The sequence below is a fragment of the Amycolatopsis tolypomycina genome, assembly GCF_900105945.1.
Classification (GTDB): Bacteria; Actinomycetota; Actinomycetes; order Mycobacteriales; family Pseudonocardiaceae; genus Amycolatopsis; species Amycolatopsis tolypomycina.
Window position 1 is genome coordinate 2,157,004 of sequence record NZ_FNSO01000004.1, and the last position, 115,343, is coordinate 2,272,346.

At 74.8% G+C, this 115,343-nt stretch carries 40 protein-coding genes and 3 pseudogenes (2 of these 43 only partly in view); 27 read left to right on the top strand and 16 right to left on the bottom strand.

Going from position 1 to position 115,343, the window contains the following annotated elements:
- The 5 genes from BLW76_RS20400 to BLW76_RS20420 all read right to left on the bottom strand — a co-directional run.
- Positions 1-1,142 carry the 5' portion of an IS110 family RNA-guided transposase gene (locus BLW76_RS20400; RefSeq protein WP_091309750.1) on the bottom strand. The gene continues 52 nt to the left of window position 1, outside the view, so the window shows 1,142 of its 1,194 coding nt (coding positions 1-1,142); its start codon is at positions 1,140-1,142; the stop codon falls past the left edge of the window.
- Positions 1,143-1,568: 426 nt separating this feature from the next.
- Positions 1,569-4,562, bottom strand: a complete 2,994-nt coding sequence (locus tag BLW76_RS20405; RefSeq protein WP_091309752.1) for a non-ribosomal peptide synthetase — start codon at positions 4,560-4,562, stop codon at positions 1,569-1,571.
- A gap of 74 nt (positions 4,563-4,636) precedes the next feature.
- The gene (locus tag BLW76_RS20410; protein WP_244170238.1) at positions 4,637-5,533 is read right to left on the bottom strand and encodes a ParB N-terminal domain-containing protein; all 897 of its coding nucleotides are present in this window, start codon (positions 5,531-5,533) and stop codon (positions 4,637-4,639) included.
- Between the two features lie 610 nt (positions 5,534-6,143).
- Entirely contained in the window at positions 6,144-6,752 is a 609-nt protein-coding gene (locus tag BLW76_RS20415) for a response regulator transcription factor (RefSeq protein WP_091309757.1), read from the bottom strand.
- Positions 6,749-7,879, bottom strand: coding sequence for a sensor histidine kinase (locus tag BLW76_RS20420; protein WP_091309759.1), 1,131 nt, complete (start codon positions 7,877-7,879; stop codon positions 6,749-6,751). The genes BLW76_RS20415 and BLW76_RS20420 overlap by 4 nt, the downstream gene beginning before the upstream one ends.
- An 80-nt stretch (positions 7,880-7,959) precedes the next feature.
- Here BLW76_RS20420 and BLW76_RS47860 point away from each other — a divergent pair, with 80 nt between their 5' ends.
- Positions 7,960-8,343 carry a DUF5988 family protein gene (locus BLW76_RS47860; protein WP_143060655.1) on the top strand — a complete coding sequence of 128 codons (384 nt, stop codon included), beginning with the start codon at positions 7,960-7,962 and terminating at the stop codon, positions 8,341-8,343.
- Between the two features lie 46 nt (positions 8,344-8,389).
- On the opposite strand, the gene BLW76_RS20430 is transcribed toward BLW76_RS47860, so the two are convergent.
- A complete protein-coding gene (locus BLW76_RS20430) occupies positions 8,390-9,220 on the bottom strand; it encodes a thioesterase II family protein (RefSeq protein WP_091309763.1) in 831 nt (276 codons plus the stop codon).
- A gap of 201 nt (positions 9,221-9,421) precedes the next feature.
- Between BLW76_RS20430 and BLW76_RS48595 the strand changes: the two genes are divergently transcribed.
- The 17 genes and pseudogenes from BLW76_RS48595 (at position 9,422) to BLW76_RS20545 (ending at position 96,364) form a co-directional block, all read left to right on the top strand.
- Entirely contained in the window at positions 9,422-9,751 is a 330-nt protein-coding gene (locus tag BLW76_RS48595) for a hypothetical protein (RefSeq protein ID WP_091309766.1), read from the top strand.
- 74 nt (positions 9,752-9,825) lie between these two features.
- On the top strand, positions 9,826-10,647 hold the full coding sequence (locus tag BLW76_RS20440) for a class II aldolase/adducin family protein (RefSeq protein ID WP_091309768.1): 822 nt from the start codon (positions 9,826-9,828) through the stop codon (positions 10,645-10,647).
- A gap of 303 nt (positions 10,648-10,950) precedes the next feature.
- The gene (locus BLW76_RS20445; protein WP_244170239.1) at positions 10,951-11,373 is read left to right on the top strand and encodes a hypothetical protein; all 423 of its coding nucleotides are present in this window, start codon (positions 10,951-10,953) and stop codon (positions 11,371-11,373) included.
- A 45-nt stretch (positions 11,374-11,418) separates the two neighbouring features.
- Positions 11,419-12,000, top strand: coding sequence for a methyltransferase family protein (locus tag BLW76_RS20450; protein WP_091309770.1), 582 nt, complete (start codon positions 11,419-11,421; stop codon positions 11,998-12,000).
- Positions 12,001-12,271: 271 nt separating this feature from the next.
- Positions 12,272-25,636: a type I polyketide synthase gene (locus BLW76_RS49215; protein ID WP_091309773.1), complete on the top strand. Its 13,365-nt coding sequence runs from the start codon at positions 12,272-12,274 to the stop codon at positions 25,634-25,636.
- Positions 25,637-25,647: 11 nt separating this feature from the next.
- Entirely contained in the window at positions 25,648-34,641 is an 8,994-nt protein-coding gene (locus tag BLW76_RS20460; RefSeq protein ID WP_244170240.1) for a type I polyketide synthase, read from the top strand.
- Between the two features lie 18 nt (positions 34,642-34,659).
- Positions 34,660-43,701, top strand: a pseudogene (locus BLW76_RS50910) (type I polyketide synthase); the annotation flags it as partial.
- Positions 43,701-57,095: a type I polyketide synthase gene (locus BLW76_RS50915; protein WP_091309778.1), complete on the top strand. Its 13,395-nt coding sequence runs from the start codon at positions 43,701-43,703 to the stop codon at positions 57,093-57,095. The pseudogene BLW76_RS50910 and the gene BLW76_RS50915, both read left to right, overlap by 1 nt.
- A 41-nt stretch (positions 57,096-57,136) precedes the next feature.
- Positions 57,137-66,250 (top strand): type I polyketide synthase, encoded by a 9,114-nt coding sequence (locus BLW76_RS20475; protein WP_091309781.1) that lies wholly within the window; start codon positions 57,137-57,139, stop codon positions 66,248-66,250.
- A 61-nt stretch (positions 66,251-66,311) separates the two neighbouring features.
- Positions 66,312-77,201, top strand: a pseudogene (locus tag BLW76_RS49220) (type I polyketide synthase); the annotation flags it as partial.
- Positions 77,201-78,064 carry a 3-hydroxyacyl-CoA dehydrogenase family protein gene (locus BLW76_RS20485; RefSeq protein ID WP_091309787.1) on the top strand — a complete coding sequence of 288 codons (864 nt, stop codon included), beginning with the start codon at positions 77,201-77,203 and terminating at the stop codon, positions 78,062-78,064. The pseudogene BLW76_RS49220 and the gene BLW76_RS20485, both read left to right, overlap by 1 nt.
- Positions 78,061-78,339, top strand: coding sequence for an acyl carrier protein (locus BLW76_RS20490; protein ID WP_091309789.1), 279 nt, complete (start codon positions 78,061-78,063; stop codon positions 78,337-78,339). The genes BLW76_RS20485 and BLW76_RS20490 overlap by 4 nt, the downstream gene beginning before the upstream one ends.
- On the top strand, positions 78,332-79,435 hold the full coding sequence (locus tag BLW76_RS20495) for an acyl-CoA dehydrogenase family protein (protein ID WP_091309792.1): 1,104 nt from the start codon (positions 78,332-78,334) through the stop codon (positions 79,433-79,435). Before BLW76_RS20490 ends, BLW76_RS20495 begins: the two co-directional genes overlap by 8 nt.
- A gap of 15 nt (positions 79,436-79,450) precedes the next feature.
- Positions 79,451-80,551 carry an HAD-IIIC family phosphatase gene (locus BLW76_RS20500; protein ID WP_091309795.1) on the top strand — a complete coding sequence of 367 codons (1,101 nt, stop codon included), beginning with the start codon at positions 79,451-79,453 and terminating at the stop codon, positions 80,549-80,551.
- 101 nt (positions 80,552-80,652) lie between these two features.
- A pseudogene (locus BLW76_RS49755) lies at positions 80,653-89,958 on the top strand (type I polyketide synthase); the annotation flags it as partial.
- A 2-nt stretch (positions 89,959-89,960) separates the two neighbouring features.
- Complete coding sequence (locus BLW76_RS20540; protein ID WP_091309798.1) at positions 89,961-96,110, top strand: type I polyketide synthase; 6,150 nt, start codon at positions 89,961-89,963, stop codon at positions 96,108-96,110.
- On the top strand, positions 96,107-96,364 hold the full coding sequence (locus tag BLW76_RS20545; RefSeq protein ID WP_091309801.1) for a hypothetical protein: 258 nt from the start codon (positions 96,107-96,109) through the stop codon (positions 96,362-96,364). Before BLW76_RS20540 ends, BLW76_RS20545 begins: the two co-directional genes overlap by 4 nt.
- Positions 96,365-96,642: 278 nt before the next feature.
- Here BLW76_RS20545 and BLW76_RS20555 read toward each other — a convergent pair whose 3' ends face one another.
- From BLW76_RS20555 to BLW76_RS20570, 4 genes are all read right to left on the bottom strand, one after another.
- The gene (locus BLW76_RS20555; protein ID WP_091309807.1) at positions 96,643-98,226 is read right to left on the bottom strand and encodes an ABC transporter substrate-binding protein; all 1,584 of its coding nucleotides are present in this window, start codon (positions 98,224-98,226) and stop codon (positions 96,643-96,645) included.
- Positions 98,227-98,248: 22 nt separating this feature from the next.
- Entirely contained in the window at positions 98,249-100,150 is a 1,902-nt protein-coding gene (locus BLW76_RS20560) for a hypothetical protein (protein ID WP_091309810.1), read from the bottom strand.
- 309 nt (positions 100,151-100,459) lie between these two features.
- A complete protein-coding gene (locus BLW76_RS20565; protein ID WP_091309814.1) occupies positions 100,460-100,909 on the bottom strand; it encodes a hypothetical protein in 450 nt (149 codons plus the stop codon).
- Positions 100,910-100,927: 18 nt separating this feature from the next.
- Positions 100,928-101,560 (bottom strand): hypothetical protein, encoded by a 633-nt coding sequence (locus BLW76_RS20570; protein WP_143060657.1) that lies wholly within the window; start codon positions 101,558-101,560, stop codon positions 100,928-100,930.
- A 173-nt stretch (positions 101,561-101,733) separates the two neighbouring features.
- Here BLW76_RS20570 and BLW76_RS20575 point away from each other — a divergent pair, with 173 nt between their 5' ends.
- Positions 101,734-104,862 carry an AfsR/SARP family transcriptional regulator gene (locus BLW76_RS20575; RefSeq protein WP_279627690.1) on the top strand — a complete coding sequence of 1,043 codons (3,129 nt, stop codon included), beginning with the start codon at positions 101,734-101,736 and terminating at the stop codon, positions 104,860-104,862.
- 7 nt (positions 104,863-104,869) lie between these two features.
- Here BLW76_RS20575 and BLW76_RS20580 read toward each other — a convergent pair whose 3' ends face one another.
- A complete protein-coding gene (locus BLW76_RS20580) occupies positions 104,870-105,283 on the bottom strand; it encodes a hypothetical protein (RefSeq protein WP_091309822.1) in 414 nt (137 codons plus the stop codon).
- Between the two features lie 152 nt (positions 105,284-105,435).
- Between BLW76_RS20580 and BLW76_RS20585 the strand changes: the two genes are divergently transcribed.
- Positions 105,436-106,296 carry a DUF4394 domain-containing protein gene (locus BLW76_RS20585; RefSeq protein WP_091309824.1) on the top strand — a complete coding sequence of 287 codons (861 nt, stop codon included), beginning with the start codon at positions 105,436-105,438 and terminating at the stop codon, positions 106,294-106,296.
- Positions 106,297-106,343: 47 nt separating this feature from the next.
- Here the strand turns inward: BLW76_RS20585 and BLW76_RS20590 are convergent, their stop codons facing one another.
- From BLW76_RS20590 to BLW76_RS20605, 4 genes are read right to left on the bottom strand one after another with little or no spacing between them, the layout of a single operon-like run.
- The gene (locus BLW76_RS20590) at positions 106,344-107,078 is read right to left on the bottom strand and encodes an SDR family NAD(P)-dependent oxidoreductase (protein WP_091309827.1); all 735 of its coding nucleotides are present in this window, start codon (positions 107,076-107,078) and stop codon (positions 106,344-106,346) included.
- 30 nt (positions 107,079-107,108) lie between these two features.
- Positions 107,109-108,215, bottom strand: a complete 1,107-nt coding sequence (locus BLW76_RS20595; RefSeq protein ID WP_091309829.1) for an alanine racemase — start codon at positions 108,213-108,215, stop codon at positions 107,109-107,111.
- The gene (locus tag BLW76_RS20600; RefSeq protein WP_091309832.1) at positions 108,212-108,481 is read right to left on the bottom strand and encodes a hypothetical protein; all 270 of its coding nucleotides are present in this window, start codon (positions 108,479-108,481) and stop codon (positions 108,212-108,214) included. Before BLW76_RS20600 ends, BLW76_RS20595 begins: the two co-directional genes overlap by 4 nt.
- Positions 108,478-109,158, bottom strand: coding sequence for a haloacid dehalogenase type II (locus BLW76_RS20605; RefSeq protein WP_091309835.1), 681 nt, complete (start codon positions 109,156-109,158; stop codon positions 108,478-108,480). The genes BLW76_RS20600 and BLW76_RS20605 overlap by 4 nt, the downstream gene beginning before the upstream one ends.
- A gap of 151 nt (positions 109,159-109,309) precedes the next feature.
- Here BLW76_RS20605 and BLW76_RS49240 point away from each other — a divergent pair, with 151 nt between their 5' ends.
- The 5 genes from BLW76_RS49240 to BLW76_RS20625 all read left to right on the top strand — a co-directional run bounded on the left by BLW76_RS49240 (position 109,310) and on the right by BLW76_RS20625 (position 113,658).
- Positions 109,310-110,062: an ROK family transcriptional regulator gene (locus BLW76_RS49240; RefSeq protein WP_208613340.1), complete on the top strand. Its 753-nt coding sequence runs from the start codon at positions 109,310-109,312 to the stop codon at positions 110,060-110,062.
- A gap of 101 nt (positions 110,063-110,163) precedes the next feature.
- Positions 110,164-110,472, top strand: a complete 309-nt coding sequence (locus BLW76_RS49245; RefSeq protein ID WP_208613341.1) for a hypothetical protein — start codon at positions 110,164-110,166, stop codon at positions 110,470-110,472.
- Between the two features lie 128 nt (positions 110,473-110,600).
- The gene (locus tag BLW76_RS20615) at positions 110,601-111,941 is read left to right on the top strand and encodes an aspartate aminotransferase family protein (protein WP_091319626.1); all 1,341 of its coding nucleotides are present in this window, start codon (positions 110,601-110,603) and stop codon (positions 111,939-111,941) included.
- Positions 111,938-112,993 carry a phosphotransferase gene (locus BLW76_RS20620; protein ID WP_091309838.1) on the top strand — a complete coding sequence of 352 codons (1,056 nt, stop codon included), beginning with the start codon at positions 111,938-111,940 and terminating at the stop codon, positions 112,991-112,993. Before BLW76_RS20615 ends, BLW76_RS20620 begins: the two co-directional genes overlap by 4 nt.
- Positions 112,990-113,658, top strand: coding sequence for a haloacid dehalogenase type II (locus tag BLW76_RS20625; protein ID WP_091309841.1), 669 nt, complete (start codon positions 112,990-112,992; stop codon positions 113,656-113,658). The genes BLW76_RS20620 and BLW76_RS20625 overlap by 4 nt, the downstream gene beginning before the upstream one ends.
- A gap of 3 nt (positions 113,659-113,661) precedes the next feature.
- Here BLW76_RS20625 and BLW76_RS50455 read toward each other — a convergent pair whose 3' ends face one another.
- The gene (locus BLW76_RS50455; protein ID WP_091309843.1) at positions 113,662-114,333 is read right to left on the bottom strand and encodes a GntR family transcriptional regulator; all 672 of its coding nucleotides are present in this window, start codon (positions 114,331-114,333) and stop codon (positions 113,662-113,664) included.
- A gap of 172 nt (positions 114,334-114,505) precedes the next feature.
- On the opposite strand from BLW76_RS50455, the gene BLW76_RS20635 reads away from it, so the two are divergent.
- Entirely contained in the window at positions 114,506-115,180 is a 675-nt protein-coding gene (locus BLW76_RS20635; protein WP_091309845.1) for a haloacid dehalogenase type II, read from the top strand.
- Positions 115,181-115,185: 5 nt separating this feature from the next.
- A protein-coding gene (locus BLW76_RS20640) for an NAD(P)/FAD-dependent oxidoreductase (RefSeq protein WP_091309848.1) crosses the window boundary here: on the top strand, positions 115,186-115,343 show its beginning. Its footprint extends 1,120 nt past the window's final position; the window shows 158 of its 1,278 coding nt (coding positions 1-158); its start codon is at positions 115,186-115,188; its stop codon lies off the right edge, out of view.

Here is a 115,343-nt window from a genome sequence, read left to right on the forward strand (position 1 = left end):
GCGTAGAGGACGTCGCAGCGGCGGCGGGCCAGGCAGATCAGCGCAGCGTTGTGTTTCTTGCCCTCGGTGCGTTTTCGGTCGTAGTAGGCCCGGCTGGTCGGGTCCGACAGGGCCGCGAAAGCGGCGAGGAAGAACGCGCGTTTGAGCTGGCGGTTGCCGGTCCGGGCTGGATGTTCACCCTTGATCGATGTGCCGGAGCTGCGGGTGACTGGCGCGATCCCGGCGTAGGCGGCCAGATGCGCCGAGGATGCAAAGTTGGAGGCGTCACCGACCTCGAGGAGGATGCGGGCTGCGGTCCTGACTCCGATGCCGGGCATCGAGGTCAGGACCCCGGCAAGAGGGTGCGCATCAAGTATCCCCTCCACCTGCTCCGCCACCTGTTTCCGCTGCAGGAGAACCGCTTTCAAGCTGTCGGCCAACCGCGGCAAGACCGTGTCGGCCGCGGCGGTGCCCGGGACGGTGACGGTCTGCTCGGCCAGCGCGGCCATGATCGCCTCGACCAGCCGCTCACCCATCCGAGGCGCGTGGACCTTCGCGATCGCGGTCAGTTGGCGGCGGCCGGCCTTGGCGATCCCGGCCGGGCCGCCGCAACGGGACAGGATCTCCAGCACCGCGGGGTGGCTGACCTTGGGGCCGATGGCGTGTTCGAGGGCGGGGTGGATGCCGGTGAGCAGGCCGCGGATGCGGTTGCTGATCCGGGTGGCCTCGCCGGCCAGGTCATCGTCGAACCCGACCAGCACCTCCAACTCGGCCAGGGCTTCGTCACCGACGTCGACGGGCCGGAGGGTGTGGGGCAGGGAGCGGGCGGCGTCGGCGATGACGAACGCGTCCCGGGCGTCGGTCTTGGCCCGACCCGGGTAGAGATCGGCGATGCGGCGCATCGCCAGCCCGGGCAGATAAGCCACCTGGTGCCCGGCGGCGCGGGCGACCGCGACCGGCAACGCCCCGATCGTGGCCGGTTGGTCCACCACGACCAGCAGCGGCCCATGCTGAGCGAGCTTGTCGAACAGGGCCTTCAGTTTCGGTTCGGTGTTGGGCAGCGGCCCGTCATGCAGACGGTTGCCCTCGGGGTCCAGGCCGACCGCGTGATGGGTGTCCTTGCCGACGTCCAGGCCGAGAAACACGCTGAAGCTGCCGCTCATCCACTATGCCGTTTCGTTCGCCGCGACGTGGTCACCGATCAGGCATCGATGGCCGGCACCCACGTTACGACGAGACCTACCAAGCTGGTGGCCGTGTCCCTATCAGCGGTCCCTCGATGCCACCAGACCCGGTGACACCACCCCCCGGATCATGGGTTCGACTGGGGGCGCAAGTCATGCCGGGCCTGGCGACCACAGCTCCTTGATCAGGAACCACGAAAAAGGTAACGGGGGGGGGAGAGAGAGAGAGAGAGAGAGAGAGACAGCCCGTCCTCCCCCGGCCGGCGTTGCCGGGCGCAGCCGGGTGCGGCCGCGGCTCAGAACGTCATGAACGACTCTTTCATGACGTCAGACGTCCTGAAAGAGTCGTTCATGACACCGGCGACCGCCTCAACGCCCCCTGGTCTCGCCGCGGGGGAGGGGAGATCAAGCCGTTGTCATCGCCGCTTCCCGGGCCGTCTCCGCCACGCTCTTCAGGGTCGGCTCGTGCACCAGCCTGCCCAGCTGGGCGTTGAACGCCTCGCTGCCGGACTCGCCCACCACCGTGCGGGTCACCGCCGCCACCATGGCGAGGAACAGCAGGGAATTGCCGCCCAGCTCGTGGAAGTCCGCGTCCGCCGCGATGTGGTCGGGGCTGACGTCGAGCAGTTCCGCCCAGATCGCCGCCACCTGCTCGGTCACCGCGTCGCGGTTCTCCTGGGCGACCGGTCCGCTGCCGGCCGGGAACGGCTCCGGCAGGGCGCGGACGTCGACCTTGCCGTTCACCGTCTGCGGGATGTCCGTGACGAACACCGTGGCCGCCGGGATCAGGTACTTCGGCAGCAGGCCCGCCAGGTGCCGGTGCAGTTCCTCGGTGGTCACCTCGTGCCGCGCCACCACGTACGCGCACAAGGCTTTCTGCTCGCCCGTGCCGCGGGGCACCACCACCGCGCGGGCCACCGCCGGGTGGCCTTCGAGCGTGCGGACGATCTCCGCGGGCTCGATCCGGTGGCCGAGCACCTTGACCTGGTCGTCGGTGCGGGCGAGGAACTCCAGCTCGCCGGTCGGCAGCAGCCGCGCGAGGTCGCCGCTGCGGTAGACGCGGGTGCCGTCGGCCAGCCGGACGAACTTCTGCCGGGTGATGTCCGGGCGGCCGAGGTAGCCGCGGGCCAGCTGCGCGCCGCCGATGCAGACCTCGCCGGTCGTGCCCGCGGGGGCGAACCGGCCGTGGGCGTCGAGCAGGAACACCGTGCTGTTGTCCGTCGGCACCCCGATCGGGACGGAGCCGCGGGTGTCGGTGGCGGCGTCGAACGGGTGCAGGGTCATCACGATCGTCGTCTCGGTCGGACCGTAGGAGTTGACGATCGCGCAGTCCGGGCCGAACACCTCCTGCGCCTCCCGCGCCACCGACGTCGTCAGCAGCTCGCCCATGGTGACGACCTTCCGGAACCCGGTGGGCCGCAGGCCGAGGTGGTTGATCAGGGCGAGGTGCGACGGCGTCAGCGACAGCATGGTGGCGCCCGAGGAGGTGAGCAGCTCGTGCAGCAGCCCGGGGGTGATCTCGCCCGGCCGGACGACGATCGCGCCGCCCGCCATCAGCGGCGGGAGCAGGGTGTTCACCGAGACGTCGAAGGCGATCGAGGCGAGCAGGGGCAGCCGCGTCCGGTGGTCGAGCTCGAACTCGCGCACGGCCCAGGCGACGTAGTGGCGCAGGCAGCCGTGGGTGATCTCGACGCCCTTGGGCTTGCCGGTGGAGCCGGAGGTGTAGATGACGTAGGCCAGCCGGTCGTCGGGGATGGCGGGCTCCGGCACCGCCGGTTCGGCCGCGAAGTCCAGGTCCTCGATGACGAGCTTGACGCAGTCCGGCGGCAGGCAGTCCCGCTCGCGGCTCGGGCGCTCGACCAGGCAGATCGGGGCGCCGGAGTCGGCGAGCAGGCCGGCGATCCGGGCGTCCGGGTTGACCGGGTCCAGCGGCAGGTACGCCGCGCCGGCCCGGAGCACGCCCCAGATCGCCACCACCGCCGCGACCGAACGGTCGCTCAGCAGCCCGACGAGGGTTTCCGGGCCGGCCCCGAGCTCACGCAGGGTCGCGGCGACGACCCCGCTGCGGTGCGCCAGCTCGGCGTAGGTCAGCTTTTCGCCGGGGGCGTCCAGGGCGAGGGCGTCCGGTGTTTCCGCGGCCTGGTGCAGGAACCGGCGCACGATGTCGTCCGATGTGGACGGTTCGACGGCCGTCTCGTTCGCCGCCCGGTACCGGTCCGCGGCGGGGGAGAGCTCCTCGGCGATCCGGTCGAGCAGCGCCTCGATCCGCCCGGCCGTCCGGGCGCCCGCCCACCAGGCCAGCGTGATCTCGGTCCGGCCGCCGACCTCGACGACGTTCAGCTCGGGGGCGCCGCCGGGGCAGGGCCGGGCCAGCGGGTAGAGGCTGTGCGCGGTGAACCCGGGCGTGTGCAGCAGGTCGAGCTCGACCCGGCCGACGTGCGCGAGGACGGCGTCGGAGGGGTAGGCGTCGCGCTCCCGCGAGCGCCGGTCGATGGTGGTCATCGCCTCGGCGACCTGGCTCAGCGGCATGTCCAGCAGGCCGGTGGGCGGGGCCTTGCGCACCGCGGCGCCGTCGGCGAGCTCGCGCAGCAGCCGCTCGTGCACGCTGCCGGCGTCCTCGCCGGCCTCGACCTGCAGGTAGAACCCCGAGGAGAAGTTCGCCGTGCTGCGCACCCCCGGCCGTCGGTGGCGCAGGTCGACCGGGATGTAGAAGAGCGACGGCGCGTCTTCGCGGGTCAGCAGCGTGGCCAGCTTCGCCACCAGTGCCGGGTGGCTGCCCTGGATGCTGCGCCGTCCGGCGACGAACCGGGTGTGGTCGGTCGGCTCGCAGCCGTCGAGCACCGGTGCCTGCGTGTAGCCGGGCGTGACCAGCTCCTCGGCCTCGGGCAGGTCCGCGAAGACGTCCCGGTCGCTGACCGGGTCCGGCGCGCCCAGCGGGAGCTCGCCGCGCAGCACCCGGAACACGTCGAGCGCCCAGGTGAGCGCGCCCTTGGCGTCCATCACGGCGTGGTCGGCCCGGAACGCCACCGAGATCGGGTCGCCCTCGACGAGGACGACTTCGCACCGCGGCTCGCCGGTGATCGGCGCCTGCAGTTCGGGCAGGGCGAGGACGCCGGCGGCACCGAGCCCCCGGCCGTCCACCACGCGGACCCGGGGGGTGACGCCGCTGTCGGCCCAGGTCCGGCCGTCGGGGACGAGCCTGCTGCCCGGGCAGGCCGCGGACGCGACGGCGACGGCCTCCCGCAGCTCCCCGGCGCCGAGGGTGCCGGTGCCTTCGACGACGATCTGCAGCGTCGCGGCGAGTTCGGCCGGGTGGCCGAGGAAGAACCACTCGCTGGGGGCGATCGGACGGCGGAAGCCGGTGGCCGGGGCGGGTTCGGTCAGGGTGTGCTGGGACATCGTCGGCCTGCTCCTCGAGGAGGGGACGGGTGGGGGAGGCGAGACCGGGCCTCGCCGGCGGGGACCGCTGGGCGTCAGCCGAGCTGCTGGGCGAAGGCCAGCCACATTTCGGCGTAGTGCCGGGCGAGTCCGTGGACCACCTCGACGCAGTGCGGCGGCACGCAGGTGGCCAGCTTGGACAGATCCGACTGCTCGCGGGCGTTGCGGTGCAACAGCCGCAGCAGCTGCCGTCCGTCCTCTTTGGTCCGCAGCGACGGGTCGCGGAGCAGGTTGCCGACCAGCTTGCCGAGGTCGGGCGGGGCCGGTTCGGTCTCCGGCACGGGCTCCGGCTCCGGTGTCCGGCAGGGTGCGGGCGCCGCGGCCGGAACCGGGTCGCCCGCCACGGGGATGCCGGAGGCGAGGCGCTTGCGCACGTCGCTGACCGTCGCCGGGGAGACCCCCGCGAGGCGGCCGATCTCGCGCAGTGACGCGCCGGGGTTTTCGGCGATCAGCCGGGCGGCGCGGTGCCGGCCCGCGGCCTTGTCCAGCGGGTGGATCTTGCCGTCTCGGCCGATCCGGGCGGTGGGCTGCGCGGTCGACGGCCCGAGCGTGCGGCGGACGATCGCCACGGTCTTGGCGCTCAGCCCGGAGATGTCGGCGATCGCCCGGTCGGACATGTGCGGGTGGGACGTGACGATGCGCGCCGCGGCCCGGCGCCGGTCCTCCTGGGACAGCGGCAGGCCGTGGGTGACGTTCGCCTGGACCGCCTGGAGGAACGCCTCCTCCGCGGGCCCGTCGAAGTACTCGGCTTCGATCGTCGTCAGGCCGGCCGCGGCCGCGGCCAGCAGCCGGTGCGTGCCGTCGATGACCCGCAGGGTCCGGCGGTCGACGAGGATCGGCGGGAGCGGGCCCTCGATGGCCGTCAACCGGGCGACGTGCTCGGCGTCGGCGCCGCTGCCGCGCGGGGAATCGGCGGGCCGGAGCGCACTCAACGGGAGGCGGACGGTGGCGCCGCGCCGTCGGTTGCCGGGATATTCGGGTGCCGTTCGGAGAGTTGTCACTTCGCCCGGTTCGAGAGTCCAGGCACCTTGCGCTGTCACGTTGCTCATCTCCCCAGATGTAGAGCGGTGGTGAAACCGGTGCGGGGGTAATCCGGGACAGGAAACCCGCGCGCGGCTGAACGAAAAATTAACGGGACACGGCGAGCGGGCGGCCCGCGGTCGCTCGCGGCTCGCGCCCGACGGCGGCCGGCGCGGCCGATGTGTTGCCGGACAACGGCATCAGCACCCGGGCCGGACTGCCGCACGGGTGCAGATGCCGTCCGGACCGGACGGTGGCCACGGGAAGGGTTTTCTGCCGGATGGTCGCCGAACGCACTTCTCTGCAGCAGTCGTTCATGAAGATCCCCAGTGTTTGCTGTCGGCATCCGCAAAATTGTTAGCGCTGCTTACAGCATCCCCAGTTCACTCGATCGTGTCAAGACTTGGCCAGGTAAAACGATGGGTTGTTACTCACTAAACGGTATGTCCGTTTCAAAATTCTTGTCAAGCCGGAGCGCCGCTCTCGGACTGCCGGTGAAATTGCCGGAAAAGTAAATCTTTTTCAAAGCCAGCCGCGTTCGTCGGCGACGCGCAGGGCTTCCATCCGGTTCCGCGTCCGGGTCTTGGTGGTGGCGGCGGAGATGTAGTTCCGCACCGTGCCCACCGAGAGGTAGAGGTTCGCCGCGATCTCGGCGACCGTCGCGCCCGAGCGGGCGGCGGTCAGCACGTCGCGCTCCCGCGCCGTGAGCGGTGACTCCCCGGCCGCGATGGTGGCCACCGCCAGCGCCGGATCGACCACGCGCTCCCCGGCCCGCACCCGGCGGATGGCGTCCGCGAGCGCGTCCGCGGGGGAGTCCTTGACGACGAACCCGACCGCGCCCGCCTCCATGGCCCGGCGCAGGTAGCCCGCGCGGCCGAACGTGGTCAGCATGACCACCCGGCACGCCGGGAACCGGTCGCGCAGCACGGCCGCGGCGGCGAGCCCGTCCAGGCCCGGCATTTCGATGTCGAGCAGGGCGACGTCGGGCCGTCCCGACGCGGCCGCCTCGACGATCCGGTCGCCGCGGCCGACCGAGGCGACCACCTCGAAATCGGCTTCCTGGCTCAGCAGGGAGCAGAGTGCTTCGCGGATCAGTTCCTGGTCGTCCGCCAGCAGCAGCCGGATGGTCACGACAGCACCGCCGTCGCCGGCTCGAGGGACACCCGCAGGCACCACCCCGACGAAGCCGGGCCGGCCGCCATCCGCCCGCCCGCGAGCGCCACCCGCTCGCGCAGCATGGAAAGGCCGTTGCCGGCGGTCGCCGGGGCGCGCCCGGCGCCGTCGTCGTGCACCTCGACCCAGTCCGCGGCCAGCAGGACGGTGCACCGGCCGGCGCGGGCGTGCCGGACGACGTTGGTGATGCCCTCCCGCACGACCCAGCCGAACAGCTGCTGGTGCGCCACGTCCACGACGTCGGTGGCGGTGGGCAGGTCGGGCGTGATCCCCGAGGCGCGCAGCAGTTCCTTGCCGCGCGCCAGCTCGTTGGCCAGCGTCACGTCCCGGTAGCCGGACACGGCGGCGCGGACGTCGGCCAGCGCCTGGCGCGAGAGTTTCCCGATCTCGGTGACTTCCTGCAACGTGCCGGACTCCTCCCGGGCGGCGATGCGGTGCGCGACGTCGGTCTTGACGGCGATCGCGGTGAGCGAGTGGCCGAGCAGGTCGTGCAGGTCGCGGGCGATCCGCGTGCGCTCGGCGTCGGAGGCGAGCCGGGCGACCTCCGCCCTGGCCTCGATGAGGGCGTTGTTGGCGCGCACCATTTCGGAAAACGCGTAGACGATGAGGACGGTGCTCATGATCATGATCGCCTCGAGCCAGCCCGCGCCGCTGTGCCAGGGCCGGACCGCCCACGGGACGACGATGCTGGCGAGCACCGCGGCGGCGACCAGCGGGACCGCCCGCCTGCCGATGAAGAAGGTCGCCACCGCGACCACCACGGCGCCGAGGAAGAACGACTCGGTCTGGGCGAACGGCAGTTCGGCGAGGAACAGCGCGGTCATCGCGCCGAGCAGCCACCAGAACCGGCGCCACGCCAGGCGGGTCGCGGCCAGTGCGGCGAGCGCGTAGCAGGCGCAGAACGCGACGACGATCAGCAGCCCGGTCACGGCGTCGGCGCCCTGCACGTGCTGCGGGACCGCCACGGCCGTCGCGACCGGGTAGATCAGCATGCCGGAGGCCAGCGCGAACCGCCGCCAGCCCTGGGCCCAGCGCTGGGTGCTGTCGGCAGGCCAGGTCCCGGCCGCGGTCGCGTTCGTCGTCATCGTTCGTTCCTCTTCCTCCGCGCGTACCACCATCACCCGGCGGGCGCGCCGGACGTAGTGAGTTCACGCACCGGCTGGGCATGACATTCGTCATCGCCCGTCCGGGGGAGGCGGATCCGGGGCGTTCAACTGCGGCACCGGGGAATGTGATCCGTGCGATATCGTCGCCGCCGACGGCGGGAATGTCTCCCGTCGGACAATCCTTCGGCATGCGGAGGGAAAAGGTCATGCAAAAAATCGTCGAAGAAGTTTCGGCCGTGAATCCGGTCACGGTCCGGCTCGTGGGTGGTCCCGCGAGCATCGACGGCGCCGCCCGCGTCCGCGAGGTGGACGCGCGGGAGGACAAAATCAAACTGCCGCACCAAGGCGGTTACGAACATTTCGAGCGGGTGGCGGAAACGCCGGCCGGTGCCCGGCCCGTGCCGGAGTTCCACTGGACGATGCGCACCAAAGCCGCGGAATGACCCGGCCCGGGCCCGGCGACGGGCCCGGGCCGTTCAGCTGCGGCGGTCACCGGCTGGGTTGCCGGGTGCCATGAACGACTCTTTCATGACGTCCCACGTCATGAAAGAGTCGTTCATGACGTGGGAACCCGGCCGCGAAGCAGCGGTCGAGCAGCCCGGCCACCTCCGGCATCGCATCGGTGAGGAAGAAGTGGCCGCCGGGGAACACCCGCAGGTCGAACCCGCCGGTCGTGTGCCGTTCCCAGGCGCGGGCTTCGGCCACCGGGGTCTTGGGGTCGGCGTCGCCGGTGAGCACGGTGATCGGGCAGGCCACGGTGACGTCCGGGCCGCAGGAGTACGTCTCCACCGCGCGGTAGTCGGCCCGGAGGGCGGGCAGGGCCGCGCGCATCAGCTCTTCGTTGTCGAGCACGGCCGCGGCGGCGCCGTTCAGCCTGCGGATCTCCGCGAGGATCGCCGCGTCGCCGCCGCGGTGCACGGCTTCGGTGTGCCGGGTGGCCGGCCCGCGGCGGCCGGAGGCGACCAGGCGCACCGGGACCTGCCCGGCCGCCTCGAACCGGCGGGCGACCTCGAAGGCGACGACCGCCCCCATGCTGTGGCCGAGCAGGACCACCGGCAGGGCGGGCTCGGCGGCCAGCACTTCGTGGACGCGGTCGGCGAGCGCCCGGACGGAGTCGATGGCCGGTTCCCGGTGCCGGTCCTGCCGGCCCGGGTACTGGATCGCCACGACGTCCACGGCGGATTTCAAAGCGAACGACAACGGCCGGTAAAAGGGCGCGGTACCGCCCGCGTGCGGGAAACAGACGAGCCGCACGGCGGGATCGGCGGTTTCCCGGTAACGGCGGCACCAGAGGCTGTCGGTGGGCTGGGTGCTGGACATGACACTCCGCTTGGTGATGGACGCTCGGTAATGGACGCTTGGTAATGGACGGGGAACATACCCGGAGTCCGTCCGTTCAACTGCGGTCCGCAGCTGAACACCTCGCTTGCTTCCGGCCGGGTGCGCTGGTTAACGTGCGTGATCGCCGACGGATGCACATTTCCGGGCCCCGTGACGGAATCAACCAAGAGGTGACGGACAATGGGATACAAGTTCTCCCTGGTGCTCAACCGCGAGATCACCGACGAAGAATCGGTGACGCTCAAGGGTGCCATTCACGCCGACGCTTCGTTCGGCGACGACCGGCTGCCGACCGACGCCGAGGTGCCGGTGACGAAGATCGAGTTCGACGACTCGGTGTCGCCGACCCTCGCCGAGGCGATCGAGGCGGCGCTGGAGGCGGTCAAGGTCGTCCCGGAACTGACCGTGCCCGGGCTGAGCGTCCCGGCCCAGCCGGCCGGCCCGGCCGCCGAAACCACCGAGGCCGCCGAAGCCGCCGAGCGGACCGAAACCGCCGCCGCGCCGGTGTGACCCCCGCCCCGGCCGGGGTGCGGCGGCTGCCGCGCCCCGGCCGGCCACCCCGTTCGAGCCAGGGAGACAGTGACATGACCACCAGGGAGCCGTTGACGGCCGCGGACCTCGCTCCGATCCCGGAGCCGGAACTGGTGCGGCACTACCGCTCCACCGCGCCGCCGCAGTTCGCCGATCCGGCCGAGGAACGCCGGCACCGCAAGGAGCGGCTGGCCGCGGCGCTGCGCCTGTTCGGCCGGTTCGGCTTCGACGAGGGCGTGGCGGGCCACATCACCGCCCGCGACCCCGAGTTCACGGACTACTTCTGGGTCAACCCGTTCGCGGTGCCGTTCAGCCACGTGCGGGTGAGCGACCTGCTGCTCGTCGACGGGCAGGGCGAGGTCGTCCAGGGCGAGTACCTGGTCAACAAGGCGGCCTTCGTCATCCACTCGTCGGTCCACCAGGCCCGCCCGGACGTGGTCGGCGCGGCGCACGCGCATTCGTTGTACGGCAAGGCGTTGTCGGCGACCGGGCAGCACCTCGAGCCGCTCACGCAGGACGCGTGCGTGTTCCATGACGACCACGCGGTGTTCGACGACTACACCGGCCTGGTCAACGACCTGGAAGAGGGCCGCCGGATCGCCCGCACCCTGGGGTCGCACAAGGCGGCGATCCTGCGCAACCACGGCCTGCTCACCGTCGGCACGACGGTCGATTCCGCCGCCTGGTGGTTCATCACGATGGAGCGCTCGGCGCAGGCGCAGCTGGCGGCCAAGGCGGCCGGGCCCACCCGGGAGATCTCGGTGGAGAACGCCAAGCTGACGCACGAGCAGTCCGGGCACGAGTACGCGGGCTGGATCCAGTTCCAGCCGCTGTTCGAGCAGATCGCCCGCGAAGAGCCGGACCTGTTCGACTGACCACCCGCGCGGCGCCGTCCCGGACTCCGGGGCGGCGCCGTTCGCGTCCGCGGGGCCCGGCCTTGACGGCGGCGGGGCCGCCGTGGTGCCCTTCCGGTGTGGATTCGCCGCCGAACCGGCGAATCCGGACTTTCCGTCGATCGGCCCCCAAACCCGCCCATATTACAAATGTCACGGGCGCTCGATGATCGAACTCACTGCCGGTGCCGCCGCGTTTTCGCGATGATGGTTCCAGTGAAAGCGCCGCCGACGGCGACGACCGGGCTTTCCCGGAAAAGTCATGTGAAATCTCAAGGAGGCACGGTGAACGCCAAGACCGCCAACCGGAACATCGCCGGCTCGGAAGCCCGCGCCGCGCTCGGCACGGTGAAGAGCCTGGTCACCTGCTACCTGGTCCTCAGCGTCCTCACGCTCGGCGCGATCGTGCTGATGCGGAACAACCCCGACCTGGTGACCGACGCGGTGTGGATCCGCGGCTCGATCGTCGCCGTCACCGCGTTCCTGATGCTGTCGTTCGCGTCGGGCGCGGCGAAGGGCAACCCGCGGGCGCTGCTGCGGCTGCGGCTCGTCTCGGCGATCATGGTCGTCGTCATCGCGGTGATCATCGCGCTGCCGGGCGGGTTCCCGACGTGGATGAAGATCGAGCAGGCCGTCTGCGGCGTGCTGCTGCTCGGCGTGGTCGGCATCGCGAACGGCAAGCGGGTCCGGTCCGCGTTCGCGAAGTGACCCGCTGAACAAACCCGAATCCCGCTCGGAGAAAGGAGTCCTGTCATGCTCACCGCCGTCCACCTCACGTCGTGGCTCTGGCTGGCCCTGGAAATCGGGCTGGTGGTCCGGGACCGGCGCCGTGGCCGCGGCTCGGCCGCCGCCGATCGCGGCACGCGCTGGGTGGTCGTGGCGCTGACGCTGTCCGCCACGCTCGCCGCGACCGTGTTCGGTGTCGTCCTGCCCGCCGACAGCGGGATCCGGTTCGCCGCGCTCGGCCACCCGCACTGGGCGCCGGCCGCCGGGCTCGCCGTGATGGTGGCCGGGCTGGCCGTGCGCGCCTGGTCGGTCGTGGTGCTGGGCCGGGCGTTCCGCACCACGGTCGAGGTCGACCGCGGCCAGGAGGTCGTCACCCGCGGCCCGTACCGCTGGGTGCGGCACCCGTCCTACAACGGCGTCCTGCTGCTGGCCGGGGGCTACGGCCTGGCGGCCGGGAACTGGCTGTCGCTGCTGTGCACGGTCGTGCTGCCGCTGGCCTCGGTGCTGGTGCGCATCGACGTCGAAGAGCAGGTCCTGACGCGGGTGCTGGGCCGTCCCTACGAGCGCTACCGGGCCGCGACGAAGCGCCTGGTGCCCGGGGTCTGGTAACGACCCCGCTCCCCGAAGCGGCCGCCGGAGAGATCCCCAGCTCTCCGGTGGCCTTCTTTTTTGTGCCGCCCGGTTTTCCGGTCGATTAACTGTCGTTTGACAACGTGAAATCGCCATTTCGGTTAAGGTGTTCAGCTGCTGCCGCGACTCGGCTGAACAGCCCGGTGTCCGTAGTAGCCTCCGGACAGATCGTGGCGGGCGTTGCCCCGCGGTTTTCCCTGGGGCGGCCCCGAATCGGAACGGTTTCGGCGGGCCGGGAAACGGTGGCGAGATGGCGAACGAAGAAAAGCTTCGCGACTACCTGAAGCTGGCGACCGCCAACCTGCGCAGGACCCGGCGGCAGCTGCGCGAACTGGCCGGGCGCGCGCAGGAGCCGGTCGCGGTCGTCGGCATGGGGTGCCGGTTCCCCGGCGGGGTGCACGGCCCCGCGCAGCTGTGGGACCTGGTGGCCGGCGGCACCGACGCGATCTCCGCGTTCCCGGCCGACCGCGGCTGGGACGTCGAAAACCTTTACGACGCCGGCGTTTCCGGTACCCGCCAGGGCGGATTCATCGCCGACGCACCGGAGTTCGACGCCGGGTTCTTCGGGATCAGCCCGCGCGAAGCACTGGCCATGGACCCGCAGCAGCGGCTGACGCTGGAGGTGGCCTGGGAGGCGCTGGAGCACGCCGGCATCGACCCGCTGTCCCTGCGCGGCAGCGCGACCGGGGTGTTCGCGGGTGTCTACTCCTCCGGCTACGGCACGAGCCTGCCGATGGACGCCGAGGAGGCGAAGGGCCACCTGCTGACCGGCACCGCGAACAGCGTGCTGTCCGGGCGGGTGGCGTTCGTGCTCGGCCTGGAGGGCCCGGCGGTGTCGGTCGACACCGCGTGCTCGTCGTCGCTGGTCTCGGTCCACCTGGCCGCGCAGGCACTGCGGAACGGCGAGTGCTCGCTGGCACTGGCCGGCGGCGCCACGGTGATGGCGTCCCCGGGGCTGTTCGCCGAGTTCGCCCGCCAGCAGGGCCTGGCCGCCGACGGCCGCTGCAAGGCCTTCGCCGACGGCGCGGACGGCACCGGCTGGGGCGAGGGCGTCGGGATGCTGGTGCTGGAACGCCTGTCCGACGCCCGCCGGCTCGGCCACCCCGTGCTGGCGGTGGTGCGCGGCTCCGCGGTGAACTCCGACGGCGCGTCCAACGGCCTGACCGCGCCGAACGGCCCGTCCCAGCAGCGCGTCATCGAGGCGGCCCTCGCCTCGGCCAAGCTGACCCCCGCCGACGTCGACGCGGTCGAAGCGCACGGCACCGGCACGGCACTCGGCGACCCGATCGAGGCCGAGGCCCTGCTGCGCGTCTACGGCGCCGGCCGCCCGGACGACCGTCCGTTGTGGCTCGGCTCGGTGAAGGCCAACATCGGCCACACCCAGGCCGCGGCCGGGGTCGCCGGGCTGATCAAGATGATCCTCGCCCTGCGCCACGGCCTGCTGCCGCGCACCCTGCACGCCGGCGAGCCGTCCCGGCACGTCGACTGGTCTTCGGGCGCGGTGCGGCTGCTGACCGAGGCCGAGCCGTGGCCCGCCGGCGACCGCCCGCGCCGCGCCGGCGTCTCGGGCTTCGGGATCAGCGGCACCAACGCCCACGTCCTGATCGAGGAGGCGCCCGCCCCCGAGCCCGCCGAAGACGACGACCCGGCCGAACCGGCCGAGCCGCGCGTCCGGGTGCTCGACGGCGAAACCGCCTGGCTCGTCTCGGGCCACACCCCCGAGGCACTGGCCGCGCAGGCGGCGAACCTCCTCGAGGTCACGGCCGATCCGGCGGACGTCGGCTGGTCGCTCGCCACCACGCGGGCGGCGCTCACCCACCGCGCGGTCGTGGTCGGCGGCCGCCGTGCCGACCTGGCCGCGCTGGCGAGCGGGCAGCCGTCGGCGGGCGTGGTGACCGGCGCGGTCCCGGACACGGGCGCGGGCCGGACGGTGTTCGTCTTCCCCGGCCAGGGCAGCCAGTGGGCCGGGATGGGCCGCGAGCTGGCCGAGGTGTCGCCGGTGTTCGCCGCCCGCCTGGCCGAGTGTGCCGCGGCGCTGGCGCCTTACGTGAACCTGGATCTGGATGATCTGGACTCTGCCGATGTGGTGCAGCCGGCGTTGTGGGCGGTGATGGTGTCCCTGGCCGAGGTGTGGCGGGCCGCCGGTGTGGTGCCGGACGCCGTGGTGGGTCACTCGCAGGGTGAGATCGCGGCGGCCGTGGTGTCGGGCGCACTGTCCCTTGAGGATGGTGCCAGGGTGGTTGCCCTTCGCAGCAAGGTGTTGACCGCGTTGGCCGGGCACGGCGGGATGCTGTCGATCGCCGAACCGGCGGAGGCCGTGCGTGCCCGCATCGCGCCGTGGGGCGAGCGGTTGTCGGTGGCGGCGGTGAACGGCCCACAGTCCACTGTGGTCTCCGGCGAGCCGGAGGCGTTGCGGGAGCTGGCCGAAGCCGCCGATGTCCGCACTCGGATGATCCCGGTGGACTACGCGTCCCACTCGGCCCAGGTCGACGAGCTGCGTGAGGAGATCCTGCGTGTGCTCGACGGGATCTCACCGCGTGAGGCGGAGATCCCGATGGTGTCGGCGATGACCGGCGAGTGGCTCACCGGCCCGGAGCTGGACCCGGCGTACTGGGCGGCCAGCCTCCGCGAACCCGTCGAATTCGAGCGGGCGATCCGGGTGCTCGGCGAGTCGGGCCACGGCGTCTTCGTGGAGACGTCCCCGCACGCGGTGCTCACCGGCGCGATCGCCGACACCCTCGACGGCCCGGTGGCCGTGGGCACCCTGCGCCGCGATGACGGCGGTGCCCGGCGGCTGCTGCGGTCGCTCGCCGAAGCGTACGTCCACGGCGTCCGGATCGACTGGACGAACGTCCTCAGTGGACAGAACGTCGAGCTGCCCACGTACGCCTTCCAGCGCCGCCGGTACTGGCCGGGTCCGGCGCCGGTCGCGGACCGCACCGACAGCTGGCGCTACCGCGTCACCTGGACGCCCGCCGCGCCCGGCCCGGCGGCGCTGTCCGGCACCTGGCTGGTGGTCGCCGGCACCGCCGACGCGAGCGAGTACGTCGACGCACTCGCAACCCACGGCGCCACCACCGTCGTGACCCGGGCCGGGGAACCCCTGCCGGACGGCGGCTTCGCCGGTGTGCTGGCCCTGGCGGAGAGCACCGCGGCGGTCCTGGACCTCGTGCGGGCGGGCCTCGCCGCGCCGCTGTGGGTGCTGACCCGCGGCGCGGTCGCGGCCCTCCCGGGCGAAGCGCCGGACCCGGTGCGGGCGCAGGTGTGGGGCCTCGGCCGGGTGGCCGGGCTCGAACACCCGGACCGCTGGGGCGGCCTGATCGACCTGCCCGAAGCCGGCTTCGACCCGGCGGCCCTGTGCGCGGTGCTGGCCGGCACCGGGGAGGACGAGGTCGCGCTCCGGCCCGGCGGCCCCCTGGTCCGCCGGCTCGAACGCGCACCCCGCGCCAAGACCGGCGAGCCGTCCTGGACCCCGCGCGGCACCGTGCTGCTCACCGGCGGCACCGGTTCGATCGGACGCCACGTCGGCCCGTGGCTGGCCGCCCGCGGCGCCCGCCGGGTCGTGCTGCCCACCCGGTCCGGGCCGTCGACGGACCTGGCCGCGCTCGTCGCGGCCCTGGCCGGCGCCGGGACCGCCGTCGACGTCGTGGCCTGCGACATCGCCGAACGCACCCACGTCGCCGGGCTGCTGGACCGGATCGCCGCGACCGGGCCCGCGCTGAGCACCGTGCTGCACGCGGCCAACGTCTTCCACCTCACCCGCCTCGACGAGACCGACCACGCCGGGCTGGCGACCGCGCTGGAGGCCAAGGCCGGCGGCGCCACCCACCTCGACGAGCTCGCCACGGACGTCGACGAGTTCGTCCTGTTCTCCTCGATCGCCGCCGCGTGGGGCAGCAACGAGCACGGCGGCTACGCGGCCGCCAACGCCCACCTCGACGCGCTGGCCGAGCGCCGGCGCGCCCGAGGTCTGCCGGCGACCTCGATCGCCTGGGGTGTCTGGGACACCCGGGACTGGGACGCGCTCAACGCGGCCGCCGCGCACGAGCCGGGCAGCGTCACCCCGGCGCGGCTGCTGCGGCAGGGCATGCACTTCCTCGCGCCAGGGCCGGCGCTGACCGCGCTGGGCCGCGTCCTCGCCGACGGCGACACCTACCTGGCCCTCGCCGACATGGACTGGGACCGCTTCGCGCCGGTCTTCACCGCCGCCCGGCCCCGCCCGCTGCTGGAGCGCGTCACCGAGACGCGCCCGGCCGACACTCCGGCTCCCTCCGGTGAGCTGGCCGCAAAACTCGCCGCGGCCCCGGCCGCCGAGCGCGCCCGGATCGTCACCGACCTGGTGCGGGCGCACGCGGCCGCCACCCTCGGCCACGGCTCGGCCCAGGACGTGCCCGCCACGCGCGCCTTCCGCGACCTCGGGTTCGACTCGCTCACCGCGGTGGAGCTGCGCAAGCAGCTGGAAGCCGCGACCGGCGCGAAACTGCCGTCGTCGGCCGTGTTCGACCACCCGACCCCGGCGGCGCTGGCCGAACGCATCATCGGGCAGCTGCTCGGCACCGCGGAATCCACGACGCTGACGCCGGTGACCGTCGCCGACCCGGCCGAGCCGATCGCCATCGTCGGGATCGGCTGCCGCTTCCCGGGCGGCGTCGCGACCCCGGAGCAGTACTGGGACCTGCTGGCCGCGGGGGCCGACGTGATCGGCGGGTTCCCGGCCGACCGCGGCTGGGACACCGGCCTGTACGACCCGGACCCCGACCGCCAGGGCCGGACCTACGCCCGCGCCGGCGGGTTCCTCTACGACGCGCCCGAGTTCGACGCCGGCTTCTTCGGGATCAGCCCGCGCGAAGCCCTCGCCATGGACCCGCAGCAGCGGCTGCTGCTGGAAGTGTCGTGGGAAGCCCTCGAACGCGCGGGCATCGACCCGGAGACGCTGCGCGGCTCGGCGACCGGCATCTTCGCCGGCGCCGCGCTCACCGGCTACGGCGCGGGCCTGGCCGATGGCGACGGCGGCGCCGAGGGCTACCTGGTCACCGGCCACTCCGGCAGCATCATCTCCGGCCGCCTCGCCTACACCCTCGGCCTGGAGGGGCCGGCCGTCACGATCGACACGGCCTGCTCCTCCTCCCTGGTGGCGCTGCACCTGGCCGCCCAGGCCCTGCGCTCCGGCGAGTGCACCCTGGCACTGGCGGGCGGGGTCATGGTGATGGCGACGCCCGGGCAGTTCGTCGGCTTCTCGCGCCAGCGCGGGCTCTCGGCCGACGGCCGCTGCAAGGCGTTCGGGGCCGCCGCGGACGGCATGGGCCTGGCCGAGGGCGCCGGTGTGGTCGCCGTCGAACGGCTGGCGGACGCGCGGCGGCTCGGCCACCCGGTGCTCGCGCTGGTCCGCGGCACCGCGATGAACCAGGACGGCGCGTCCAACGGCCTCACCGCCCCGAGCGGGCCGGCGCAGCAGCGGGTGATCCGGGCCGCGCTGGCGAACGCCGGACTGTCCACATCGGACGTCGACGCGGTGGAGGCGCACGGCACCGGAACCACGCTGGGCGACCCGATCGAGGCGCACGCGCTGCTGGCCACCTACGGCCGCGACCGCGCCCGGCCGCTGTGGCTGGGCTCGGCGAAGTCCAACATCGGGCACACGCAGACCGCCGCCGGGATGGCCGGCCTGATCAAGATGGTCCTGTCCCTGCGGCACCGGACGCTGCCGAAGACCCTGCACGCCGACCCGCCGTCCGCCGAGATCGACTGGGCCGCCGGTGACGTCCGGCTGCTCACCGAGCAGCGTCCGTGGCCGGAGACCGGTGCCCCGCGCCGCGGCGGCGTCTCGGCGTTCGGCATGAGCGGTACCAACGTCCACGTCATCCTCGAAGAGGCAGCCGAGGTCCCGTCCCGGCCGGTCACCGGGCCGTCGGTGCTGACGCCGTCGCTGGCCGCCTGGCCGGTGTCCGCGCGCACCGCGGCGGGCCTGGCCGCGCAGGCCGGGCGGCTGCGCGAGTTCGCGCTGGCCCACCCGGAGCTCGACCCGGCCGACGCCGGCTGGTCGCTGGCCACCACCCGCAGCGCGTTCGGCCACCGGGCCGTGGTGCTCGGCGCCGACCGCGAGGAGCTGGCCGCCGGGCTGGCGGCGGTGGCGACCGCGCAGCCCGCGGCCCGCGTCGTCACCGGCACGGTCACCGACGGCAGGCTCGTGTTCGTCTTCCCCGGCCAGGGCAGCCAGTGGCCCGGGATGGGCAGGCAGCTCCTCGCGGAGTCGCCGGTGTTCGCGGCGAAGTTCGCCGAGTGCGCGACGGCACTGCGGTCCTTTGTGGACTTCGAGCCGGTCGAGGCGCTGGCCGGGCCGCTGGACACCGCCGACGTCATGCAGCCGGTGCTGTGGGCGGTGATGGTGTCGCTCGCCGAGGTGTGGCGGGCCGCCGGGGTCGTGCCGGACGCCGTCGTCGGGCACAGCCAGGGCGAGATCGCCGCGGCCTGCGTCGCGGGCATCCTGTCGCTGGAGGATGCCGCCCGGGTCGTCGCGGTGCGGTCGCGGGCGCTGAGCGACCTGGACGTCGACGGCGGCATGCTGTCGGTGGTCATGCCCGCGGACGCGGTGCGCGAGCTCCTCGGGCCGTGGGGCGACCGGCTCGCCGTCGCCGCGGTGAACGGCCCGGCGACCACGGTCGTGTCCGGCGAACCCGGCGCGCTCACCGAGTTCGAGCGCGAGCTGCGCACGCGGAAGGTGCTGCGCTGGCGCATCCCGGCGAACGACTTCGTCGCCCACTCGAAGCTGGTCGAGCCCCTCGCCGCGACCCTGCCGGCCGCGCTGGCCGGGATCCGGCCGCAGGCGGGGGAGACCCCGTTCTTCTCCACCGTGCGGGCCGCCTGGACGGCGGGGACCGAGCTGGACGCCGGGTACTGGTACGCGAACGTCCGCGAGCCGGTCCGGTTCGCCGACGCCGTCCGGGAGCTGGCCGCGGCCGGGCACCGCGTGTTCGCCGAGGTCTCCGCGCACCCGGTGCTGACCGCCGCGATCGCCGAGACCGCGGAGGACGCGGGCCTGCCCGCCCCGGTGCTGACCGGCACCCTCGACCGCGAGGACGGCGGCGCGGACCGGTTCCTGACGGCACTGGCCACGGCGGCCGCGCACGGCGTCCCGGTCGACTGGACCACTGTCCTTTCCGGACGGACGGTCGAGCTGCCCACGTACGCGTTCCAGCGCGACCGCTACTGGCCGGACGCCCGCAAGCCGGCGGCGAGCGTGGCCGAGCGCGGCGGCTCGGCGGTGGCGGACTGGCGCTTCCGCGTCGAGTGGACGCCGGTGCCCGACCCCGAAGCGCCCCAATGTGGCGTTGGGTGCGTTGAACGCACCGAACGCCACATTGGGTGCGCTGGACGCACCGAACGCCACATTGGGTGCGCTGGACGCACCGAACGCCACATTGGGTGCGTTGAGGCCGCCCTGAGCGGGACCTGGCTCGTCGTCGGCCGGAGCGGGCCGGTGGTCCGGGCGCTCGAAGAGCGGGGTGCCGAGGTGGTCGTCGTCGGCCTCGACGGTGTTCCGGACCGCGCCGCCTGGGCCGAAGCCCTCTCCGGACACCGGCCCGAGGGCGTCGTTTCCCTGCTCGGCCTGGACGAGACGCCGCTGCCGGGGCAGCCCGCCGTCACCACCGGCCTGGCCGGAACCCTCGTCCTGCTGCAGGCGCTCGGCGACGCCGGGATCGGCGCCCCGCTGTGGGTGCTGACCCGCGGCGCGGTCGCCGCCGGCACCGAACCGGCGCCGGCGCACCCGGCCCAGGCGCCGGTGTGGGGCCTCGGCCGCACCGCCGCCGTCGAGCACCCGGACCGCTGGGGCGGCCTGATCGACCTGCCGGCCGCGTGGGACGACCGCGCCGCGGACCGCCTGGCCGCCGTGCTCGGTGCGCGCGACGAAGACCAGGTCGCCCTGCGGGACAGCGGGATACTGGCGCGTCGGCTGGCCCGTGCTCCGCTGCCCGCCGTCCCCGGCCCGCGGTTCGTCCCGCGCGGCACCGTGCTGATCACCGGCGGCACCGGCGCGATCGGCGGGCACGTCGGCCGCTGGCTCACCGGCCGTGACACCCGGCGCGTGGTGCTGACCAGCCGCTCCGGTCCCGGCGCCGCCGGGGTGGCCGGGCTGGCGGCCGGGCTGGCGGCGGCCGGCACCGCGGTCGACGTCGTCGCCTGCGACACCGGGGAACGCGCCGCCGTCGCCGCGCTGCTCGACCGGATCGACGCCACCGGGCCCGCCCTGTCCACCGTGATGCACGCGGCCGGGGCGCTCGACGACGGCGTGCTCGACCGGCTCGGCACCGAACGCCTGGCGAGCACCCTGGCCGGCAAGGCGGCCGGCGCGGTGCACCTCGACGAGCTCACCGCCGGGCGCGACCTCGACGCGTTCGTGCTGTTCTCCTCGACGTCGGCGACCTTCGGCAACGGCGGGCAGGGCAACTACGCCGCCGCCAACGCCTTCCTCGACGCGCTGGCCGAGGACCGCCGCGCCCGCGGCCTGCCCGGCCTTTCGGTGGCCTGGGGCCCGTGGGACGGCGGCGGTATCGGGCAGGCCAGCGAAGGCGCCCGGCAGCGGCTGGCCCGCAACAAGTGGGAGGTCCTGATGGACCCCCGGCTGGCCGTGCAGGCGCTGGGGCAGGCCATCGAGGACCCCGGCCACCCGGTGCTGACCCTGATGGAGGTCGACTTCGCCGCGCTGGCCACCGAACGCGGCGCCGAGGAGCTGCGCCGGACGCCGTTCATGCGGGACCTGCCGGAGATCCACGCGCCCGAGCCCGCGGCGGACACCGGGCTCGCCGACCGGCTGGCCGGGCTGGCTCCGGCCGAGCAGGAACGCGTCCTGGCCGAGCTGATCCGCTCCGAAGCCGCCCAGGTGATGGGGTACGCGTCGGCGTCGGTGCTCGAGGCCGCCCGTGCGTTCAGCGAGATGGGCCTCGACTCGCTCACCTCGGTGGAGCTGCGCAACCGTCTCGGCGCGGCCACCGGCCTCGGCCTGCCCACCACGCTGCTGTTCGACCACCCCGACCCGGAGGCGCTCGCCGCCTTCCTGCGGACGGAACTCACCGGAGCCGCCGGTCCCGAGACCGCCGCACCGGTCATCACCCGGCCGGTCGACGAGCCGCTGGCCATCGTGGCGATGAGCTGCCGGTTCCCCGGCGGGGTCCGGACGCCGGAGGACCTGTGGGCGCTGCTCGACGGCGGCGGCGACGCGATCACCGGCCTGCCCGCCGACCGCGGCTGGGACCTCGACGCGCTGTACGACCCCGACCCGGACCGGCCCGGCACCGCGTACGTCCGCGAAGGCGGCTTCCTGCAGGACGTGGCCGAGTTCGACGCCGGCTTCTTCGGCATCTCGCCGCGCGAAGCCCTCGCGATGGACCCGCAGCAGCGGCTGCTGTTGGAGGTGACGTGGGAGGCCCTCGAACGCGCGGGCATCGACCCGGCGTCGCTGCGCGGCTCGGCCACCGGCGTGTTCGTCGGCGGCTACGTCTCCGGCTACGACCAGCTCGGCAGCCGGCTGGCGCGCACCGGCAGCGGCGCCGGGCTCGAAGGGCACCTGATGACCGGCAACGCGACCAGCGTGCTGTCCGGCCGGGTCGCCTACCTGCTCGGCCTGGAGGGCCCGGCGCTGACGGTGGACACGGCGTGCTCGTCGTCCCTGGTGGCCCTGCACATGGCCGTGCGCGCCCTGCGGGCGAACGAGTGCTCGCTCGCGCTGGTCGGCGGCGTCACCGTGATGGCGACCCCGCGCGACCTGGTCGGGTTCTCACGGCAGCGCGGCCTCGCCGCCGACGGCCGCTGCAAGGCGTTCTCCGGCGCGGCCGACGGCATGGGCATGGCCGAGGGCGCCGGCGTCCTGGCGGTCGAGCGGCTGTCCGACGCCCACCGGCACGGGCACCCGGTGCTCGCCGTGGTCCGCGGCTCGGCGGTGAACTCCGACGGCGCGTCCAACGGCCTCACCGCCCCGAACGGCCCCTCGCAGCAGCGGGTCATCCGGGCGGCGCTGGCGGACGCGCGACTGTCCGCTTCGGACGTCGACGTCGTCGAGGCCCACGGCACCGGGACGGCACTGGGCGACCCGATCGAGGCGCAGGCGCTGCTGGCGACCTACGGCCAGGACCGCGACGAGCCGCTGCGGCTGGGTTCGGTGAAGTCGAACCTCGGGCACACCCAGGCGGCGGCGGGCGTCGCGGGCGTGATGAAGGTGGTCCTCGCCCTGCAGCACGGCACGTTGCCGCGCACGCTGCACGTGGCCGAGCCGACACCGCACGTCGACTGGTCGTCCGGTGCGGTGGAGCTGCTGACCGAGCCGGTGCCGTGGACCGGCGGCGGCCGCCCGCGCCGCGCCGGGGTCTCGGGCTTCGGCATGAGCGGCACCAACGCGCACGTCCTGCTCGAAGAGGCCCCGCCCGCGCCGGAACCCGCCGAGGACACCGTCCCCGTGTCGGCGGGGGCCTGGCTGGTGTCCGCGCGCGACCCGGAGGCGCTGGCGGCGCAGGCGGGGCGGCTGCGCGAGTTCGTGCTGGCCCGCCCGGAGCTGGACCCGGTCGACGTGGCGTGGTCGCTGGCCACGACCCGCGCCCGGTTCGAGCAGCGGGCCGTGGTGCTGGGCGAGGACCGCGCCGAGCTGCTGGCCGGCCTGGCCGCGGTCGCGACCGGGCAGGCGGGTGCCGGCGTGGTGACCGGCACCGCCCCGCCGCACGGCCCCGGCCGCACGGTGTTCGTGTTCCCGGGCCAGGGGAGCCAGTGGGCCGGGATGGGCCGCGAGCTGGCGGCCTCCTGCCCGGTCTTCGCGGCCAGGCTGGCGGAGTGCGAAGCGGCGTTGGCGCCCTTCGCCGAACTGAACCTGGATGCCCTGGACTCCGCCGACGTGGTGCAGCCCGCGCTGTGGGCGGTGATGGTGTCGCTGGCCGAGGTGTGGCGCGCGGCCGGTGTCGTGCCGGACGCCGTCGTCGGGCACTCCCAGGGCGAGATCGCGGCCGCGGTGGTGTCGGGTGCGCTGTCCCTCGAGGACGGTGCCCGCGTGGTCGCCCTCCGCAGCAAGGCGTTGACGGCCCTGGCCGGCCGCGGCGGGATGCTGTCCGTCGCCGCGCCGGCCGCGGAGGTGCGGGACCGGATGGCGCACCTGCGCGACCGGCTGTCCGTGGCGGCGGTGAACGGCCCACTGTCCACTGTGGTCTCCGGCGAACCGGGCGCGCTGCGGGAGTTCGCGGAAGCCGTGGAGTTCCGGACGCGGCTGGTCCCGGTCGACTACGCGTCGCACTCGGCTCAGGTGGATGCGCTGCGCGAAGAGATCCTGGCGGCACTGGACGGGATTTCCCCGCGCCCGCCGGAGATCCCGATGATTTCGTCGATGACCGGTGCGCCGGCCGGGGAACTGGACGCGGAGTACTGGTTCGCGAGCCTGCGGGAGCCGGTCGAGTTCGAGCGGGCGGTCCGGACGCTGGGCGAGTCGGGCTACGGCGTGTTCGTCGAGGTTTCGCCGCACCCGGTGCTGACCGGCCCGATCGCCGACACCGTAGACACCCCGGTCGCCCCGGTCGTCACCGGCACCCTGCGCCGCGACGACGGCAGCGAGCGGCGGCTGCTGACCTCCTTCGCCGAAGCGTCGGTGCGCGGGGTGGCGGTGGACTGGCCGGAGGTGCTCGGCCGGGCCGGCACGGTCGACCTGCCGACCTACGCCTTCCGGCACCGCCGGTTCTGGCCCGACGCCGTCGCCGACGACACCGACGACGCCTTCTGGGCCGCGGTCGACAGCGGCGACGTCGGCGAGCTGGCCGCCGCCCTCGCCGTCGACGACGAGAAGCTCGGCGACCTGCTGCCCGCACTGGCCGCGTACCGCCGTCGCCGCCGCGGCGGCAGCGCGCTGGACGGGCGGCGCTACCGGGTGACCTGGAGCCCGGTCGCCGAGGCGGGACCGGCCGTGCTGGCGGGCACCTGGCTGGTGGTCGGCGACCCGGCGGAGACCCGCCCGGTGGCCGCCGCCCTGACCGCCCGCGGCGCCGAGGTGGTCACCGCGGCCTCGCCGGATGTCATGAAAGAGTCGTTCATGACGTCCGACGTCATGAACGACTCTTTCATGACGTCGCTCGCCGGGGTCGTTTCGCTGCTGGCCCTCGACGAGCGCCCGGTGCACGGCACGGTGACCGGGGGCCTGGTCGCGACCCTGGAGCTCGTCAAGGCCGGGATCGACGCCCCGCTGTGGGTGCTGACCCGCGGTGCCGTGGCCACCGGCCCCGGCGAGTCCGCTTCGCCCGCGCAGGCCCAGGTCTGGGGCCTCGGCCGGGTCGCCGCCCTGGAGCACCCGGACCGCTGGGGCGGCCTGGTCGATCTTCCGTCCACACTGGACGAACGCACCGCGGCCCGGCTGGTCGGGGTCCTGGCGGGCACCGGCGAAGACCAGGTCGCCCTGCGGCCCCGTGGCATCCTCGCGCGGCGGCTCACCCGCGCGGGCCGCCCCCGCCCCGGCGAGAGCTGGCAGCCCCGCGGGACCGTGCTCGTCACCGGCGGCACCGGGACACTGGGGGCGCACGCCGCCCGCTGGGTCGGCGGGCGCGGCGCCGCACGGGTCGTGCTGACCGCGGACACCCCGGTCACCGCGGACACCGCCCGCCTGGCCGCGGCACTGGCCGCGGAGGGCACCGCGGTCGACGTGGCCGGCTGCGACACCACCCGGCGCACCCAGGTGGCCGGGCTGCTCGACCGGCTCGGGCCGCTGTCCGCCGTCGTCCACGCCGACGGCGTCGGCCAGGCCACCGCGGTGGCCGACACGTCCGCGGCCGAGCTCACCCGGGTCGCCACCGCCAAGGCCGCCGGGGCCGCCTGGCTGGACGAACTGGCCGGCGACCTCGACGCCTTCGTGGTGTTCTCCTCGATCGCGGCCACCTGGGGCAGCGCGCTGGTCGGCGGGTACGCCGCCGGCAACGCCTTCCTCGACGCGCTGGCCGAGCGCCGCCGGGCCGCCGGGAAACCGGCCACCGCCGTCGCCTGGGGCCCGTGGGCAGGCGGGCCCGAAGCGGGCCGGTCGGTGCGGCACGGCCTGCGCACCCTCGACCCCGACCTCGCCGTGCGCGCGCTGGGCCAGATCCTCGACGCGGGCGAGGACGCGGTCACCGTGGCGGACGTCGACTGGGCCGCCTTCGCGCCCGCGTTCACCGTGCGCCGGCCGAGCCCGCTGCTCGCCGCGGTCCCGGAGGCGGCCACCGCGCTCGCCGACCCCGAGTCCGAAGTGGACAGCGACTTCGCCGGACGGCTGGCCGGCATGCCGCGGCCGCGGCAGGACCAGCTGCTCACCGACCTGGTGCGCACCGAGGCGGCCCGCGTCCTCGACCACACCGGCCCCGCGGACGTCGCCCCCGACCGGGCCTTCAGCGCCCTCGGCTTCGACTCGCTGACGTCGGTGGAGCTGCGCAACCGGCTGGCCGCGGCCACCGGGGTCCGGCTGCCCTCCACCGTGGTCTTCGAGTTCCCGACCGCGGCCGCACTGGCCGCGCACCTGCGGGACGAGCTGGTGGGGACAACCGAAGAACCCGACGTCGCGCGGCAGCTGGCGGACGCCGGCGACGACGAGATCTTCGACTTCATCGGCAAGGAATTCGGCATCCAGTGAGGGGGACGGAAGTGAGCGAAGAGAAGCTCCGGTACTTCCTCAAGCAGGTGACGGCGAACCTGCACGAGACCCGCGCCCGGCTGCGGGAGCTGGAGTCGGCGGCCGACGAGCCCGTGGCCGTCGTGGGCCTGGGCTGCCGCTACCCGGGTGGCGTGCGCGGCCCGGACGACCTGTGGCGGCTGGTGGCCGAGGGCACCGACGCGGTCGGGGCGTTCCCCGCCGACCGCGGCTGGGACGTCCGCGACCTCGGCACCGGTCACGAGCGGCAGGGCGGGTTCGTCCACGACGTCCCCGGCTTCGACGCCGGGTTCTTCGGGATCTCGCCGCGCGAGGCCCTGGCCATGGACCCGCAGCAGCGGCTGCTGCTGGAAGTCGGCTGGGAGACCCTGGAACACGCGGGTGTCGACCCGGTGTCCCTGCGGGGCTCGCGCACCGGCGTCTACGTCGGCGCCACGGCCTCCGGCTACGACTGGCTCACCCGCGCGCACGGCGGCGACGAGGGCCACGTCGTCGCGGGCAGCGCGCTGAGTGTCCTTTCCGGACGCCTCGCCTACGCCCTCGGCCTGGCAGGGCCGGCGGTCACGGTGGACACGGCGTGTTCGTCGTCGCTGCTGGCGGTGCACCTGGCGGCGCGGGCGCTGCGGGCGGGCGAGTGCTCGCTGGCGCTGGCCGGCGGGGTGATGGTGATGGTCACCCCGGGCATGTTCGCCGAGTTCTCCCGGCAGGGCGGGCTCGCCGCCGACGGCCGGTGCAAGCCCTTCGGCGCCGGTGCGGACGGCACGGGCTGGGGCGAGGGCGCCGGGCTGGTGCTGCTGGAACGGCTGTCCGACGCCCGGCGGCACGGTCACGACGTGCTCGCGGTGATCCGCGGCAGCGCGGTCAACTCCGACGGGGCGTCCAACGGCCTGACCGCGCCCAGCGCGCCGGCCCAGCGCCGGGTGATCCGCGCGGCACTGGCCGACGCGCGGCTCGAAGCGTCCGAAGTGGACGTCGTCGAGGCGCACGGCACCGGCACCACCCTCGGCGACCCGATCGAGGCGGAAGCCCTGCTGGCCACCTACGGCCGCGACCGCGCCGAGCCGCTGTGGCTGGGCTCGCTGAAGTCGAACCTCGGGCACACCCAGACCGCCGCCGGCGTCGCCGGGGTGCTCAAGATGGTCCTCGCCCTGCGGCACGAGCTGCTGCCCGCGACCCTGCACGCCGACCAGCCCACCCCCCACGTGGACTGGTCGGCGGGGCAGGTCCGGCTGCTGACCGCCCCCGTCGCGTGGCCGGCGGGCGAGCGGGCGCGCCGGGCCGGGGTGTCGGCGTTCGGCGCCAGCGGCACGAACGTCCACCTGATCCTCGAAGAAGCCCCTGCCGACGACGCACCCGGCGAGCGCCGGCCAGGCCCGGTGCTGTGGCCGCTGTCGGCCCGCACGCCCGCGGCGCTCGCGGCGCAGGCCGGCCGGCTCCTGGACCACGTCCGGACGCACCCGGACCTCGACCCGGCCGACGTCGGCTTCTCGCTGGCCACCACCCGGACCGCGTTCGAGCACCGCGCGGTCGTCACCGGCGACTTCCTCGCCGGGCTGGCCGCGCTCGCCGACGGCCGGTCCGCCCCGGACGTGCTCACCGGTGCCGTGCGGCCCGGGCGCGTCGGGTTCGTCTTCGCCGGCCAGGGCAGCCAGCGCGCCGGAATGGGCCGCGAGCTGCACGCGGCGGACCCGGTGTTCGCGGCGGCGTTCGACGAGGCGTGCGCGCTGATCGAGGCCGAGCTCGGGCAGCCGATCCGTGACGTCGTGCTCGGCGAGGACGACGACCGCGTGAACCGGACGCTGTACGCGCAGACCGGGCTGTTCGCGCTGCAGGTCGGCCTGCTCGCCGTGCTGGCCGCGGCCGGCGTCCGCCCGGACGCCGTCGCCGGGCACTCGGTCGGCGAAATCGCGGCGGCCTACGCGGCCGGGGTGCTGTCCCTGCCGGACGCGGCCCGGCTGGTCGCGCACCGCGCGCGGCTGATGGAAGCGCTGCCCGAAGGCGGCGCGATGGCCGCGATCGAGGCGTCCGAAGCCGAAATCACCCCGGACCTCGACGGCGTGGCGCCGGCGGCGGTCAACGGGCCGTCGTCGGTGGTGGTCTCCGGTCCGGCCGAGGCGGTCGACGGCGTTGTGGCGCGCTGGCGGGAGCGCGGGCGCCGGGTGCGGCGGCTGCGCGTGAGCCACGCCTTCCACTCGCCGCTGGTCGAACCGGCGCTGGCCGACCTGGCCGACGTCGCCGCCGGATTGACGTTCGCGGCACCCCGCCTGCTCTGGGCCGGGGCACTGACCGGCGACCTGGTGGAGACGCCGGACGCGGGGTACTGGCCCGCGCAGGCAAGGCAGGCCGTGCGGTTCGCCGATGCCGTGGAAACCCTGACGGCGCACGGTGTTTCGGTCGTCCTGGAGCTCGGCCCGGACGGGACGCTGTCGGCCATGGACACCGGCGCCGACGCCGTGTTCGTGCCCCTGCTGCGCCGCGACACCCCGCTCGTGACTGCGCTGGCGAAGGCGCACGTCCACGGCGTCGACGTCGACTGGCAGGCCGTCCTCGGCGGGCGGCGGACCACGCTGCCCACGTACGCGTTCCAGCGGGACCGCTACTGGCCGGACGGTCCGGTGGCTGCCACGGCACCGGACTCCCGGCTCTGGACCGCGGTCGAGCGGGGCGACGTCACCGCGCTGGCCGCGGAGCTGGCCGCCCCGGCCGAGCCGCTGCGCGAGGTGCTGCCCGCCCTGGCGGCCTGGCGGCGGCGCGAACGGGCCGACGCGGAGACGGCGAACCTGCGCTACCGCGTCACCTGGACCCCGATCGCCGAACCGGCACCGGCCACGCTGTCCGGCACCTGGCTGCTGGTGGGCGAAGCCCCCGACGTCGAGGCCGCCCTCCGCACGCACGGCGCGGACGTCCGCACGGTCGACCCCGCCGGGCTCGAGGTCGCCACCCTGCCGGACGTCGACGGCGTCGTGTCCGTGCTGTCCTGCACGGAGAACCTGACCCTGGTCCAGGCGCTGGGTGCGACCGGGATCGGTGCGCCGCTGTGGCTGCTGACCCGCGGTGCCGTCGCCACGGCGCCGGGGGAGCGGACCCGGCCCGCCGAAGCCGCGACGTGGGGACTGGGCCGCGTCGCGGGCCTGGAACACCCCGAGCGCTGGGGCGGCCTGATCGACCTGCCGTCCACAATGGACGAGCGGACCGGACGGCGGCTGGCCGCGGTGCTGGCCGGTCTCGGCGAAGACCAGGTCGCGCTGCGCCCGGCCGGGATCGCCGCCCGCCGGCTGGTCCGCGCGGCCTCGCCGGAGGGCGCCGGAACCTGGACGCCGCGCGGCACCGTGCTGGTGACCGGGGGCACCGGCGCGCTCGGCGGGCACATCGCGCGCTTCCTCGCCGGGCGCGGCGCCCGCCGGCTGGTGCTGACCAGCCGCGGCGGCCCCCAGACCCGTGGTGTCGCGCAGCGCGTGGCGGAGCTCGCCGGCCGGGGCACCGCGGTGACCGTCTACGCCGCCGACGTCGCCCGCCGGGAGCAGGTCGCCGCCGTGCTGGACCGCGTTCCCGAGCTGACCGCCGTCGTGCACGCGGCCGGGATCGGGCAGGCCACGCCGCTCGCCGAGACGACCCTCGCCGAGCAGGCCGCCGTCACCGAGGCCAAGGCCGGCGGTGCCGCGCACCTCGACGAGCTGACCCGCGACCTCGACGCGTTCGTGCTCTGCTCGTCGATCTCGGCGACCTGGGGCAGCGCCTGGCAGCCCGGCTACGCGGCCGCCAACGCCTTCCTCGACGCGCTCGCCGAAGACCGCCGTGCGCGGGGCCAGGCCGCGACGTCGATCGCCTGGGGCCTGTGGGACGGCGACGGCCTCGGCGCCGGTGCCGGTGGCGAGCAGGCCCGCCGCCGCGGCCTGAAGCCGATGGCCCCCGACGCCGCGATCCACGCGCTCGGGCAGGCCCTCGACGCCGGCGAGGACCTGGTCACCGTCGCGGACGTCGACTGGGCCGCCTTCGCCCCCGCGTTCACCCTGCGCCGCCCGAGCCCGCTGCTGGCCGGCCTGCCCGAGGTCGCCGCGGCCCTGGCCACCACCCCGGAACCCGCCCCCGGGAAGCGAGTCGAGCTCTCCGAAGGCGAGCTGCTCGACCTCGTCCGCGACCGGACCGCGACCCTGCTCGGCCACGCCTCGGCGGCGGCGGTCGAGCCCGGCCGGGCGTTCAAGGACCTCGGCTTCGACTCACTGACGTCGATGGAGCTGCGGGACCGGCTGACCGCCGCGACCGGGCTGAAGCTGACCGCGACGCTCGTGTTCGACCACCCCACCCCGGCCGCCGTCGCCGCCCACCTGCACGCCGAACTGGGCGGCGGCGGCCCGGCGGAGACCGCGGCGGTCACCACGGCACCGGCCGACGAGCCCCTCGCGATCGTCGGCATGGGCCTGCGGCTGCCGGGTGGCGCCGCGACGCCGGAGCAGTTGTGGGACCTCCTGGACACGGGCACGGACGCGGTCGGCTCCTTCCCCGCCGACCGCGGCTGGGACGTCGCCGCGGGCGACTACGCGGCGGTCGGCGGCTTCCTCGCCGACGCCGCCGACTTCGACCCGGGCTTCTTCGGCATCAGCCCGCGCGAGGCCCTCGCGATGGACCCGCAGCAGCGGCTGCTGCTGGAAGTGTCGTGGGAGGCCCTCGAACGCGCGGGCCTCGACCCGGCCCGGCTGAAGGGCTCGAAGACCGGCGTGTTCGCGGGCGCGGCCGCGTCCGGCTACGGCCGGGGTACCACGGTCGGCGCCGACAGCCACCTGCCGATGGGCACCGCGACCAGCATCCTGTCCGGCCGGATCGCCTACGCGCTCGGCCTGGAGGGCCCGGCGGTCACCGTCGACACGGCGTGTTCGTCGTCGCTGGTCGCGCTGCACCTCGCCGTGCGGGCCCTGCGCTCGGGCGAGTGCTCGCTCGCACTGGCCGGCGGCGTCACGGTGATGCCCGACCCGGACGTCTTCGCGCAGTCCGTGCAGCAGCAGGGGCTCGCGGCGGACGGCCGGTGCAAGGCGTTCTCCGCGGCCGCGGACGGCACCGGCTGGGCCGAGGGCGCGGGCATGCTGGCCGTCGAGCGGCTCTCGGACGCCCGCCGTCACGGCCACCGCGTGCTCGCCCTGATCCGCGGCAGCGCGATCAACTCCGACGGCGCGTCCAACGGCCTGACGGCCCCGAACGGCCCGTCCCAGCAGCGGGTGATCCGCGCGGCACTGGCCGACGCCGGACTGTCCACTCAGGACGTCGACGCGGTGGAGGCGCACGGCACCGGGACGTCTTTGGGTGACCCGATCGAAGCGCAGGCGCTGCTCGCCACCTACGGCCAGGATCGTGACGAGCCGCTGTGGCTGGGGTCGGTGAAGTCGAACCTGGGCCACGCCCAGCAGGCGGCCGGCGTCGCCGGGGTGCTGAAGATGGTGCTGGCCCTGCGGAACGGGAAACTGCCCCGGACATTGCACGTCGACGAGCCGTCGCCGCACGTGGACTGGTCGGCGGGCCGGGTCGCCCTGCTGCGCGAGCCGGTCGCCTGGCCCGCCGGGGACCGGCCGCGCCGGGCCGGGGTTTCGGCGTTCGGCGCCAGCGGCACCAACGCCCACGTCATCCTCGAGGAGGCTCCCGCGGCCGTCGAAGAGCCCGCGCGGCAGCCGCTCGTGCCCGGCACCACGGCGTGGATCGTGTCCGGCCGCACGGCCGACGGCCGCGCAGCCCAAGCCGGCCGCCTGCGCGAACACGTCCTGGGCGGCTCGTGGGCACCCGAAGATGTCGCGTGGTCCCTGGCCGCGACGCGGTCGGCGTTCGCGCACCGCGCGGTGGTGCTCGGTGACGACCTCCCTGCGGGGTTGGCCGCGGTGGCGACCGGGCAGCCTGCCCCGGGTGTCGTGACGGGTGTCGCGGCTTCGGTCGGGCGTGTCGTGTTCGTGTTCCCGGGTCAGGGGAGTCAGTGGGCTGGGATGGGTCGTGAGCTGGCGTCGGTGTCGCCGGTGTTTGCGGCGCGGTTGGCGGAGTGTGCGGCGGCGTTGTCGCCTTATGTTTCTTTGGATTTGGATGATCTGGATTCCGCGGATGTGGTGCAGCCTGCGTTGTGGGCGGTGATGGTGTCGCTGGCCGAGGTGTGGCGCGCGGCGGGTGTGGTGCCTGATGCGGTGGTGGGTCATTCGCAGGGTGAGATTGCGGCGGCGGTGGTGTCGGGTGCTCTGTCTCTTGAGGACGGTGCTCGGGTGGTGGCGCTGCGGTCGCGTGTGCTGACCGCGTTGGCTGGTCGTGGCGGGATGATGTCGATTGCCGAGCCCGCTTCGCTGGTGCGGGAGCGGATTGCTTCTTGGGGTTCGCGGTTGTCGGTGGCGGCGGTGAATGGTCCGTTGTCCACTGTGGTCTCGGGTGAGCCGGAATCCCTGCGGGAATTGGCCGAATCCGCGGATGTGCGGACGCGGATGATTCCGGTGGATTATGCGTCGCATTCGGCTCAGGTGGATGCGTTGCGGGATGAGATTGTTTCGGTGCTGGCTGGGATTTCTCCGCGTGAGGTGGAGATTCCGATGGTGTCGGCGATGACGGGTGAGTGGCTGGCTGGTCCGGAGTTGGATCCGGTGTATTGGGCGGCGAGTCTTCGTGAGCCGGTGGAGTTCGAGCGGGCGGTTCGGGTGCTTGGCGAGTCGGGGTATGGCGTGTTCGTGGAGACGTCGCCGCATGCGGTGCTGACGGGCGCGATCGCCGACACTTTGGACGATCCGGTGGCCGTGGGTACTCTCCGCCGCGACGACGGGGGCGCCCAGCGGCTGCTCACGTCGTTCGCCGAAGCCTGGACCCACGGTGTCCCCGTCGGCTGGTCCGAGGTCCTCTCCGGGCGGCCGGTCGATCTGCCGACCTACGCCTTCCAGCACCAGCGGTTCTGGCCCGAACCGGCCGCCCCGGCCGCCGGAACGGGCGCCGAGGCGGAGTTCTGGACGGCCATCGACCGCGGCGACGTCACCGACCTGGCCGGCACCCTGGACGTCGAGCCGGGCAGCCTCCGGGACGTGGTCCCGGCCCTGGCCCGCTGGCACCGCGGGCTGAGTGACGAATCCGCGGTCGCCGGGTGGCGCTACCGCATCACGTGGGCGCCGGTCCCCGACCCGGAACCGGCCGCGCTTTCCGGCACCTGGCTGGTGCTGGGCGAGGACGCCGAGGTCACCACGGCGCTCACCGAGCACGGCGCCGACGTGGTCACGGCGATCGAGGACGCCCCGGCCGACCTGCGTGGCGTCGTTTCCCTGCAGGCCCTCGACGAGCGCCCGCACCCGGACCACCCGTTCGTCACCCGCGGCCTCGCCGCGACGTTGCGCCTGGTCCAGACCCTCGGCGAGGCCGGGATCGACGCGCCCCTGTGGGTCCTCACCCGCGGCGCGGTCACCACCGGCCCCGCCGACGCCCCCGTCTGTGCCGGGCAGGCCGCGGCCTGGGGCCTCGGCCGCGTCGTCGCACTGGAACACCCGGACCGCTGGGGCGGCCTCGTCGACCTGCCGTCCACAATGGACGCCGATGCCGGGCGGCGCCTGTGCGCGGTGTTCGCCGCCGCCGGAGAGGACCAGATCGCGCTGCGACCGGCCGGGATTCTCGCCCGAAGGCTGGTACGGGCCCCGCGGCCGCGGGCTGTCACGCACTGGGTACCGCGCGGCACGGTGCTGATCACCGGCGGCACCGGCGCCGCCGGCGGGCACGTCGGCCGCTGGCTGGCCGGGCGCAACGCCGTGGCCGGGCAGGCGGGCACCGCGGTCGACACCACCCGGATCGTGTTGACCAGCCGCTCCGGTCCCGGCGCCACCGCCGTCGCCGAGCTGGCCGCCGGGCTGGCCGAAACAGGCACCGCAGTCGACGTCATCGCCTGCGACACCGCCGAACGCGCCGCCGTGGCCGGGCTGCTCGACCGGATCGCCGCCACCGGGCCCGCGCTGTCGGCCGTCGTGCACGCCGCCGGGGTCAGCGCCGGCAGCCCCGTGGCCGAAACCACCCTTGCCGGCCTCGCCGACGTCACCCGGGCGAAGGTGGCGGGTGCGCGCTGGCTCGACGAGCTGACCGGCGACCTCGACGCGTTCGTCCTCTTCTCCTCCGGTGCGGCCACCTGGGGCAGCAGCTACCAGCCCGGCTACGCCGCGGGCAACGCCTACCTGGACGCGCTCGCCGAAACCCGCCGCGCCCGCGGGAAAGCCGCCACCTCGGTGGCGTGGGGCCTGTGGGGCGGCGGTGGGCTCGGCGAAGGCGAGGCCGGCGACCGGCTGCGCCGGGCCGGGGTGCGGACGATGGACCCGCGGCTCGCCGTCCGGGCGCTCGGCCATGCGCTCGACGCGGACGAAACCACGGTGACCGTCGCCGACATCGACTGGGCCACCTTTGCCCCGACGTTCACCCTGCGCCGGCCCAGTCCGCTGCTGGCCGCGCTGGCGGAGGCCGCCCCCGCCGAGGCGCCGGCCGAGGACACCGCAGGGTGGGCCGCGCGGCTGGCCGGCCGGTCCGTCGCCGAGCAGGAACACCTGCTCACCGAGCTGGTCCGGGCCGAGGCGGCGGCCGTGCTCGGCCACGACGGGCCCGGGGCCGTCGAGCCGGCGCGGGCGTTCCGTGAGCTCGGGTTCGACTCGCTCACCGCCGTCGACCTGCGCAACCGGCTCGCCGCCGCGACCGGGCTCGCGATGCCCGCGACGCTGGTGTTCGACTACCCGACCGCGGCCGTGCTGGCCGCGCACCTGCGGGCCGAGCTGACCGGCGAAGACGACGCCGAGCCCGTCTTCGCCGACCTGGACCGGCTGGAGACGGCGCTCGCCGCCGTCCCGGACGGCAGTGAACTGCGCTCCGGCATCACCGCCCGCCTGCGGACGGTGCTGTCGAAGTGGCTCGCCGGGCACGAGACGCCCGAAGCGGAGGAAGCGGTCACCGGGCGGCTCGAAGCCGCCGGGGCCGCGGAGGTCCTCGACTTCATCAACAACGAGCTGGGGATGGCGTGATGCGCGGAAGGACCTGTCGTGACCGATGACCAGCAGCTGCTCGACGCGCTGAAGAAGCTGGCCGCCGAGCTGTACACCAGCCGCGAGCGGGTGAAGCAGCTCGAATCCGGCGAGCACGAACCGATCGCCGTGGTCGGCATGGGCTGCCGCTTCCCGGGCGGGGTCCGCACGCCCGACCAGCTGTGGGACCTCGTCGCCGCGGGCACCGACGCGGTGTCCGGGTTCCCCGCCGACCGCGGCTGGGACACCACCGGCAGCTACGCCCACCAAGGCGGCTTCGTCTACGACGTGGCCGACTTCGACGCCGGGTTCTTCGGGATCTCGCCGCGGGAGGCGCTGGGGATGGACCCCCAGCAGCGGCTGCTCCTCGAAGTGTCCTGGGAGGCGCTGGAACAGGGCGGCATCGACCCGGCGTCGCTGCGCGGCTCGGCGACCGGCGTGTTCGCCGGCGCTTCGACCTCGCGCTACGAGGCCAACCTGCTCGGCATCGACGACGGCGCCGAAGGGTACGTGCTGACCGGCAACGCGATCAGCGTCATCTCCGGCCGCGTCTCCTACACCCTGGGCCTGGAGGGCCCGGCGGTCACCGTGGACACGGCGTGTTCGTCGTCGCTGGTGGCCCTGCACCTCGCCGTGCGGGCGCTGCGGGCGGGGGAGTGCTCGCTCGCACTGGCCGGCGGCGTCGCCGTGCTGTCCACGGCCGGGGCGTTCGCCGAGTTCTCGAAGCAGCAGGGCATGGCCGCCGACGGCCGGTGCAAGGCGTTCGCCGCCGGGGCCGACGGGATCGGCTGGGGCGAGGGCGCGGGCATGGTCGTGCTGGAACGGCTGTCCGACGCGCACCGCAACGGCCACCGGGTCCTCGCCGTCGTCCGCGGCTCCGCGACCAACTCCGACGGCGCCTCGAACGGGCTTTCGGCGCCGAACGGGCCGTCGCAGCAACGCGTGATCCGCGCCGCGCTCGACGACGCCAAACTGTCCGCTTCGGACGTCGACGTCGTCGAAGCACACGGCACCGGGACCTCGCTGGGCGACCCGATCGAGGCGCAGGCGCTGCTCGCGACCTACGGGCAGGACCGCGACGAGCCGCTGTGGCTGGGGTCGGTGAAGTCGAACATCGGGCACACGCAGACCGCGGCCGGCGTCGCGGGCGTGCTCAAGATGATCCTCGCGCTGCGCCACGGCGTGCTGCCCCCGACGCTGCACGCCGACGAGCCCACGCCGGAGGTCGACTGGAGCGCCGGGAACGTCCGGCTGCTGCAGGACTCGCGGGACTGGCCGGCCCCCGGCCGCCCGCGCCGCGCGGCGGTGTCGGCGTTCGGGATCAGCGGCACCAACGCCCACGTCCTCCTCGAAGAAGCCCCGGCCGGTCCGGCGGTGCCCGAGCGGCGGCCGCTCGTGTCCGGGACCACGGCCTGGGTCGTGTCGGCCCACTCGGCGGCGGCGCTCGCCGGGCAGGCCGGGCGGCTGCGCGAGCACGTCCTGGGCGGCTTGGGGACACCGGAGGACATCGGCTGGTCTCTGGGGGCGACGCGGTCGGCGTTCGAGCACCGGGCTGTCGTCCTCGGTGACGACCTCCCAGCGGGGTTGGCCGCGGTGGCCACCGGTCAGCCGGGCGCCGGGGTGGTGACCGGGGTCGCCGCCACCACGGGCCGCACGGTGTTCGTGTTCCCGGGGCAGGGCAGCCAGTGGCTCGGCATGGGCCGGGAGCTGGCGGAGTCGTGTCCGGTGTTCGCGGCCCGGCTGGCGGAGTGCGAAGCGGCGCTCGCGCCTTATGTTTCCCTTGATCTGAACGGGTTTTCCGAGGCTGCGGATGTCGTGCAGCCCGCGTTGTGGGCGGTGATGGTCTCCCTCGCCGAGGTCTGGCGGGCCGCTGGTGTCGTCCCGGATGCCGTGGTGGGTCATTCGCAGGGCGAGATCGCCGCGGCGGTCGTCTCGGGGGCACTGTCCCTTGAGGACGGTGCGCGGGTGGTCGCCCTCCGCAGCAAGGCGCTGACGGCGCTGGCCGGCCGCGGCGGGATGATGTCCGTGGCTGAGCCGGCGCCGGTCGTCCGGGAGCGAATTAAGCCGTGGGGTGCGCGACTCTCGATCGCCGCGGTGAATGGGCCGGTGTCCACTGTGGTCTCCGGTGAGCCGGACGCCTTGCGGGAGCTGGCCGAAGCCACCGAAGCGCGGACGCGGGTGATCCCCGTGGACTACGCCTCGCATTCGGCTCAGGTCGATTCGCTGCGTGAAGAGATCCTCGCGGCGCTGGCCGGGATCACGCCCCGGACACCCGAAATCCCGATGATCTCGTCGATGACCGGTGCTCCGGTCGGCGAGCTGGACGCGGAGTACTGGTTCGCGAGCCTGCGGGAGCCGGTCGAGTTCGAACGCGCGATCCGGACGCTGGGCGAGTCGGGCTACGGCGTCTTCGTCGAGACGTCGCCGCACGCGGTGCTCACCGGAGCCATCGCCGACACCCTCGGCGACCCGGTGGCCGTCGGCACCCTCCGTCGCGACGACGGCGGCGCGCCCCGGCTGCTGCGGTCGTTCGCCGAAGCCTGGACCCGCGGTGTGCCCGTCGACTGGTCGGCCGTCCTCAGTGGACAGCCGGTCGAGCTGCCCACCTACGCCTTCCAGCGGCAGCGGTTCTGGCCCCGGCCCGCCGTCGCCGCGCAGCCGGAGACCGCCGAATCCGGGTTCTGGACCGCAGTCGAGAACGGCGACCTCCACGAGCTGGCCGAGACCCTCGAAGTCGACGACGACCGGCTCGGCCCGGTCCTGCCGGCGCTGAAGTCGTGGCGCCGCCGCGAACGCGCCGAGTCGGTCGTCGCGGACTGGCGCTACCACATCACGTGGGTCCCCGTCCCCGAGCCCGCCACCGCCACGCTGTCCGGCACCTGGCTGCTGGTCGGGGCGTCCGCCGACGTCGCGGCGGCCCTGCGCGCGCACGGCGCGGAGGTGGTCACGGCGACCGTGGCCGACCTGCCGGCCGGGGACTACGCGGGTGTGATCGCGCACGGCGAAAGCCTCGCCGGGACTCTTCGCCTGGTACAGGCCGGGATCGACGCCCCGCTGTGGGTGCTGACCCGCGGCGCCGTGGCGACCGGCCCCGGTGAACCGGCCGCGCCCGCGCAGGCGCAGGTCTGGGGCCTGGGCCGGGTGGCGGGCCTGGAACACCCCGGACGCTGGGGCGGCCTCGTCGACCTCCCGCCCACCTGGGACGAACGCACCGGCGCCCGGCTGTGCGCCGTGCTCGCCGGGCGCGAAGACCAGGTCGCCCTCCGCGGCGCCGGCACCTTCGCCCGCCGCCTCGTCCGGGCGCCCGGGCACCGCGCCGGCCCGCGCCGCTGGGCCCCGCGCGGGACCGTCCTGCTCACCGGTGGCACCGGCTCCACCGGGGCGTACGTCGCCCGCTGGCTGGCCGGCCGGGGTGCCGGGCGCGTCGTCCTCACCGGCCGCGCCGGCCCCGCCGCCCCCGGGCTGCCCGCCCTGGCCGCGGACCTCGCGGTCGCCGGGACCCGCGTCGACGTCGTCGCCTGCGACCTCGCCGAGCGGCCCCGGGTCGCCGGCCTGCTGGACCGGATCGCCGCCACCGGACCGGCGCTGACCTCGGTGTTCCACGCGGCCAACACCGGGTACCTCGCCCCGCTGGCGACCACCGACGACGCCGGGCTGGCCACCGCGCTCGGCGCGAAGGCGGCCGGAGCGCGCTGGCTCGACGAACTGACCGCCGACCTCGACGCCTTCGTCCTGTTCTCCTCCATTTCGGCCACCTGGGGCAGCAACGACCACGGCGCCTACGCCGCGGGCAACGCCTACCTCGACGCGCTGGCCGAGGACCGCCGGGCGCGCGGGCTGCCGGGGACGTCGATCGCCTGGGGTGTCTGGGACACCCGTGACTGGGCCGCCGTCGACGCCGCCGCGGACCAGGACCAGGCCGTCACCCCGGCGAAACTGCTGCGCCAGGGCATCCGGTTCCTCGACCCGGACCGGGCCCTGACCGCGCTGGGCCAGGTCCTCGACGACGACGAGACGTACATCGCCCTGGCCGACGTCGACTGGACGCGGTTCGCGCCGGTGTTCGGCGCCGCCCGGGAACGGCCGCTGCTCGACCTGCTCGCCGAAGCGCACAGCACCGGCCCTGTCCCGGCCGAAGCGGGGGAGACCGGGGAGCTGGAAACGCAGCTGACCGGCCTGGACCCGGCCGAGCGGGTCCGCGTCACGGCCGAGCTGGTCCGGCAGCACGCGGCCGCGGTGCTGGGCCACGCATCCGCCGAGGAGGTCCCGGCGACCCGGGCGTTCCGCGACCTCGGCTTCGATTCGCTGACCGCGGTGGAGCTGCGGAACCGGCTCACCACGGCGACCGGGCTGAAGCTGCCGTCCACTGTGGTCTTCGACTACCCGAACCCCGCCATGCTGGCGCGGGAAATCGTCGGGCGCCTCTTCGGCGCGGACGAGGCCACGCCGGTCCCGGCCCGCGGTCCGGCGACGGCGACCGACCCGATCGCGATCGTCGGCATGAGCTGCCGGTACGCCGGCGGCGTCGAGAGCCCGGAAGCGCTGTGGGAGCTCCTGGCGTCCGGCGGCGACGCGATCACCGGGTTCCCGGCGGACCGCGGCTGGGACACCGAAGGCCTGCTCGACCCCGACCCGGACCGCGCGGGCACGACGTACGTCGCCGAAGGCGGTTTCCTGCGCGGTGTCGCCGGGTTCGACGCCGGGTTCTTCGGGATCAACCCCCGCGAGGCCCTGGCCATGGACCCGCAGCAGCGGCTGCTCCTCGAAGTCGCGTGGGAGACCCTCGAGCGCGCGGGCATCGACCCGGAGACCGTGCGCGGCACGCCGACCGGCGTCTTCGCCGGCGCCGCCCCGTCCGGTTACGGCGCCGGGCTCGCCGGGGCCGACAGCGGCACCGAGGGGTATGTGATCACCGGCAACACCGGCAGCGTGCTGTCCGGCCGGATCTCCTACACGCTCGGCCTGGAGGGCCCGGCGGTCACGGTGGACACGGCGTGTTCGTCGTCGCTGGTGGCCCTGCACCTGGCGGCGCAGGCGCTGCGGTCCGGCGAGTGCTCGCTGGCCCTCGCCGGGGGCGTGATGGTGATCGCCGACCCGGCCGAGTTCGTCGGCTTCTCGCGGCAGCGCGTGCTCGCCGCCGACGGGCGCTGCAAGGCGTTCGCGGAGGCGGCGGACGGGATGGGGCTGGCCGAGGGCGCGGGCATGGTGCTGCTGGAGCGCCTGTCCGACGCGCGCCGGCACGGCCACCGTGTGCTGGCGCTGGTCCAGGGCACCGCGACCAACTCCGACGGCGCGTCGAACGGGCTCACCGCCCCGAACGGGCCGTCGCAGCAGCGGGTGATCCGGGCCGCGCTGGCGAACGCGGGACTGTCCACTTCGGACGTCGACGTCGTGGAGGCGCACGGCACCGGGACCGCGCTCGGTGACCCGATCGAGGCGCAGGCGATCCTCGCCACGTACGGCCAGGAGCGGGCCGAGCCGCTGTGGCTGGGGTCGGTGAAGTCGAACATCGGGCACAGTCAGCAGGCGGCGGGCGTGGCCGGGGTGATCAAGATGGTGCTCGCCCTGCGGCACGGGAAGCTGCCCGCGACGCTGCACGTGGACGAGCCGTCGTCGCATGTGGACTGGACGGCGGGGAACGTCGAGCTGCTGCGCGAGCCGGTCGAGTGGACGGCGGGCGAGCGGCCGCGGCGGGCGGGGGTGTCGGCGTTCGGGATCAGCGGCACCAACGCCCACGTCATCCTCGAAGAGGCACCGGAAGCCGCGGAACCGGCCGAGCCCGCGGCCCGGGCCCTGACGGGCTCGGCGTGGGTGCTGTCCGCCCGCGACGCCGACGCGCTGCCCGCGCAGGCCGCGCGGCTGCGGGACTTCGTGCTCGCCCGCCCGGACCTCGATCCGGCCGACATCGGGTTCTCGCTGGCCACCACCCGCACGGCGTTCGAGCACCGCGCGGCGATCACCGGCGACCTCCTCGACGGGCTTGAGGCCCTGGCGGCCGGGCGATCGGCCGCGGGAGTGGTCACCGGCGTGGCCAAGCCCGTCCGGATCGGGTTCGTCTTCGCCGGGCAGGGCAGCCAGCGCGCGGGGATGGGCCGTCAGCTGTATGCGGCCAGCCCGGTGTTCGCGGCGGCGTTCGACGAGGCGATCGCGCTGGTCGAGGCCGAGCTGGGGTTGTCGGTTCGTGAGGTCGTGCTCGGCGAGGGCGAGGACGACCGGGCGGATCAGACGTTGTACGCCCAGACGGGCCTGTTCGCGGTCGAGGTCGGCCTGGTCGCGCTGCTGGCCGCGTGTGGCATCCGGCCGGACGCGGTGGCCGGGCACTCGGTGGGCGAGATCGCGGCGGCGCACGCGGCCGGGGTCCTCACCCTGGCCGATGCGGCCCGCCTGGTGGCCCACCGGGCCCGGCTGATGCAGGCCCTGCCCGAGGGCGGGGCGATGGCGGCGATCGAGGCGACCGAGGCGGAGATCGCCTCGGACCTGGAGGGCCTTTCGCTGGCGACGATCGAGGCGGAGCGCCCCCCGAACCTCCAAGGCGTCTCGCTGGCCGCGGTGAACGGACCGACATCGGTGGTGGTTTCGGGGGCCGTCGACGCCGTCGAGCGGGTCGTCGAGCGGTGGCGGGCGCGGGGCCGGCGGGTGCGGCGGCTGCGTGTCAGCCACGCCTTCCACTCGCACCGGATGGACCCCGTCCTCGACGACCTGGCCGAGGTCGCCGCCGGGCTGACCTACGCTGACCCGCGCGTGCCGTGGGCGGGCGCGCTGACCGGTGCGCTCGTCGAAGCCCCGGACGCCGGGTACTGGCCCGCGCAGGTCCGGCAGCCCGTCCGGTTCGCCGATGCGGTGCAGACCCTCGCCGCCCGAGGGGTTTCGGTCTTCTTCGAGATCGGTCCGGACGGCACGCTGTCGTCGATGGGGTCCGGGGTCCTGCCGGACGCTCCCTTCATCCCGGTGCTGCACAAGGACCTCCTCGTGACCGCGCTCGGCGCGGCCCACGTGCGGGGCGTCGACGTCGACTGGCGAGCCGTCCTCAGTGGACAGAAGGTCGACCTGCCCACCTACGCCTTCCGGCACCAGCACTTCTGGCCCGAGCGCCGGAAAGCGGCCGACTCCGGCTTCTGGGCCGCGCTCGAGCACCTCTCCGTCGACCTCGACCGCCCGTTCCGCGAGGTCCTGCCCGAGCTGACCACGTGGCGTGACGACGCCGCCGTGGCGGACTGGCGCTACCACGTCACCTGGACCCCGGTCGCCGACCCCGCGCCCGCGGCGCTGTCCGGCACCTGGCTGCTGGTCGGCGAGTCCGCCGAGGTCGAAGCCGCCCTCGCCGCCCATGGCGCCGAGGTCGTGACGGCCCGCGAAACCGTGCCGGACGGAAGCTACGCCGGGATCGTCTCCGTGCTCGCCCTCGACGAGACCCCGGTCGACGGCTCGCCCGTGCTGACCCGCGGCCTGGCCGCCACCCTGGAGCTGGCCCAGACCCTCCGTGACGGAGCGCCGCTGTGGGTGCTGACCCGCGGCGCCGTCGCGGCCACCCCCGGCGAAGGCCCGGCGAACCCCGTCCAGGCGCCCGCCTGGGGCCTCGGCCGGGTGGTCGGCCTGGAACACCCGGACCGCTGGGGCGGGCTGATCGACCTGCCCTCCACAATGGACGAACGCGCCGCGGCCCGGCTCGCCGCGGTCCTGGCGGGCACCGGCGAAGACCAGGTCGCCCTGCGGCCCTCGGGCATCCTGGCCCGCCGGCTCGTCCACGCGCCCGCGCCGCGGCCCGGCCGCGCCTGGACGCCGTCCGGGGCCGTGCTGGTCACCGGGGGCACCGGCGGCATCGGCGGGCACGTCGGCCGCTGGCTCGCCGGACGGCACACGCCCCGGCTGGTGCTCACCAGCCGGTCCGGTCCCGCCGCCGCCGGAGTGGCGGCGCTGGCGGCCGAACTGGCCGGGCAGGGCAGCGCGGTCGACGTCCTGGCCGGCGACACCGCCTGCCGCGCCGACGTCGCCGGGATCCTGGCGCGGATCGGCCCGGACCTCACCGCCGTCGTGCACGCCGCCGGCATCGGGCAAGGCATCGCGGTCGACGACCTCGACACCGCCGGGCTCGCGGACTCCCTCGCGGGCAAGGCCGCCGGGGCGGTCTGGCTCGACGAACTGACCGGCGACCTCGACGCGTTCGTGCTGTTCTCGTCGATCTCGGCCACCTGGGGCAGCGCGCTGCAGCCCGGGTACGCCGCCGCGAACGCCTTCCTCGACGCGCTCGCCGAAGCCCGCCGCGCCCGCGGAGCGGTCGCGACCTCGGTCGCCTGGGGCGTCTGGAGCGGGGCCGGGATGGGCGGCGGCGAGGCGGGGGAGAAGCTGAGCCGGTTCGGGGTCCGCGCGATGGACCCGCGGCTCGGCATCCGGGCACTGGCCCAGGCCGTCGACGCGGACGAGACCGCGGTCGCGGTCGCCGACGTCGACTGGCCCGCCTTCGCACCGACGTTCACCCTGCGCCGCCCCAGCCCGTTGCTGACCTCGGTGCCGGAGGCGGTGACCGCGCTGGCCGAGCCCGTCCCGGCCGGCGACGGCGGCCTGGCCGGACGGCTGGCCGGACTGTCGCGGGCAGACCAGGACCGCCTCCTGGTCGAGCTGGTCCGCACCGAGGCCGCCGCCGCGCTCGGGCACTCCGGTGCCGGCGCGGTCGACGCCGACCGCCCGTTCGGGGACCTCGGCTTCGACTCGCTCACCGCGGTCGAACTGCGCAACCGGCTCGGCGCGGCCACCGGCCTCAGCCTGCCCGCGACCCTGGTCTTCGACCACCCCACCGCCGCCGCGCTCGCCGCGTTCCTGCGGGCCGAGCTGGCCGGCGAAGAAGAAGCCGGTCCGGGCGCGCTGTTCGCCGGGCTGGACCGCCTCGAGGCCGGCCTGGCCGACGTCGCCGACCCGGCCGTGCGCGAGGACATCGGCCGCCGCCTGCGCGGCATCCTCGCCGGCCTGGACCGCGACCCGGGGGCGGGGACCGCGATCGCGTTCGACGCGGCCACCCCCGGCGAAGTGTTCGATTTCCTCGACAAGGAGTTCGGGAGCCTGTGATGGAGAGTCAGGAAAAGCTCTTCGACTACCTCAAGAAGGCGTCGGCCGAGCTCCAGGAGACCCGCACCCGCCTGCGCCGCAAGGAAGCCGCCGAGCACGAGCCGATCGCGATCGTCGGCATGGGCTGCCGCCTGCCCGGCGGCGTGCGGAGCCCGGAGGACCTGTGGTCACTGGTGGCCTCGGGCACCGACGCGGTGTCCGGCTTCCCGGCCGACCGCGGCTGGGACCTCGGCGACGGCTACGCCCACCAGGGTGGGTTCGTCCACGACGCGGCCGAGTTCGACGCCGGGTTCTTCGAGATCTCCCCGCGCGAAGCCCTCGCCATGGACCCGCAGCAGCGCATGCTGCTCGAAGTCACCTGGGAAGCCCTGGAACGCGCGGGCATCGACCCGGCGGGGCTGAAGGGGTCCCGGACCGGCGTGTTCGCCGGGGCGTCGTCGTCGGGCTACGGCAACGTCCTCCTCGAGGACCCCAGCGGCGTCGAGGGCTACCTGATGACCGGCAACGCCGGGAGCGTGATCTCCGGCCGGGTGTCGTACGCGCTCGGGCTGGAAGGCCCGGCGGTCACGGTGGACACGGCGTGCTCGTCGTCGCTGGTCGCCCTGCACCTGGCCGTGCAGGCCCTGCGCACCCGCGAATGCGGCCTGGCGCTGGCCGGCGGCGTCACGGTGATGGCCACCGCCGGCACGTTCGCGGACTTCGCCCGGCAGAACGGCCTGGCCGCCGACGGCCGGTGCAAGTCGTTCTCGGCCGACGCCGACGGCACCGCCTGGGCCGAAGGTGCCGGGGTGCTGGTGGTCGAGCGGCTTTCGGACGCTCGGCGCAACGGGCACCGGGTGCTGGCCGTGATCACCGGGACCGCGGTGAACTCCGACGGTGCGTCGAACGGCCTGACCGCGCCCAACGGGCCGTCGCAGCAGCGCGTGATCCGCTCCGCGCTCGCCGCCGCCCGGGTGAGCGCCGAGCAGGTCGACGTCGTGGAGGCCCACGGCACCGGCACCACGCTCGGCGACCCGATCGAGGCCCAGGCCGTGCTCGCCACCTACGGCCAGCACCGGGAAACCCCGCTGTGGTTGGGTTCCCTCAAGTCCAACCTCGGCCACGCCCAGCAGGCAGCGGGCGTGGCCGGGGTCATCAAGATGGTCCAGGCCCTGCGCCACGGCGAACTCCCGCGGACGTTGCACGTCGCCGAGCCGACGCCGCACGTCGACTGGTCCGCGGGCAAGGTCGCGCTGCTGCGGGAGCAGGTGGCGTGGCCGGCAGGTGACCGGCCGCGGCGGGCCGGGGTGTCGGCGTTCGGGATGAGCGGCACCAACGCGCACGTGATCGTCGAGGACGCGCCGATGGCCGAAGACGCACCGGCCGAGCCGCGGCAGCCGGTGGTCACCACCACCGCGACGCCGTGGCTCCTGTCCGGGCGCACCGCGCCCGCGCTCGCCGCCCAGGCCGGCCGGCTGCGCGAGCACCTGCTCACCCACCCGGACCTGGACCCGGCCGACGTCGCCTGGTCACTGGCCACGACCCGGTCCGCGTTCGGCCACCGGGCGGTCGTGCTCGACGGCGACCTGACCGCCGCCGCGGCCGGACGGCCCGCGCCCGGCCTGGTCACGGGCACGGCAGCGGCAGCAGGACGGACGGTGTTCGTGTTCCCGGGGCAGGGGAGCCAGTGGCTCGGCATGGGCCGGGAGCTGGCGGAGTCGTGTTCAGTGTTCGCGGCCCGGCTGGCCGAGTGCGCGGCCGCGTTGTCGCCTTACGGCGGCCTGAACCTCGACGATCTGGACTCCGCGGATGTGGTCCAGCCGGCGTTGTGGGCGGTCATGGTGTCGCTGGCCGAGGTGTGGCGCGCGGCCGGTGTCGTGCCCGACGCGGTGGTGGGTCACTCGCAAGGTGAGATCGCCGCGGCGGTGGTGTCGGGTGCACTGTCCCTTGAGGACGGTGCTCGGGTGGTGGCGCTGCGCAGCAAGGTGCTGACGGCGTTGGCCGGGCACGGCGGGATGCTGTCGATCGCCGAGCCCGCGGCCGCGGTCCGGGAGCGGATCGAGCCGTGGGGCTCCCGGCTGTCGGTGGCCGCGGTGAACGGCCCACAGTCCACTGTGGTCTCCGGCGACCCGGAAGCCTTGCGAGAACTGGCCGAGAGCGCGGACGTCCGGACCCGGATGATCCCGGTGGACTACGCGTCGCATTCGGCTCAGGTGGACGCCTTGCGGGACGAAATCGTGTCGGTGCTGGCCGGGATTTCCCCGCGAGAAGCCGAGATCCCGATGGTGTCGGCGATGACCGGGGAGTGGATCAACGGCCCCGAGCTGGACCCGGCCTACTGGGCGGCCAGCCTGCGGGAACCCGTGGAGTTCGAACGCGCGGTCCGCGTCCTCGGCGAGTCGGGGCACGGCGTGTTCGTCGAGACGTCCCCGCACGCGGTGCTCACCACCGCGATCGCCGACACCCTGCCCGACGCGGTCGTCGGCGGCACCCTCCGCCGCGACGGCGGCGGCGCCGGCCGCCTGCTCCGGTCGTTCGCCGAAGCCTGGACCCGCGGCGTCCCCGTCGACTGGTCGGCCCTCCTCAGTGGACAGACAGTCGACCTGCCCACCTACGCCTTCCAGCACGAACGCTACTGGCCCGAACGCGCCAGCACGGCCGACGACACCTGGCGCTACCAGGTCACCTGGGCCCCCGTTCCCGAGCCCGCCACCGCCACGCTGTCCGGCACCTGGTTGCTGGCCGGGGTGTCCGCCGAGATCGCGGCCGCGCTGCGCGGTTACGGCGCGGACGTCGTCACGGCGCCCGTGGACGACCTCCCGGCTGGGGACTTCGCGGGTGTGGTGGCGCACGGCGACGACCTGGCTGGGATTCTCCGTCTGGTTCAGGCGGGGATTGACGCGCCGCTGTGGGTGCTGACCCGTGGCGCCGCTCCCGGCGATGGCCCGGTGTCGCTGGAGCAGGCGCAGGTGTGGGGCTTCGGGCGGGTTGCCGCCCTGGAGCACCCGGATCGCTGGGGCGGCCTGGTCGACCTTCCGGCTGTGTGGGACGAGCGTGCCGCGGCGCGGCTGTGCGCGGTCCTCGCCGGGCACGAGGACCAGGTCGCGATCCGGCAGGCGGGCATCCTGGCCCGCCGTCTGGTCCGCGCCCCCGAACCGCGGGAGCTGCGTCGCTTCGAGCCGTCGGGGACTGTGCTGATCACCGGCGGGACCGGGGCGATCGGAGGTCACACCGGCCGCTGGCTGACCGGTCGTGGTGCCACGAACCTGGTGTTGACGAGCCGGTCCGGTCCGGCGGCCGCCGGGGTGCCCGCCCTGGTGGCGGACCTGGCTGCTCGTGGGGCGGCGGTGGACGTCGTCGCGTGCGATGTCGCCGACCGGCCGCAGGTGGCCGGGCTCCTCGACCGGATCGGTCCCGGGTTGTCGACGGTGGTGCACGCGGCCGGAGTCGGCGAGGGCGGTCCGATCGTGGAGACGACCGTGGCGGATCTGGCCTCGGCGACCGCGGCGAAGGTCCTCGGCGCTCGCTGGCTGGACGAACTCGCCACCGGCCTCGACGCGTTCGTCCTGTTCTCCTCGGGGGCCGCGATCTGGGGCAGCGGCGGGCTTGCCGGGTATGCGGCGGGCAACGCCTACCTCGACGCCCTCGCCGAGGCTCGCCGTGCCCGCGGGCTGGCGGCGACGTCGGTCGCCTGGGGACTCTGGGGCGGCGGCGGCATGGTCGGTGGCGCCGCCGGTGAGCAGCTGCGTGGCCTCGGCATGCGCGTCATGGCCCCTGACCGCGGAATTCACGCCCTGGCCCAGACCCTGGACGCGGACGAGACCGCGGTGACGGTCGCGGACGTCGACTGGGCGAAGTTCGCGCCGACGTTCACCCTGCGCCGCCCGAGCCCGCTCATCGCCGGCCTGCCCGAGGTCGAGGCCGCCCTCGCGGTGGACACCGACGCGGAACCGGAGACCGAACTCGGCAGGCGGCTGGCCGGGCTGTCCCGCGCCGACCAGGACCGGCTGCTGACCGACCTCGTGCGGGCGGAAGCCGCGGCGGTGCTCGGCCACGCGTCCGCCGACGCCCTCGAACCCCGGCGCGCGTTCAAGGAACTCGGGTTCGGCTCCCTGACCGCGGTCGAACTGCGCAACCGCCTCGCCACCGCCACCGGGCTCGGCCTGCCGTCCACGCTCGTCTTCGACTACCCGAACGCCGCCGCCCTCGCCGAGTTCCTCGGCAGCAGGCTCACCGGCACCGAAACCCGGACGGCCACCGTCGTCACGGCCGCGAGTGACGAGCCGCTCGCCATCGTCGGCATGGGCTGCCGCTTCCCCGGCGGCGTCACCGGCCCCGAGCAGCTGTGGGACCTCCTCGCCGCCGGCACGGACGCCATCGCCGGCTTCCCGGCCGACCGCGGCTGGGAAACCCTCGAAGCCACCTACGGCCACGACGACGTCGAGTACATTCGCCAGGGCGGGTTCGTCTACGACGCGGCCGAGTTCGACGCCGGCTTCTTCGGCATCTCGCCGCGCGAGGCCGTCGCGATGGACCCGCAGCAGCGCATGCTCCTCGAGGTCGCCTGGGAAACCCTGGAAGCGGCCGGCATCGACCCCGCCGCCCTGCGCGGCTCGGCCACCGGCGTCTTCGCCGGCGCCACCCACTCCGGGTACGGGATGGGGGTCGCGGGCGGCGACCGCGGCTCCGAGGGCTACCTGATGACCGGGGGCCTGACCGCGGTCATCTCCGGCCGCATCTCCTACACCCTCGGCCTCGAAGGCCCGGCGGTCACGGTGGACACGGCGTGCTCGTCGTCGCTGGTCGCCCTGCACCTGGCCGCCCAGTCACTGCGGTCGGGCGAATGCTCGATGGCCCTCGCCGGCGGGGTCGCCGTGCTCGCGACACCGGGGGCGTTCCTGGAGTTCTCTCAGCAGGGCGGCATGGCCGCCGACGGCCGCTGCAAGGCCTTCGCCGCGGGTGCCGACGGCATCGGCTGGGGCGAGGGCGCGGGCATGGTGCTGCTGGAGCGCCTGTCCGACGCCCACCGCAACGGCCACGAAGTCCTGGCCGTCATCCGCGGCACCGCGGCCAACTCCGACGGCGCGTCCAACGGCCTAGCTGCCCCGAACGGCCCGTCGCAGCAGCGGGTGATCCGGGCGGCGCTGGCCGACGCCGGACTGTCCACTCAGGACGTCGACGCGGTCGAGGCACACGGCACCGGGACGTCCTTGGGCGACCCGATCGAGGCCCAGGCGCTCCTGGCGACCTACGGCCAGGACCGTGACGAACCGCTGTGGCTCGGCTCGGTGAAGTCGAACATCGGGCACACGCAGACCGCGGCCGGCGTCGCCGGGATCATCAAGATGGTCCAGGCCCTGCGCCACGGCGAACTGCCGCGGACCCTGCACGCCGCCGAGCCGTCGCCCGAGGTCGACTGGAGCGCCGGGAACGTCCGCCTGCTCACCGAGGCGGTGCCGTGGCCCGCCGGGGAGCGGCCCCGCCGCGCCGGGGTGTCGGCGTTCGGCGTCAGCGGCACGAACGTGCACGTCATCGTCGAAGAAGCACCCAAACCGCCCGCGGCACCGGAACCGGCGCCGCCGCTGGTGGCCGCCCCGGCGTGGGTCGTGTCCGGCCGCACCGGCGAGGGCCTGGCCGCCCAGGCGGGCCGGCTGCGCGAACACGTCCTGGCCCGGCCCGGCGAGGACGTCGCCTGGTCCCTCGCGACGACGCGGCCGGTGTTCGAGCACCGGGCCGTGGTGACCGGCGGCGACCTCGCCGCGGGCCTCGCCGCCGTCGCCACCGGGCAGCCCGCCCCGGGTGTCGTGACCGGCGCGGTCACCCCGGCCGCGGCCGGGCGCGTCACCTTCGTCTTCCCTGGCCAGGGCAGCCAGTGGGCCGGGATGGGCCGTGAGCTGGCCGAGTCGTGCCCGGTGTTCGCGGCGCGGCTGGCCGAGTGCGCCGCGGCGCTGTCGCCGTATGTGGACCTCGATCTCGATGACCTCGACTCCGCGGATGTCGTGCAGCCCGCTTTGTGGGCGGTGATGGTCTCCCTCGCCGAGGTCTGGCGGGCGGCCGGTGTCGTGCCCGACGCCGTGGTCGGCCACTCGCAGGGCGAGATCGCCGCGGCGGTGGTGTCGGGTGCACTGTCCCTTGAGGACGGTGCTCGCGTCGTCGCCCTGCGCAGCAAGGTGCTGACGGCGTTGGCCGGGCACGGCGGGATGATGTCGATCGCCGAGCCTGCCGCGGAGGTGCGGGAGCGGATCAAGCCGTGGGGCGCACGGTTGTCGGTCGCGGCGGTGAACGGCCCACAGTCCACTGTGGTCTCCGGTGAGCCGGACGCCCTGCGGGAACTGGCGGAGAGCACGCACGTCCGGACCCGGATGATCCCGGTGGACTACGCCTCGCACTCGGCTCAGGTCGACGCCCTGCGCGACGAAATCGTCTCGGTCTTGGCCGGGATCTCCCCGCGGCAGGCCGAGATCCCGATGGTGTCGGCGATGACCGGGGAGTGGATCGGCGGCCCCGAGCTCGACCCGGCGTACTGGGCGGCCAGCCTCCGCGAGCCCGTCGAGTTCGAGCGGGCGATCCGCGTCCTGGGCGAGCAGGGACACCGCGTGTTCGTCGAGACGTCCCCGCACCCGGTCCTCACCGGCGCGATCGCCGACACCCTGGACGGCCCGGTCGTCACCGGCACCCTCCGCCGCGCCGACGGCAGCGCCCAGCGGCTGCTCACCTCCTTCGGCGAGGCCTTCGTCCACGGTGTGCCGGTCGACTGGGCCGCTGTCCTCGGCGGCGGCACCCGGACCCCGCTGCCCACCTACGCCTTCCAGCGCCGCCGGTTCTGGCCCGACGAGCCGGCCCGCCCGGCCGCGGACCCGGCCGAAGCCCGGTTCTGGGCGGCGGTCGACCGCGGCGACCCCGCCGAGCTGGCCGGGCTCCTCGACGCCGGCGGCGCCGGCCTCGACGACGTCCTCCCCGCCGTCCTCCCCGCACTGGCCGCCTGGCACCGCCGCGAACAGGACGGCTCCACCGTCGCGGACTGGCGCTACCGGATCACCTGGACCCCGGTGCCGGAAACCACCGCCGTGGTCACCGGAACCTGGCTCGTGGCCGGGGACGCGCCCGAAGCCCGCGACACCGCCCGGGCGCTGGCCGGCCGCGGCGCCGACGTCGTCACCCTCGGCGCGGCCGACCACGACCGCGCGGCACTGGCCGAAATCCTGCGCGCGCTGGTGACCGGCCCGGTCGCCGGGGTCGTCTCGGCGCTCGCCCTCGACGAGTCGCCGCTGCCCGGCTTCCCGGCCGTCCCGCGTGGCGCCGCGGGCACCCTCGGCCTGATCCAGGCCCTCGGCGACGCCGGGGTCGACGCCCCGCTGTGGGTGCTCACCCGCGGCGCGGTCGCCGCCACCCCGGGCGAGCCGCTGACCAGCCCCGTCCAGGCCCAGGCCTGGGGCCTCGGCCGGGTCGCCGGGCTCGAGTACGCCGGCCGCTGGGGCGGGCTGGTCGACCTGCCCGCGCAGTGGGACGAGCGCACGGCCGCCCGCGTTTGCGCGGCGCTGACCGGCATCGAGGACCAGGTCGCCGTCCGGCAGGGCGGGCTGTTCGCCCGCCGCCTGGTCCGGTCGGCGCCCCGCCGCGCCGCCGGCTCGTGGCGGCCCGGCGGCACGGTCCTGCTGACCGGCGGCACCGGGTCGATCGGTGGCCTGGTCGGCACCTGGCTGGCCGGCCGTGGTGCGGAGCGGGTGGTGCTGACCAGCCGGTCCGGGCCGTCGGCCGGCGGGATCGCCGTGCTGGCCGCGGAAATCGCCGACGGCGGCGCGCAGGTCGACGTCGTCAGCTGCGACAGTGCCGACCGCGCGCAGCTCGCGGGCCTGCTCGACACGATCGGCCGGACCGGGCCCGCGCTCAGCTCGGTGCTGCACTCGGCGAGCACCGCTTACGTGACCCCGCTCGACGACACCAGCGTCGAGGGCCTCGCCGTGGCACTGGGCGCGAAGGCGGCCGGGGCGCGGTGGCTGGACGAGCTGACCGCGGACCTCGACCTGGACGCCTTCGTCCTGTTCTCCTCGATCTCGGCGACCTGGGGCAGCAACGACCACGGCGCCTACGCCGCGGGCAACGCGTATCTCGACGCCCTCGCCGAAGACCGGCGGGCCCGGGGCCTGCCCGGGACGTCGATCGCCTGGGGGGTCTGGGACACCCGCGACTGGGCGGCCGTCGACGCGCTCCTCGAGGAACGCCCCGGCAGCGTCACGCCCGCCCGGCTGGTCCGGCAGGGGATGAACTTCCTCGACCCGGACCGCGCGCTCACGGCCCTCGGTCAGGTGCTGGACGACGACGAGACGTTCATCGCGCTGGCCGACGTCGACTGGGCGCGGTTCGCCCCGGTGTTCACCGCCGCCCGCGAACGCCCCCTGCTGGACCTGATCCCCGAGGCCCACGAGTCCGAAGTGGACGCTCCGGCCGCGACCGGGGAACTGGCCGCGAAACTCGCCGGGCTGGCCGCGGCCGAGCAGGTCCGCGTCACCGCCGACCTGGTGCGGCAGCACGCCGCCGCGGTGCTCGGCCACACGTCCGCCGGCGAAGTCCCGGCCGCGCGGGCCTTCCGCGATCTCGGCTTCGACTCGCTGACCGCGGTGGAGCTGCGCAACCGGCTCAACACCGCGACCGGGCTGAAACTGCCGTCCACCGTGGTCTTCGACTACCCGACTCCCGACGTGCTGGCCCGCGAGATCGTCGGGCGGCTGGTCGGCACGGCCGAGGCGGCCCCGGTCACCACCGGGGGCCCGGCGACGGCGACCGACCCGATCGTCATCGTCGGCATGGGCTGCCGGTACGCCGGCGGCATCGAGAGCCCGGAAGCCCTGTGGGAACTCCTGGAGTCCGGCGGCGACGCGATCACCGCGTTCCCGCCCGACCGGGGCTGGGACACGGAGGGCCTGTTCGACCCCGACCCCGACAACCCCGGCACGTCGTACGTCTCGCAGGGCGGCTTCCTGCGCAACGTCGCCGGGTTCGACGCGGGCTTCTTCGGGATCTCGCCGCGGGAAGCACTGGCCATGGACCCGCAGCAGCGGCTGCTGCTGGAGATCGCCTGGGAGACGGTCGAGCGCGCGGGCATCGACCCCGCGTCGCTGCGCGGGACGGCCACCGGGGTGTTCGCCGGGGCGGCCCCGTCCGGCTACCTCGGCGCGGGCGAGTTCGACGGCGTCGAAGGGCACCTCATCACCGGCAACACCGGCAGCGTGCTGTCCGGCCGGATCTCCTACACCCTCGGCCTGGAGGGCCCGGCGGTCACCATCGACACGGCGTGCTCGTCGTCGCTGGTCGCCCTGCACCTGGCCGCCCAGGCACTGCGGTCGGGGGAGTGCTCCCTCGCCCTGGCCGGCGGGGTCCTGGTGATGGCCGACCCGGCCGAGTTCGTCGGCTTCTCGCGGCAGCGCGTCCTCGCCGCCGACGGCCGCTGCAAGGCCTTCGCCGCCGCGGCCGACGGCATGGGCATGGCCGAAGGCGCCGGGATGGTGCTGCTGGAACGGCTGTCCGACGCCCGCCGCCACGGCCACGAAGTCCTCGCGGTCCTCCGCGGCAGCGCGACCAACTCCGACGGCGCTTCGAACGGCCTCACCGCCCCGAACGGGCCGTCGCAGCAGCGGGTGATCCGCTCGGCGCTGGCAAACGCCGGTCTGTCCACTTCGGACGTCGACGTCGTGGAGGCGCACGGCACCGGGACCGCGCTGGGCGACCCGATCGAGGCGCAGGCGATCCTCGCCACCTACGGCCAGGAGCGCGCCGAACCGCTGTGGCTGGGTTCGGTGAAGTCGAACATCGGGCACAGCCAGCAGGCGGCCGGCGTGGCCGGGGTGATCAAGATGGTGCTCGCCCTGCGGCACGGGAAACTCCCCGCGACGCTGCACGTCGACGAGCCGTCGCCGCACGTGGACTGGACGTCCGGGAACATCGCCCTGCTGCGGGAACCGGTCGAGTGGACGGCGGGCGAGCGGCCGCGGCGGGCGGGGGTGTCGGCGTTCGGGATCAGCGGCACCAACGCCCACGTCGTCCTCGAAGAGGCGCCCGGCCCCGAGCCGGCGGACACCACATCCGAGGCCCCGGTGCTGGCGGGCCCGGCGTGGCCGGTCGCGGCCCGGAGCGCCGAGGCACTGGCCGAGCAGGCCGCGCGGCTGCGCGAGTTCGTCCTCGCCCGCCCGGACCTCGACCCGGCCGACGTCGGCTTTTCGCTGGCCACCACCCGGACGGCGTTCGAGCACCGTGCGGTGGTGACCGGCGACGTCCTCGCCGGGCTGGGCGCGCTGGCCGACGGCCGGTCGGCGGCGAGCGTGGTCACCGGAACGGTGCCCGCCGCGGGTCCCGGCCGGATCGGCTTCCTCTTCGCCGGGCAGGGCAGCCAGCGCGCGGGGATGGGCCGTCAGCTGTATGCGGCCAGCCCGGTCTTCGCGGCGGCGTTCGACGAGGCGATCGCGCTGGTCGAGGCCGAGCTGGGCGTGCCGGTTCGTGAGGTCGTGCTCGGCGAGGGCGAGGACGACCGCGCGGATCAGACGTTGTACGCCCAGACGGGCCTGTTCGCGGTCGAGGTCGGCCTGGTCGCGCTGCTGGCCGCGTGCGGCATCCGGCCGGACGCCGTGGCCGGGCACTCGGTGGGCGAGATCGCCGCGGCGCACGCGGCCGGGGTACTCACCCTGGCCGACGCCGCCCGCCTGGTGGCCCACCGGGCCCGGCTGATGCAGGCCCTGCCGGAAGGCGGGGCGATGGCGGCGATCGAGGCGACCGAGGCGGAGCTCACCCCGGACCTCGAGGGCGTCTCGCTGGCGGCGGTGAACGGGCCGACGTCCGTGGTCGTCTCGGGCGCCGCCGACGCGGTCGACGCCGTCGTCGAGCGGTGGCGGGCGCAGGGCCGCCGGGTGCGGCGGCTGCGCGTCAGCCACGCCTTCCACTCGCACCTGATGGACCCGGTCCTCGACGACCTCGCCGAGGTCGCCGCCGGGCTGACCTACGCGAGCCCGCGCGTGCCGTGGGTCGGCGCCCTGGCCGGTGCGCTCGTCGAAGCCCCGGACGCCGGGTACTGGCCCGCGCAGGCGCGGGCGGCCGTGCGCTTCGGCGCCGCGGTGGAAGCCATGGCCGCCCAAGGGGTTTCCGTGTTCCTCGAGATCGGCCCCGACGGCACGCTGTCGGCGCTGGCCCCGGCCTCCTGCCCGGACGGCGCGTTCGTGCCCGTCCTGCGCAAGGACACCCCGGTCGTGGCCGGGCTCGCGCAGGCCTACGTGCACGGGGTCGCCGTCGACTGGACGGCCGTCTCCCGCGGCCGCCGGATCGCGCTGCCCACCACGGTGTTCCGGCACCAGCGGTTCTGGCCGAAGCCCGCGGCCCCGGCCGCACCCGCCGCCGACTCCGCGTTCTGGACCGCCGTCGAGGAGGGCGACCTGCAGCGCGTCACGGACGCCTTGGCCGTCGGCGGCGAGCAACCGCTGCGCGAGGTGCTCCCGGCGCTGGCCGCCTACCGCCGCCGCGAACGGGACACCTCGGCCGTCGCCGGCTGGCGGTACCGCATCGGCTGGGAGCCTCTCGCCGAGCCCGGCGCGGCCGTGCCCACCGGCACCTGGCTCGTGGTCGCCGACCCGGCCCGTGTCACGGACGACTGCCTGCGGGCACTGGCCGGAGCCCGGACCGTGCTCGTCGAGACGACGGCGACCGACCGGACGGACCTGGCCGAAGCGCTCGCCGGGGTCGTCGATGACCTCGCCGGCGTGGTGGCGCTACCCGCCGCGGGCGGCACCGGCCCGGTCCCGCCGGGCGTGGCGACGACCCTCGCCCTGGTCCAGGCGCTCGGCGACCTCGGCGTCACCGCGCCGCTGTGGGTGCTCACCACCGGTGCGGTCGCGCCCGCGCCCGGCGAACCGGTCGCCGACCCCGCGCAGGCGCAGATCTGGGGTCTTGGCCGGGTCGTCGGCCTGGAACACCCGGAACGCTGGGGCGGGCTCGCCGACCTGCCGTCCACAATGGACGACGTCGCGGTGGCCCGGCTGCGCGCGGTCCTGGCCGGCACGGGCGAGGACCAGGTCGCGATCCGGCCCGGCGGCGTCTTCGGGCGGCGGCTGCACCACGCGCCGGCGCCGGCCCCGGCCCGCACCCGGCCGTGGACGCCGCGGGGCAGCGTGCTCGTCACCGGCGGCACGGGTGGCCTCGGCGGGCACGTCGGCCGCTGGCTGGCCGGCCGCGGCGCCCCGCACGTCGCGCTCACCAGCCGCCGCGGCCCCGGCGCCGAGGGCGTGGCCGCCCAGGCCGCCGAACTGGCCGGGCTGGGCACCGCCGTCGACGTCTTCGCCTGCGACGCCGCCGACCGCGGCCACCTCGCCGCGGTCCTGGACCGGCTGCCCGGCCTCACCGCCGTCGTGCACGCGGCCGGCCTCGGCCAGGTCACGCCGACCGCCGAAACCACGCTCGCCGAGCACGAACACGTCGTCGCGGCCAAGGTCGCGGGCGCACGCTGGCTCGACGAGCTGACCGGCGACCTCGACGCGTTCGTGCTGTTCTCCTCCATCGCGGCCACCTGGGGCAGCGCGCGGCAACCGGCCTACGCCGCGGGCAACGCCGCCCTCGACGCCCTCGCGGTGAACCGCCGCGCCCGCGGGCTCGCCGCCACCTCGGTGGCGTGGGGCATGTGGGCCGGCGCGGGCATGGGCGCCGGTGGCGAGGAGTTCGCCCGCCGCGGGCTGCGCATGATGGACACGCAGCACGCGATCACCGCGCTGGCCCAGGCGGTCGACGCGGGCGAAGCGACGGTCACCGTCGCGGACGTCGACTGGGCCCGGTTCGCCCCGGCGTTCACCATGCGCCGCCCGAGCCCGCTCCTCGCGGCCCTGCCGGAAGTGCAGGCCGCGCTGACCCCGGCGGCCCCGGTCGCCGACGGCGGGTTCGCGCGGCGGCTCGACGGCCTCGCCCCCGCGGAGCAGGACCGGCTGCTGGCCGAGCTGGTCCGCACCGAGGCCGCGGCCGCGCTCGGCCACGACGACGCGGCGGAAGTCGAGCCGGACCGGGCGTTCAAGGACCTCGGCTTCGACTCGCTCACCGCGATCGAGTTGCGCAACCGGCTCGGCGCGGCGACCGGGCTCACGCTGCCCGCCACGCTGGTGTTCGACCACCCCGCCCCGGCCGCGCTGGCCGCGTTCCTGCGGGCGGAACTGCTCGGCGACCCCGGCGAGGCCGGGCTCACCGAGGAACTGGACCGGTTCGAGGCCCTGCTGGCCGGCGCGGCGCCGGACGAGCAGACCCACGAGCTGGTCGCGGCCCGCCTCCAGCGGGTCCTCGCGCGGTGGACCGAGAACCGGTCCGGCGGCGAAGGAGTCACGCGGCGGATCGAGGCCGCGTCCGACGACGAGATGTTCGAGTTCATCCACCGGGAACTCGGCCGGTCCGAATAGACGGACAGGCAACCGGTGCAGCGACGGCGAATGAGGATGCGGTGGCGGACGAAGAGACTCTGCGCGACTATCTGAAGTGGACGGTGACCAGCCTCCACGAGACCCAGCAGCAGCTGCGGGACGTCCAGGAACGCGGCCGGGAACCGATCGCGGTGGTCGGCATGGGCTGCCGGCTGCCCGGCGGCGTCCGCGGCCCGGAAGACCTGTGGGCCCTCCTGGACGCGGGCACCGACGCGGTGGCCGGCTTCCCGGCCGACCGCGGCTGGGACACCGGCGACGGCGGGTACGCCCGGCAAGGCGGGTTCGTCGAGGACGCGGCCGGGTTCGACGCGGCCTTCTTCGGCATCTCGCCGCGGGAAGCCCTCGCCATGGACCCGCAGCAGCGGCTCCTCCTGGAGGTCTCGTGGGAGGCACTGGAACGCGCCGGGATCGACCCGGCCGGGCTGAAGGGCTCGAAGACCGGCGTCTTCGCCGGGGCGGCGACCTCCGGCTACGCGTCGGCGTTCGCCGGCGGTGACACCGGCGCCGAGGGCTACCTGATGACCGGCAACGCGGGCAGCGTGATCTCCGGCCGGGTGTCGTACGCGCTCGGGCTGGAAGGCCCGGCGGTCACGGTGGACACGGCGTGCTCGTCGTCGCTGGTCGCCCTGCACCTGGCGGTGCAGGCGCTGCGGCAGCGGGAATGCGGGCTGGCCCTGGTCGGCGGCGTCACGGTGATGGCGACCCCGGGGACGTTCGCGGAGTTCTCGCGGCAGCAGGGCCTGGCCGCCGACGGCCGGTGCAAGTCGTTCTCGGCCGACGCCGACGGCACGGGCTGGGCCGAGGGTGCCGGGGTGCTGGTGGTCGAGCGGCTCTCGGACGCCCGCCGCAACGGGCACCGGGTCTTGGCCGTGGTCACCGGAACGGCGGTGAACTCCGACGGTGCTTCCAACGGCCTGACCGCGCCCAACGGGCCCTCGCAGCGCCGGGTCATCCGCGCCGCGCTCGACAGCGCGCACCTCGCCGCCGCGGACGTCGACGTCGTCGAGGCCCACGGCACCGGCACGACCCTCGGTGACCCGATCGAGGCCCAGGCGCTGCTGGCCACGTACGGGCAGGACCGCGCCGAGCCGTTGTGGCTGGGCTCGCTGAAGTCCAACGTCGGGCACGCGCAGCAGGCGGCCGGGGTGGCCGGCGTGATCAAGATGGTCCTGTCGCTGCAGCACGGTGCGCTGCCGCGAACCCTGCACGTCTCGGAGCCGACGCCGCACGTGGACTGGTCCGCGGGCAAGGTGTCGTTGCTGCGGGAGCCGGTGGCGTGGCCCGCGGGGGACCGCCCGCGGCGGGCCGGGGTGTCGGCGTTCGGGATGAGCGGGACGAACGCGCACGTGATCGTCGAGGACGCGCCCGCTGCCGAAGACGCGCCCGGTGAGCCGCGGGAGCCGGTCGTGACGGCCCCGGTCGTCGCCTGGCCGGTGTCCGGCCGCGGCACCGCCGGCCGGCAGGCCCAGGCCGACCGGCTGCGCGAACACCTCCTCGTCCACCCGGAGCTGGACCCGGCCGACGTGGGCTGGTCCCTGGCCACGACGCGCTCGGCGTTCGACCAGCGTGCCGTCGTCCTCGGCCCCGAGCCGGCGGCGGGCCTGGCCGCGCTCGCGGCGGGCCGTCCCGCCCCCGGCGTCGTGCTCGGCGGCGCAACCGCGGCCGGGCGCACGGTCTTCGTGTTCCCGGGGCAGGGGAGCCAGTGGCTCGGGATGGGCCGGGAGCTGGCGGAGTCGTGCCCGGTGTTCGCGGCCCGGCTGGCGGAGTGCGCGGCCGCGCTCGCGCCTTATGTCTCCCTCGACCTGGACGGTTTTTCCGACGCTGCGGACGTCGTGCAGCCCGCGTTGTGGGCGGTGATGGTGTCGCTCGCCGACGTGTGGCGTGCGGCCGGTGTGGTGCCGGACGCCGTGGTGGGGCACTCGCAGGGTGAGATCGCGGCCGCCGTGGTGTCCGGTGCACTGTCTCTTGAGGACGGTGCTCGTGTGGTCGCCCTGCGCTCGCGCGCCTTGACCGCGCTGGCCGGCCGCGGCGGGATGCTGTCGGTCGCCGAGCCCGCTTCACTGGTCCGTGAGCGGATTGCGCCCTGGGGATCGCGGCTTTCGGTGGCGGCGGTGAACGGGCCGCAGTCCACTGTGGTCTCCGGTGAACCGGAGGCGGTGCGGGAACTGACCGAATCTGCGGATGTCCGGACGCGGGTGATCCCCGTGGACTACGCGTCCCACTCGGCGCAGGTGGACGCGCTGCGCGAAGAGATCGTCTCGGTGCTCGCCGGGATTTCTCCGCGTGAGGTGGAGATCCCGATGCTGTCGGCGATGACCGGCGAGTGGCTGGCCGGGCCCGAGCTGGATCCGGCGTACTGGGCGGCGAGCCTGCGGGAACCGGTGGAGTTCGAGCGGGCGATCCGGGTGCTCGGCGAATCGGGCTACGGCGTGTTCGTCGAGACGTCCCCGCACGCGGTGCTCACCGGCGCGATCGCCGACACCCTCGACGACCCGGTGGCCGTCGGCACCCTCCGCCGTGACGACGGCGGCCCGGCCCGGCTGCTGACGTCGTTCGCCGAAGCCTGGACCCGCGGCGTCGCCCTCGACTGGTCGGCCGTCCTCAGTGGACGGAACGTCGACCTGCCCACCTACGCCTTCCGGCACGACCGGTTCTGGCCCGAACCGGTCACCGTTTCCGAGCGCGCCGCGAGCGACAGCAGCTTCTGGACCGCCGTCGAAAGCGGAGACGTCCCGGCACTGGCGAGCGCCCTCGGCGTCGACGACGCTTCGCTGGGCGAAGTCCTGCCCGCACTGGCCGCCTGGCGGCGCAGCGAACTGGCCGGGTCGGCCGTCGCGGGCTGGCGCTACCGCGTCACCTGGGCCCCCGTTCCCGAGCCCGCCGCCGCCACGCTGTCCGGCACCTGGTTGCTGGTCGGGGTGTCCGCCGAGATCGCGGCCGCGCTGTGCGGTTACGGCGCGGACGTCGTCACGGCGCCCGTGGATGATCTCCCGGCTGGGGACTTCGCGGGTGTGGTCGCGTACGGCGACGACCTGGCTGGGATTCTCCGTCTGGTTCAGGCGGGGATTGACGCGCCGCTGTGGGTGCTGACCCGTGGCGCCGCTCCCGGCGATGGCCCGGTGTCGCTGGAGCAGGCGCAGGTGTGGGGCTTCGGGCGGGTTGCCGCCCTGGAGCACCCGGATCGCTGGGGCGGCCTGGTCGACCTTCCGGCTGTGTGGGACGAGCGTGCCGCGGCGCGGCTGTGCGCGGTCCTCGCCGGGCACGAGGACCAGGTCGCGATCCGGCAGGCGGGCATCCTGGCCCGCCGTCTGGTCCGCGCCCCCGAACCGCGGGAGCTGCGTCGCTTCGAGCCGTCGGGGACTGTGCTGATCACCGGCGGGACCGGGGCGATCGGCGGTCACACCGGCCGCTGGCTGACCGGTCGTGGTGCCACGAACCTGGTGCTGACGAGCCGGTCCGGTCCGGCGGCCGCCGGGGTGCCCGCCCTGGTGGCGGACCTGGCTGCTCGTGGGGCGGCGGTGGACGTCGTCGCGTGCGATGTCGCGGAACGGCCGCAGGTGGCCGGGCTCCTCGACCGGGTCGGCTCCGGGTTGTCGACGGTGGTTCACGCGGCGGGCGTCGGCGAGGGCGGCCCGATCGCCGGCACGACCGCGGAGGATCTGGCCTCGGCGACCGCCGCCAAGGTCCGGGGCGCTCGCTGGCTGGACGAACTCACCCACGACCTCGACGCGTTCGTGATGTTCTCCTCCGGAGCGGCCACCTGGGGCAGTGGCCTGCTTGCCGGGTATGCGGCGGGCAACGCCTACCTCGACGCCCTCGCCGAGGCCCGCCGTGCCCGCGGCCTGGCGGCGACGTCGGTCGCCTGGGGACTCTGGGGCGGCGGCGGCATGGTCGCCGGCCCGGCGGGGGAGCAGCTGCGCCGGTACGGCCTGCGCGTCATCGACCCCGACCGCGGGATCCACGCCCTGGCCCAGGCCCTCGACGCGGACGAGACCGCGGTGACGGTCGCGGACGTCGACTGGGCGAAGTTCGCGCCGACGTTCACCCTGCGCCGCCCGAGCCCGCTCATCGCCGGCCTGCCCGAGGTCGAGGCCGCGCTCGACGCGGACGTCCCGGCCGTGCCCGACACCGAGCTCGGGCAGCGGCTGGCCGGACTGCCGCCCGCGGAACAGGACCGGCTCCTGGTGGACCTCGTCCGCGCCGAAGCCGCCGCCGTCCTGGGCCACGGTTCGGCCGGTGCCGTCGACCCCGGCCGGGCGTTCAAGGACCTGGGCTTCGACTCCCTGACCGCGGTCGAGCTGCGCAACCGGCTCACCGCGGCCACCGGGCTGAGCCTCCCGGCCACCCTGGTCTTCGACCACCCCACCGCGGCCGCACTGGCCCGCCGGCTGCGCGCGGACCTGCTCGGCGACCCGGCGGCGCCGGCCGCGGTCACCGTCACGGCCGCGAGTGACGAGCCACTGGCGATCGTCGGCATGGGCTGCCGCTACCCCGGCGGCGTCACCGGCCCCGACCAGCTGTGGGACCTCCTCGCCGCCGGCACGGACGCCATCGCCGGCTTCCCCGCCGACCGCGGCTGGGACGTCGTCGAGCAGGCCTTCGGCGACCCGGACACGACCTACGCCCGGCAGGGCGGGTTCGTCTACGACGCGGCCGAGTTCGACGCCGGTTTCTTCGGCATCTCGCCGCGGGAGGCGCTGGCCATGGACCCGCAGCAGCGCATGCTGCTCGAGGTGTCGTGGGAGGCGCTCGAACACGCCGGGCTCGATCCGTTGTCCCTCAAGGGATCGCGGACCGGCGTGTACGTCGGCGCCACCTACGCCGGGTACGGCAACGGCCTGGCGGGCGCCGACACCGGCGCCGAGGGCTACCTGCTCACCGGCGGCCTGACCGCGGTCATCTCCGGCCGTGTTTCCTACACCCTCGGCCTGGAGGGCCCGGCGGTCACGGTGGACACGGCGTGTTCGTCGTCGCTGGTCGCGGTGCACCTGGCGGCGCAGGCCCTGCGCGCGGGGGAGTGCTCGATGGCACTGGCGGGCGGCGTGGCGGTGCTGTCGACCCCGGGCGCGTTCATGGAGTTTTCGCAGCAGGGCGGCATGGCCGCCGACGGCCGCTGCAAGGCGTTCGCCGCCGGCGCCGACGGCATCGGCTGGGGCGAAGGCGCCGGAGTGGTCGTCCTCGAGCGGCTGTCCGACGCCCGGCGCCACGGCCACCGGGTCCTGGCCGTGCTCCGCGGGACGGCGACGAACCAGGACGGCGCGTCCAACGGCCTGGCCGCCCCGAACGGGCCGTCGCAGCAGCGGGTGATCCGGGCCGCGCTGGCCGACGCGGGACTGTCCACTCAGGACGTCGACGCGGTGGAAGCGCACGGCACGGGGACGTCTTTGGGTGACCCGATCGAGGCCCAAGCACTCCTGGCGACCTACGGCCAGGATCGCGACGAACCGCTGTGGCTCGGTTCGGTGAAGTCGAACATCGGGCACGCCCAGACCGCCGCCGGGGTTGCCGGGATCATCAAGATGGTCCAGGCGCTGCGGCACGGTGCGCTGCCGCGGACGTTGCACGTTTCCGCGCCGACCCCGCAGGTCGACTGGACCGCCGGGAACGTCCGGCTGCTCACCGAGGCGGTGGAATGGCCCGCCGGCGACCGGCCGCGGCGCGCGGGGGTGTCGGCGTTCGGGATCAGCGGCACCAACGCCCATGTCATCGTCGAAGAGGCACCGGCGGTGGACGTACCACCCGCGCGGACCGGCCTGCCGGTGCTCGACACCGATGCCTCGGCGTGGGTGGTCTCGGGCGTCGGCGCCGAGGGCCTCGCCGCGCAGGCGGGCCGCCTGCGCGAGCACGTGCTGGGCGGTTCGTGGGCCCCGGAGGACGTCGCGTGGTCCCTGGCCACGACCCGCTCGGTGTTCCCACACCGGGCCGTGGTGACCGGCGGCGACCGCCCTGCGGGGTTGGCCGCGGTGGCGACCGGGCAGCCTGCTCCGGGTGTCGTGACGGGTGTCGCGGCTTCGGCCGGGCGTGTCGTGTTCGTGTTCCCGGGTCAGGGGAGTCAGTGGATCGGCATGGGCCGGGAGCTGGCGGAAGTCTCCCCGGTCTTCGCGGCCCGGCTGGCCGAGTGCGCGGCCGCCCTCTCTCCGTACGTACACCTCGATTTGGAGGAACTCGAATCGGCCGACGTGGTCCAGCCCGCCTTGTGGGCCGTGATGGTGTCGCTGGCCGAGGTCTGGCGAGCGGCCGGAGTACGGCCGGACGCGGTGGTCGGGCACTCCCAGGGTGAGATCGCGGCAGCAGTGGTCTCCGGCGCACTGTCCCTTGAGGACGGTGCCAGAGTAGTCGCACTCCGCAGCAAGGTCCTGACCGCGTTGGCCGGCCGCGGCGGGATGATGTCGGTCGCCGAACCCGCGGCGGCTGTGCGTGCACGCATCGCTCCCTGGGGCGAGCGGTTGTCGGTGGCCGCGGTCAACGGTCCTCAGTCCACTGTGGTCTCCGGAGAGCCGGAAGCCTTGCGGGAACTGGCAGAGAGCGCCGATGTGCGCACCCGGATGATCCCGGTGGACTACGCCTCCCACTCGGCCCAGGTCGACGCCCTGCGGGAGGAGATCGAAGAAGTCCTGGCCGGGATCGAGCCGCGTGAGGCGGAGATTCCCATGGTCTCGGCGATGACGGGCGAGTGGCTCACCGGCTCGGAACTCGACCCGGCGTACTGGGCGGCCAGCCTCCGCGAACCCGTCGAGTTCGAGCGGGCGATCCGCGTCCTCGGCGAGTCGGGGCACGACGTCTTCGTCGAAACGTCCCCGCACGCGGTGCTCACCGGCGCGATCGCCGACACCCTCGACGACCCGGTCGTCACCGGCACCCTCCGCCGCGACGACGGTGGCGCCCAGCGGCTGCTCACCTCCCTCGGCGAGGCCTTCGTCCACGGCGTGCCGGTCGACTGGACTTCGGTGCTGCGGCCCGGCCGGCCCGTGCCCTTGCCGACGTACGCCTTCCGGCGCAAGCGGTTCTGGCCCGAGCCGGCCCCGCTCCAGGAAGCCACCGCGCGCGACAGCGGCTTCTGGGCCGCGGTCGACCGGGGTGACGTCCGGGAGCTGGCCGGCACCCTGGACGTCGAGCCGGGCAGCCTCCGGGACGTCCTCCCGGCGCTGGCGTCCTGGCGCCGCCGCGAGCGCGAGGACTCGGCCGTGGCGGACTGGCGCTACCGGATCGCCTGGTCACCGGTCACCGAGCCGGGGAGCGCGGTCGTCACCGGCACCTGGCTGGTCGTGGCGGCCACAGCAGGTGACGCCGAGCCGGTCGAGCGAGCCCTGACCGAGCACGGCGCGCAGGTGACCGTCCTGCCGGCCACCGCCACCGACCGGGCGGCCCTCACCGCCGAGCTCGCGGGCCACCACCCCGACGGCGTGGTCTCCCTGCTGGCCCTGGACGAAGCGCCGGTGCCCGGATTCCCGACGGTCCCGGCCGGCTTGGCCGCAACGCTCGCCCTGGTCCAGTCCCTCGGCGACGCGGGCATCGGCGCCCCACTGTGGGTACTCACCCGCGGCGCCGTGGCCACCGGCCCGGACGAGGCGCTCACCAGCCCGCGCCAGGCCCCGGTGTGGGGCCTCGGCCGCGCGGCCGGGCTCGAGCATGCCGACCGCTGGGGCGGCCTGATCGACCTGCCACCGGAGTGGGACGAGAAGACGGCGGCGCGGCTGTGCACGGCGCTCACGGGCACCGAGGACCAGGTCGCCCTCCGCCGGACCGGGATCCTCGCCCGCCGCCTGGTGCGGTCCGTGCCGCGGCGGACGGCCGGGACGTGGCGGCCCGGCGGCACCGTGCTGCTGACCGGCGGCACCGGCTCGATCGGTGGCCGGGTCGGCACCTGGCTGGCCGGCCGCGGTGCCGAACGGGTGGTGCTGACCAGCCGGTCCGGGCCGTCCGCCCCCGGCGTCGCCGACCTCGCCGCCGACATCGCGGGCTCCGGCTCGCGCGTGGACATCGCCTGCTGCGACCTCGCCGACCGGGATGAGGTGTCCGGGCTGCTCGGCACCATCGCCGCGACCGGGCCTGCCCTCACGTCCGTGCTGCACTCGGCCAACACCGCCTACCTGTCGCGGCTCGACTCCACCGACGTCGCCGGGTTGGCGGCCTCCCTGGGGGCGAAGGCGGCCGGGGCGCGGTGGCTCGACGAGCTGACCGCCGAGCTCGACCTGGATGCCTTCGTGCTCTTCTCCTCCATCTCGGCCACCTGGGGCAGCAACGACCACGGCGCCTACGCCGCCGGCAACGCCTACCTCGACGCGCTGGCCGAACACCGCCGGGCCCGCGGGCTGCCGGGGACGTCGATCGCCTGGGGTGTCTGGGACACCCGCGACTGGGGGGCCGTCGACGCCGTGCTCGACCAGCAGCGGCCCGGCAGCGTCACGCCCGCGCGGCTCGTGCGGCAGGGGATGAACTTCCTCGACCCGGACCGCGCGCTCACCGCCCTCGGCCAGGTGCTCGACGACGACGAGACGTTCATCGCGCTGGCCGACGTCGACTGGGCGCGGTTCGCGCCGGTGTTCAGCGCCGCGCGGGAACGGCCGTTGCTGGACCTCATCCCCGAGGCCCGGGAGTCCGAAGAGGACACTCAGGACGACGGCGAGCTGGCCGCCCGGCTCGCCGCGGCCTCGCCCGCCGAAGGGCTGCGGATCGTCACCGAGCTGGTCCGTACGCACGCCGCGGCCGTCCTCGGCCACGACGGGACCGGCGAGGTGCCCGCCACCCGGGCGTTCCGGGAGCTGGGGTTCGACTCGCTGACCGCGGTCGAGCTGCGCACCCGGCTCGGCGCCGCGACCGGCGTCAAGCTGCCCGCCACCGTGGTCTTCGACTACCCGAACGCCGCCGTGCTCGGCGAGCACGTGTGGACGCTCCTCGGCGGGGCGGGCACCGGCCACGCCGCCACCCTCGACGAGCTCGACCGGCTGGCCGCGTCGCTCACCCCGGCCGACGACGCGGCCCGCGCCGAGATCGCCGCCCGGCTGGACGCACTGGCCCGCCGCTTCCGGAGCCGTCCGGAAGCCGACCAGGCCGACGAATCCCTGCAGGCGGCCACCGCGGACGAGATGTTCGCGCTGCTCGAAGACGAACTCGACGACCCCGACCTCGGCTGACCGGCCGCTCGAAGGAAGTGACACCATGGAGAACGAGGAGAAGCTCCTCGAGTACCTCAAGCAGGTCACCGCGAAGCTGCGCCAGGCGCGGGCGCGGCTGCGCGAGGCGACCGAGCGCGAGCCGATCGCCGTCGTCGGGATGGGCTGCCGGTTCCCCGGCGGCGTCCGCGACCCCGAAGGCCTGTGGCAGCTGCTGGCTTCGGGCGGCGACGCGGTCTCGCCGTTCCCGGCCGACCGCGGCTGGGACGTCGACGCGCTCTACGACCCGGATTCCGACGGCGACGGCACCACGTACGTCGCCCAGGGCGGGTTCCTCCACGGTGCCGCCGACTTCGACGCCGGGTTCTTCGGCATCAGCCCGCGTGAGGCGCTGGCCATGGACCCCCAGCAGCGGCTGCTGCTCGAAGTCGCCTGGGAAGCCGTCGAGAACGCGGGCCTCGACCCGGCGTCGCTGCGCGGCTCGGCGACCGGCGTGTTCGCGGGCGCGGCGCCGTCGGGCTACCTCGGCGCGGGCGCCGCGCTGGAAGGCTCCGAAGGCCACCTGATCACCGGCAACGTGACGAGCGTGATCTCCGGCCGCGTCTCCTACACCCTCGGGCTGGAGGGCCCGGCGGTCACCGTCGACACGGCGTGTTCGTCGTCGCTGGTCGCCCTGCACCTGGCCTGCCAGGCCCTGCGGGCCGAAGAGTGCTCGCTCGCCCTCGCCGGCGGCGTGACCGTGATCGCCGACCCGGCCGAGTTCGTCGGCTTCTCCAAGCAGCGGGTGCTCGCCGCCGACGGCCGCTGCAAGGCGTTCGGCGCCGGCGCCGACGGCATGGGCATCGCCGAGGGCGCCGGTCTCGTGCTGCTGGAACGGCTTTCGGACGCGCGCCGCCACGGCCACGAAGTCTTCGCCGTGCTCACCGGCGGGGCGGTCAACTCCGACGGCGCGTCCAACGGCCTCACCGCGCCGAACGGGCCCTCGCAGCAGCGGGTGATCCGGGCCGCGCTCACCAGCGCGAAACTGGCCGCTTCGGACGTCGACGTCGTCGAGGCGCACGGAACCGGCACCGAACTCGGCGACCCGATCGAAGCGCAGGCCCTGCTGGCCACCTACGGCCAGGGCCGCGCCGAGGACCGGCCGTTGTGGCTCGGCTCGGTGAAGTCCAACATCGGGCACGCGCAGCAGGCCGCCGGCATCGCCGGGGTCATCAAGGTGGTGCAGGCGCTGCGGCACGGCGTGCTGCCCGCGACCCTGCACGCCGGCGAGCCGTCGCCGCACGTCGACTGGGCGGCCGGGAACGTCCGCCTGCTGCAGGAAGCCGTGCCGTGGCCCGCCGGCGAGCGGCCGCGCCGCGGTGCCGTGTCGGCCTTCGGGATCAGCGGCACCAACGCGCACGTGATCGTCGAAGAAGCGCCCACCGCGGACGCCGCCGCTCCCGGGCAGCCCACCGTCCTCACCGGGCCCGCGACGCCGTGGGTCGTGTCCGGCCACGGCGCCGACGGGCTGGCGGCCCAGGCGGGCCGGCTGCGCGAACACGTCCTCGACGGGCCCGGGACCCCGGCGGACGTCGCCTGGTCGCTGGCCACCACCCGGACGGCGTTCGACCGGCGTGCCGTGGTCGTGACCGGCGAAGACCGGGCGGCCGCGCTGGCCGCCATCGCGACCGGGCAGCCCGCGGCCGGGGTCGTGACCGGCGCGGTGCCCGCCGCCGGGGCCGGGCGCACGGTGTTCGTCTTCCCCGGCCAGGGCAGTCAGTGGGCCGGGATGGGCCGCGAGCTGGCCGAGGTGTCGCCGGTGTTCGCGGCGCGGCTGGCCGAGTGTGCGGAGGCCTTGTCGCCCTACCTGGAGCTGGACCTCGACGGTGGGTCCGAGGCTGCCGATGTGGTCCAGCCCGCGTTGTGGGCGGTGATGGTGTCGCTGGCCGAGGTGTGGCGGGCGGCCGGTGTCGTGCCCGACGCGGTGGTGGGTCACTCGCAGGGCGAGATCGCGGCCGCGGTGGTCTCGGGCGCACTGTCCCTTGAGGACGGTGCCAGGGTCGTCGCCCTGCGCAGCAAGGTGCTGACGGCGTTGGCCGGGCACGGCGGGATGCTGTCGATCGCCGAACCGGCGGAGGCCGTGCGTGCCCGCATCGCGCCGTGGGGCGAGCGGTTGTCGGTGGCCGCGGTGAACGGCCCACAGTCCACTGTGGTCTCCGGCGAGCCGGAGGCGTTGCGGGAGCTGGCCGAAGCCGCCGATGTCCGGACCCGGATGATCCCGGTGGACTACGCGTCCCACTCGGCCCAGGTCGACGAGCTGCGCGCGGAGATCCTGCGCGTGCTCGACGGGATCTCCCCGCGCACGGCGGAGATCCCGATGGTGTCGGCCATGACCGGCGAGTGGCTTGCCGGCCCCGAGCTGGACCCGGCCTACTGGTACGCGAGCCTGCGCGAGACCGTCGAGTTCGAACGCGCCGTCCGCATCCTGGGCGAGAGCGGCCACGGCGTCTTCCTCGAGACGTCGCCGCACGCCGTGCTGACCGGGGCGGTCGCGGACACCGTCGGCGGCGCGGTCGTCACCGGCACGCTCCGGCGAGCCGACGGCGGCGCCGAGCGGCTGCTGACGTCCTTCGCCGAGGCCTGGACCCGCGGTGTCACGGTCGACTGGACCACCGTCCTCAGTGGACGAACCGTGCCGCTGCCGACCTACGCCTTCCGGCACCGCCGCTTCTGGCCACGGCCCGCCGAACCGGCCCCGGCGCAGCGGACCGGCGAGGACGCGGAGTTCTGGGCCGCGGTGGACGACGGCAGGCTCGCCGACGTCCTCGACGTCCCCGGCACCGAGGCCGCGGCCGTCCTGCCCGCGCTCTCCGCCTGGCGCCGCCGCAGCCGCGAGGACGCCGAAGTCACCGGCTGGCGCTACCGGATCACCTGGGCACCCGTGCCCGAACCCGGCGCCGGCGTGCTGTCCGGCACCTGGCTGGTGGTCGGCGACCCGGCGGAGACCGCCCCGGTGGCCGACGCCCTGACCGCCCGTGGCGCGGAGGTCGTCACCGCGGCCTCGCCGAGCGTCATGAACGACTCTTTCATGACGTCCGCCGCCAGGAAAGAGTCGTTCATGACGTCGCTGGCCGGGGTGGTGTCCCTGCTGGCCCTCGACGAAAACCCGCTGCCCGCGCACCTGGCCGTCCCCGCCGGCGTCGCGGCGACCCTCGCGCTCGTCCAGGCCCTCGCCGACGCCGGGATCGAGGCACCGCTGTGGGCGCTGACCCGCGGCGCCGTCGCGGCCACGCCCGGCGAGGCGCCCTCGCTCGCCCAAGCCCAGGTCTGGGGCCTGGCCCAGGTCGCGGCCCTGGAGCTGCCGGAACGCTGGGGCGGGCTCGTCGACCTGCCGCCCACGTGGGACGACCGCACCGCCGCCCGGCTGGCCGCCGTGCTCGCCGGGTGCGGCGAGGACCAGGTGGCGTTGCGGCCGACCGGCGTCCTGGCCCGCCGCCTGGTCCGGGCCAAGCCCCCGCGGCCCGGCCGCACCTACCGCCCGCGCGGCACGGCCCTGATCACCGGCGGCACCGGCCTGATCGGCAGCCGGACCGCCGCGTGGCTCGCCGAACGCGGTGCCCCGCGGGTCGTGCTCACCAGCCGGTCCGGGCCCGCCGCGGCCGGTGTCGCGGCCCTGGCCGCCGACCTGGCCGGGGGTGGCACCGCCGTCGACGTCCTCACCTGCGACACGGCCGAACGTGCCCAGGTCGCCGGGCTGCTCGACCGGATCGCCGCCACCGGCCCGGCGCTCTCGTGCGTCATGCACGCCGCCGGTGTCGCGCGGGCCGCGTTCGTCACCGACACGACCGTCGAGGAACTCGCCGACGTCTCCGCCGCGAAGGTCCTCGGCGCCCGCTGGCTGGACGAGCTCACCACGGACCTCGACGCGTTCGTGCTGTTCTCCTCCGGCGCCGCGACCTGGGGCAGCGGCCTGCTCGCCGGGTACGCGGCGGCCAACGCCGCCCTCGACGCGCTCGCCGACGCCCGCCGCGCCCGCGGGCTGGCCGCGACCTCGCTGGCCTGGGGCCTGTGGGGCGGCGGCGGCATGGGCGCCGGGGACGCCGGCGACCAGCTGCGCCGCTACGGCCTGCGCGTGATGGACCCCGAGAAGGGCATCCGCGCGCTGGCCCAGGCCCTCGACAACGGCGACTGGCTCCTCGCCGTCGCCGACGTCGACTGGGCCACGTTCGCCCCGACGTTCACCCTGCGCCGTCCGAGCCCGCTGCTCTCGACCCTGCCCGACGCGGTCAGCGCGCTGGCCGTACCGGAGGCCGAAGCGGTGCCGGTCGGCGAACTGGCTCAGCGGCTCGCCCCGCTGCCCCCGGCCGAGCGGCTCGCCGCGCTCACCGACGTCGTCCGCGCCGAAGCCGCCGCGGTGCTCGGGCACCTCGGCGGCGACGCGATCGAGGCCGACCGGGCCTTCCGCGACCTCGGCTTCGACTCCGTGACGGCGGTGGAGCTGCGCAACCGCCTCACCGAGGCCGCCGGTGTGCGGCTGCCGTCCACCGTGGTCTTCGACTACCCGTCCGCCGCCGCACTGGCCGGGCACCTCGCGGGCGAACTGTTCGGCGCCGCTCCGGCGGTGGCGGAACCCGTCGTGGCCGCGGCCGCCACCGACGACCCGATCGCCATCGTCGGCATGGGCTGCCGCTTCCCGGGCGGCGTGTCCGCGCCCGAGCAGCTGTGGGACGTCCTCGACGCGGGCATCGACGCGATCTCGCCGTTCCCGCGCGACCGCGGCTGGGACATCCGCGGCCTCTACGGGCAGGAAGGCGGCTTCGTCGCCGACGCCGCCGAGTTCGACCCCGGCTTCTTCGGCATCTCGCCGCGGGAAGCCCTCGCCATGGACCCCCAGCAGCGGCTGCTGCTGGAAGTGTCGTGGGAGGCACTGGAGCGCGCCGGGATCGACCCGACCTCGCTCAAGGGCTCGCGGACCGGCGTGTTCGCGGGCGGCTGGCTGCAGGTCTACGGCAACGTGCTCGCCCAGAGCTCCATGCAGGGCTACACCCCGGCCAGCGACGGCGGCAGCGTGCTGTCCGGCCGCGTGTCCTACACCCTCGGCCTGGAGGGCCCGGCCGTCACCGTCGACACCGCGTGCTCGTCCTCGCTGGTCGCGCTGCACCTGGCGATCCAGGCGCTGCGCGCGGGGGAGTGCACGCTCGCGCTGGCCGGCGGGGTCACGGTGATGCCGACGCCGGGCGCGTTCGGCTTCGGCGCGGCCCTCGCCCTGGCCGAAAACGGGCGCTGCAAACCGTTCTCCGCCGACGCGGACGGCATGGGCATGGGCGAGGGCGCGGCGATGCTGGCCGTCGAACGGCTCTCCGACGCGCGACGGCTCGGCCACCCGGTGCTGGCGCTGGTCCGCGGCAGCGCGGTCAACCAGGACGGCGCGTCGAACGGCCTCACCGCGCCGAACGGTCCCTCGCAGCAACGTGTCATCCGGGCCGCGCTGGCGAACGCGGGACTGTCCACATCGGACGTCGACGTGGTGGAGGCGCACGGCACCGGCACGGTGCTCGGCGACCCGATCGAAGCGGGCGCGCTGATCGCCACCTACGGCCAGGACCGCGACCGGCCGGTGTGGCTCGGCTCGGTGAAGTCCAACCTCGGCCACACCCAGGCCGCGGCCGGTGCCGCCGGGCTGATGAAGCTGGTGCTGGCGATGCACCACGGTGTGCTGCCGCGGACCCTGCACGCCGATGAGGTGTCTCCGCACATCGACTGGGCCGCCGGCCGGGTCGAGCTGCTGACGTCCCCGGTGCCGTGGCCCGCGGGCGAGCGGCCGCGCCGGGCCGCCGTCTCCGGCTTCGGCATCAGCGGCACCAACGCCCACGTGGTCATCGAAGAGCCCCCGGCTGCGGTGTCCACTGTGGATGCCCGTACGCCGGTGCTGACCGGGGCCGCGCACGCGTGGCCGGTTTCCGGGCGCACCCCCGAAGGGCTGGCCGGACAGGCCGGGCGGCTGCGGGAGTTCGCCCTCGCCCGCCCGGACCTCGACCCGGCCGACGTCGCGTGGTCGCTGGCGACCACGCGGACGACGTTCGCGCACCGGGCCGTCGTCGTCGGCGCGGACCGCGAAGACCTCGCCGCCCGGCTGGCCGCCGTCGCCACCGGGCAGCCGGACGCCGGGGCGATCGTCGGTGCGGCCCCCGCCGGCGGCCCCGGCAAGGTCGTGTTCGTCTTCCCCGGCCAGGGCAGCCAGTGGCCCGGGATGGGCAGGCAGCTGCTCGAAGAGTCGCCGGTGTTCGCGGCCAAGTTCGCCGAGTGCGCGACGGCACTGCGGTCCTTTGTGGACTGGGACCCGGTCGAGGCGCTGGCCGGTGACCTGGCCACCGCGGACGTGTTGCAGCCGGTGCTGTGGGCGATCATGGTGTCGCTCGCCGAGGTGTGGCGGGCCGCCGGGATCACCCCGGACGCCGTCGTCGGCCACAGCCAGGGCGAGATCGCCGCGGCCTGCGTCGCGGGCATCCTCTCGCTGGAAGATGCCGCCCAGGTCGTCGCGCTGCGGTCGCGGGCGCTGAGCGAACTGGACGTCGAAGGCGGGATGCTCTCGGTCGTCCTGCCCGCCGAGGAGGTCCGGCCGCTGCTGGCACCGTGGGCGGGCCGGCTGTCCGTCGCGGCCGTCAACAGCCCGGCGGCGACCGTCGTCTCCGGCGAACCCGGCGCGCTCACGGAGTTCGAGCGCGAGCTGCGGGCGCGGAAGGTGCTGCGCTGGCGGATCCCGCAGACCGACTTCGTCGCGCACTCGGCGCTGTGCGAGCCGGTCGAAAGCGTGCTGGCCACGGCACTGGCCGACCTGACGCCCACCGCGGGTGACGTCCCGTTCTTCTCCACCGTGCGCGGCACCTGGCTCGACGGCACCGCGCTCGACGCCGGGTACTGGTACGCCAACGTCCGCGAGACCGTGCGGTTCGCCGACGCCGTGACGGCGCTGGCGGCGTCCGGCCACCGGGCCTTCGTCGAGGTCTCGGCGCACCCGGTGCTGACGACCGCCGTCGAGGAGGTGCTCGGCGGCCTGCCGGTCGCCGTCGGGACGCTGCGCCGCGACGACGGCGGGGCGGCCCGGATGCTCGCGTCGCTGGCCCAGGCCCACGCGCACGGCCTGCCGGTCGACTGGCCCGCGGTCTCCGGCGGCGGCCGCCGCGTCGAACTGCCGACGTACGCCTTCCAGCACAAGCGGTACTGGCCACGCCCGAGCGGCGCGGCCGCGGGCGGCGCCGAAGACCTCGGCCTCAGCCCGGTCGGGCACCCCCTGCTCGGCGCCGCGATCGAACGAGCCGACGGCGGCGAGCTCGTCTGCACCGGGCGGCTGTCGCTGCGGACCCACCCGTGGCTGGCCGACCACGCCATCCGGGGCACCGTCATCCTCCCCGGCGCGGCCTTCGCCGAACTCGCCTTCGCGGCCGCCGAACGCGCGGGCTGCGGGCTCGTCGAGGACCTCACCCTGGAAGCGCCGCTGACCGTGCCCGGCGAGGGCGCGGTGGCCCTGCAGGCCGTCGTCGCCACCCCGGACGCCGACGGGCGGCGCGCGCTGACGGTGTACTCCCGGACCGGCGACGACCTGCCCTGGACCCGGCACGCGTCCGGCATCCTCGCCCCGGCCGGCGACCTGCCCGCACCCGACGGCGACTTCGCGCAGTGGCCCCCGGCGGACGCCGAACCCCTGGACATCGGCGGCTTCTACGCGGCCACGGCCGACGGCGGCTACGCACTCGGCCCGGCGTTCCAGGGCCTGAAAGCCGTGTGGCAGCGCGGAACCGACGTCTTCGCCGAGGCCGAACTGCCCGAGGACACCGCCGCCGACGCCGCCCTGTACGGCGTGCACCCGGCGCTGCTCGACGCGGTCCAGCAGGCCGGGGTGTTCGCCACCGGCGGGTGGGACGCGGGGGAGACGTGGCTGTCGTTCGGCTGGACCGGACTGGCCCTGCACGCCGCCCACGCGCGGACGGTGCGGGTGCGGCTGCGCCGCGACCCCGACGGCGGCCTGGCGATGACCGCGGCGGACGCCACCGGCGCCCCGGTGTTCACGATCGACGCGGTGGTCATGCGACGGGCGGAGGCCGTCGCGCCGGCCGACGACGCCGGCGACGCCCTCTTCGGCATCGACTGGACACCGGTGCGGGCGGGGGCCCTCCCGCCGGGCCCGTGGGTGGTCCTCGGCGACGACCTGGTCCCCGCCTTCACCGCGGCCGGTGTTCCGGTCCGCCGGGTCGCGACCCTCGCCGAGGCGGCCGCGCTGGCTCCGTCGTTCGTGGTGGCCGCGGTGCCCGCCGACGACTCGCCGGTCCCGGCCGCCGCCCGCCGCGTGACGGCGGCGGCGCTCGGCCTGGTCCAGGACTGGCTGGCCGCGGAGGACTGCGAAGCGGCCCGCCTGGTGCTGGTGACGCGGTCGGCGGTCGCGGCGGTCCCCGGCGAACCGGTGGCCGACCTGACCGGCGCGGCCGTCTGGGGCCTGGTCCGCTCGGCGCAGTCGGAGAACCCGGACCGCCTGGTCCTGGCCGACCTGCCGCTCTCGGCCGGCCCCGCCCAGGTGACGGCGCTGGCGAAGGCCCTGGCCTCGCGCGAGCCGGAACTGGCCGTCCGCGGCGACCGGGCGTTGACGCGGCGGCTGGTGCGCCCGACGAGCGGACTGTCCATTCCGGACGGCGGCCTGCCGTACCGCTTAGCCGCGGCAGACCACTCAAGCGACCTTGCCCTCGTTCCCTTCCCGGAGGCCGCCCGGCCCCTGGCGCCCGGCGAGGTGCGTGTTGCCGTCCGGGCCGCCGCGCTCGACGGTGACGCCCCGACCCGCACCGGCCCGCTGGGCCACCGCTTCGCCGGGATCGTCGTCGAAACGGCCCCGGATGTCACGGCCTTCGCCACCGGCGACCGGGTCCAGGGCGCCGGGCCCGCGGCGTCGCAGGTCGTCGCCCGAGCCGCCGACCTGGCCTCGCTGACCGGCGATTTTGTCGGCGCGCTGGGTACCGGGCCGGTCCGGGACGTCCGCCGCGCCGTGCTCGACGGTCCGGTCGTGCTCACCTTCCCCGCGACACCGGGGGAACCGGGCACCGTGCTGATCACCGGCGGCACCGGGACGCTCGGCGGCGTCGTCGCCCGGCACCTCGCCGACGCCGGCCGGGCGAAGCGCGTCCTGCTCACCAGCCGGTCCGGGCCCGGCGCCGCGGGCGTCCCCGGCCTCGCCGCCGGGCTCGCCGGCCGCGGGGTCGACGTCGACGTCACCACCTGCGACGCCGCCGAGCCCGCCGGGCTCGCGACCCTGCTCGACCGGGTGCCCGCCCTCACCGGGGTGGTCCACGCGGCGGGCGTGCTCGACGACGGCGTCATCGGGTCGCTCACCCCGGACCGCGTCGAGCGCGTGATGCGGCCGAAGGCGGACGCCGCCTGGCACCTCGACCGGCTCACCCGGGACCGGGACCTCGACCTGTTCGTCCTGTTCTCCTCCGCGGCCGCCACCCTCGGCGCGCCCGGGCAGGGCAACTACGCCGCGGCCAACGGCTTCCTCGACGCGCTCGCGGCCGACCGGCGGGCGGCCGGGCTGCCCGCGGTGTCGCTGACCTGGGGGCTGTGGGCGGAAACCAGCGGCATGACCGAAAGCACCGACCGCGCCCGGCTGGCCCGCACCGGGATCGGCGCCCTCGGCACCGACCAGGGCCTGGCCCTGCTCGACCTGGCGCTGGGCCGGGACGAGCCGCTGCTCGCACCGGTGCCGCTGGACGTGCCGACCCTGCGGGCGATCAGCCGGGCCGGCGGGCGCCTGCCGGCGGTGCTGCACGGCCTCGCCCCGGCACCCCGCGTGGCGACGGACACGGCCGCGGGCCCGGCCCTGCGCGAACGGCTGGCCGCGGCCGGCCCGGACGGCCGGACCGCGGTGCTGACCGACCTCGTCCGTGAACAGGCGGCCGCGGTGCTCGGCCACGGCGCGCCCGAGGCCGTCGACCCCGGTACGGCGTTCCTGGAGCAGGGCATGGATTCGCTGACCGCGGTGGAGTTCCGCAACCGGCTGGCGCTGGTCACCGGGCTGCGGCTCACCGGGCCGCTCGCGTTCGACCACCCGACGCCGTCGGCGCTGGCGGCGTACCTGGCGGACCGGCTGGCCGACACGCCGTCCGCAGTGTCCGAATCGGACACTGAGCCGGATTCCCTTGTCACGCTGTACCGACGGGCCGCCGCGGACGGCCGTGCCGCCGAGGTCATGCGGCTCGTGCAGGGGCTGGCCGGGTTCCGGGAGCAGTTCACCGGGGCGCCGGAGCGGACCCCGCCGCTCGTGCCGGTGACCCGCGGGCCGGCGTCGCCCGCGCTGGTCTGCGTCCCCTCGTTCGCCGGGACGGCCGACGCCCGCGAGTTCGCGCGGTTCGGCGGCGGGTTCCGCGGCCTGCGTCCGGTCTCCGCGCTGCCGGTGCCCGGCTTCGCGCCGGGCGAGCCGCTGGCCGCGACGCCGGACGCGCTGCTCGCCGCGTACGCCGACACCGTGCGGAAGTCGTTGAACGGTGCGCCTTTCGCGCTCGCCGGGTACTCTTCGGGCGGTCTGGTCGCGCACGCGCTGGCGGCCCGGCTGGCGGATCTGGGGACCGTCCCGGCGGCGGTGGTGCTGATCGACACCTTCACCCCGGAGTCCGCCGGTGTCCCCGACGACGTCCTCGCCGCGCTGCCCGGCGCGGTGCTCGAAGGCGGCGCCGACGTCCCGGGCGGGGACGCCTGGCTCACCGCACTGGCGCACTACTACGCGTTCGACTGGCGGGGCCTGCCCCGGCTCGACGTGCCGGCCCTCCTGGTCCGCGCGGCCGACCCGGTGCCGGGCTCCACAGTGGATGGAACGGGCTCCCCGTGGGAGTTCTCGCGGGTGGTCACGACCCTGACCGTGCCGGGGGACCACTTCACGATGATGCGGGAGCACGCCGAATCGACCGCGCGGGCCGTCGAATGGTGGCTCGCCGAGCAGCAAGGCGGTATCTGATGACGGACACGACCGAACACTCCCTCGCGGTGCTCGGCGCCGGGGTGATGGGGACGAACATCGCGGCGCTGGCCACCGGCCACGGCGTCCCCGTGGTCCTGGTGGACGTCAACGACGACGTCCTCGCCGCCGCACGCCTGACCGTGCGGCAGAAGCTCAAGCACGCGCAGCTGATGGGCGTGCTGCCCGCCGGCCGTCCGCGTGGCGAGCTGGTCACCACCACCGCGTTGCCGGACGCGGCCGGCGCCACCACGGTGATCGAGGCGGTCACCGAGGTCGCCGAGACCAAGGCGAAGGTGCTCGGCGAGATCTCCGGCCTGGTGCGCCCGGGCACCCTGCTGATCTCGAACACCTCCTGCATCCCGATCGGCGAAATGGCCGCCTGGGTGCCGCGGCCGGCCGAGCTGGTCGGCGTGCACTTCATGAACCCGGCCTACCTGATCGAGATGGTCGAGGTCATCCGCGGCACCGCCACCAGCGACGAGACCCTGGCGAAGGTCACCGCGGTGCTCACCGCGCTCGGCCGGAAGTCCCTGGTGGTCGACGACGCCCCCGGCTTCGTCATCAACCGGCTGCTGCACCCGCTGATCAACCGCGCGGCGATGCTGGTGCAGGAGGGCGTCGCGCCGGTCGAGGTCGTCGACGGCCTCCTCGAGGGCTGCCTCGGGCACTCGACCGGCCCGCTGCGCACCGCCGACCTGATCGGCATCGACAACCTCGTCGACTCGCTCGTCGTGCTGCACGAGCGCACCGGCGACCCCGAATGCGCGCCCTGCGACCTGATGCTCGACAAGGTCCGGGCGGGACACCACGGCCGGAAGACCGGCCGCGGCTTCTACGACTACCGGAAGGCGGCCGAATGACCACCGCGAACCCGATCACCGACGCGAAGACCGTCGAGGCCGAGCTGCTGGCCTTCCTCGCCGAGCGGATCAAGACGCCGGTGCGCCCGGACGAGGACCTGTTCAAGGCGGGGCTGGTCTCCTCGATGTTCGCCATGCAGCTGGTGGTACACCTCGAGGACACCTACGACATCGAGATCGTCGGCCCGGAGCTGACCCTGGACCACTTCCGCAGCGTCGAGGCGATGACGGCGCTCGTGCTGCGGCTGCGGGAAGGCACGGGCGCGGATGGGTGAGCTCTTGGCCGAGCTGACGTTCCTCGACGAGCTCGTCGGCGACCGCGCCGGCGACTGGGACGTGGCCGGCGAACTGCCGGTGGACCTGCTGCGCAAGCTCGGCGCGATGGGCATCCTGTGCGCCGAGGTGCCGGTGAAGTTCGGCGGCCTCGGGGCGAGCAGCCTGCGCAACGGCGAGCTGACCGCGCACACCGGCGCGCTGTGCAGCTCCCTGCGCAGCGTCATGACGTCGCAGGGGATCGCCGCCACCGCCGTGCGCCGGTTCGGCGACCGCGCGCAGCGGCAGCACTACCTCGCCGAGCTCACCGGCGGGCGGCTCGCCGCGGTCGGGTTCAGCGAACCCGGCGCGGGCAGCGACCTGGCCGCCATGACGACCCGGATCCGCCCGGACGGCGGCAGCGTCGTCGTCACCGGCGAAAAGCGCTGGGTCACCGGGTCCCGCTACGCCGACCTGCTGCTGATCCTGGGCCGCCACGGCGACGACGCGGCCGCGGTCATGGTGCCCGCGGACGCGCCCGGGGTGCGGGTCGAGCCGGTGCCCGCGCCGATGGGCTGCCGCGCGGCCGGGCACGCCCGCGTCGTGCTCGACGACGTCCTCGTGCCCGCCGAAGCCGTGCTCGGGGGCGGGCGGCAGCCGCTGTCGCTGCTGTTCACCACGGCGCTGTCGTACGGCCGGATGTCGATCGCCTGGGGCTGCGCGGGCATCGTGCGGGCCTGCCTGCGCGCGGCGGCCGCGCACGCCCGCGAGCGCGAGCAGTCCGGCAAACCGCTGGGGGAGCACCAGCTCGTCGCCGGGCACCTGGCCGACCTCTACACCGCCGAGCAGATCGTCACGCAGGTCTGCCGGCACGCCAGTGCGGTGCAGGACGCCGGTTCGCCGGAGCAGGCGGTCGCGGCGGTGCTGGCCAAGCAGGTCGGCGCGACGCACGCCGCCCGCGCGGCCGCCACCGCCGTGCAGGTCCTCGCGTCCTGGGGCGCCGGAGACGGTCACGTGGTCGCGCGCGCCTACCGCGACGCGAAGCTGATGGAAGTCATCGAAGGCAGCAACGAAATCTCGCGCCTGGTGCTGGCGCGGCACGTGCTCGACAACGCCTGAACCTGGAGGAAACCCGTGTCCGACGAGCCGACCCTGGTCAAGTGCCTGGTCTGGGACCTGGACAACACGCTGTGGCGCGGCACGCTGCTGGAGGACGGCGAAGTCGTGCTGTCCGAGGAGATCCGCGCGGTCGTCGCCGAGCTCGACGCCCGCGGCATCCTGCAGGCGGTGGCCAGCAAGAACGACCACGACCACGCCTGGGCCCGGCTGGAGGAGCTGGGCATCGCCGAGTACTTCGTGCTGCCGCACATCGGCTGGGCCCCGAAGTCGGCGTCGGTCGGGGCGATCGCCGAGCAGCTCAACTTCGCCATGAAGACGATCGCGTTCGTCGACGACCAGCCCGCCGAACGCGCCGAGGTGGCCCACCACCACCCGGAGGTCCACTGCTACGACGCCACGCAGGTCCTCGAACTGCCGGGACTGCCCGAGTTCAGCCCCAGGACGGTGACGGTCGACGCCGCGCGGCGCCGGTCGATGTACCAGGCCGGGTTCCGCCGCGACGCCGAGCGGGAGTCGTTCGCCGGCCCGGACGAGGACTTCCTGCGCTCGCTGGAACTCGTCATGGAAATCAAGCGCGCGGACGAGGCGGACCTGACCCGGGTCGAGGAGCTGACCCTGCGCACCAGCCAGATGAACGCCACCGGCGTGCACTACTCCGACGCCGACCTGCGCGCGTTGCTGGCCGACCCGGACCACGAGGTGCTCACGGTGACACTGGCCGACCGCTTCGGCCCGCACGGCGCGGTCGGCGTCCTGCTGCTCGGCTACCACGGCTCGGTGTGGCACCTGAAGCTGCTGGCGACGTCGTGCCGGGTGGTTTCGTTCGGGGCCGGGGCGGCGTTGCTGAACTGGCTCGTCGACGCCGCGGCGCGGGCCGGGGTGCACCTGGCCGCCGATTTCCGGCGTACGGAACGCAACCGGATGATGGACATCGCCTACCGATTCGCCGGATTCACGGACAACGGGTGTCCCTGCCTGGCCGAAGCGGCCACCGTGGACCGCGGCGACGTCGAGTTCCGGCACCTGGTGCCCGAACGCCGTCCGGCGCCGTCGACGATGACGCTGGTGGCCCCCGAACTCGCGGCGCCTGTTCAGCTGGGGATCGGCGGCAGCTGAACGCCTGGACGCCTTTACGGTGCCCGGCGACGCTGCGAAACTCACCCGGTCCGGCACCGGTTCTCGGCCACAGCACGGAAATCGATGGGAGCGCGGGAATGGAGCCTCTGGCGATCGTCGGCATGAGCTGCCGCTACCCCGGCGGGATCACGTCGCCCGAGGACCTGTGGCGCGTGCTGGCCGAGGGCAGGCACGTCGGCGGCGGGTTCCCCGAGGACCGCGGCTGGGACCCGGCCGGCCTGCCACCCGGCGGATTCCTCGACGACGCGGCCGCGTTCGACGCGGAGTTCTTCGGCATTTCGCCCCGCGACGCCGTGGCGATGGACCCGCAACAGCGGCTGGCGCTGGAAACCGCATGGGAAGTCCTGGAGCGAGCCGGAATCCCGCCGCATGCCCTGCACGGGTCGCGCACGGGGGTGTTCGTCGGAGCCGAGTCCCGCGACTACGGGCCACGGCTGCACGAGGCTCCCGGCGGGGAGGCGGGCCGCCTGTTCACCGGCACGGCCGGGAGTGTCCTTTCCGGACGGATCGCCTACACGCTCGGCCTGCGCGGCCCGGCGCTGACAGTGGACACCTCGGCATCGAGTTCCCTGGTGGCCCTGCACCTGGCGGCCTCGGCCCTGCACCGCGGCGAGTGCGACCTGGCGATCACCGGCGGGGTTTCGGTGCACGCGCTGCCGGGCGCGTTCGTGGCATTCGCGGGGCTGGGCGCGTTGGCGCCCGACGGGCGGTGCAAGCCCTTCTCAGCGGACGCCGACGGCACGGCGTGGGCTGAAGGTGTCGGTATGCTGGCCCTGGAAACGCTTTCTTTTGCCCGTCGCGAAGGCCACCGGGTGCTGGCCGTGGTCCGCGGATCGGCGATCAATTCCGACGGCGCAAGCCACGGCCTGACGGCGCCTGACGGCGACGCTCAGCAGGCGGTCATCCGGGCGGCGCTCGCTTCGGCGGGGTTGTCCTTTTCGGACGTGGACATGGTCGAGGCGCATGGCACCGGAACCCCACTGGGCGACCGGACAGAAGCGGCGGCCCTGGCGGCGACGTACGGCCGCGACCGCGACCGTCCGCTGTGGCTCGGCTCGGCGAAGGCCAACCTCGGTCACACCCTGGCTGCCGCCGGTGTGACCGGGGTGATCAAAACGGTGCTGGCGTTGCGGCACGGGGTGTTGCCGCGGATTCCCGGTCTGGGGGAGCCGGTGCCGGACGTGGACTGGGCGGCGGTGCGGTTGCTGGGGGAGCCGGTGGCATGGTCGCCGGGCGAGACGCCGCGGCGGGCGGGAGTGTCCGGATTCGGGATCGGGGGGACGAACGCGCACGTACTGATCGAGGAGGCCCCGGCGGCGGTGCCTGCGCACTTGGCTGGGGTGGCTCCGGCGGCGGTGCCTGCGCACTTGGCTGGGGTGGCTCCGGCGGCGGTGCCTGCGCACTTGGCTGGGGTGGCTCCGGCGGCGGTGCCTGCGCACTTGGCTGGGGTGGCTCCGGCGGCGGTGCCTGCGCACTTGGCTGGGGTGGCTCCGGCGGTGGTGCCTGCGCACCTGGCTGGGGAGGCACCGGCGGCCGCGAGCCTTCTCGCGCACCAGACCCGCGCGCCGGCCGAGGAAGCCCCCGCGGCCGCGCCTCCTCCCGCGCACCTTCCACTCCTCCCCGCCGGCCCCGCACCCTGGCCGGTGTCCGGCCGGACCCCGCGGGCCCTCGAAGCCCAAGCCCGCGCACTCCGCGAGCACGCCGTCGACCTCGACCCGGCCGACGTCGCGTGGTCCCTGGCCACAACCCGGTCGCCGTTCGAGGAGCGCGCCGTCGTGCTCGGTGACCACTCCGACGGCCTCACTGCCCTCGCGGCGGGACTGCCCGCCACCGACGTCGTCACCGGAACCGCCGAAAAGCCCGGTCCCGTGGTCTTCGTGTTCCCCGGCCAGGGCAGCCAGTGGCTCGGCATGGGCCGGGAACTGGCGGCGTCCTGCCCCGTGTTCGCGGCCAGGCTCGCCAAATGCGCCGCGGCCCTCGCGCCCTACACGGAGCTGCGGCTGGATGGCCCTTTCGAAGCCGCGGACGTCGTACAACCCGCGTTGTGGGCCGTCATGGTGTCGCTCGCCGCCGTGTGGCAGGCGGCCGGGGTCGCGCCGGACGCCGTGGTGGGGCACTCCCAAGGCGAAATCGCCGCCGCGGTCGTTGCCGGGATGCTGTCCCTCGAGGACGGGGCCCGGGTGGTCGCCCTCCGCTCGCGGGTGCTGACGAAACTGGCCGGGCGGGGCGGGATGCTCGCGGTCGAGCAGGCCGCGGACGTCGTCCGGGAGTGGATTGTCCCCTGGGGGGAAGCGCTTTCGGTCGCCGCCGTGAACGGCCCGCAGTCCAGTGTGGTCTCCGGGGACCCGTTGGCGTTGCGGGAACTCGCGGACGCGGTGGACGTTCGCACGCGGCTGATCCCCGTCGACTACGCGTCGCACAGTGCGCAGGTCGAACAGCTGCGCGAGGAGATCCTCGACGCCCTCGCCGGGATTTCGCCGCGGCCGGGCCGGATCCCGATGGTGTCGGCGATGACCGGGGAACGCCTGGTGGCCGCCGATCCGGCGTACTGGTACGCGAGCCTGCGCGAGCCGGTCGAGTTCGCGCGGGCCGTCCGGGTCCTGACCGCGTCCGGGCACCGGGCGTTCATCGAAGTGTCCCCACACCCGGTGCTCACCGGCGCGATGAACGCCGTCACCGGGACCCTGCGCCGCGACGACGGCGGCCCGGACCGGCTGCTGCGGTCGTTCGCCGAGGCGTACGTCCGCGGTGTCGCCGTGGACTGGGCCGCCGTCCTGCCTCAGGCCGGGAAAGTCGACTTGCCGACGTACGTCTTCCAGCGCGAACGCTACTGGCTCGGGCGCCCCAATGTGGCGTTCGGTGCGTCAGACGCACCGAACGCCACATTGGGTGCGTCTGACGCAACCAACGCCACATTGGGGCGCTCGGGGAGCGGCGGAACGCGGGATCTGCTGGAGCTGGTGCGCGCGCACGCCGCGGCCATCCTCGGCCACCGCGGCGCCGACGCGGTCCCCGGCGGGCGCACCTTCAAAGACCTCGGCTTCGACTCCGTCACCGCGGTCGACCTGCGCACCCGGCTGGCCGCCGCCACCGGGCTCACCCTGCCCACCGGGCTCGTCTTCGCCCACCCGACCCCGGCCGCGCTCGCCGCCCACCTCGCGGCCGAACTCGGCGGCGGCACCACCGTCGAGACGACGGCCCGCGCCGCCGGCGACGCCATCGCGATCGTCGGCATCGGCTGCCGCCTGCCCGGCGACGTGACCAGCGCCGACGAACTGTGGGACGTCGTGGCCGCCGGAACCGACGTGGTCGGCGGCTACCCGGCCGACCGCGGCTGGGACCTCGGCGCCCTCGCCGGCCGCGGCGGCGGCTTCCTGCGCGACATCGCCGGGTTCGACGCGGGCTTCTTCGGGATCTCGCCGCGCGAAGCCGTCGCCATGGACCCGCAGCAGCGCGTGCTGCTCGAAGTCGCGTGGGAAGCCCTGGAGAACGCCGGGCTCGACCCGCTTTCCCTGCACGGTGTGGACGTCGGCGTCTTCGCGGGCGCCTTCGCCTCGGGCTACGGCGGCGCCGACCGGACCGGGCACCTGATGACCGGGATGTCCGCGAGCGTGCTGTCCGGCCGGATCGCCTACGCGCTGGGCCTGCGCGGCCCCGCGGTGACGGTCGACACCGCGTGCTCGTCGTCCCTGGTCGCGCTGCACCTGGCCGTCCGGGCGCTGCGCTCGGGCGAGTGCGCGCTGGCGCTGGCCGGCGGGGTGACCCTGCACGCGACGCCGGAGTGGCTCGCCTGGTTCACCGAGCAGGGCGGCCTCGCCTCCGACGGCCGCTGCAAGGCCTTCGGCGCGGCGGCCGACGGCATGGGGATGGCCGAGGGCGCCGGGCTGGTCGTGCTGGAGCGGCTGGCCGACGCGCGGCGGCACGGCCACGACGTCCTCGCGGTGATCCGCGGCAGCGCGGTCAACTCCGACGGCGCGTCCAACGGCCTGACCGCCCCCAACGGCATCGCCCAGGCCCAGGTGATCCGGGCCGCGCTGGCCGACGGCGGCCTGGCACCGTCCGATGTGGACGTCGTCGAGGCGCACGGCACGGGCACCCGGCTGGGCGACCCGATCGAGGCGGAGGCGCTGCTCGCCACCTACGGGGAAATCCTGCTGGGCACGGTGAAGTCGAACCTCGGGCACACCCAGGCCGCCGCCGGGGTCGCCGGCGTCATCAAGACGGTCGCCGCGCTGCGCCACGGCGTCGTCCCGCCGACGCTGCACGCTTCGACGCCGACGTCCCACGTCGACTGGGCGGCCGGGAACCTCCGGCTGGCCACCGCGGCGACGCCGTGGCCGGAGCGGGGCCGGCCGCGCCGGGCGGCGGTGTCGTCGTTCGGCATCAGCGGCACCAACGCCCACCTGATCCTCGAACAGGCCCCGGCCCCCGCGCCCGCCGCGGCGCCCCGGCCGCTGCCGGTCGTGGCCTGGCCGGTGTCGGCGCGGACCGCCGACGCGCTCGCGGCGCAGGCCCGGCGGCTGGCCGGGCGCGCCGACCAGGACCCCGTGGACGTCGGCTGGTCGCTGGCGACCACCCGATCGGCGTTCGACCACCGCGTGGTCGTCACCGGCCGTGACGCCGAGGAGCTGCGGGCCGGGCTCGCGGCGGTCGCCGAGGGCCGCGAAGCGCCCGGCGTCGTCACGGGCACCGCAGCGGACCCCGGCCGGATCGCGTTCGTGTGCACCGGCCAGGGTGCGCAGCGGCTGGGCATGGGCCGCGAGCTGTCCGAGGCTTATCCGGTGTTCGCGGCGGCGTTCGACGAGGTGTGCGCGGAGCTGGACCGCCACCTCGACCGGCCGATCAAGTCCGTTGTGGACAGTGACTTGCTGCACGAAACCGGGTGGGCGCAGCCGGGATTGTTCGCGATCGAGGTCGCCTTGGCCGCGCTGCTCGAGTCGTGGGGCGTCGTGCCGGAGCTGGTGGCCGGGCATTCGATCGGCGAACTGGCCGCGGCGTACATCGCCGGGGTGTGGTCGCTGCCGGACGCGTGCCGGGTCGTCGCGGCCCGGGGGCGGCTGATGCAGGCGTTGCCGCGCGGAGGTGCGATGGTCGCGGTGACGGCAGGCGAGGACGAGGTGCTCGCGGTGCTGGCGGATTTTCCGGGTGCGGCGGTGGCGGCGGTGAACGGGCCGCGGTCGGTTGTTGTGTCCGGTGTGGAGGGTGACGTGCTCGCGGCGGCCGCGCGCCTTGCAGAGGCGGGGGCGCGGACGAAGCGGTTGTCGGTGTCGCATGCGTTTCACTCACCGCTGATGGAGCCGATGCTGGCGGAGTTCGCGGAGGTGACGGCGTCGGTGACGTATCGGGAGCCGCGGCTGCCGTTGGTTGCGGGGGCGGTGACCGATCCGGCGTACTGGGTGCGGCATGTGCGGGAGCCGGTGCGGTTTTCGGACATGGTGGAGTCGTTGCGGTCCCACGGTGTCCGGACGTTCGTCGAGATCGGGCCGGACGCGGCGCTGACGCCGATGGTGGTCCCGGCGGACGGCGAAGCCTGGCTGCCGGTGCTGCGCCGCGGCCGTCCGGAGCCCGAGGCTGTGGTGGCGGCGGCCGCCGGGGTGCACGTCCGCGGCGGGACGCTCGACTGGCCGGGGTTCTTCGCCGGAACCGGCGCGCGGCGGGTCGCGCTGCCGACGTATGCGTTCCAGCACAGCCGGTACTGGCTCGACGGCGGCCCAGCCGGGCCGCTGCTCGGGGCGCCGGTGGAGCTGGCGGACGGCGGCCTCGTGCTGACCGGGCGGCTCTCGCGCGGCGCGCAGCCGTGGCTGGCGGACCACGTCGTGGCCGGCGAGGTGGTGGTGCCGGGGACGGCGCTGGTCGAGCTGGCCGTGCGAGCGGGCGAGGCGGCCGGTTGCCCGCGCCTCGCCGAGCTGCTGATCTCGACGCCCCTGGTGCCGGCCGGCGACACGGACGTCCAGGTCACCGTGCGCGACGGCGAGCTGGCAATAGCCGCCCGCCCGGCAGCCGGCGGCGAGTGGACGCGGCACGCAACGGGTCGCGTCGCCCCGGCCGCGCCCGCCCCCGGTTTCCCGCAGTGGCCCCCGGCCGGCGCGGTCCCGGTGGACATCGACGGGTTCTACCCGGCACTGGCCGACGCCGGGCTCGCGTACGGCCCGGCGTTCCGCGGAGTCCGGGCGGCGTGGCGGCGCGGCGAGGAGATCTTCGCGGAGGTGGCACTCCCGGCGGGCACGGCGGCGGGGTTCGCGGTGCACCCGGCGCTGTTCGACGCGGCACTGCACGCGCTGGTGGCACTGGGGCCGGGGGAGGGAACGCGGGTCCCGTTCGCCTGGTCGGACGTGGCGGTCCACCAACCAGGCGCGGCGGCGGCCCGGGTGCACGCGGTCCCGGCGGGAGAAGGCTGGACGCTGACGCTGGCCGACGCGACGGGCAGCCCGATCGCCTCGGTGGGGTCCCTGGTCCTGCGCCCCTTCGACCCGGCGGCGGCGGTTTCCCGCGAGGCGTTGTTCCGGCTCGGGTGGGAGACGGTGGCGGCGGAGCCGGGTGGAGTGGACGGGTGGGCCGTGGTCGGGGCGGAGGTGCCTGGCGGGCCGGCCCGGTATCCGGACATCGCGGCGCTGGCTGCGGCTGTGCGGGGTGGGGCGCCGGTTCCGGCGGTGACCGTGGTGCGTTGTCCGGAGCCGGAGCCGGAGCCGGAGCCGGAGCCGGAGCCGGAGCCGGAGCCGGGGGCGGAGCCGGGGGCGGAGCCGGGGTCGGGGTCGGGGTCGGGGTCGGGGTCGGGGTCGGGGTCTGTGGCCGGGGCGGCGGTGGGCTGTGCCGAGCCACCGGCCCCGCGCCGCCTCGAACCCGATCCCGTCTCCAGCGTCGCTCCGGTCCTGGGCCTCCTGCACCAATGGCTGGCCGAACCCGCCCTCGCCACCTCGCGCCTCCTGATCGTCACCGAACGCGCCGTCGACGCCGGCCCCGGCGCGCCGGTCCGCCCGGCCGCCGCCGCGGCGTGGGGTCTCCTGCGGGTCGCCGCTGCCGAACACCCCGGCCGGATTCTGCTGTCCGATGTGGACGACCCCGCCACCCCTGCCGACCTGCTCGCCGCCGGGGTGGCGGTGGGGGAAGCCGAGTTCGCCGTGCGGGATGGGGAACTGCGAGTTCCGCGGCTGGTGCGGGCCACCGCCGGGCTGTCCGTCCCCGGGGACGATGGGTGGGAACTCGCCTCCGCGCGGCCGGGGACCCTGGAATCCCTCACCCTGGCCAGTACCGGCCGCGGCTGCCGGGCGCTCGGGCGGCACGAAGTGCGGGTTGCCGTGCGGGCGGCCGGGGTGAACTTCCGGGATGTCCTCACCACCCTCGGCATGTACCCGGGCCCGGCCGGGCCGCTCGGGCTGGAAGCCGCCGGTGTGGTCGTCGAGGTCGGCGACGGGGTCGAGACGCCCGCCGTCGGGGATGCCGTCATGGGGATCTTCCGGGGCGCCTTCTCGCCGACCGCCGTGACGGATGCCGATCTCGTGATCCCGAAGCCTGCCGGGTGGTCCTGGGCCGAGGCCGCCGCCGCGCCCATTGCCTTTGCCACCGCCCACCACGGCCTGGTCGGGCTGGGCCGCCTCCGGGCCGGGGAGTCCGTGCTCGTCCACGCGGCCGCCGGTGGTGTCGGGCAGGCCGCCGTCCAGCTCGCGCGGCACCTCGGTGCGCGCGTGCTCGGCACCGCCAGCCCGCGGAAATGGCCGCACCTCGCCGGGTGCGACCACGTCGCCTCCTCGCGGACCCTCGACTTCGAGGACGCCTTCCGCGCCGCCACCGACGGACGTGGTGTCGACGTGGTGCTCAACGCCCTCTCCGGGGAGTTCGTCGACGCCTCGCTGCGGCTGCTGGCCCCGGGCGGCCGGTTCGTCGAAATGGGCAAGACCGACCTCCGCGACCCCGACGGCGTCTCCTACCAGGCCTTCGACCTGCTGGAATCCGGTGCCGAAGGGCCGGTGCTCGCCGCGCTGAGCCCGCTGTTCGCCTCCGGGGTGCTGCGGCCACTGCCCGTCACGTGCTGGGACGTGCGACAGGCCGCCGAGGCGTTCCGGTTCCTCAGCCAGGGCCGCAACGTCGGCAAGGTCGTGCTGACCGTCCCCGCCGCGCCCGAGCCGGGCACCGTGCTGGTCACCGGCTCCTCCGGCGCCCTCGGCACCCTCGTCGCCCGGCACCTCGCGCGCCCGGGCCGCCGGCTGCTCCTGCTCTCCCGCCGCGGCCCCGGCGCCCCCGGCCTGGCGGAAACGGCCGCGCGCCTGGCGGACGCGGGCGCCGACGTGCGCGTCACCGCATGTGACGTCGCCGAACGCGCCGACCTCGAAGCCGTGCTCGACGCGATTCCCGCCGCCGCGCCGCTGCGGGCCGTCGTGCACGCCGCCGGCGTGCTGGACGACGCCGCCGTCGGCTCCCTCACCCCGGACCGGATCGCGGCCGTGCTGCGGCCGAAGGCAGGCGGTGCGTGGCTGCTGCACGAGCTGACCCGGCACCTCGCGCTGGAGCAGTTCGTGCTCTTCTCCTCGGTCGCCGGGATCTGGGGCAACCCCGGCCAGGGCAACTACGCCGCGGCCAACGCCTTCCTCGACGCGCTCGCCGCGCACCGCCGTCACCTCGGGCTGCCCGCGGCGGCGCTGGCCTGGGGCCCGTGGCAGCACGCCGGCGGCATGGCGGGCACACTGTCCGAAGTGGACTGGGCGCGGCTGGCCCGGCAGGGCCTGCGCCCGCTGTCCGACGCCGACGGCCTCGCCCTGCTCGACGCGGCGCTGCACACCGGCGAAGCGGCCCTCGTCCCGGCCCGGGTCGACGCCGGCGACGAGCCACCGCCGCTGCTGTCCGCCCTCGTCCGCCGCCCGGCTCCGCGCCCGGCACCCGCCGAAGCCGGCCTGGCCGACCGGCTCGGCGCCCTCCCGCCCGGCGAGCGGCTGCCGGCCCTGCTGCAGCTCGTCCGGACCCAGGCCGCGCTCGTCCTCGGCATGGGCGACCCCGAGGGCGTCGAGGCCACGCGCTCGTTCCGCGAGCAGGGGTTCGACTCGCTGACGGCGGTCGAGCTGCGCAACCGCCTGCACGCGGCGACCGGCGTGCCGCTGTCCCCGGCCGTCGTGTTCGACCACCCCGCGCCCGAGGCGCTGGCCCGCCACCTCGAACGCGAGCTGACCGGCGACCCGGACCCGGTGCCGGCCGCGTTCGCCGACCTGGACCGCGTCGAGACCACCGCGCCGGCCGTGACCGACGACGTCGCCCGCGCGCGGCTCGTCACCCGGCTGCGGGGGCTGCTCGCCCGCCTCGACCCGGCCGAAGCGGCCGGCGAGGCCGTCGCCGACCGGCTGGCGGCGGCCGGCGACGACGACATGTTCGCCTTCATCGACAGCCAGCTGGGGAGCTGAGAATGGCCGACGAAACCAAGCTTCGCGACTACCTCAAGCGCGTCAGCGCCGAGCTGGCGACGACGCGGGAACGGCTGCGGGCCGCCGAAGACCGCGCGCGGGAACCGGTGGCCATCGTGGGCACCGCCTGCCGGCTGCCCGGCGGGGCGGACGACGCCGACGCCCTCTGGGACCTCGTCGCCGCCGGGACCGACGCCATCGGGGGCTACCCCGCCGACCGCGGCTGGGACCTCGACGGCGCCGGCGGGTTCCTCCGCGACATCGCGGGCTTCGACCCGGAGTTCTTCGGCCTCAGCCCGCGCGAGGCCCTGACCATGGACCCGCAGCAGCGGCTCGCGCTGGAGGTGTCCTGGGAAGCCCTCGAACACGCCGGGATCGACGCCGCCACCCTGAAGGGCGCCGACGTCGGCGTGTTCGCCGGCGCGTTCGCGTCCGGCTACGCGGGCGGCCCCGCCGGCTCGCTGCACGACGACGTCCGCGGCGGGCACCTGCTGACCGGCCTCACGACCAGCGTGCTGTCCGGCCGGATCGCCTACACCCTCGGCCTCGAAGGCCCGGCGGTCACGGTGGACACGGCGTGCTCGTCTTCGCTGGTCGCCGTGCACCTCGCGGCCCGCGCCCTGCGCGCGGGGGAGTGCGCGCTGGCGCTGGCCGGCGGCGTGACCGTGCACTCGACCCCGGAGTGGCTGGTCTGGTTCACCCGCCAGCAGGGCCTCGCCTCCGACGGTCGCTGCAAGGCCTACGGCGCGTCGGCCGACGGGATGGGCATGGCCGAAGGCGCCGGGATGCTCGTGCTGGAACGGCTTTCCGACGCCCGGCGGCACGGGCACGAGGTGCTGGCGGTGATCCGCGGCAGCGCGGTGAACTCCGACGGCGCGTCCAACGGCCTGACCGCCCCGAACGGCCCGGCGCAGCAGCGCGTCATCCGCGCGGCGCTGGCCGACGCGGAGCTGGAACCGTCCGATGTGGACGTCGTCGAAGGGCACGGCACGGGCACCCGGCTGGGCGACCCGATCGAGGCCGAGGCCCTGATCGCCGCGTACGGCACCGGCCGCGAGACGCCGTTGCTGCTCGGCACGGTCAAGTCGAACATCGGCCACACCCAGGCCGCGGCCGGGGTGGCCGGCATCCTCAAGCTGGTCTCCGCGCTGCGGCACGGCGTCGTCCCGCCGACCCTGCACGCCGCCGCGCCGACGTCCGAAGTGGACTGGTCGGCGGGCACCGTCCGGCTGGTCACCGAAGCGACGCCGTGGCCGGACCACGGGCGGCCGCGCCGGGCGGCGGTGTCGTCGTTCGGGATCAGCGGCACCAACGCGCACGTCGTCCTGGAACAGGCCCCCGAGCCCGAGCCGGTTCCGGACGCGGTCCGCACGCTGCCGGCGGTGGCGTGGCCGGTGTCGGCGCGGACCCCGGAGGCGCTGGCCGCCCAGGCCCGGCGGCTGGCCGCGGCGGCGGAGCGGGACCCGGCCGACATCGGCTGGTCGCTGGCCGCCGGCCGGGCGAGCCTGCCGCACCGTGCCGTGGTGACCGGCCGCGACCCCGCCGAGCTGCGCGCCGGGCTCGCCGAGCTCGCCGACGGCGAGGAAGCGCCGAACGTCGTCACCGGGACAGCCGGGACGGCGGGCAGGACCGCCTTCGTGTTCAGCGGCCAGGGCGCGCAGCGGCGGGGCATGGGCCGGGAGCTGTACGAGGCGTATCCGGTCTTCGCGGCGGCCTTCGACGAAGTGTGCGCGGAACTGGACCGCCACCTCGGCCGGCCCGTGAAGTCCGTTGTGGACAGTGACCTGCTCGACGAGACCCAATGGGCGCAGGCGGGGCTGTTCGCGGTCGAGGTCGCGCTCGTCGCGCTGCTGAAGTCGTGGGGGATCGAGCCGGACGTCGTGGCCGGGCATTCGATCGGCGAGCTGGCCGCGGCGTACACGGCGGGGGTGTGGTCCCTCGCCGACGCCGCCCGCCTGGTCACCGCGCGCGGCCGGCTGATGCAGGCGTTGCCGCGCGGGGGCGCGATGGTCGCGGTGACCGCGAGCGAGGACGAGGTGCTCGCGGTGCTGGCGGACTTCCCGGGAGCGGCGGTGGCGGCGGTCAACGGGCCGCGGTCGATCGTCGTGTCCGGAGTGGAGGGTGACGTCCTGGCCGCGGCTGCGCGCCTCGCTGAGACGGGCACGCGGACGAAGCGGCTGTCGGTGTCGCATGCGTTCCACTCACCGCTGATGGAGCCGATGCTGGCGGAGTTCGGCGAGGTGACGGCCTCGGTGACCTACCACGAGCCGCGGCTGCCGTTGGTCGCCGGTGCGGTGACCGATCCCGCGTATTGGGTGCGGCATGTGCGGGAGCCGGTGCGGTTCGGGGACATGGTGGAGTCGTTGCGGTCCCACGGTGTCCGGACGTTCGTCGAGATCGGGCCGGACGCCGCGCTGACCCCGATGGTGGTCCCGGCCGACGGCGAGGTGTGGCTCCCGGCCTTGCGCCGCAACCGGCCCGAGCCGGTGACGGTGACCTCGGCGCTCGCGGGGCTGCACGTCCGCGGCCGCACGGTCTCCTGGGCCGGGTTCTTCGACGGCGCCGGAGCCCGCCGGGTCAAGCTGCCGACGTACGCCTTCCAGCGCACCCGGTTGTGGCTGGACGGGACAGCGCCGGAGGCCGCCGGCCACCCGCTGCTCGGCACCGCGCTGGACGTCGCGGGCGGCGAAGAGCTGCTCCTGACCGGGCGGATCTCCCTGCGCTCCCACCCGTGGCTGGCCGACCACGTCGTCGCCGGGTCCGTGGTGGTCCCCGGGACCGCGCTGGTCGAGCTGGCTGTCCGGGCCGGGGACGAGGCGGGCTGCCCGCGGGTGGCCGAACTGCTCATCGAGAGCCCCATGGCGCTGCCCGGCCGCGGTGGGGTCGAGGTGCAGGTGACCGTCGCGGCGCCCGGCGACGACGGCCGCCGCGACCTGGCCGTGTACGCCCGCCCGGACGACGGCGGCGCCTGGACGCGGCACGCGGCCGGTGTCCTCGCCCCGGACGTCGGCACCGCACCCGGCCTCGCGCAGTGGCCGCCCGCCGGAGCGACTCCGCTCGACCTCGACGGCTTCTACCCGGCCCTGGCCGAAGCGGGCCTGGCCTACGGGCCGGCGTTCCGCGGCGTGACAGCCGCCTGGCGGCGCGACGACGAGCTGTTCGCCGAGGTCGCGCTGCCGGAAGGCATCGACGGCGGGTACGCCGTGCACCCGGCGCTGTTCGACGCCGCCCTGCACGTCCTCGGCCTGGACGGCGGTACTCGGGTGCCGTTCGCGTGGTCGGACGTGGTGGTGCACGCCACCGGCGCGACCGCCGCGCGCGTCCGCCTCGCCCCGGCGGACGGCGGGGGCGTGGCGGTGACGCTGGCGGACAGCGCCGGCCACCCGGTCGTCACCGCCGGGTCGTTGACCCTGCGCGACTTCACGCCGGGCACCGCCGCCGTCGTCCGCGACGCGCTCTTCCGGCTGGAGTGGCAGCAGGCCGAAGCACCCGGCACCCCGGAGACCAGCGGCTGGGTCGTGCTCGACGGCGCGCCGGACGTCCCCGGCGCCCGGCGCGGTGCCTCGCTCGGCGAGCTGGCCGAGGCCGTCCGCGCGGGCGCCGAAGCGCCGTCGACCGTCGTGGTGCGCGTGCCGGACTCCGACAGCCCGGCCGCCGCGGCGCTGGAGCTCGTGCAGACCTGGCTGGCGCTGGACGAGCTCGCCGCGGCGCGGCTGCTGGCCGTCACCGAACGCGCGGTCGACGCCGGGCCCGGCGCGCCGGTGCGGCCCGCCGCGGCCCCGGCCTGGGGCCTGCTGCGGACCGCGGCCGCCGAACACCCCGGCCGGCTCCTGCTGTCCGATGTGGACGATCCCGCGACCGCGGGCGGCCTGCTCGCCGCCGGGGCCGGGCTGGGCGAGGCCGAGTTCGCGGTGCGCGGCGGCGAACTGCGGGTCCCGCGGCTCGTCCGGGGCACCGCGGAACTCGCGGCGCCGGCCGGGCCCTGGGCACTCGGCTACGCGAGCCAGGGCACCCTGGAGGCACTCACGCTGCAGGCGTCGGCAGAGCGGTTGCTCGGGCCGGGTGAGGTGCGGGTCGCGGTGCGCGCGGCCGGCGTGAACTTCCGGGACGTGCTGACCGTGCTGGGCATGTACCCCGGCCCGGCGGGACCGCTCGGGCTGGAGGCGGCCGGCGTCGTCGTCGAGGTGGGCAGCGAGGTTTCCGGCCTGGCCGCCGGGGACGCGGTCATGGGGATCTTCACCGGCGCCTTCGCGCCGACCGCCGTGACGGACGCCCGGCTGGTGATCCCGAAACCGGCCGGGTGGTCGTGGGCGGAGGCCGCGGCGGCGCCGGTGGCGTTCGCGACGGCCCACCACGGCCTGGCCGGGCTGGCCAGGCTCACGGCCGGCGAATCCGTGCTGGTGCACGCGGCCGCCGGTGGCGTGGGACAGGCGGCGGTCCAGCTGGCCCGGCACCTCGGCGCCCGGGTGTTCGGCACGGCGAGCCCGGCGAAGTGGCCCGTGCTGGGCGGGTGCGACCGGGTGGCGTCGTCGCGGACCCTCGAGTTCGAGGACGTCTTCCGCGCGGCGACCGAGGGGCGTGGTGTCGACGTGGTGCTCAACGCGCTGTCCGGCGAGTTCGTCGACGCATCGCTGCGGCTGCTGGCGCCGGGCGGCCGGTTCGTGGAGATGGGCAAGACCGACCTCCGCGACCCCGATGGCGTCTGGTACCGGGCGTTCGACCTGCTGGAGACGGGGGCGGCGGGGATGGGGCCGGTGCTGGCCGCGCTGAGCCCGCTGTTCGCGTCCGGGGTGCTGCGGCCGCTGCCGGTCACGTGCTGGGACGTGCGGCAGGCGGCCGAAGCGTTCCGGTTCCTGAGCCAGGGCCGCAACGTCGGCAAGGTCGTGCTGACGCTCCCGGCGGCGCCCCGGCCCGGGACGGTGCTGGTGACGGGTGCCTCCGGTGGTCTCGGCGGGCTCGTCGCGCCGCACGTCGCCCGCGGCGCGCGGAACGTCGTCCTGACGTCCCGGCGGGGCATCGCCGCCGAGGGCATGCCCGCGACCGTCGCGGCCGTGGCCGGCCGGGGTGCGGCGGTCCGGGTCGTCGCCTGCGACGCCGCCGACCGCGCCGGGATGACGGCCGTGCTCGGCGCGATCCCCGCGTCGGCCCCGCTGCGGGCGGTAGTGCACACCGCGGGCGTGCTGGACGACGCGCCGGTCGAGGCCCTGACGCCGGAGCGGCTCGCCGCGGTCCTGCGGCCGAAGGCGGACGCCGCCCGGCTGTTGCACGAATTGACCCGGGACCAGGACCTCGACGCCTTCGTGCTGTTCTCGTCGGTGTCCGGGATCTGGGGCACGCCAGGGCAGGGCAACTACGCGGCCGCAAACGCTTTCCTCGACGCGCTGGCGCTGCACCGCCGGGCCGCCGGCCTGCCCGCGACGGCGCTGGCCTGGGGTCCGTGGGACCGCGCGGACGGCATGGCGGGCAAACTGTCCGAAGTGGACTGGACCCGGCTCGCGGACCGCGGCCTGCGGCCGTTGTCCGACGCCGACGGCCTGGCCCTGCTCGACACGGCACTGGCCGGCGCGGCGCCGTTCGTCGTCCCGGCCAGGGTGTCCGGCGGCTCGGCGCCGCTGCTGTCGGGGCTGACCCGGCGTCCCCCGCGCCGCCGGACCGGCGCCCCGGCCGCGGACCCCGGCCTCGCCGGGCTCGCGCCGGAAGAGCGGGAGCGGGCGCTGCTGCGGGCGGTGCGGACCCAGGCGGCGCTGGTGCTCGGCATGGCGGGCCCGGACGCGGTGGGGGCGGAGCGCTCGTTCCGCGACCTCGGGTTCGACTCCCTGACGGCGGTGGAACTGCGCAACCGGCTGAGCGCGGCGACGGGGCTCAAGCTGTCCCCGACCCTGGTGTTCGACCACCCGGTGCCGGCCGCGCTGGCGGCCCACCTGGCCCGCGAGCTGACCGGTCCCCCACAGGTGTTCACGGCCCTGGACGGCTTGCGCCCCCTGCTGGCGGCGGTCCAGGATCCGGCCGAGAAGGCGAAGATCGTGGCGCGGCTCGAGGCTCTGGTGGCGGACCTCAACCCCGGCGAACCGGACGACGAGCACCTGGACGGGGCGACGGACGACGAGATCTTCTCGATGCTCGACACCGAGCTCGGCATCACGGGCCCATGACGACCGCGACGAGACCACCGGTCCTGACCGACCGGGCCGTGGCGATGCTGCGTGCGGTGGCGGCGGGCCGCGCGCAGCTGACGGTGAGCGTGGAGCCGGACCTGTACGTGGACGGGCTCCCGTGCTGCGACCAGACCACGGCCCACGAGCTGGCGCACACGGGTCTGGTGGCGCCGGCCCATCCGGCCCCGCCGCGCACCCGGGTCCGGGCGGAACTGACGGCCGCGGGCCGGGCGGCGTTGGCCGGCCGGTGAGTGCGGCCAGCGTCGCCCGTCCGAGATCCGTTGACAGGGGCCCGGCTCAAACGCCCCAATGTGGCGTTGGTTGCGTTGGATGCACCGAACGCCACATTGGGTGCGTTGGATGCACCGAACGCCACATTGGGTGCGTTGGATGCACCGAACGCCACATTGGGTGCGTTGGATGCACCGAACGCCACATTGGGTGCGCTGGACGCACCGAACGCCACATTGGGGCGCATCGGCAAGGCGGCCCGGACATTCCGCGTCGGGCGGGAGGCGGCACCCGCCGGTCAGCAGGTCGGTGGTGTGCCCGGCCGGACGATCGTGCTCGGCGTGCGTGGTGCCTGGTCGCCGCTCGGCCGGGGCAGGGGGCACACCCGGACCACCGGTGGTCCCGCGTCGGCGCGGTTGCCGCTGTTGTCGAACGTGATGGGGCCGCCCGCGCCCGCCACCGCCTGGCCGCTCGTGGAAAAGCCGCTGATGGCCGTGTTGACCTGGCTGCGCTGGACCGGCTTCGTCGACGGGAGCGTCCGCAGCGCCGCCGAAATCGTCGTCACCGCGTCGTAGCCGTTGACCGCCCAGCCGTCGTCGAGGTGGGCTGCGTCGAAGCCCGCGCCGGCGAAGGCCCGCTCGAGGTCGCGGAAGCCCGGGTTGTCGCCGCGGAAGCGGTCGGCGCCGGAGACGAGCGTCGAGATCAGGCGGATCCGGCCGTCGGTGAAGCTCGGCGACCGCAGGGCCCGCAGGCGGAGGTCTTCCAGCATCGCGTTGTCCTCCGGCGAGCGGACGCGCAGGCCGTCGGACGTGCTGACCACCGTGACCGACGTGGCCGCGCACCGGCCGCCGAGGAACGCCTCGTCGAGGCTGAAGAGGAACCGGGCGAGGTCGCCGCCGCGGGCGATGTAGAGCACCTCGACGTCCTTCGCCGTTCCGCAGATCCGTTGCGCGGTCAGCGGGACCGTGCTCGCTTCGTCGGCGTCGAACTTGACTTCGGTGATCTTGCCGCCGAAGCGGCGCTGCATCACCGGCAGCGCCGTGCACGTGTACGGGTCGGAGCCGCCGGTGGGCACCATGATGAAGTCCGGCCGGCCCGGCAGCACCGCGGCGAGCTGCTCGATCTGGACGGCGTTGCGGTAGGCGACGCGGTAGTAGTAGTCCTTCCCGATGCCGCGGGGGTAGGTGATGTCGGCGTCGCACGCGCGGAAGTCCGGCTCGTCGTCGCGCGAGCCGGTCTGGTCGAACCCCTCGGCGGTGATCAGGTCGGCCACCATCGGGACCTTCGCCTCGGCGAGCAGGTCCGCCACCTCGGCCGAGCGCTGCTGGCTCAGCCCGAGCCCCGCCACCGCCACGACGTCCGGGTCTTCGGCGAGCTCCCGGGCCACCTCGACGGCTTCGTTGTCCGGCCCGTACGCGCCGACGTTCGCGACCACCAGCCGCATCGGGTGCAGGCAGCCGGTGTCGTTGGCGTGCCGTTGCCCGGCGGCCATCCCTTCGAGCTCGTGCACCGCGCGCCCGCCGGCGTTGCGGTCGGTCAGCGTCAGCAGCACGCCGACGGTCACCGGGGTGCCCCGGGGGTCGCAGCGGTCCGCCGCGGCGGCGTTCTGCTGCTCGACCACGCGCAGCACGGCGGCGAAGCGGTCGAGGGCGAAGTCGTCCGAGCCGTCGCTGAGCCCGACGCACTCACCGCCGGCCGACCAGGCGGAGCCGTCGAACCAGCCGCAGGTGAACGCCCGCTGCAGCGGCTGCTGGAAGACGAGCCCGCCCGCCACCAGGAGCGCGACGACGAGCGTGGCGGCCGGCCGCAGCCAGTCCGTGCGGCGGTGCGGGAAAGGCCGGTTCGGGTCGGGGATGATCAGCCATCGGTGGCGGGAAGGCAAAGTCGGTCCTTTCGGGACAGTGTCAGTACCAGCCGCCGTCCGCGGCGTAGCGGTCGGCCCGGTCGAGGAACGGCTGCGGGTCCGCCACCCCTTCGGTGCCGGCCAGCATGCGGAAGCGGTGGGCGGCCAGCTGGCGCAGGGCGGTGATGTCCCCGACCCGCGTCACGCACGGGTCGCGCTCCAGCGCGGGCACGATGCCGAGCAACGCGTCGGTGTGCCCGGCCGGGGTCGGCGGCCGGCCGAGACCCCGGAGCTCCGCCGGGTCGGTCACCCGGGGGTCGGGGGAGCCGACCACGGCGTCGAACAGCGCCAGCCACTCCGCGGAGGACCGTTCGGGCAGCAGGCCGGCCAGCTCGTTCGCGACTTTGGCGCGGCCGCCCAGCATCCGTTCGTGGTGCCACCGTCCGGCGTGGTCGTCCGGGTGGGTTTTCCCGCGCAGGAGCCGGAAAACGCCTTCCCAGCCGGTCTGCGCGTCCGGGCGGGCGGCCAGTGCCCGGAGGCCGAGGTAGCGGGCCAGCGGGTGGAGCCGGCGTTCGCCGTCGCCGGCGGCGGGCCACAGGGTCGGCGAGGTGTAGAGCGGCGAGCCGAGGTCGAAGGGCGGTGGCAGCAGGGAAACGAGCGCCGCCGCCTCCTGCCAGGTCCGGGCGGCCGCCAAGGTGATCAGTGCCTCGACCGCGGCCTCGTCCGGCCTCCGGTGCGCGTCGAGGTCACCGGCGATCAGGCGCAGCAGATGCCGGGCGACCGGCACGTCGCCGTCCGGGCCCGTACCGTCCAGGAGCGCGTTCGGATCGTCGAGCAGCCGGGGGTTCTCGCCCAGCCTGCGCAGCACGAACCCGGTGGCGGCGGCGTGGCCGCGGGTGAGCCGGAACGCCACGCTCGCGGTGCGTTCCGAAGTCGTCCAGTCGTGGCTGCGGGACAGCTGCAGCACTTCGGCGGCAGTCAGGTCGGTGACGTCGACCCGCACCTTCGGGCCGGCCACCGGAGCGGTGCCCGCCCACGGCACGGCACCCACCGCGGCCGGCCCCGAGCTGGTCGTGACCACCATGAGCGGATCGGGCAGCCGGTTCTCCGGCGTCGGCCTGCTGGCGGCGATCGCCTGGCGCACCTGCAGGAGCGAGCGGACGAAGGTGGCGGCTTCGGGGACGTCGCCGTCGTCGAGCAGCAGGAGCATCTGCGGCGGTCGTCCCCGGATCCGGGCGTGGCTGCGGCGCAGGTCGGCCAGGAACGCGGCGACCAGGACGTCGTCCACGCTCCGGCGGACCAGCGGGTCGGCGCTCTTGGCCCGGGTGCCGAGCTCGATCAGCGTGGTCTCGCTGTTGCGGGCGAAGTCCTGGTCCAGGTGCCGGAACCAGTCCACGGCGTCGCCCCAGGAGAACCGCGTCAGCAGGCGGCCGCGGTAGAGGCGGTTGAGGGTGCTCCGGGTGACTTCCGCCGCCAGCCGGGGCACCAGGTCGGACAGCCCGGGCACCTGGACGTGCACGAGGGCGAACGAATCGCGGGCGAGGTCGGTGAGGAAACCGTCGAGTGCGGGCCTGCGTTTGTATTCGTTGAGCCGTTCACGCAGCCGGATCAGCTGGTCGCCGGGTGGGAGGCCGGCGAAATCCGCGGTGATGGCCAGCTGGGCGACCAGGGAACGGGGAAAGGTGACCCGATATCCCGGGACGCCGACGCCCAGGCCGAGCATGATCGACGTCAGCAGCGGCCGCAGCGACGTCCGGTCGCCGTCCGGCAGCAGTGGCTGGACCAGCACGGAAGCCGTGCGTTCCCGCCAGGTCCGCAGCGCCTCCTCGAGGATCGCGGTGCGTCCGGACCCGCCGCAGCCGGTCAGGAACAGGACCGGCCGCGGACCGGGCGGATCGTTTTCCCCGCGTGGTTCGGTCAGCTCGCCGATCAGCTCCAGGACCGACGTCCGGCCCACGAACATGTGTCCCCCTCGACGCCATTCGCTCTTCGCGCTCCCCTGCGAAGACCGGCACCTTATCTTTTTCCGCGCCGATCGGAGAACAAGAATGGGGGAATATCGCCGAAGGTCAGCCGAACGCCGCGCGGATGACCTGAATGCCGCAGTGTCCGGCACGCGGAGTAACCGGCTCTGCCGGATGGCTGTGCCCGGTGTCGGCCGGTCGCGGGTGCGTCCGACCCTGCCGGTGGGGGTCCGCTGTGGAGAGGGCGGAGCCCGGCGTGGTCTCGTCGGGGGGCCACCGAGACCACGCCAGGGCCTTCGTGACGGCGGTCAGGTCTCGTGGACCAGGGTGGCGCCGGTCCAGAAGTCCTCCAAAGCCGCCGTGATCGTCAGGTTCCGCGTCACGCACGCATAGCCGGGAACCTTCAGGCCGGTCACCTCGAGGGGCAGCTTGGCCGTCCCCGCGACCGTGCCGTCCTCGGCCAGCGGGTACTCCGCCACCTCCAGGGCGGTCGCCGACTTGCGGATGTCGAGGATCGACTGACCGCGCGTGCAGGTGACGTTCACGTCGACCGTCACCTTGACGGAGATCGTGGTCGCCTCGGCCTCCAGCGCGACGTCCACCTCCTGGAAGGTGACGGTGGCGGCGACGCCGTCCCAGCCGGCTTCGGTGGCTTCCGGCACGAAGTGCGCGTCGGCCGCCTGCGCGGCTGTGGAGCCGCCGGCCAGGAGCGCCATGGTCGCGGCGGACGTCGCGAGGGTTGTCCCGATGGAAAGCATGCTGACCCCCTTGGCCGGTCAGACCGGCTCGAAGTCCACCGGGACGTCGTTGTTGTTCTGGTCCTTGGCGCCGCCGGACGCGCCGTTGACGACCGTGAAGTCCTTGGTCGTGCCGTTGAAGTTGAGCCGCAGCGTCTCGAACCCGATCCGCAGGGTGGACACGCCGTGCAGGTTGGCGGCCGAGACCCGGAACTTGATGTCGATCATGACGTCGATCAGCTGCTCGCTGCGGAAGGTCTCCTTCAGGACGCTCTGGCTGGTGTCCTTCTTGAAGCTGGCCACCCACACCTTCCAGCCGGACGACGACGGCAGGTTGTAGACCTGCCACAGGCTCTTGAAGTTGTAGCTGCGGAGCCGGCCCTGGATGCGCCCTTCGATGTCGAAGCCCTGCGACTGGATCGTCAGGCTCTGGAAGGTGCTGAAGCCGTGGTACGCGGTGACTTCGTCGTCGGCCGCGGTGCGGGCGGTCCGCGCGGCCGGGAGGACGAGGTCGAACCGGCCGTGGGACACGTCGAGCGCGGCCGGGCTCGACTGGGCGACGGTGCCGGCCGGCGCGGCGGACGCCACCGCCGCGCTCGTGGTCAAGGTCAGCGCGCTGACGGCGAGCGCCACCGCGGTCCGGGTGCACGTTTCCCACACACGGTTTCTCATGTCCGTCTCTTTCCTCTCCGGTGGATGGGCCAGGCTCACCTCATCAAGCGGGGCTGGATGGCGGCTGGACGGTGATTGGACGGCGGCGCTTAGCCCGAGCGGAGCCATTTCCTTGTGTGGTCCAGTCCGGGCCAGTACGTTTTTCCCCGGCAGCCGATAGCGGGGAACCAACGGTGGCAACGAGGTCGGTACGCATCCAGGTGCTGGGTTCGCTGCGCGTTTGGCGCGAAGGCGCCGAAGTCGAGCTCGGGCCGCCCGGCCGGCGTGCGGTGCTCGGGTTGCTCACCCTCGCCGGCGGGGATGCCGTGGCCCGGCGCGATCTCGTGGACGCGCTGTGGGGCGACCGGCCGCCGCCGAGTGCGGTCAATGTCGTTCAGACGCACGTCAAGCACCTGCGGCGGTTGCTGGAACCCGGGCGGGCGCCGCGCGCGGGCAGCGGGGTGCTGCCGCACGTCGGCGGGGGCTACGCCGTGCGGCGGGATGCCGTCGACGTCGACCTGTGGCGGTTCCGTGAACTCCTCGCCGAAGCGAACGACGCGCACCGGGACGACGACGCCGGCCGCGTCGTGGCTTCGCTCGGGGAGGCGCTTCGGCTGTGGCACGGCAGGCCGCTGGCCGACCTGCCGCCGCTCACCGGTCATCCGAAGGTCGTTTCGCTGGTCGCCGAGCGCCGGGAAGCGTTTTCCCGGTACGCCGGGGTGATGATCGACGTCGGTGCCGCCGCGGAAGTCCTGCCCGGGCTCGCCGAAGCCGCCGCGGAACAACCGCTCGACGAAGCCGCGCAGGCGCTCCTGATCCGCGCCCACCACGCACTCGGGCAGCGCGGCGAGGCGTTCCGGCTCTACGGGCAGGTGCGGTCGCGGCTGGTCGACGAGCTCGGCATCGACCCGGGGCCGGAGCTGCTCGCGGCGCACGCGGCCGTGCTGCGCGACCCCGGCGCCCGGCGGACCCCGGCCGCGGCGCCCGCCGAAACCCGCCCGGTGCACCGGATTCCGAAGCAGCTGCCCGCCGAGCCGCGCGGGTTCACCGGCCGGGCGGCGGAACTGGCCTTGCTGGACGGCCTGGCGGGCGGCGGCATCGCCGCGATCTCCGGCACGGCGGGCGTCGGCAAGACGGCGCTGGCCGTGTACTGGGCGCACCGCGTCCGGAACCGCTTCCCGGACGGGCAGCTGTACGCGAACCTGCGCGGCCACGCACCGGGTTCGCCGGCCACTCCCGTCGAAATCCTCGCGCAGTTCCTGTCCGCACTGGGGATCCCGCCCGAGCGCGTGCCGCCCGACGTGGAAACCGCGGCGGCGCTGTACCGCACGCTGACGACCGACCGGCGGATCCTGGTGCTGCTCGACAACGCCGTCGACCCGGACCAGGTCCGGCCGCTGCTGCCGGCCGGGCCCGGGTGCCTGGTGGTGGTGACCGCGCGCGACCGCCTGACGGGCCTGGTCGCCGTGCACGGCGCGCGCCGGCTCACCCTCGACGTGCTCAGCCCCGACGACGCCGTCGCGCTGCTCGCGGACGTGCTGGGCCACGGGCGCGTCCACGCCGAGCCCGAGGCGGCGCTGGAGTTCGCCAAGCTGTGCGTCCACCTCCCGCTCGCGCTGCGGATCGCCGCGGCCAACCTCGCCGACCGGCCCGGCTCCGGCATCGACGACTACGTCGCGGAACTGCGCGAGGGCAACCTCCTCGCCGCCCTCGCGGTGCCGGGCGACGAGCAGACCGCGGTGCGGACCGCGTTCGACCTGTCCCACGCCGCCCTGCCCGCCGACGCGCAGCGGCTGTTCCGGTTGCTGAGCCTGGTGCCCGGCGCGGACGTCGGCGCCGACGCCGTGGCCGCGCTGGCCGGCACCGAGCCCCCGCGGGCGGTCGCCCTGCTGGACCGGCTCGCCGCCGCGCACCTCGTCGACCACCACCTGCCGGGCCGGTACCGCTTCCACGACCTGCTCCGCCGGTACGCCGCGGAGCAGGCCGACCGGCTGGAGCCGGCCGCGGAGCGCGAGCGGGCGCTGCGCCGGCTGTACGACTGGTACCTGGCGTCGGTGGACGGCGCCGCCCGCCTCCTCTACCCGCACATGCTGCGGCTGCCGGTGTCCGGCGTCCCGGCCGCGTTCCCCGGGCTGGGCGAGGCGTCGGCGTGGCTGGACACCGAACGCGGCAACCTCGTCGCCGCCGTGCGGTTCGCGGCAGGCCGTGGCCCGCGGGCGATGGCGTGGCGGCTCGCCGACGCGCTGCGCGGGTACTTCTGGATGTGCATGCGCGGCGTCGAGTGGCTCGCGGCCGCGGAAGCCGGGCTGAGCGCCGCCGAGGCCGACGGCGGCCCCCGCGCGCGGGCCGCGACCCGGCTCAGCCTCGCCGACCTGCACTTCCGCCAGGGCCGGTACCGGCAGGCGGTCCGCCAGTACACGGCCTCGCTGCTGCTCGCGCGGGAGGCGGGCTGGGCCGAGGCGCAGGCCGCGGTGCTCGGCAACCTGGGCTGCGTCTACTGGCAGTCCGGACGGCTCGCCGCCGCGGCGTCCCGGTTCGGCCGCGGGCTGGCGCTCAGCAGGCGGATCGGCCAGCCGGCGGGGGAGGCCGTCGCGTTCGGCAACCTCGGGCTCGTCCACTGGGAAATGGGCAAGCTCGCCGAGGCCGCCGAGCACTACACCCAGGCGTTGCGCCGGTACCGCCGGATCGGGTCCCGGTACGGCGAAGCGATCAACCTCGCCAACCTCGGGCAGACGCAGCGCGCCCGCGGGCGGACGGCCGAGGCGGTGGAACTGCTCTGCCGCTCCCTCGACCTGCAGTGCGAGGCGGGAAACCGGGGCGGCGAAGCGGAAACCCGCAGCCGGCTCGCGCTGGCGCACAGCGATCGCGGCCACCGGGCGGTGGCCCTCGAATGCGCCGGCACGGGACTCGCGCTCGCCCGCGAGGCGGGGGACCCACGGACCGAGGCGGAGGCCCTGGCCGCCTACGCGGCCGTGCTCGCCCGCTTCGGCGACCGGCCGGGCGCGATCCGCCGCTACGGCCAGGCCCTCGACCTCATCCGCGAGACCGGCGACCGGTACCCCGAGGTCGACGCGCTGATCGGCCTGGCCGCGGTCACCGCGGACCCGGAGCCGGCCCGGGAGGCCCTGGTGCTTGCCGAGCAGGCGGGTTACCGGGCGTTGCGGGGTTTGGCTTTGACGGCGTTGGCCGGTGCTCTGCTTGCCCGTGGCGATCGCGGTGCCGCGGTCGAGTGCGCGCGTGAAGCGCTTGCGCTGCACCAGGAAACGGGGCACGGGCTGGGGGAGGGCCGGACCGTTGCGCTGCTCGACCGCCTGACACCGTGACGCTCTCCTACGGGTGGATGCCGGTGGCGTCGATCGTGTAGCTGCCGTCCGGCTGGACGGTGACGATCACCCACGGGTTCACGCCCTTGGCGCCGATCGCGCCCGGGCAGCTGAACTCGCTCAGGTCGAACGCCGTCCGGCCGGTGCCGTCCTTTGCCGGTGTCACCGACTCCTCCACCCGGCCCGCCCAGGTGCAGGCCGGGTTCAGCACCTGGTGCGTCACCTTCACCTCGACCGACGTGACCTTTCCGTCCGTCGCGCACCAGGTGACCTGGTTGCGGTACGTCCACACCCCCTCGTTCGCCAGCTCGATCGGCTCGGTCGCCCAGCAGCCGTTGTCCGGCGCGGCGGCGCCGGTGATGAACGGGACGCCGGCCAGCACCCCGGCCGTGATCGCGGTGAGCGCGCCGGTTCTGCGCATGTCGACCCCCTTGGTTTCGTGTGCTCCCAATCTCGTGGCACCGGCGCGGGGTCCGCAAGACGCCGATGCGCCGAGTCCAGTCGACGTCCAATGCTTGTCCAGTTCGCCCGAATAGCGTCACGTCTCCCCGGAGCGCCAGAAGGAGACGAACGATGAAGGCACGGCTCAGGAGAAGCATCGCCGTCGTGGCCGCGGTGCTGTCGGCCGCCGGTGCGGTCTCGATCGCCGGGGCGGGCAGCAGCGCCGCCCAGACGGCGGGCCTGCGCGCCTACGGCATCTCGGCCGACGGCACGCTGATGGCGACGTTCACCACCGACCGGCCTCAGGTGCTCGACTGGGTCCGGGTCGTCACCGGCCTCAGCGGCGACACGGCACTGCTCGGGATCGACTTCCGCGTCCAGAACGGCCTGCTCTACGGCGTCGGCAACAACGGCGGCGTCTACACCATCAGCATGCCGCCGGCGACCCCCGACGTCGTCGTCAAGAAGGTCTCCCAGCTGAGCGTTCCGTTGTGGGGCACCAGCTTCGGCGTCGACTTCAACCCGGCCGCCGACCGGCTCCGGCTGGTCAGCGACCAGGGCCAGAACCTGCGGCACAACCTCGCCGACGGCGTGACGGCCGAAGACGCCATCCTGACCACGCCGCCGGCGCTGGGGCCGACCCGCGGAGTGACGGCCGCGGCGTACACCAACAACGACCTGAACCCCGACACGGCGACGACGCTCGTCGACATCAACACGGCCACCGACCAGGTGGTGATCCAGTCGCCTGCCAACAACGGAACACTGGCCCCGACCGGCGCCCTCGGCGTCGACGCGGGCCCGAACGCGGGCTTCGACATCTACAGCGACCTGGTGGGCGGCAAGACGGTGGCGGTGACCGGGTTCGCCACGCTGGCCGTCGGCAGCCAGACGTCGCTGTACACGGTGAACCTGCTGACCGGCGCGGCCACCGTGGTGGGGCAGTTCCCGCTGGCCATCGGGGACGTCGCGGTCGCGCTCGACACCAACTGAGGCCCGGGGAGGGGAGCCCGCCCCGGACCCCCGGGGCGGGCTCGCGTTCAGAACGCGGTGTACCCGCCGTCGACGGGGAGGACCGCGCCGGTGATGTACGACGACTCCGGCGAGGCCAGGAAGAGGACCGCGGCCGCGACCTCCTCCGGGGTCGCGAGGCGGCCCAGGGGGATCTGGCCCGCGCGGTGGCGGCGGTACGCCTCGGGGTCGGGTCGGCGCCGGAACGACGCCTCGATGACCGGGGTGGCCGTCAGCCCCGGGGCGACGACGTTGACGCGGATGCCCCGGGGTGCCCATTCGATCGCCGCGCCCTTCGCGAGCATGATCAGGCCGCCCTTGGCCGCGGAGTACAGGACCTCCTCGGGCTTGCCGACGATGCCGAGCCGCGAGCCGACGCAGACGAACGAACCGCCTTCCGGCGGCATCAGCGGCGCGAAGTGCTTCATCACCAGGAACGCGCTGAGCAGGTTGCTGTGGAGGACGTTCTTCGCGTCCTCGTAGGACATCTCCGTGAGCGGGCCGCCTGCCTGCAGGCCGTGGTTGAGGACGACGGCGTGCACCGTGCCGAAATCCGCCGCGGCGTGGCGGGCCAGTTCCCCGACGAACGCCTCGTCGTTGAGGTCCCCCGGGACGTACCGGTCGGCCGGGTCCGCGGTGGCGAGCCGTTCCCGGCGGCCGGTGAGCAGCAGGCGCGCGCCTTCGCGCCGGAACCGGGTGCGCACCGCCTCGCCGATTCCGCTGCCGGCGCCGGTCACGACGGCGGTGACCTTTTCGAGTCTCATGTGGACACTCCCTTCGCGGGGTGGGCCTCCTCAGGCGAGGAAGCCGCGGGCGTCGACCGGCCAGCGCCGCAGCGACGTGCCCGTGCGGTCGGTGACGATCAGCTCCTCGAAGTTGACCACCACCGGGCAGACGTGGTTCGGCACCACCGGGACCACGGTGCCGACGGCCGGGCGGCCGGCACCGTCGGGCAGGGCGAGGAAACCGTGGTACTCGTTGAGCTTGGCCAGCACGCCCTTCGTGCCGGCGACGGCACCGAAGCCGATTTCGGGGTTGCCTTCGCGGCCGAGGGCCTTGGTGCCGGTGTCGAGGATGACCTGACCGGGAACCCAGTCGCTGACGACCGTGGCCGCGACGAACAACGCGATCTCCTCGTCGGTGCAGGCCCCGAGCCGGCGGTTGTTCAAGTCGCCGAAGACGTACTCGCCGGGACGGATCTCGGTGATCACGTCGGCGGTCGAGAACGCCACGGTGGGTGTGGAACCGGCGCTGACGACGTCGGCGGTGCTCCCCGCCGCCCGGAAGCTGCGGACCGCGGTGACGAGCGCGGCCTCCTGGTCGCGCGCGGCGCGCTCGCGAGCCTCCGGGCCGGAGCTGCCGTGGCCCGGGTAGGTGAAGACGCCCACCGGCACGAGACCGCGCCTGCGGGCGGCGAGCGCGAGGTCGCCCGCGAGCGCGGGCGGCGCCCCGGAGCGGCGGGCGCCGCAGTCGACCTCGACCACGACCTGCAGCCGGTCCGGTGCGCCGCCCATCGCGTCGGCGAGGGCGTCGATCGCCGCGGGGTTGTCGACGCCGATCCGGAGTTTCGTGGTCTCGGCGAGCCGGCGGATCCGGGCCGCCTTGGTGCCCGCGGGCCAGACCGGGTAGGCGAGGAAGATGTCGTCGAACCCGGCGGCGGCGAAGACCTCGGCTTCGCCGACGTTCCCGGCGGTGATCCCGACGGCACCCGCGGCGATCTGGAGCCTGCCGATTTCCGTGCACTTGTGGGTTTTGACGTGCGGCCGGACGGCCAGGCCGTGCCGGGCGGCGAAGGCCTGCATCCGGTCGATGTTGTCCTGCACGACGTCGGCGAGCACGATCGGCGCCGGGGTGTCGATCCGGCCGAGGAGACCGTCGAGTGCCTGGTGGAGCCGGTTCACGGTTCGTTCCTCGCCGTGCAGACCAGTCGAATTTCGACCGGGCTGTGGCGCGGCACCCCGGCCGCCCCGATCGCGGTGCGTGCGGCGACTGCCAGCGCGTTGAGCGCGGCCTGGCGCGCGCAGGTCCGCGCGGCCGGCAGCTGACCCGAGACATGGATGGCCGGGCCGGCGGCCCGGTGGTTCACGTGGTTCAGGTAGTGCTCGAGCCGGGGGAGGGCCAGGCCGAGCGCGAGGAGCCGGTCCGCCGCCGAGCCGGGGCCGGTCACGGGCGAGGCAGGCCGAACAGCACGGGCAGGTCGGCGATGTCGGTGATCCGCTCGTAGCCGAGCCAGTGCTCGTCCTGCTCGAAGCCGCGGTCGACGTACACCTTGCGCTCGATGCCCATGACCGCCGCGGGGCGGTGGTCGTACTTCGGGCTCGCCGAGACGTGCACGAGCTCGTCCGGGGTTACGCCGAGCTTGTCGAAGGTGTACTCGAACGCGCGCAGCCGGGGCTTGTAGACGCCCATCTGCTCGGCCGTGATGACGACCTCGAACGGGGCCTGGAGGTTCTCCACCAGGCGGGCCGCGTGCGCGTTGTCGGTGTTCGTCACGATCACCAGCGGAACGGCCTCCGCCAGGCGGTTCAGCGCCGCCGTGACGCCGGGGTAGGGGGTCCAGCTCGGGATCTCCTCGTACACGGCCTGGGCGTCGCTTTCCCGGTACGCCAGGCCGAACCGGCGCATGGTCCGTTCCAGCGAGTGGGCGACGACCTGGTGGAAGGGCTGCCATTCGCCCATGCACTCGTCGATCCGGTAGGCGTTGCCCGCCCGGAGGAACTCGTCGGCGATCTCCGGCGGGAGGCGGTCGCCCAGCGTCCGGCGGATGGCGTCGTTGATGCGGAAGTGGATCAGTGTCCCGTTCATGTCGAACGTGACGAACTTCGGCTTGCTGTCGAATGCCACGGAGTCCTCCGAGGGTGATCCGAAGAGTGGGTGGCTGTGAGTATTGGCGAGCGATCGCCAACTGTCAACAGTTGACGATATCGCCGGTCTCAGGCTCGAACTGAAACGTGTTCCGGCGCCGGACCGCGGGTCCGATCGCTATGGTCGTGAGGTGGCGAGCAATCCGACATCGCGCGACTACACCAAGGCCTCGGTGCTGGACGTGGTCCTCTCCCGGGCACCGGTGACGCGCACCGAGGTCATCGAACTCACCGGCCTGAGCAAGGCGACCGTGTCGCGGGCCGTCGAGGAACTCCGCGCCGACGGGTTCGTCGCCGACGGCGGGGTCGACGCCGTCGCCGGCCGGGGCAGGCGGTCGACATACCTGGACGTCCCCGCCACGGCCGGGCACGTGGCCGGGGTCAGTTTCGGGGTGCTGACCACGGGTGTCCTGGTCGCCGATCTGCGGGGGCGCGAGGTGGGCCACGTCGTCGTCCCGACGGTGAACCACGACGAGGCGGGCGACGCCGCGAAGTGGCTGGCCGGCCTGGTCGAGGAGACGGCAGGCGCGGGGCGGGGTCCCCTGCGTCAGCTCGTCGTCGCGGTGCCCGGCCGGGTCCGCGACGGTGCCGAGATCTTCGGCCCGGCGCGGGCGGCGAAGATCTTCACCGGCTCCGGCCTCCGGCGCGCCCTCGTGGATCTGGTCGACGCCCCGGTGTTCCTCGACAGCGACGCCAACGCGTCCCTGCTGGGCATCCTGGCGGAGGACGCCAGTGTCGGGAACGCCGCGCTCTTCAACGTCAGCAGCGTGCTGAACTTCGCCGGCTGCGCCGGGCACGAACTCGTCCGCGGGCGCACCCCGGCGTTCGGGGGATCGGTGTCCTCTGTGCCGGAGTCGGCGACGAAACCCTCGACGGGCTGCTGAGCGCGCGCGGGCTCCTCAGGTTCGCCCGTGGCCGCGGGCTCGACCTGAAGCGCGTCGAGGAACTGTGGCGGGGGCGGCGGGACGACGAAGCGCGAGCCGGCGTGCTGGACGCGTTCACCACGGCGATCGTGACCGCCGTCAGCGCGGTCGCCGTGACGCAGGATCCGGAAACGGTGTACTTCGCGGGCCGGTTGTGCCCGCTCGTCGAGGAGGTGCTGCCCGAGGTGCGCGGCCGGCTCGACCGGATCCTCCCGGTGGCGCCCGAGGTCAAGACCGTGACGCAGGTCGTCGGCCTGTCCACCGCGCGCGGCGCGGTGATCGCCTGCCTGGCACCGGCCCGGGAGCGGCTGCGCGACGCGGTGATCGAGGCCCGCGGCCGGCGCGCGGCACAGCCCGCACCGGCTTTCTGAGGCCCCGCCGGGGATCCGCTGGAAGGCGGTCGCCCTGTAAAAGTTTCAGGTTGGAACTGGAACGAATCGTGTTATGGCCGGTCCGGCCGCGACCGCCAGCGGCCGCACGAGACGTGAAGGTGACGCCGATGACTTCGACGGTGAGCCGGGCAGTCGCCGGCTACCCCAACCGGTTCGACCCCGCGGTGCTCGGGGAGCTCCCGGAATCCCTGCGGGAGACCATCCGCCGCCGCGACGCGGTGCTCGGGCCCGGGTACACGCTGATCTACCGGGAACCGGTCGAGTTCGTCGCCGGGCACGGCGCGCACCTGATCGACCGCGACGGCTACGACTACCTGGACGCGTACAACAACGTCCCGTGTGTGGGGCACGCCCATCCGCACGTGGCCGAGGCGGTGGCCCGCCAGGTGGCGACGGTCAACACCAACACGCGCTACGTCGAGGAGTCGCTGGTCGCCTACGCCGAGCGGTTGCTCGCCACCTTCCCCGAAGGACTGAGCAGGCTGAGTCTCGCCTGCAGTGGTTCGGAGGCGAACGACCTCGCGGTGCGGGTGGCGAAGTTCCACACCGGCGGGACCGGGATCATCGTGACCCGGTGGGCCTACCACGGCATCACCGGCGAGGTCGCGAGCTTCTCGCCGACGCTGGGCGCGGGGTCGCCGCTGGGGCCGAACGTCCGCGTCGTCGACCCGCCCGACCCGCGGCTCGCCGCGCCCGGGGTGTCCCTCGCCGAGCACATGCGGGCCCAGGTCCGCGCCGCGATCGACGACCTCGAGCGCCACGGGTTCCGGCTCGCGGCCTTGATCACCGACAGCGCGTACTCCAGCGACGGGATCTTCACCGACCCGGTCGGGTACTTCCCGGGCATGGTGGAGGAAGTCCGCGCGGCCGGCGGCGTCCACATCGCCGACGAGGTGCAGGCGGGCTTCGCCCGGCTGGGGGAGACGATGTGGGGCTTCGAGCGCCACGGCGTGCTCCCGGACATCGTCACCCTGGGCAAGCCGATGGGCAACGGGATGCCGATCTCCGGCGTCGTGTTCCGCCCCGAGGTCTCCGCCGAGTTCGGCCGGAGTGTCCGCTACTTCAACACCTTCGGCGGCAGCTCGATCCCGGTGGCCGCCGGTGCCGCGGTCCTCGACGTCTTCGAGGAGGAGAACGTCCGGCAGCGCGTGCTCGAGAACGGCACCGCGCTCCGGAAGGGACTCGAAGAGATCACCCGGGGCTCCGCGCACGTCGCCGAAGTCCGCGGCAGCGGCCTGTACGTCGGCGTGGAGATCGGCGGGGACGGGGAACCCGATCGCGCGCGGGCCGAGGACGTCATCAACGACCTGCGCGATCGGCGGGTCCTCATCAGCGGCACGGGTCAGGCGGCGAACGTCCTGAAGATCCGCCCGCCGCTGGCGTTCACCGCCGCGGACGTGACCCGGTTCCTGGAAACCTTCGCCGAAGTCGCGAAGGTCCGGCTGTGAGCTTCGCCGAGCGGCTCCTGGCGGAGAGCGGCCTGGCATCGCCGCACGAGCCCGTGGACGTCGCGCTCGTGAGCGCCCTCCTCGCGCGGCACTACTGCCTCGACGGAGAACTCGAGCGGGTGGCGACGGAGAAGGACGACACCTTCCGGCTCACGACCGGCTCGGGGAACCACCTCGTGAAGGTCTCCCCGCCGGACGAACCGGTGGCCACCGTCGCGCTCCAGACCGCCGTGCTGCGCTTTCTCGAAACCGCCGCCGGGGAGCTTCCGGTCCAGCGGGTGAAGCTGACGGTGGACGGGGCCGACCACGTCCTCCTCGCGGCGCGTGACGGCCGCACCCGCGTGCTCCGCGTGCTCGGCTACGTCGAGGGCGAGGTCCTGGCGCGGACGACGGCGGAGCCGGACCAGCTCGCCCGTGCGGGTGCGGTGCTGGGCCGCGTCGACGTCGCGCTCGCGGCGTTCGGCCACCCCGCCGACCGGCGCGGGCTGGTGTGGGACCTCCGGCACTTCGCCCGGCTGGCCGGACTCGTCGAGCACGTGCCGGACCCCGGGCACCGCCGGCTGGCGGGCGAGGTCTTCGCGCTCTTCGAGGCGGCTGTCGTCCCGGCCCTCGACCACCTGGAGACGCAGGTGCTCCACGGCGACTTCAGCCCGCACAACATCGTCGTGGACCGGCGGCACGACGAGTTCGTGACCGGGGTCATCGACTTCGGGGACACCGTGCGCAGCGCGGTGATCTTCGACCCCGCCGTGCCGCTGGCGAACCTGCTCGGCCGGACGCCGGGCAGCCCCTGGCGCGAAGCCTGCGCCTTCGCCGCCGGCTACACCGGGGTGCGGCCGGTCGCGGACCGGGAACTGCCGCTGCTCCCGATCGCCGCGCTCGCCCGGCTCACGCTGCGCGCGCTGCTGGCCGGCTGGCGCGCGCAGCGCGTCCCGGACCGGCGGGACTACCTCTTCGAACACGCCGAGGACGACTGGCTCAACGTGGCGCGCGCACTGGCCGTGCCGCTCGACGACGTCGTCGCCCACCTCACGAAAGGAACACGGCCATGATCGAGTTCGAGCCCAAGTACATCACGTTCGACATGCACGGGACGCTGATCCGGTGGCACATCACGGACCTGACCCGCGAGCGGCTGGCCGACATCGTGCCGGCCGACCGGATGGCCGAAGTCCTCGACCGGTTCAAGTGGCAGCGGCTCGACGAGGTCCTGAACCCGTGGAAGCCGTTCCCGGACATCATCCACGACTCGCTGCGCAAGACCCTCGAACGCTTCGGCCTGCCGTACCGGAAGGCCGACAGCCAGGCCATCGTGGACGCGATCCCGACCTGGGGGCCCTACCCCGAGGTGCCCGAAGCGCTGCGGACGCTGGCGTCCCGCTACCCGCTGGTCATCCTCAGCAACGCCGCCGACGACCAGGTCATGAGCAACGTGGAGAAGCTCGAGGCCCCGTTCCACGCGGTCTACACCGCCGAGCAGGCCCAGGCCTACAAGCCGCGGTACCAGGCCTTCGAGTACATGCTGACGCAGCTCGGCTGCGGACCGCGGGACATCCTGCACGTCTCCGCCAGCCCGCGCTACGACCTCATGGCCGCGACCGACCTGGGCATCACGCACAAGGTCCACGTCAACCGCGGGTTCGAGCCCAGCACGCCCGGCTACGGCTACCACGAAGTCACCCTGCTCTCCCAGGTGCCTCCGCTGCTCGGCCTCTGAGGATCAGGAACCCTGGCCGGTCTTTTCCGTGAGCGTCTGGAGGTAGTGCAGGTCGAGGGCCCGGGTGAAGGCGGCGGCGTCCCGGGCCGCCAGCGCGTGGACGATGGCCTGGTGCTCCTGCAGGAGTGAGTCTTCCGACGGGTACCAGCGCTCGAGCCGGTTGATCGACAGGGACGACTCGGCGATCAGCGTCGAATAGGCCCGCTGGATCCGCGAGTTGCCGGACGCGGCCACCAGGGTGCTGTGGAACCGCAGGTCGAGTTCGACGACGTCCCGCCACCGGCCCGAGCGTTCCGCCGGGCCGATCTCGTCGACGATCGCCTGCAGTTCGGTCACGGTCCGCTCGAGGACGTCGTCGTCGGCGGCCAGCACCTTCTCGCCGCAGCGGGCCTCGAGGGTCTGGCGGGCCTCGTAGATCTCGGCGATGTCCTCGGGCGTGATGTCGGTGACGAAGACGCCGCGGTTGGGGATGCGGACCAGCAGGCCTTCCTGCACCAGCCGCTGCAGTGCCTCGCGCACCGGGCCGCGCGAGACGCCCAGCTGCTTGGCGATCTCGGACTCCGACAGCGCCTGGGCCGGCTGGAGGGTGCCGCCCAGGATGTTGTTCCGGATCTGGGCGGCGATCGTGCCGGACACGGACGGGTAGTCGATCGCCTGCAGGTTGAGGTTGTTCATCCGGTTTCCCCCTGGGCGCAAAGACCCACTGTGGTCGCTCGTTCACTGACGACTGTCGACGATACACGAGTTTAACGAACAGCGTTTACAGTGAACTGTTGACAGTTTGCAGTGACCCAGCTTACTGTCGCCTCCTGCCGGACACTTCCGCTTCACCTGGAAAGGGCTCACCGTGATCGACCCCGCCTTCCGGCCGAAGTACGTCTCGTTCGACTGCTACGGCACGCTCATCAACTTCCAGATCACCCCGGTCACCCGCGAGCTCGTCGGCGACCGCCTCACCCCCGAGCAGTTCGACCGGTTCGTGATCGACTTCCGCGGCTACCGGTACGACCAGGTCTGCGGGGAGTTCTACGACTACAAGCAGGTTCTCCACGACGCCTACGCCCGGACCTGCGCGAAGTGGGGCCTCGAAGTGGCCGAAGACGCCGGCGACCGGTTCTCCGACGCCGTGCTGTCGTGGGGCGCCCACGCCGACATCCCCAGCCCGCTGAAGAAGCTGGGGGAGCACTACCCGCTGGTGATCCTGTCCAACGCCAACACCCGCTACCTCGACGTGAGCGTGCCGAAGCTCGGCGCCGACTTCCATGCCGTGTACACCGCCGAGCAGGCCGGCTTCTACAAGCCCCGCTACGCCGCGTTCGAGTACCTGCTCGACCAGCTGAACACCCCGCCGGAGCAGTTCCTGCACGTGTCGTCGCACACCCGGTACGACCTGATGCCCTGCCACGACCTGGGCTTCACGAACACCGTGCTGCTCGACCGCGGCTACGACCCGCCGGCCCCGGTCTACGGCTACACGAAGGTCGACTCGCTCGACGAGCTGAACGGCCTGCTGGGGCTCTGAAGACGATGAAACTGACCTCGTACTGGCAGGACACCGCCACCCCCGGCGCGGACCACCGGCGCACGCCGGTTCCCGACCGCGTCGACGTCGCGGTCGTCGGCGGCGGGCTCACCGGGACCTCGGCGGCCGTCGAGCTGCGCAAGCTCGGCGCCTCCGTGGCCGT

What these genes read in the sequence shown, in the direction of transcription:
- BLW76_RS20590 (WP_091309827.1), bottom strand. Translation starts at nt 107,078, where the DNA reads ATGAGACTCGAAAAGGTCACCGCCGTCGTGACCGGCGCCGGCAGCGGA.
- BLW76_RS20570 (WP_143060657.1), bottom strand. Translation starts at nt 101,560, where the DNA reads ATGAGAAACCGTGTGTGGGAAACGTGCACCCGGACCGCGGTGGCGCTC.
- BLW76_RS20440 (WP_091309768.1), top strand. Translation starts at nt 9,826, where the DNA reads ATGACCACCAGGGAGCCGTTGACGGCCGCGGACCTCGCTCCGATCCCG.
- BLW76_RS20565 (WP_091309814.1), bottom strand. Translation starts at nt 100,909, where the DNA reads ATGCTTTCCATCGGGACAACCCTCGCGACGTCCGCCGCGACCATGGCG.
- BLW76_RS20625 (WP_091309841.1), top strand. Translation starts at nt 112,990, where the DNA reads ATGATCGAGTTCGAGCCCAAGTACATCACGTTCGACATGCACGGGACG.
- BLW76_RS20580 (WP_091309822.1), bottom strand. Translation starts at nt 105,283, where the DNA reads ATGCGCAGAACCGGCGCGCTCACCGCGATCACGGCCGGGGTGCTGGCC.
- BLW76_RS20545 (WP_091309801.1), top strand. Translation starts at nt 96,107, where the DNA reads ATGACGACCGCGACGAGACCACCGGTCCTGACCGACCGGGCCGTGGCG.
- BLW76_RS49215 (WP_091309773.1), top strand. Translation starts at nt 12,272, where the DNA reads ATGGCGAACGAAGAAAAGCTTCGCGACTACCTGAAGCTGGCGACCGCC.
- BLW76_RS20585 (WP_091309824.1), top strand. Translation starts at nt 105,436, where the DNA reads ATGAAGGCACGGCTCAGGAGAAGCATCGCCGTCGTGGCCGCGGTGCTG.
- BLW76_RS20420 (WP_091309759.1), bottom strand. Translation starts at nt 7,879, where the DNA reads ATGACGACGAACGCGACCGCGGCCGGGACCTGGCCTGCCGACAGCACC.
- BLW76_RS48595 (WP_091309766.1), top strand. Translation starts at nt 9,422, where the DNA reads ATGGGATACAAGTTCTCCCTGGTGCTCAACCGCGAGATCACCGACGAA.
- BLW76_RS20490 (WP_091309789.1), top strand. Translation starts at nt 78,061, where the DNA reads ATGACCACCGCGAACCCGATCACCGACGCGAAGACCGTCGAGGCCGAG.
- BLW76_RS50915 (WP_091309778.1), top strand. Translation starts at nt 43,701, where the DNA reads ATGGAGAGTCAGGAAAAGCTCTTCGACTACCTCAAGAAGGCGTCGGCC.
- BLW76_RS50455 (WP_091309843.1), bottom strand. Translation starts at nt 114,333, where the DNA reads ATGAACAACCTCAACCTGCAGGCGATCGACTACCCGTCCGTGTCCGGC.
- BLW76_RS20560 (WP_091309810.1), bottom strand. Translation starts at nt 100,150, where the DNA reads ATGTTCGTGGGCCGGACGTCGGTCCTGGAGCTGATCGGCGAGCTGACC.
- BLW76_RS20615 (WP_091319626.1), top strand. Translation starts at nt 110,601, where the DNA reads ATGACTTCGACGGTGAGCCGGGCAGTCGCCGGCTACCCCAACCGGTTC.
- BLW76_RS20540 (WP_091309798.1), top strand. Translation starts at nt 89,961, where the DNA reads ATGGCCGACGAAACCAAGCTTCGCGACTACCTCAAGCGCGTCAGCGCC.
- BLW76_RS47860 (WP_143060655.1), top strand. Translation starts at nt 7,960, where the DNA reads ATGACATTCGTCATCGCCCGTCCGGGGGAGGCGGATCCGGGGCGTTCA.
- BLW76_RS20495 (WP_091309792.1), top strand. Translation starts at nt 78,332, where the DNA reads ATGGGTGAGCTCTTGGCCGAGCTGACGTTCCTCGACGAGCTCGTCGGC.
- BLW76_RS20430 (WP_091309763.1), bottom strand. Translation starts at nt 9,220, where the DNA reads ATGTCCAGCACCCAGCCCACCGACAGCCTCTGGTGCCGCCGTTACCGG.
- BLW76_RS20485 (WP_091309787.1), top strand. Translation starts at nt 77,201, where the DNA reads ATGACGGACACGACCGAACACTCCCTCGCGGTGCTCGGCGCCGGGGTG.
- BLW76_RS20405 (WP_091309752.1), bottom strand. Translation starts at nt 4,562, where the DNA reads ATGTCCCAGCACACCCTGACCGAACCCGCCCCGGCCACCGGCTTCCGC.
- BLW76_RS20450 (WP_091309770.1), top strand. Translation starts at nt 11,419, where the DNA reads ATGCTCACCGCCGTCCACCTCACGTCGTGGCTCTGGCTGGCCCTGGAA.